This window comes from Agromyces bracchium (genome assembly GCF_009709675.1).
Lineage (GTDB): Bacteria > Actinomycetota > Actinomycetes > Actinomycetales > Microbacteriaceae > Agromyces > Agromyces bracchium.
This window is the reverse complement of record NZ_WMLB01000019.1, coordinates 56,867-172,209: the sequence shown is the minus strand read 5'-3', so window position 1 is coordinate 172,209 and position 115,343 is coordinate 56,867. Positions and strand designations below refer to the sequence as shown.

Here is a 115,343-nt window from a genome sequence, read left to right as displayed (position 1 = left end):
GCGGGGCATCCGTTTCGAGGTCGGGTCAGCTGATGATCGAGTGGCCCTCGGTCGCCGGCGCCCCCGAGTAGAGCCCGTCGATCTCGGCGGAGAAGTCCTCGAGGATGACGTTGCGCTTGATGCTCATCTTCGGCGTGAGGTGACCGCTCTCCTCGGTGAACTCGGTCGGCAGGATCACGAACTTGCGGATCGATTCGGCACGGGAGACGTTCTCGTTCGCGGCGTCGATCGCCCGCTGCACCTCGGCGAGGACCATCGGGCTCTTCGCGGCCTCGTGGACGCTCATCCCGGCGTCCTCGCCGTGGTTGTTCAGCCAGACCGGGAGCATCTCGGGGTCGAGCGTGACCAGTGCCGAGATGAACGGTTTCTGGTCGCCGACCACGACGACCTGTCCGACGAGCGGGTTCGCCCGGATCGGGTCCTCGAGGGCGGCCGGCGCGACGTTCTTGCCGCCGGCGGTGACGATGATCTCCTTCTTCCGGCCGGTGATCGTGAGGAAGCCGTCGGCATCGAAGGCGCCGACGTCGCCCGTCTTGAACCACTCGCCGTCGAAGGTCTCGGCCGTGGCCGCCGGGTTCTTCCAGTACTCCTTGAAGACGTTGATGCCCTTGACCTGGATCTCGCCGTCGTCGGCGAGCCGAACCGACACGCCCGGCAGCGCCGGTCCGACGGTGCCGATCTTGGACCGGTGGGCGAGGTTGACGGTCGCCGGTGCAGTGGTCTCGGTGAGGCCGTAGCCCTCGAGGATGGTGATGCCGAGCGCGTGGTAGAAGTGGCCGAGTCGGGGGCCGAGCGGCGCCGAGCCGGAGACGGCGTACTTGACGTTGCCGCCCATGGCAGTACGCAGCTTCGAGAAGACCAGTCGGTCGAAGAGCGCGAACTTCAGCTTCAGCCCGAGCGGGATCTTCGCGCCCGACTCCTGAGCGGTGGAGTAGGCGACGGCGGTCTCGGCTGCGGCGTGGAAGATCTTGCCCTTGCCGCCGGCCTCGGCCTTCTGCTCCGACACGTTGTAGACCTTCTCGAAGACGCGGGGGACCGCGAGGAGGAAGGTCGGCTTGAAGCTGCCGAGCGAGGGGAGCAGCTGCTTGGTGTCGGGCTGGTGGCCGACGCGGACGCCCGCGTGCACGCAGAGCACCGAGATGAAACGGGCGAAGATGTGCGCCGTGGTGATGAACAGCAGGGTCGAGGCGCCGTTCGGGTCGAGCACGACCTCCTCGAGCGCGACCGCCGAGTTGCGGCAGAGCTCGACGAAGTTCGCGTGGGTGAGCACGCAGCCCTTGGGCTTGCCCGTGGAGCCCGAGGTGTAGATCAGCGTGGCGATGTCGGAGCCCACGGCGAGGTTGCGGCGTCGCTCGATCTCCTCGTCGGGAACGTCGGTGCCCGACGCGGCGAGCTTGTCGAGGTCGCCGAGGTCGATCTGCCAGACGTTGCGGATCGCCGGGAGATCGGGGTGCACCTCGTCGAACCGTGCGAAGTGGTCGGCCGTCTCGAGGATGACCGCGATCGCCCCGGAGTCGCCGAGGTTCCAGCGCACCTGGGCGGGCGAGCTCGTCTCGTACACGGGCACGAGGATCGCGCCGGCGAACCACGCCGCGAAGTCGATCAGCGTCCACTCGTACCGGGTCTTGCTCATCAGCCCGATCTTGTCGCCAGGCTGGATGCCCGCGGCGACGAGGCCCTTCGCCAGGCGGACGACCTGCTCGTGGAATTCGCGCGTCGTGACCGGGCTCCACCCGCCACCGGCGGTCGGCAGGGAGAAGAGCACCGAGTCGGGCGTCGCCTTGACCCGGTCGACCAGCAGGTCTGTGGTGTTCGCGTCGGGGTCGGCGGGGACCAGGGGCGCGGTGGTGAACTCGATCACGGTAGCTCCTTCGGCACCGGGAGGGCCGGGCGGGTTCGGGGCCGCACGACCACTGCTGTGGGGTTGACTACACTCTAGTCGGTGCAGCGGGGACCTCACCGGCTGTTCAGACCCACTCACCCCAGGCGAAAGGCGTTCGACGTGCACGCGATCGGCATCGACATCGGCGGCACCAAGATCGCGGGCGCCGTGGTCGACGAGCTCGGAGTCATCGTCCGCTCGGCCAGGGTGCCGACGCCCGTCGACACGACTGCCCTCGAGGACTCGGTCGTGGCCATGATCGGCGAACTCGCGGGCGGCGATCGCATCGATGCGGTGGGGGTCGCAGCGGCCGGGTTCATCGACGCCGCGCAGTCGACCGTGTACTACGCGCCGAACATCGATTGGCGCAACGAGCCGTTCCGGGAGAAGCTCGAGGCGCGCGTGGGCGGCAACGTCGTGGTCGAGAACGACGCGAACGCGGCCGGCTGGGCGGAGTTCCGCTTCGGTGCGGGGCGCATGGTCTCAGACATGGTCATGCTGACGATCGGCACGGGCGTCGGCGGCGCCATCGTCGCCGGCGACCGGCTCTTCCGCGGCGGATTCGGCGCGGGCGCCGAGCTCGGCCACATCCGGCTGGTGCCGAACGGCGTGGCCTGCGGCTGCGGCCAGCACGGATGCCTCGAGCAGTACGGGTCCGGGCGCGCCCTGCTGCGCATGGCGAACGAGATCGCGGACGCCGGGGGCATCGGGCAGAACCTCGCTCGAGCACGGGAGGAGCACGGCGCGCTCGACGGCGCGATCGTGGGCGGACTGATCGCCGCGGAGGACCCGGGTGCGGTCGCCGCGCTGCGGCAGCTCGGGCGATGGCTCGGCGAAGCGTCGGCGAGCCTGTCGGCGGTGCTCGACCCGCAGCGGTTCGTGTTCGGCGGCGGGGTCGCGGTCGCGGGGGAGTTGCTGCTGGCGCCGATCCGCGAGGCGTACCTGGAGCACCTCCCCGCACGTGGCTACCATCCCGAGCCCGACTTCGTGATCGCCGAACTCGTCAACGACGCCGGCGTCGTCGGCGCGGCCGACCTCGCGCGCGTCTGGGTGGAGGAGCACGCCTGACGCCGACGGCGCTAGGCTTGCCGGGCAGCGGGACGAGACGGAGGACCGGGGTGTTCTACTGGATCATGAAGCACATCGTGGTGGGGCCGCTGCTCCTCTCGATCTTCCGCCCGTGGGTCGTCGGGCTCGAAAAGGTCCCCAAGGAGGGTCCCGTGATCCTCGCCTCCAACCACCTCTCGTTCATCGACTCGATCTTCCTGCCGCTCATCGTCGACCGCCCGGTCGTCTTCCTCGCCAAGAGCGAGTACTTCACCGGCAAGGGCCTCAAGGGCTGGGCGACGCGGATGTTCTTCCAGGCCGCGGGTCAGCTCCCCATCGACCGATCGGGCGGCAAGGCGTCCGAGGCGTCCCTGAACACGGGCCTGCGCGTGCTCGGCGAGGGCCGCATCCTCGGCATCTACCCGGAGGGCACCCGCAGCCCGGACGGCAAGCTCTACCGCGGGCGCACGGGCGTCGCCCGCATGGTGCTCGAGGCCGGGGTCCCGGTCGTCCCCGTCGCGATGATCGGGACGGCCGAGATCATGCCCATCGGCACGCGGCTGCCCAAGGTGCGGCGCGTCGGCATCGTCTTCGGCGAGCCGCTCGACTTCTCGCGCTTCCACGGCATGGAGGGCGACCGCTTCGTGCTCCGCTCCGTGACCGACGAGCTCGTGTACGACCTGCGGGCGCTCAGCTCGCAGGAGTACGTCGACGTGTACGCGAGCACCCTCAGGGAGCAGCGCGCCGCCCAGACGACGTCGGGGTAACGCACCGTCGCCCCACGGTAGGCTGGACCCACGGCGTCGCGACGTGCGGCGCCGGTTTCCGTTTCAGCGCCGCGTGCGCCCGAACCCTCAGGACAGTCCAGTGGTACAGCTCGTCGAGCCGGTCGTGAATGCAGATCCCTCCGTGATTGCCGGCCTCGACTATTGGCGCACGCTCCCCATCAAGCAGCAGCCGAGCTGGCCCGACGCCGAGGCGGCGCACGCGGCATCCGCTGAACTGGCGACGCTACCGCCGCTCGTGTTCGCGGGCGAAGTCGACATGCTGCGCGACCGTCTCGCGGCCGCGTCGCGCGGCGAGGCGTTCCTCCTCCAGGGCGGCGACTGCGCCGAGACCTTCGCGGGAGCGACCGCCGACCAGATCCGGAACCGGGTGAAGACGGTCCTGCAGATGGCGGTCGTGCTCACGTACGGCGCCTCGATGCCGGTCGTGAAGATGGGGCGGATGGCGGGCCAGTTCGCCAAGCCCCGCTCGAGCGATTCCGAGACCCGGGGCGGCGTGACGCTGCCCGCGTACCGCGGTGACATCGTCAACGGCTACGACTTCACGCCCGAGTCGCGCGCGGCCGACCCGTCGCGTCTGCTGCAGGGCTACCACATGGCGGCGTCGACGTTGAACCTCATCCGTGCGTTCACGCAGGGCGGCTTCGCCGACCTGCGCCAGGTGCACGCGTGGAACCAGGGCTTCGCGGCGAACCCGGCGAACGCCAGGTACGAGAAGCTCGCTCGCGAGATCGACCGTGCGGTGAAGTTCATGGATGCCTGCGGCGCCGACTTCGACGAGCTCCGTCGCACCGAGTTCTACACGGGCCACGAGGGCCTGCTCATGGACTACGAGCGGCCCATGACCCGCATCGACTCGCGGACGGGCACGCCGTACAACACGTCGGCGCACTTCATCTGGATCGGCGAACGCACGCGCGAGCTCGACGGCGCGCACGTCGACTTCCTGTCGCGCGTGCGGAACCCGATCGGCGTGAAGCTCGGGCCGACCACGACCCCCGAGGTCATGATCGAGCTCGTCGAGAAGCTCGACCCGAACCGCGAGCCGGGCCGCCTCACCTTCATCACGCGCATGGGGGCCGGCAAGATCCGCGACGCCCTGCCGCCCCTGCTCGAGGCGATCAAGCGGAGCGACGCGAATCCGCTGTGGGTGACCGACCCGATGCACGGCAACGGGATCACGACGCCGACCGGCTACAAGACGCGACGGTTCGACGACGTCATGGACGAGGTCGCCGGCTTCTTCCAGGCGCACCGCGCTGCGGGCACGCACCCGGGCGGCATCCACGTCGAGCTCACCGGCGACGACGTCACCGAGTGCCTCGGCGGTTCCGAGCACATCGACGAGGACACGCTGGCCACGCGCTACGAGTCGCTCTGCGACCCGCGGCTCAACCACATGCAGTCGCTCGAGCTCGCGTTCCTCGTCGCCGAGGAGCTCGCCGCGCGCTGACGGCGAGCGACGACCGACGGGCGGTCGCGGCAGACGGCTGCCGCGGTCGCCCGTCGACGTCTGCCCGGATGCCGGCTACGGCTGGAAGTTGACCGTCACCTCGGACCCGCGGGCGACCGTGTCGCCGGCCGCCGGCTCCTGCACGGATGCCACGACCGCGCCTTCGAGGAATCCGGGCACGTTCGAGGCGACCGTGAAGCCGGCCTCCTCGAGCTGCGCCCGGGCCTCGGCGATGGTCTGGCCGGTCACGACGTTCGGGACCTCCACGAGGTCGGGGCCCTTCGAGAGGGTGAGTCGGACGACGTCGCCGGGGTTCATCGGGTCGTCGAGCCACTCTGCCGTGATGACCACGTCGACGGCGACCTCGTTCGAGAACTTCGGGTCGGCGAACTCGACGGTGAGGCCCGCGGTCTCCAGGCGCGACTGCGCATCACCGACGGCGAGGCCTTCCACCGGGGGCACGGGACCGACGGAGACGAGGAGGGTCACTGCGCCGAGCTCCGGGTACTCTGCGCCGACGGCGGCGCCCTCGGCGTCGAGCACCGCGAGGACGAGACCCGCCTCGACGTCGGCCGAGAACTGCTTCGCGCTCTCCTCCGCCACGGTGAAGTCGGCCAGCTGCCCGCGAGCGTCGGCCTCGGGCCGGCCGATGACGTCGGGGACCGCGAGGATCTGCGGGCCGGTCGACACGAACATCGTCACGGTCGAACCCCGGCGCGCGAAGTCTCCGGCGGGCGGGTCGGTGCCGATGACCTGGCCGGCGGGCACGACCGGGTCGTTGCGCTCGGCGGGGTCGACGGTGAAGCCCGCCTCCTCCAGCGTCTGCGTGGCGTTCTGGGGAAGCATCTCGGCCGTGTCGGGGATGCTCGCCAGGGCACCGGGGCCGGCGCCGAAGTACCATCCGGTTCCCACGGAGAGCCCGGTCAGCAGCAGGACGAGCGCGAGCAGCCAGTACCCGCGGTTCCGGCGGCGCGTCGCGGACCGCTCGAGCTCGGCCGCGTCGTCGTCCTCGTCGCTCGCCGTCGGGATCGGTGCGCCGAGCGGTGCGATCACGCGGGTCTCGGCCGTGGGCGCGTCCGTGCCGCCGCCGATGACGAGCGTGTCGTGCATCGCCGTGTGCTGGCGTGCCGGACGCAGGGCCGGCTCGACCTCGCGCAGGCGGTCGAGCATGATCCGGGCATCGGCCGGCCGCTGGTCGGGATCGCGCGAGGTCGCCCACAGCACCAGCGCGTCGAGCTCGGGCGGCACCGACGGCGTCTTCGTGCTCGGCGCCGGGACCGACTCGTTGGCGTGCTGGTACGCGATCTGCATCGGCGCCTCGCCGACGTAGGGCTGCTCGCCGGTCAGCATCTCGTACGCCATGATGCCGAGCGCGTAGATGTCGCTGCGGGCGTCGGCGACGCCGCGCGTCACGAGCTCGGGGGAGAGGTAGGCGATGGTCCCGAGCAGCGCCTGCCCGGTCGCCGTGTTCGCGCTCGCGGCGCGGGCCAGGCCGAAGTCGCCGAGCTTGATGCGCCCGTCATCGGCGAGCAGCACGTTCTCGGGCTTGAGGTCGCGGTGCACGATGCCGGCCTTGTGCGCGGCGGCGAGTCCGGAGAGCACCGCGTCGAGGATGTCGACGGTCTGCTCGGGCGTGAGCCGCTTGTAGTCCTTCAGCAGGTCGCGCAACGTGATGCCGGGCAGGTACTCCATGACGAGATACGCCATGTCGGCGTCCTGTCCCTGGTCGAACACGTTGACCACGTTCGGGTGCGCGAGGCGGGCGGCAGAGCGCGCCTCCTGGACGAAACGCGTCTTGAACGTGTTGTCGTCGGCCAGGTGGCCGTGCATGATCTTGATCGCCACCCGGCGCTCGAGGCGGAGGTCGGTCGCGAGGTAGACCGTCGCCATGCCGCCTCTCGCGATGCGCGAGCGCACCTGATACCGGCCGTCGACGAGACGGCCGATCATCGGGTCGGCGGGTGGCGCGGTGGTCACCGTACGAGTGTACGAAGTGGCATATGCCGTTCGGTGAACAAACGCCGGGACCGTGGGGAAACGAAACGGCATCGTGACGAACGGACGCCGTCCTCCGTTCAGCCGAGCTCGTCGAGCCAGCGGCGGGCGGAGGACTCCCACTTCGCGTAGTGATTCGGGTGGGCGCTGTGCTGCACGGCCTGCGCGGCATCCGTCACCGTCATCCCGGCCCAGTCGGGCACGTCGAGCAGGCCGGGGGTGCGTCCCTCGTTCGGGGTGGTCGGCCCCCCGTAGAACGCCGTCGCGGCGCGCACGGGGTCGAGGACCTGCTCGGGGGTGCCCCAGCCCTGGCTGGGACGCTGCTGGAAGAGTCCGAGCGAGTCGCGGTCACCGTGCCGGACGTTTCGCAGGCCCGATTCCTGGGCCGCCGCCGCGAGCGCGACCACGATGCCCCGGTCGGGCACGCCGAGCGATCGGCCGACCTCGACGATGATCCGCGCGTTCGCCCGCATCTCGTCGTCGAGGCGGACGTCGAGCGCCGCGACGCTCGAGGCCTCGACCGCGGCGACCGGTGCGGTCGATTCCGAGACGGATGCCGCAGCGCCCGCGCCGGCGGGGATCGTGATCGCCTGCCCGGGGAAGATCAGGCTGGCGCGTCCGAGGCCGTTCGCGCTGAGCACCACGTCGACGTCGAGTCCGTACTCGGCCGCGATGGCGATCATCGTGTCGCCCGGGGCGACGATGTGCCGCGCGATGCCGGCATCCGACTCGACGGTGAAGTTCGGGGCGCCGCCGGGCAGTGCCAGGCGCTGGCCGGGGAAGATCAGGCTCGACCAGCTGAGGCCGTTCTCGGCGAGCACCTCCGCGGTGGACAGGCCGTACCGCTCGGCGATCGCGCTCACCGTGTCGCCCTGGGCGACCACCACCTCGCTCGGGACCGTCGAGGCCGGCATCGCGGGACGGGGCGCCGGCGCCCCGCGCGTCTCCTTCGCCTTCGGCTGGCGCTTCACGGACTGCGGTGCCGCGTCGGCGGGCTGGGCGATCCCGAGGGTGACCGCCACGGCGCCGACGACCGCGACGGGGACGGTGAGCAGGCGGCGGACGCCGACTCGCCGGAACGTCGGAGCCCGATCCCCGGGCTCCGGTGCACCGCCCGTCGGCCTGTCGTCCCCGTACTTCCTCATGTTCCCCCTCCGCCTGAGAGCGGATGCCGTCACGGTCTCATGACGGACATGGCGAGTCAAACTCATCGACGCGAGTCGCGCCGCGCGGGGCCGAACCGGGTTCCGAGCGGCGCCCTGTCGTGGCAGGCTGGTGCTGTGACCGACGTCGAGCAGACCGAGTGGCTGACCATACCCGAGCTGGTCGAACTGATGGGGCAGAGTCCGGGCCGGATCCGGCGCCTCATCGACGACCGGCACCTGCTCGGTGCACGAATCGACGGCGTGCTCAAGGTGCCGGCCGCCTTCCTCCGCGACGACGCCCCGCTCCCCGAACTGCACGGGACGGCGATCGTGCTCTCCGACGCCGGGTTCTCGGACGACGAGGCGCTCGAGTGGTTCCTCGCCGAGGAGGACAGCCTCGGCACCACGCCGATCGCGGCGCTGCGGGCGGGCCGCAAGGCCGAAGTGCGCCGGATCGCGCAGGCGCTCGCCTGACCGGCCCGCGTCAGCTCTCGCGTCGCGTGACGGCGCGTGCGAGGTCGGCGAGGTCGCGCGCGGCACCGGGGTCGAGGTCGCTCGATGCGAGCGCAGCGAGCGCGCGATCGGTGTTCGCCGCGATCTCGGCCTCGACCACGTCGACGGCACCGCAGTCGCGGATCGTGCCCTGCAGCATCCGGATCTGATCGGCGTCGAGGGCGGGATCGCCGAGCAGCTCGTCGAGGAGCCTGCGCTGCCCGGGGGACAGCCGCTCGCGGGCGACCGCGACGAGCACGGTGCGCTTGCCCTCTCGGAGGTCGTCGCCCGCGGGCTTCCCGGTGACGGCCGGGTCGCCGTAGACCCCGAGCAGGTCGTCCCGGAGCTGGAAGGCGATGCCGAGTGGGAGCCCGAAGGCTCGCAGCGCCTCGAGCTGCGGCGTCGAGCCGCCCGCGATCGCGCCGCCGATCGCGAGTGGCGCCTCGATGCTGTACCGCGCCGACTTGTGGACGACGACCCGCTCGGCGCGTGCGCGCTGCTCCTCCTCGGGGCGGGTGAGCCACGCCCGCTCCTCGAGGATGTCGAGGTACTGGCCGACCGTGACCTCGGTCCGCATGCGATTGAACTCGAGGCGGGTCTCCCGCGAGGCGGACGGGTCTCGGAGCGCGGCGAGGCCCTCGTCGAGCAGTTCATCGCTCCAACCGAGCAGCAGGTCGCCGAGCAGGATCGCCGTCGCTCGACCGTACTCGCCGGCGTCACCGGCCCAGCCTCCGTCGCGGTGCTGCGCCTCGTAGACGCGGTGGGCCGCCGGGGCGCCCCGCCGGGTGTCGGAATTGTCGATCAGGTCGTCGTGGACGAGTGCAGCCGCGTGGAAGACCTCGAGCGCCGCCGCCGCCGAGACGACGGCGTATCGCTCCGCCGACGGCGCACGGTCGCCGTTGCCGCGATCAGGGCCGCGGACGGCATCGAATCCGAGGCTGCAGAACCTGGCCCGGAAGCGCTTGCCTCCGCTGAGAAACCGCTTCGAGAATGCCGCTAGCGGGTCGAGGTCGTCGGTGATCGAGCGGAGAATGGTTGCACGGTCGGCGAGGAACTCCTCGAGGCGTTCGTTCACCGCATCGACGAGTCGGGGAGCAAGGGCCACCTGCCTAGCCTAGCGAGGCCGCAGAGGACTAGAATGGCGTCACGAAGCGTCGGTCCCGAGAACTGAGGGGAATGAGATGCCGCTTTCGGAGCAGGAGCAACGCCTTCTCGAGGAGATGGAGCGGAACCTCTACAAGAACGACGCCGACTTCGTCGCGACCGTCGGCGGAGGAGGCAGAGGCCGTCCCAACTACCGGGCGATCGTGCTCGGCGTTCTTCTGGCCGTCGCCGGAGCCGGTGCACTGATCGGTGGTGTCGCCTCCCAGCTCACGATCGTCGGGGTGCTCGGCTTCGCGCTGATGTTCGTCGGCGTCCTGGTCGCGATCACGCCGTCGAAGCGCCGCGGCGCGACGGCACCCATGCCCAGCAGCGGCGCGTCGCCGAAGACCGCGAAGCCCCAGGCCGGCTTCATGGACCGATTGAACGAGCGATGGGATCGCCGCCAGGAGGGCCGCGACTGACCGTCGTGATCCCCTGACGGAACCGATCGACGGGCTGATCTCGGATCAGCCCGTCTTTTCGTGCGCGCGCGGAGTGCGCGCGTTCACGGAGCCGCTCCGCTGACCTCGCTCCACCCCGGCCCGCCAGAGCCCTCCACTTCCCCCCACATGGTCTCGGGGCGTCGACACTCGAGGGTCGGCGTGGGCGGATCGCGCCGGTCGGCAGGCGTCGATCGCGGCCGATCGCGGCCGATTCGCGGCCCTGCGGGATGAGGAACATCCATTTCCCTCCACCTGCGAGAAGCCTGAGAATCCGGGCCTGCACTGAGCCGAAGACGGCGAAAACGGAGGAATGTCGTTGTTCAGTGGAGGGTAGTGGAGTAAAGTGGGGACCGCACCTGGTTCCTGGCCGGAGGATGGGGGTGACGTGATGTTCCTCGGAAGCTACGAACCGAAGCTCGATGAGAAGGGTCGCGTCATTCTTCCGGCGAAGTTCCGGGATGAGTTGTCGAACGGCCTCGTGCTCACGCGAGGTCAGGAGCGCTGCATCTACGTGTTCAGCGCGCGGGAGTTCGAGGACATGAGCGAGAAGATCCGCCAAGCCCCCGTGACGAGCAAGCAGGCGCGCGACTACATGCGCGTCTTCCTCTCAGGGGCCTCTGCGGAGACCCCCGACAAGCAGCATCGGGTCACCATCCCAGCGAACCTCCGCGCGTACGCGGGGCTCGACCGAGACCTGACGGTCATCGGAGCGGGGAGCCGGGTGGAGATCTGGGATGCGACGGCGTGGCAGACGTACCTCGCCGAGCAGGAGGCGGCCTTCGCAGAGACGGCGGAGGAGGTGATCCCCGGACTCTTCTGAGTCCCCGGGCCCCGACTCCCAGCCGTGCGAGCCTGCTGCACTTCCCCGCAGCAGGACGAACGGATGGGGATCGGGACCCGGAGGCCCGGAAGGAGGGAGCTTCATGGACATCGAACGGATCCACACCCCGGTGATGCTCGAGCGGACGCTCGAGCTCCTGGCACCGGCGCTCGAACGCGAGGGCGCCGTGTACGTCGATGCGACGCTCGGCATGGGCGGGCACTCGCGCGCGGTGCTCGAGCGCTTTCCGAAGGCGATCGCCATCGGCCTCGATCGCGACACCGACGCGATCGCGATCGCGAAGGAGCGCCTCGCCGCATTCGGCGACCGGGCCCGGTTCGTGCACACCGTCTACGACGGGATCGCCGATGCCGTGCGCGGCGAGGGATTCGCCGAAGTCGACGCGATCCTCTTCGACCTCGGCGTGTCCTCCCTCCAACTCGATCGCGCGGAGCGCGGATTCGCGTACGCGAAGGACGCGCCGCTCGACATGCGCATGGACTCCACGCGCGGGAGGACCGCTGCGGACGTCATCGCGGAGTACTCGGAGGACGACCTTCGCCGGATCTTCCGCGACTACGGCGAGGAGAAGCTCGCCGCTCGGTACGCCCGAGCGATCGTGCGTGCGCGGGCCGAGTCGCCGATCACCCGCTCGGGCCGGCTCGTCGAGGTGCTGCACGACGCGACCCCGGCCGCCGTGCAGCGGGCGGGGCATCCCGCCAAGCGCGTCTTCCAGGCACTGCGCATCGAAGTCAACGAGGAGCTCTCGGTGCTCGAGCGCGCCATGCCCGCGGCGCTCGATCTCGTCGCCGTGGGCGGCCGGATCGTCGTGCTGTCCTACCAGTCGCTCGAGGATCGCCTGGTCAAGCGCGTCCTCGCCGCGGCATCCACCTCCACCGCTCCCGCAGGGCTGCCGATGGAGCTTCCGGAGCACCGCCCGCAGTTCCGGCTCCTCGTCCGAGGCGCCGAGCTCGCGAGCGAGTCCGAGCAGGCGGAGAACCCGCGTGCGAAGCCGGTGCGACTGCGCGCCGCAGAACGAGTGAGGAGGCCGTCATGAGCGCACTGCCGGCCCAGACGCGTCCCGCCAGGCGGTGGGCGCCGGCCGCCGCGCCGCGGCTCCGCCCGGCCCCGGAGCCGGGCGCGAGGCGTGCGCGACCGCGGCTCGCCTACGCCGTCGTCGCACTCGCCTCCATCGGAGCGATCGCGATCGTCCAGCTGCTCCTGTCCATCGCCATGACGCAGGGCGCCTACGAGATGGACGAGCAGCTCCTCCGCCAGGCGGAGCTGCAGCGCGAGCAGCAGAAGCTGTCCGACGACCTCGATCGGCTGGAGTCGCCGCAGTTCCTCGCGGCGAACGCGGAGGCGCTCGGCATGGTCCCCAACGCCGCCCCGGTCTACCTCCGCCTCTCGGACGGCGCGGTCCTCGGCGACCCGACCGCGGCCGCCGGAACCGCGTCGTCATCGGCCGCACTCGTGCCCAATGCCCTGATCGACGGCGTGCCGCTCGTGACGGAGCAGGAGGAGGGGGAGACTGCGAAGGGCGGGGACGGGAAGCCCGCGACGTCCGCGGACGGCGCACCGGCCGCGCCGCCGGCGCTCTCGGGCGGCCTGCCCACCCCGGCGACGCACTGACGTCGGCGACCCGCACGACCACGACCGGAAGCCGGACGGAGCGAACCAGCCGATGAACCGAGTGAGCCGCCATCCGATGCGCCGCATCGTCGCCGCGGGGTTGGCCCTCGTGCTGGTGGTCGGCTGGTTCGTGGTCCGGCTCGTCGACATCCAGGTCGTGCGCGCGGCGGAGCTGAACGAGGCCTCGCAGGACGTGCGGTCCGAAACACGCGTGATCTACGGGGAGCGTGGCGCGATCGTCGATGCGGACGGCACCGTGCTCGCGGAGAGCGTGATGCGGTACAACATCACGCTCTCGCCGAAGCAGGCGCTGGCCACCCGGTCCTTCGAGCGCGGCACCGGCGATGACGCGGTCGACGTGACCCTCGACGAGGCGCTCGGCGAACTCGGCGACGTGCTCGGACGATCCGCCGGAGAACTGCGAACGCAGATCGAGGGCGAGCTCGCGAAGGACCCGGGTGCCGACTTCTCCTACGTCGCCAAGCGCGTCGACACGGATGTCTACGAACGGGTCAAGGCGCTGCGCATCCCGTTCGTCTACTCGGAGGAGGCGCCCGGCCGCCGGTACCCGAACGGCGCGGTCGCGGGCAACCTCCTCGGGTTCGTCACCGACGAGGGCGAGGCGGGCGCGGGCCTGGAGTACTCGGAGGATGCGTGCCTCGCGAGCGAGGACGGCGAGATGACCTGGCTGCACAGCCTGAAGGACTGGGTCGCGATCCCCGGCTCCGAGGTCGTGAACACGAGCGCGCACGACGGCGGCGACCTCCAGCTCACGATCGACGCCGACCTGCAGTACTTCGTGCAGCGCATCGCCGCGGCGCGGGTCGCGGAGACCGGCGCCGACTGGGCCACCGTCACGGTGATGGAGGCCAAGACGGGCAAGCTGCTCGCGGTCGCCGACGTGCCCACCGTCGACCCGAACTCGCCCAGCTCGGTCGACGCCACCGACCGCGGCTCGCGGGCGTTCTCGGCGCCGTTCGAGCCCGGCTCGACCTTCAAGGCACTGACCTCGGCGTCGGTGATCGACGCGGGCAAGGGATCGCCCACGAGCGGGGTGACCGCCGACTACCGCTACCTGCCGCCGAACGGCGCGAACATCAACGACAGCCATTACCACGGTCCGACGAACTACACCATGACGGGGATGCTCATCGACTCCTCGAACACGGCCATGTCGATGTTCGGCGAGCAGGTCGGCGACGAGCAGCGCTACCAGGACATGCTCGACTTCGGCCTCGGAGCGGAGTCGGAGGTCGGCTTCGCGGGCGAGGAGCCGGGCGATCTGCACGGCGGGCCGGAGAACTGGGACAACCAGACCAAGTACGCGACGATGTTCGGCCAGGGCCTGACGACGACGGCGATCCAGATCACGAGCGCGTACCAGGCGCTCGCCAACGGCGGCGTCCGGATGCCGGTGTCGCTCGTCGAGGGATGCCGGCAGTCCGACGGCACCGTGACGGAGGTGCCCTCCGACGAGGGTCGACGCGTGGTGTCCGAGAAGGCCGCCGACCAGACGAGCCAGATGCTCGAGCAGGTGTACCTGCACGGCTGGCTCGCCGACCAGTGGGAGATCCCCGGCTACCGCGTGGCCGCGAAGACCGGAACGGCGCAGGTCCCCGACGGAAACGGCGGGTACCAGTCCGGTTACCTCGTCTCCGTCTCCGGGTTCGCGCCGGCGGATGACCCGGAGTTCGTCGTTTCGGTCAGCATCATGAACCCCGTTAAGATGAACTCGTCCGCCGCATCGGCTCCCGTCTTCCAACAGGTGATGAGCCAGGTGCTGAAGAAGTATCGGACCGTTCCGTCCGGCGCCCAGGCGCCCGAGTTGCCAGCCACCTGGTGAGAAAGTTGGGTTCGTGACCGGATCGCCTCCCACGGCACTCCGGCCGCAGCACCCGAGTCCTCGATCGCTCCGCGGCCTCGCGGACGCGTTCGGATTCGAGGTGCGCGGCGGGATCGACGACCTCGACGTGACGGGTGTCGCGATCGCCTCCGGGTCCGTGCACGGCGGTGACCTGTACGTCGGCGTGCCCGGCCGGCACGCCCACGGCGCCGACTACGCCGCCCAGGCCGCGGCGAACGGCGCGGTCGCGCTGCTGACGGATGCCGCGGGCGCCGAGCGTGCGGCCGAGTCGGGTCTTCCGGTCCTCGTCACGCCCGACGCGCGAGCGGCGCTCGGCGAGGTGGCGGCGTGGATCCACCGCACCGCGGAGAACCCGGCGACCCTGTTCGGCGTCACCGGCACGAACGGCAAGACGAGCGTCGTGTACCTGCTCGACGCCGTCCTGCGTCGGCTCGGCGTGGTCGCCGGTCTCACCTCCACGGCCGAGCGTCGGATCGGCGACGAGGTCGTGACGAGCTCGCTCACGACGCCGGAGGCGAGCGAGCTGCACGCGCTGCTGGCCCGGATGCGCGAGGTCGACGTCCGCGCCGTCGGCATCGAGGTGTCGGCGCAGGCGCTCAGCCGGCACCGCGTCGACGGCATCGTGTTCGACGTCGTCGGCTTCACCAACCTCTCGCACGACCACCTCGACGACTACGCGTCGATGCTCGAGTACTTCGATGCGAAGCGGGAGCTGTTCACCCCCGAGCGCGCGCGCCGCGGCGTCGTGACGGTCGATTCCGAGTGGGGCGAGCGACTCGTCGCGGAGTCGCGCATCCCGGTCGCCACGCTCGCGATCGAGCCGGGCGTCGACGCGGACTGGCACCTCACGGTCCTCGACGAGACGCCGGTGCAAACGAGGTTCCGGCTCGAGGCGCCCGACGGACGTGCACTCGAGACGAGCATCCCGCTCATCGGCCGATACAACGCGGCGAACGCCGCGCTCGCGATCGTGATGCTCGTCGAGGCGGGGAACGACCTCGACCTGATCGCCGGCGCCGTCGCGGAGCACGGCATCGACGCCTACATCCCCGGGCGGACCGAGCGGGTCTCCGGCGATCGCGGCCCGGTCGTCTACATCGACTACGGGCACACGCCCGACGCCTTCACGCAGGCGCTCGAGGCGATCCGCCGCACGACCGAGGGCCGGGTGGTGATGGTCTTCGGCGCCGACGGCGACCGCGATACCACCAAGCGCGCCGAGATGGGCGCCATCGCCGCGCGCGGCGCCGACGCGCTCGTCGTCACCGACTTCCACCCGCGGTGGGAGGACCCGGCGGCCATCCGGGCAGCGCTGATCGCCGGCGCGAAGGCCGCGGTCCCCGACCGCGAGATCCACGAGATCGCCGACCAGCGCGCCGCCTTCCGGCACGCGCTCTCGCTCGTCGGCGAGGGCGACGCGATCCTCTACGCGGGCCCCGGGCACGAGGACTACCAGGAGGTCGCCGGAGTGAAGCACCCGTACTCGGCCAGGGACGACGCCCGGCTCGCACTGCAGGAAGCGGGGTGGCTCGGATGATCGCGCTGACCATGGCCGAGATCGTCGAGGCGACCTCGGGCCGATTCGAGCCGGCAGGCACCCATGCGACGCCTGAGACGGTCGTCGACGGCGCCGTGACGACCGACTCGCGCGAGGTCGAGCCGGGCGGCGTCTTCGTCGCCAAGCGCGGCGAGTTCGACGACGGGCACCGCTTCGCACCGGCCGCCGTCGAGCGGGGTGCGGCACTCCTGATCGTGGAGCACGTGCTCGACCTGCCCGTCGCGCAGGTCGTCGTCGCCGATTCCGTCGACGCGCTCGGCGCGCTCGCGACCGAGGTCGTCCGGCGCGTGCGCGCGCTCGGCCGCCTGAAGATCGTCGGCGTGACCGGGTCGAACGGCAAGACCACGACGAAGAACCTGCTGCGGACGGTGCTCGAGCAGGTCGGTCCGACCGTCGCCGCCCGCAAGAGCTACAACAACGAGGTCGGTGCGCCGACGACCATGCTCGAACTGACCGAGGAGACCGAGTTCCTGGTCGCCGAGATGGGCGCCTCGGGCGTGGGCGAGATCGCCCGGCTGATCCGCATGGCCCGCCCCGACGTCGGCATCGTCCTGAAGGTCGGCCTCGCGCACGCCGGCGAGTTCGGCGGCATCGAGAAGACCGTGCAGGCCAAGTCCGAGATGGTCACCGACCTCCTGCCGACGGATGTCGCGGTGCTGAACGTCGACGACCCCCGCGTGGCGCCCATGGCGGAACGGACGACCGCGCGCGTCGTGTGGTTCGGCCTCGGCGACCGCGCCGCGGTCCGCGCCACGGACCTCGTGGTGCACCCGCGGGGCACCGAGTTCACGATCACCGTCCCCGGGGGCGAGTCCGCTCGCGTGCGCTTCTCGGTGCTCGGTGAGCACCACGTCATGAACGCGCTGGCCGCGACATCCGCCGCCCTCGAGCTCGGCGTGCCGCTCGCCACGATCGTCGCCGGCCTCGAGCAGGTCACGCTCGCCGAGCAGTGGCGCATGCAGGTCATGGGCGGCCGCGACGACATCACGATCATCAACGACGCGTACAACGCCAGCCCCGACTCGATGGCGGCCGCGCTGAAGACGCTCGCGCAGGTGAAGCGGCCGGGAGCCCGCACGATCGCCGTGCTCGGCGAGATGAGCGAGCTCGGCGAGTTCTCGGGGGAGGAGCACGACCGGATCGGCCTGCTCGCCGTCCGGCTCGGTATCTCCCAGCTCGTCGTCGTCGGCGAGGGCGCGCGGCGCCTGCACATCACGGCGATCAACGAGGGCTCGTGGGACGGCGAGTCGGCGTACGTGGAGTCGGCGGAGGAGGCGTTCGACCTCGTGACCGCGTCGGCTCGTCCGGGGGACACCGTGCTCGTGAAATCGTCGAACTCGGCGGGCCTCCGCCACCTCGGCGACCGACTGGGAGAATGGTTCGCGTGAGAGCACTTCTGACCGCCGGAGCCCTGTCGCTCTCGTTCACCCTGTTCCTGACGCCGCTGTTCATCCGGCTGTTCACGCGTCTCGGGTGGGGTCAGTTCATCCGCGACGACGGCCCGAAGACGCACCACGTCAAGCGCGGCACGCCCACGATGGGCGGCATCATCTTCATCCTCGGCACCCTGTTCGGCTACTTCATCGCCACGAGCCTGGTGGGGGACGGCCCGACGGCGTCCGGCTTGCTCGTGCTGTTCATGATGGTCGGCCTCGGCCTCGTCGGATTCGTCGACGACTTCCTGAAGACGCGCAAGAAGCAGAGCCTCGGCCTCGGCGGGTGGGCGAAGATCGCCGGCCAGACGCTCGTCGCCGCCGTGTTCGCGCTGCTCGCGCTGCAGTTCCCGAACGCCGAGGGCGCGACGCCCGCGTCGACGAAGATCTCCTTCATCCGCGACCTGCCGCTCGACTTCATGGTGCTCGGCACGGTGGTCGGCATCATCGCCTACGTCGTCTGGATCGTGCTCATCACCGCGGCCGCCTCGAACGGCGTGAACGTCACCGACGGGCTCGACGGACTCGCCTCGGGCGCGTCGATCCTCGCGATCGGCTCGTTCATCATCATCGGCTTCTGGCAGTTCAACCAGTCGCGGTTCAGCGAGAACCTGAACCCGAGCGACCTGTACCGCAGCTACGACGTGCGCGACCCGCTCGACCTCGCGATCGTGGCCACCGCGATCGTCGGCGCGGTCGTCGGCTTCCTCTGGTGGAACACGAACCCGGCGCACATCTACATGGGCGACACGGGCTCGCTCGCCCTCGGCGGCGCCCTGGCGGCGCTCGCGGTGACGAGCCAGACCGAACTGCTGCTCCTCGTCATCGGCGGCCTCTTCGTGATCGAGGCCGGCTCGGTGATCGTGCAGCGCGCGTACTTCAAGGTCACGGGCGGCAAGCGGATCTTCCTGATGAGCCCGATCCACCATCACTTCGAGCTCAAGGGCTGGGCCGAGGTCACCATCGTGGTCCGGTTCTGGATCATCGCCGGGCTCTTCGTCGCCGCGGGCGTCGGCGCCTTCTACTTCGAATGGCTGCAGAGTTGACGGATGCCGCGACCGGGGCCGCACGCCTCGAGGGCCTGACCAGCTGGCACTCCGAGGGGTGGCGCGACCTCCGCGTCGCCGTGCTCGGGCTCGGGGTCACGGGGTTCGCCGTGGCCGACACGCTCGCCGAGCTCGGCTCGCGGGTCACGGTGTACGCGGCCTCGCCCGACGACGAGCGCGCGCGCATCCTCGACGTGATCGGGGTCGGTTTCGTCGTGCACCCGCTCGACGCCGTGCCCGACGAGCTCGCGGCATCCGCCCCCGATCTCGTCGTCGTCTCGCCCGGCTTCCGTCCCGATCACCCGATGCTGCGCTGGGCCGATGAGGGCGGCGTACCGGTCTGGGGCGACATCGAGCTCGCGTGGCGCGTGCGCGACAAGGTGAAGGCGTCCGAGTGGATGCTCGTCACGGGCACCAACGGCAAGACGACGACCGTGCAGCTGGCGGCCACGCTGATCGCGGCGGGCGGCGCCCGCGTCGCGCCGTGCGGCAACATCGGCGTGCCCGTGCTCGACGCGGTCCGCGATCCGCTCGGGTACGACGTGCTGGTGGTCGAGCTCTCGAGCTTCCAGCTGCACCACCTGCCGACCATCGGACCGGGTGCCGTGCACCCGGTCGCGAGCGTGTGCCTCAACCTGGCCGACGACCACTACGACTGGCACGGTTCGCCCGAGGCCTACCGCGACGCCAAGGCGAAGGTGTACGCGAACACGAAGGTCGCCTGCGTCTACAACCGCGCCGACGAGGCGACCCGGTCGATGGTCGAAGACGCCGAGGTCGAGGAGGGCGCCCGCGCGATCGGCTTCGGCCTCGACACCCCCGGCCCGAGCGACTTCGGCGTGGTCGACGGCATCCTCTGCGACCGGGCCTTCCTCGAGGATCGACGCACCGCGGCGCTCGAGCTCACGACGCTCGAGGAGCTCGAGCCGCTGGGCCTCGCGGTCCCGCACGTCGTCGCCAACATCCTCGCGGCGGCCGCGCTCGCGCGCTCCATCGATGTGCCGGTCGCGGCGATCCACGACGCGCTCGCGGGCTTCCACCTCGACGCGCACCGCATCCAGACGGTCGCGACGGCCGGCGGCATCCGCTGGATCGACGACTCGAAGGCGACGAACCCGCACGCGGCCGAGGCGTCGCTCCAGGCGTTCAGCCCGGTCGTCTGGATCGTCGGCGGGCTGTTGAAGGGGGTCGACGCAGATGCGCTCGTGGCGCGGCACGTGCCTCGGCTGCGCGCCGCCGTGGTCATCGGCGCCGACCGCACGGCGCTCGTCGAGGCGTTCCGCCGACACGCGCCCGGCGTGCCGGTCTTCGAGGTCGTGGCGGATGACACTGGGAGCGTGATGCCCGACGCGGTCGCGCTCGCGGCCTCGGTCGCCGAGGAGGGAGACACCGTGCTCCTCGCGCCCGCGGCGGCATCGATGGACCAGTTCGCGGACTATGCCGACCGCGGCCGGCGCTTCCACGAGGCCGTCCGCGACCGGCTCGGAGAGGAGGGGCATGACCAGCCCACCTCGGACGACCCGGCCGGCCAGGCGGACTGAGTCGACCGGGCTCGCCGCCCGGATCCGCCTCGGGGTGTTCCGACCCGAGTCGAAGGACTACTTCCTGCTCCTCGGCACGGTGCTCTTCCTCGTCGTGCTCGGCCTCGTCATGGTGCTCTCGTCGTCGCAGGTCGAGTCGGCCCTGGCGAACGACGGCGACTTCACCTCGCGAGCGGCGCAGCAGGCGACCTACGCCCTGATCGGCGTCCCGGTGATGCTGCTCGCGGGCCGCATGCCGGAGCGGTTCTGGATGCGCATCGCCTGGCTCGTGCTCGGCGTCTCGTGCGTGCTGCAGCTGCTCGTCGTCGCGACCCCGCTCGGCGTCGAGGTCGGCGGGAACACGAACTGGCTGAACCTCGGGCCCGTGCAGTTCCAGCCCTCCGAACTCATCAAGGTCGCGCTCGTGCTCTGGCTCGGCCTCATCGTGACCAAGAAGCAGGACCACCTCGGCGACTTCGGCACGGGCATCATGCCGATCCTGCTCGTCGGCGGCGGGGCGATCGGGCTGGTGCTGCTCGGCGGCGACCTCGGAACCGTCATGGTCATGGCGGCGATGCTCCTCGGCACGCTCTTCCTCATCGGGGTCCCCCTGCGGCTGCTCGCCGTTCCCGTGCTCTTCGGCGCGGCGGCCTTCACGCTCGTCGCGGTCTCGAGCGAGAGCCGGATGCGACGGATCACCGCGTTCCTCGAGGAGGACTGCGCGAAGTACAACCTCGGCGACTGCTGGCAGATCCAGCACGGCACCTTCGCGATGGCGAACGGCGGCATCTTCGGGGTCGGACTCGGCAACTCGGCGGCCAAGTGGTCGTGGCTGCCCGCGGCCGACAACGATTTCATCTTCGCGATCATCGGCGAGGAGCTCGGCCTCATCGGCGCGGTCGTCGTCATCGGGCTCTTCGTCGTGCTCGCGATCGCGCTCGCACGGGTGATGCGCGCGGCCGCGACGCCGTTCGGGCGCACGGTCTCGGCGGCCGTCCTCGTGTGGGTCGTCGGGCAGGCGTGTGTCAATATCGGTGTCGTGCTCGGCGTCTTCCCCGTCCTCGGTGTCCCGCTCCCGCTCGTGTCGGCGGGTGGCACCGCGCTCCTCACGACCCTCTTCGCGATCGGCGTGGTGCTCTCCGTCGCGCGCGACCCGGGCGTGCCGGCGCGAGGGAGCGCCGGGGCGACGTCGCGTCGTCCGTCGAAGGCGGCCCGCACGCGATGACGACGTACCTCCTCGCCGGCGGCGGCACCGCCGGCCACGTGAACCCGCTGCTCGCCGTCGCCGATCGCCTGCGGGAGCGCGACCCCGAGGCGGTCGTGCTCGTGCTCGGCACCGCCGAGGGCCTCGAGGCGCGGCTGGTGCCCGCCCGGGGGTACGAGCTGCTCACGATCGAGAAGGTCCCGTTCCCGCGCCGGCCGAACGGCGCGGCGTTGCGGTTCCCGTCGCGCTTCCGGCGATCGATCGCCGACGTGCGCGAGATGATCGCCGCTCGCGGTGTCGACGTGGTCGTCGGGTTCGGCGGCTACGTGTCGACGCCCGCCTACCTCGCTGCCCGGGGCGCGGGGATCCCCGTGGTGATCCACGAGGCCAACGCGCGGCCGGGGCTGGCGAACCGGCTCGGTGCGCGCTTCGCGGCCCGCGTCGGCGTCGCATTCGAGGGCACGCCGCTTCCGCACGCCGAGTTCGTCGGGATGCCGCTCCGACGCGAGATCGAGGTCCTCGACCGTGCCGGGCGGCGCGCCGAGGCAGCTGCGCTCTTCGGGCTCGATCCGGCGCTGCCGGTGCTGCTCGTCACGGGCGGCTCGCTCGGCGCCCGTCGCATCAACCGCACGACGGTCGACAGCGCCGCGACGCTCACGGGCACGGGCTGGCAGGTGCTCCACGTGACCGGTGCGAAGTCCGAGGTCGACGACCCCGGCATCGCCGGCTACCGGATGGTCGAGTACGCCGACCGCATGGACCTCGCGCTCGCGATCGCCGATGCCGCGATCTCCCGGGCCGGCGCCGCGACCGTGAGCGAGCTCTCCGCGCTCGGCATCCCGGCCGTCTACGTGCCCTACCCGGTCGGCAACGGTGAGCAGCGCTTCAACGCGGCGGGCGTCGTCGAAGCCGGCGGCGGCATCCTCGTCGACGACGCCGACTTCCTGCCCGAGTGGGTCTCCCGCGAGGTGGTCCCGCTGCTCGCCGATCGCGACCGCCTCGAGCGGATGGCGCGGGCCGCGGCATCCGTCGGCGCCCTGGACGGAACCGACCGGATGATCGGGCTCGTCGACGGCGCGCTGCGCCGCGACGGCGGCACCGGCGCCGCGGGCGCGTAACGTTGAACCGACCGAACCCCTCTCCAGGAAGCACCGCGACACCGTGACGATCAAGCCCGACCCCTCCATCGCGATCCCCGCCGACCTCGGCGCCGTGCACTTCGTCGGCATCGGCGGTTCGGGCATGAGCGGCATCGCGCGGCTCGCGCTCGGCGCCGGCCACCGCGTGACCGGCTCCGACGTCCGGGACTCGGCGAACGTCGCGGCCCTCCGCGACCTCGGCGCGACGATCGCGATCGGCCACGCCGCCGAGAACCTGCCCGACGACGTCGACACGGTCGTCGTGACGGGGGCGCTCTGGCAGGACAACCCGGAGTACCAGCTCGCGCTGTCACGGGGCCTGCCGGTGCTGCATCGCTCGCAGGCGCTGGCCTCCGTGATCTCCGGGCAGCGGCTCGTCTCGGTGGCGGGCGCGCACGGCAAGACCACGTCGACGGGCATGATCATCACCGGGCTGCTCGCGCTCGGCGAGGACCCGAGCTTCGTCAACGGCGGCGTCATCGAGGAGCTCGGCGTGAGCGCGGCATCCGGCTCGGGGGAGCTGTTCGTCGTCGAGGCCGACGAGTCGGACGGTTCCTTCCTCCTCTACGACACGTCGGTGGCGCTCATCACCAACGTCGACCCCGACCACCTCGACCACTACGGCTCGCTCGACGCGTTCGAGCAGGCGTTCGTCGACTTCGCCGACCGCGCGAACGAGTTCGTCGTCATCTCCTCCGACGACGCGGGAGCGACGCGCGTTCGGGAGCGGCTCTCGCACGAGCGCGTGCTCACGTTCGGCGAGGCGGCGGATGCCACGGTCCGAGTGCGCTCGATCGAGACCGACGGGCCCGTGTCGTTCGCCGTCGACCACGAGGGTGTCACGTACCGGGCGCGGCTTCGGATCCCGGGCCGGCACAACGCGATCAACGCGGCGGGCGCGTTCGCCGTGCTCGTCGGCCTGGGCTTCGACCCGGCCGCGTCGCTCGAGGGGATCTCCCGCTTCGCCGGCACCGGTCGGCGGTTCGAGCTGCACGGCGTGGTCGACGGGGTCAGCGTGTACGACGACTACGCCCACCACCCGACCGAGGTCGCCGCGGCGCTCTCCGCCGCGCGCACGGTGGTCGGCGACGGTCGCATCATCGCCGTCCACCAACCGCACCTGTACAGCCGCACGCGGCTGTTCGCGAAGGAGTTCGCCGAGGTCCTCGAGCAGTACGCGGACGAGACCGTCGTGCTCGACGTGTACGGTGCGCGCGAGGATCCCGAACCCGGCGTCACGGGCGCGCTGGTGAGCGAGCGCTTCGAGCATCCCGATCGCGTCGCGTTCATCGCCGACTGGCAGCAGGCCGCCGACCACACCGCGCGCATCGCGCGTCCCGGCGACTTCGTGATCACGCTCGGCTGCGGTGACGTGTACCGGATCGTGCCCCAGCTCCTCGGTTCGCTCGAACGCGAGCGGGACGCCTGATCGGGGTCCGGTGAAGCGGCCGCAGGGATTCGACGGAGCACGACCCGCTCGAAGCGGGTCCGCGCCGTCCGGTCCGACGGCGACCCGCGGTTCCGGCTCCACGGCCGTGGCGACGGGAACCCCGCAGGGCGGGCCGGAGCCGGACCCGGTGCCGAAGCGGAGCTCGGCCGACCCGGACCCGAACGCGACGGAGCCCATCGCGCTCCCCGTCGGCGGTCCGGTCGGGACGGCGACGAAGCGCGCCGCCCGGGGGCGACCCTCAGGGCGCGGTGCGGATGCCGCCGGAGCCTCCCGCCGCGACGATCACGCCGCGCGTCGCGAGCTCGCCGCCGCCGAGCGGGCCCGACGCAGGTACGAGCGGCAGGAGGTCCGGCGATTCACCAGGCGGAGCCGACTCCGTCGCGCGACCTGGATCACCGTCGTCTCCGCGGTCGTCGCCATCGGGATCGCGGCGGTCGCGGTCGCGTACTCGCCGCTCATGGCCCTGCGGGAGGTGCGGGTCGAAGGGACGAGCCGGATCGCGGCGGCGGAGGTCAGGGCCGCGTTCGACGATCGCGTCGGCACGCCACTGCCGCTCATCGCGCCGGACGAGGTCCAGCGCGCGCTCTCGGAGTTCCCGCTCATCGAGACGTACACGACCGAGACGGTGCCGCCGGGCACGCTCGTCGTGCGGATCGTCGAGCGCACACCGGTCGGGGTGCTCGACACGTCGTCCGGCCTGATGGCGGTGGATGCCGCGGGCGTGGTGGTGGAGCGGGTGGACGAGGTTCCGGAGGCGCTTCCGCTGATCGAGGTCGAGGGCGGCATCGACGACGCGGCGTTCCGAGCGGCCGGCCGAGTGCTCCGGAGCCTTCCGGCGGAGCTGCGCGCGGAGGTCGCGTCGGTGACGGCGGAGTCCGCGGACGACGTCCGGTTCGTGCTGGACGCGGGGTCGAGCGTCGTCTGGGGGAGTGCGGAGGATGCCGCGCTGAAGACGACCGTCCTCCGCGACCTCATGGCGGCGGTGCCGCCCGACCAGGTCTCCCGCTACGACGTCTCCGCGCCGCTCAGCCCGGTCACCGGCTGAGACGCGGCGGTCGGGATCGCGACACGCCGCGCGTGCCGAGCGAGCGGCCGCGTGCGGCCCCCTACCTTCGATTCAGGAATTGCATACTCGGCAAAACTTTAACCTTCGAGTAGAGGTTCAGGGTTCAGAGTTCGCAGAGAGGGCCGGACATGTCGACAAACCAGAACTACCTCGCCGTCATCAAGGTCGTCGGCATCGGCGGTGGCGGCGTCAACGCTGTCAACCGCATGATCGAGCTCGGCCTGCGCGGCGTCGAGTTCATCGCGATCAACACCGACGCCCAGGCACTGCTCATGTCCGACGCCGACGTCAAGCTCGACGTCGGCCGGGACCTGACGCGAGGGCTCGGCGCGGGCGCCGATCCCGAGGTCGGACGCCGCGCCGCGGAAGACCACGCGGAGGAGATCGAGGAGGCGCTCGCCGGCGCCGACATGGTCTTCGTGACCGCCGGCGAGGGAGGCGGCACCGGCACGGGCGGCGCTCCGGTCGTGGCGCGCATCGCCAAGTCGATCGGTGCGCTGACCATCGGCGTGGTGACCAAGCCGTTCAGCTTCGAGGGCAAGCGCCGGCAGACCCAGGCCGAGCAGGGCGTCGCTCGACTGAAGGAGGAGGTCGACACCCTCATCGTCGTGCCGAACGACCGCCTGCTCGAGATCAGCGATCGCGGGATCTCGATGCTCGAGGCGTTCGCCACCGCCGACCAGGTGCTCCTCGCCGGTGTGCAGGGCATCACCGACCTCATCACGACGCCCGGCCTCATCAACCTCGACTTCGCCGACGTGAAGTCCGTCATGCAGGGGGCCGGCTCGGCGCTCATGGGGATCGGATCGTCGCGGGGCGCCGACCGGGCGATCAAGGCCGCCGAACTCGCGGTCGCGAGTCCGCTGCTCGAAGCCTCGATCGACGGCGCGCACGGCGTGCTGCTCTCGATCCAGGGCGGGTCGAACCTCGGCATCTTCGAGATCAACGACGCGGCGAGGCTCGTCCAGGAGGCCGTGCACCCCGAGGCGAACATCATCTTCGGTGCGGTCATCGACGACACCCTCGGCGACGAGGTCCGCGTGACGGTCATCGCCGCCGGCTTCGACGGCGGCGACCCGACCCCGAGGCCCGCGGAGGTCCGCCAGCCGAGCGCGGTTCCCGCGGCGGTCGGCGCGGCAGCGGGCGGCGGCGCCGGTGCTGGCCTGCTCGGCGGGGACGCGGTCGAGGGCATCACCGAGATAGACATCGAGGAGCTCGTCGAGACCGCCAACTGGGGCGAGGCGAGCGCCACGGCCGACCAGATCGTCTCCGATCCGGCGTTCGGCGACGATTCCGACGACCTCGACATCCCCGACTTCCTGAAGTGATCGCTCGCGCGCCGAGGCGCCGCCCGGAGGTCCCGGGCGGCGCCTCGTGAGCGGGCTCGCCGAACGACTCGAGGCCGTCCGGTCCGGCGTCGCCGACGCGGCGCGCGAGGCCGGTCGCGATCCGGGCGAGGTCACCACGATCGTCGTGACGAAGTTCCACCCGGAATCGCTCATCCGCGAACTCGCGCGCCTCGGGGTGCGCGACATCGGCGAGAACCGCCACCAGGAGGCACAGGCCAAGGCTCGTGCGCTCGCCGACCTCGACCTGCGCTGGCACTTCGTCGGGCAGCTGCAGAGCAAGAAGGCGCGACAGGTGCGCGCCTACGCCTCGGTGATCCACTCCGTCGACCGCGATTCGCTCGTGGACGCACTGCGATCGGACGAGTCGACGGTGGACGGCTTCATCCAGGTCAACCTGACCGAGAATCCCGAGCGCGGAGGTGTCGCGCCCGAGGCGCTCGAGCCGATGGTCGAGCGCGTCCTCGCGACGCCCGGGATCCGGCTGCTCGGCCTGATGGCGGTCGCGCCGCTCGACGAGCCGGCGCGGGCCGCCTTCGCCCGCGTGCGGGCCCTGTCCGAACGGGTGGGAGCGATCGCTCCCGCGGCGACCGCGTTGTCCATGGGCATGTCCCATGACTATCGCGACGCGATCCTGGAGGGTGCGACACACCTTCGGATCGGCACGGCAATCACGGGGAACCGGCCGACCGGAGGCTAGCCTCGGAATCACGGAACCACCCTGACGGAGGCAGCGATGTCGAACCCGCTCAAGAAGACCATGGTCTACCTGGGACTCGCCGACGAAGAGCTCGAGCCGGAGTCACCCACGGCCGCCGCGTCGCCGGCGCCGGTCGTGCACGCCGCGCCCGCGCCGGCACCCAAGGGGGGCGCCGCCGTCACCCCCCTCCGAAAGCACCACGTGCAACCGACACCACCGCAGGCGGAGATGAACGAGATCCTCACGGTGCACCCGCGCCAGTACCGAGACGCCCAGGTGATCGCCGAGTCCTTCCGCGAGGGCGTGCCGGTCATCATCAACCTGTCCCAGATGTCCGACGCCGACGCGCGTCGCCTCATCGACTTCGCGAGCGGGCTCTCGCAGGGGCTCCACGGCAAGATCGAGCGCGTGACGAGCAAGGTGTTCCTGCTCTCGCCGGCGCACGTCGTCGTGTCGGGCGAGGCGGGCGAGGGGGAGGCCGACGTGGATTCCTCCTTCTTCTCGCACGCGTAGACTCCCGGACGTGAGCGCACTCGCTGTCGTCTGGAACCTCGTCTACACGCTCCTCCTCATCTACTTCTTCGTGATGTGGGCGCGGTTCGTCCTCGACCTCGTGCGGACGTTCAATCGTTCATGGCGCCCGCGCGGGTTCGTGCTGGTGCTCGTCGAGGCCGTCTACACCGTGACCGATCCGCTGGTGCGGTTCTTCCGACGGCTCATCCCGCCGATCCGCCTCGGACAGGTCGCGCTCGACCTCGGCTGGAGCGTCGCCATGCTCGTGGTCATCATCGCGATGACCGTCGTGTCGTGGCTCGCTGCGGGCGCCGCGGCGGCCGCCTGAGCCGATCGCGATCGGGGCGCGCCGTCCAGCCGACGCTCTGCATCAGCGAGGCGGTCTTTGCTACCGTTAGCAGAACGTGATCGAACAGTTCGACAGATTTGAGGGTGGGAAGCCATGGCGCTAACTCCGGAAGATGTGGTCAACAAGCGCTTCCAGGCGACGAAGTTCCGGGAGGGCTACGACCAGGACGAAGTCGACGACTTCCTCGACGAGGTGGTCGTCGAACTGCGCCGCCTGAACCAGGAGAACGAGGAGCTCCGTCAGCGCCTCGCCGCCGCCGAGTCGCGGTCCGCCGAGGGTGCCGGAGCCCCCGCTGCCGCGCCCGCTCCGGCCCAGACGTACGCCGAGCCGGCGGCTGCCGCCCCGACCGTCGCGGTGCCGACCCAGACCGCGGTCCCGCAGTCCGAGATCGACGAGCAGACGAGCACCACGAACCTCCTGCAGCTGGCGCGTCGCCTCCACGAGGAGCACGTGCGCGAGGGCGTCGAGAAGCGCGACGCGCTGATCGCCGAGGGCCACGCCACCGCCGCCCGCATCGTCGCCGAGGCCGAGGCCAAGCAGCGCGCCCAGATGGGCATCCTCGACCAGGAACGCGTCGCGCTCGAGAAGCGCGTCGACGAGCTCCGCGTCTTCGAGCGCGACTACCGCGCCAAGCTGAAGAGCTACATCGAGGGCCAGCTGCGCGATCTCGACACGGCGCAGCCGGTGCAGGTCGGCAGCGGCTACGCCCCGACGACGTCGGGCGAGCAGCCCGCGCCGACCTTCCAGGGCTTTGGAGGCTGAGCGCAGGGCCAGGCTCGGCGTCACCGCACTGCTGGTCCTGGTCGGCGTCGCGATCACGGTCTACGCCGTCGACCAGGTCAGCAAGTACTTCGTCGTCACGACCCTCGCCGAGGGCGAGACCGTCCAGGTGCTCGGCGACCTGCTGCACTGGCAGTTCGTCCGGAACCCGGGTGCGGCGTTCTCGTTCGCGAGCGGCATGACGTGGGTGTTCACGATCCTCGCGGCGGGCGTGATCACGTTCATCATCTGGTTCGCCCGCCGCATCCGCTCGATCGCGTGGGCACTCGTGTTCGGGCTCCTGCTCGGCGGCGTGCTCGGCAACCTGACCGACCGCCTCTTCCGCGAGCCGGGCTTCGGCATCGGGCACGTGATCGACTTCATCTCGACCCCGTGGATGCTGCCGGCGATCTACAACGTCGCCGACATCGCCATCGTCTCGAGCATGATCCTGTTCATGATCCTCACGATCCGGGGCATCGGACTGGACGGCTCGCGCCCGGTCCGCGACGGCGACGGGGCGGATGCCGCGGCACCCGAGTCCGGCCGCGAGGCGCGCGGCGGCGGCGCGCCGGCCGAGCTCGCCCGCGAGTCCTGAGGTGGAGCACCGCGCACTGCCCGTCCCGGACGGGCTCGACGGCGTCCGCGTGGACGCGGGGATCGCGAAGCTCCTCGGCTTCTCCCGCACCCAGGCCGCCGAGTTCGCCGAAGCGGGCGGGGTGAGCCTCGACGGCCGAACGGTCGACAAGTCCGACCGGCTCCGCGCCGGCGCCTGGCTCGAGGTGAGCTGGGCTCCGCCTCGCACGCTCGAGGTCGAACCCATCCCGGTGCCCGACCTCGGGATCGTGCACGACGACGAGCACATCGTCGTCGTCGACAAGCCCGCCGGCGTGGCCGCGCACCCGTCGCTGGGCTGGGAGGGCCCGACCGTGGTCGGAGCGCTCGCGGCATCCGGCTACCGCATCTCGACGTCCGGAGCGCCGGAGCGACAGGGCGTCGTGCACCGGCTGGACGCAGGCACGAGCGGGCTCATGGTCGTGGCCAAGTCCGAGACGGCGTACACGGCGCTGAAGCGCGCGTTCCACGACCGCGAGGTCGAGAAGGTCTACCACGCGGTCGTGCAGGGGCTGCCCGATCCGCTCGCGGGCACGATCGACGCGCCCGTCGGCCGCCACCCGCGTTCGGAGTGGAAGTTCGCCGTCACCGCCGACGGCAAGCACGCCGTGACCCACTACGAGACGATCGAGGCGTTCCCGTACGCCTCGCTCCTCGAGATCCACCTCGAGACCGGCCGGACGCACCAGATCCGCGTGCACATGTCCGCCCAGCGGCATCCGTGCGCGGGCGATGCGATGTACGGCGCCGACCCGACGCTGAGCGCCCGCCTCGGGCTGACGAGGCAGTGGCTGCACGCGCGCCAGCTGTCGTTCGTCCACCCGGGCACGGGGGAGTGGTCGACCTACGAGTCGGCCTACCCGGCCGACCTCCAGCACGCGCTCGACGTGCTCTCCGGCGACTGAAACGCCCGCCGCCACCTCCTCCCACGGCGGTGGTCGCCAATAGACTGCAAGCACCCCAGCCCCGCTCGCTGCACCACCGATGAGGAGCCCTGTGGCCGCCGATTCCTTCGTCCACCTGCACGTCCACTCCGAGTACTCGATGCTCGACGGGGCGGCCCGGGTCGGCGAACTGATGAAGGCCGCCGCGGCCGAGGGCATGCCGGCGGTCGCGATGACCGACCACGGCAACGTGTTCGGCGCGTACGACTTCTGGAAGCAGGCGACGGATGCGGGCGTGAAGCCCATCATCGGCACCGAGGCCTACCTCACGCCGGGCACCCACCGGAGCGACAAGACCCGCGTGCGCTGGGGCAACGGCGGCGGTGACGACGTGTCCGGCTCGGGCGCGTACACGCACATGACGCTGCTCTCCGAGACAACGGAGGGCATGCACAACCTCTTCCGTCTGTCGAGCCGCGCCTCGATCGAGGGCTACTACTTCAAGCCCCGCATGGACCGCGAGCTGCTCCAGACGTACTCGAATGGCCTCATCGCCACCACCGGGTGCCCGTCGGGCGAGGTGCAGACGCGCCTGCGGCTCGGGCAGTACGACGAGGCGGTGCAGGCCGCCGCCGAGTTCCGCGACATCTTCGGCAGGGAGAACTTCTTCGCCGAGATCATGGACCACGGACTCGGCATCGAGAAGCGGATCATGGACGACCTGCTCCGGCTCGCCAAGGAGCTCGACCTGCCGCTCGTCGCCACGAACGACCTCCACTACACGCACGCGCACGACGCCAAGAGCCACGCGGCGCTGCTCTGCGTGCAGTCGGGCTCGACGCTCGACGACCCGAACCGGTTCAAGTTCGACGCCGACGAGTTCTACCTGAAGTCCGCGGCCGAGATGCGGCACCTGTTCCGCGACCACCCCGAGGCGTGCGACAACACGCTGCTCATCGCCGAGCGCTGCGACGTGCAGTTCAACACGAGCGCGAACTACATGCCGCGCTACCCAGTGCCCGCCGGCGAGGACGAGCAGAGCTGGTTCGTCAAGGAGGTCGAGAAGGGCCTGCACGACCGCTACCCGGGCGGCATCCCCGACGAGGTGCGGAAGCAGGCCGACTACGAGGTCGGCGTCATCTCCCAGATGGGCTTCCCGGGCTACTTCCTCGTGGTCGCCGACTTCATCAACTGGTCGAAGGACAACGGCATCCGCGTGGGCCCGGGCCGTGGCTCGGGCGCGGGTTCGATGGCGGCGTACGCGATGAAGATCACCGACCTCGATCCGCTCCAGCACGGGCTCATCTTCGAGCGGTTCCTGAACCCCGACCGCGTCTCGATGCCCGACTTCGACGTCGACTTCGACGAGCGTCGCCGCGGCGAGGTCATCAAGTACGTCACCGAGAAGTACGGCGACGAGCGCGTCGCCCAGATCGTCACGTACGGCACGATCAAGGCCAAGCAGGCGCTGAAGGACTCCTCGCGCGTGCTCGGCTTCCCGTTCGGCATGGGCGAGAAGCTCACCAAGGCGATGCCGCCCGCGGTCATGGGCAAGGACATCCCGCTCTCGGGCATCCTCGACAGGGACCACCCGCGCTACAAGGAGGCCGGAGACATCCGTGCCCTCATCGAGACGGACGCCGAGGCGAAGACCGTCTTCGAGACGGCCCTCGGGCTCGAGAACCTCAAGCGCCAGTGGGGCGTGCACGCCGCAGGCGTCATCATGTCGAGCGAGCCGCTCATCGACATCATCCCGATCATGAAGCGGGAACAGGACGGCCAGATCGTCACGCAGTTCGACTACCCCGCGTGCGAGTCGCTCGGCCTCATCAAGATGGACTTCCTGGGCCTCAGGAACCTCACGATCATCGACGACGCGCTCGACAACATCGAGGCGAACCGGGGCTTCCGTCCGGTGCTCGAAGACCTGGCGCTCGACGACCCCGAGGCGTATGCGCTCCTCTCCCGGGGCGACACGCTCGGCGTCTTCCAGCTCGACGGCGGCCCGATGCGCTCGCTGCTGCGGCAGATGAAGCCCGACAACTTCGAGGACATCTCGGCCGTCATCGCGCTCTACCGCCCGGGCCCGATGGGTGCGAACTCGCACACGAACTACGCGCTCCGCAAGAACGGGCTGCAGGAGATCACGCCGATCCACCCCGAGTTCGAGGAGTCGCTGAAGGACATCCTCGACACCAGCTACGGCCTCATCATCTACCAGGAGCAGGTCATGGCGATCGCGCAGCGCGTCGCGGGCTTCTCACTGGGCCAGGCCGACATCCTGCGTCGCGCGATGGGCAAGAAGAAGAAGTCGGAGCTCGACAAGCAGTACGAGGGCTTCTCGGGTGGAATGAAGGCCAACGGCTACTCGGATGCCGCGATCCAGAAGCTCTGGGAGATCCTGCTCCCGTTCTCCGACTACGCGTTCAACAAGGCGCACTCGGCGGCCTACGGCGTGCTCAGCTACTGGACGGCCTACCTCAAGGCGCACTATCCGGCCGAGTACATGGCGGCCCTCCTCACGAGCGTCGGCGACGCGCGCGACAAGCTCGCGCTCTACCTCAACGAGTGCCGGCGCATGGGCATCAAGGTCCTCCCGCCCGATGTGAACGAGTCGATCGGGTTCTTCGCCGCCGTCGGCGACGACATCCGCTTCGGACTCGGCGCGGTCCGCAACGTCGGCTTCAACGTGGTCGATGCGATCCGCGCGGCCCGCGACGCGAAGGGCGCCTTCGAGAGCTTCCACGACTTCCTGAAGAAGGTGCCGACGCAGGTCGCGAACAAGCGCACGGTCGAGTCCCTCGTGAAGGCCGGTGCCTTCGACTCGCTCGGGCACACGCGTCGCGCGCTCGTCGAGATCCACGAGGGCGCGGTCGAGGCCGCGGTCAAGGAGAAGCGCGCCGAGGAGAACGGCGACGTCGGGTTCGACTTCGACAGCCTGTTCGAGGACCACGAGAAGGAGGCCGCGCCCTCGCCCGTGCCCGATCGGCCGGAGTGGGCCAAGCGCGACAAGCTCGCGTTCGAGCGGGAGATGCTCGGGCTGTACGTGTCCGATCACCCGCTCGCCGGCCTCGAGGCGACGCTCGCGAAGCACGCCTCGACGACGATCACCGACCTGATGAGCTCGGATGCCACGCAGGACGGCGACGTCGCCACGATCGCCGGTCTCGTCACGAGCGTCCAGCACCGGGTGGCCCGCCAATCCGGCAACCAGTACGGCATGATCCAGGTCGAGGACTTCTCGGGCGAGATCACCGTCATGTTCATGGGCAAGGCGTACCAGGAGTTCGCACCGGCGCTGAAGGGCGACTCGATCGTCGTCGTCCGCGGTCGGGTCAGCATGCGCGACGACGGCATGAACCTGCACGCCTACAGCGTGTTCGAGCCCGAGGTCGGCACCGACGACGGCTCCGGGCCGGTCGTGATCTCGCTGCCCGACGTGCGGGCGACCACCGACACGATCACGGCGCTCGGCGATGTGCTCATCCGCCACCGCGGCGACACCGAGGTGCGGTTGAAGCTCACGAAGGGCCGGACCGCGCGCGTGTTCGAACTGCCGTACCCGGTCGCGGTGAGCGCCGACTTCTACGGCGAGCTGAAGAGCCTGCTCGGGCCGAACTGCCTCACGTGACGTCGCTCCCAGCGACCCCGCCGCCCGGCTCGCTAGGCTGAGCGGGCCATGCTACGCACGATCGACCTCCGCGGCACCCGTCCGACCCCGTCCGAACTGCTCGCGCTCGTCCCGCGCGCGGCGACCGATGTCGCCGCCGCGCTCGAGCCCGCCCGGGCACTCATCGACGACGTGCGCGCACGGGGGCAGGCGGCGCTGCTCGACCAGGCCGAGCGGTTCGACCACGTGCGGCCGCCGGCCGTGCGCGTCGCGCACGGCGAACTCGCGGCCGCGCGCGATGCGCTGCGGCCCGACGTGCGTCGCGCCGTCGAGTCCACCATCGAGCGCGTGCGCGCCGCGAGCGCCGCGCAGGTTCCCGCCCCCGAGCGCACGGTGCTCGCATCGGGCGCCGTGGTCGAGCAGCGGTGGCAGCCGGTCGGCCGCGTGGGGCTCTACGTCCCCGGCGGCAAGGCCGTCTACCCGTCGAGCGTCGTGATGAACGTCGTGCCCGCCCAGGTCGCGGGCGTGCGCTCGATCGCCCTCGCCTCGCCCGCCCAGGCGGCCCACGGCGGGCGGATCCACCCGACGATCGCGGGGGTCGCCGGTCTCCTCGGCATCGACGAGGTGTACGCGATGGGCGGCGCGGGCGCCATCGGCGCGTTCGCCCACGGCGTGCCCGACCTCGGCCTCGAGCCCGTGCAGCGGGTCACCGGACCGGGCAACGTCTTCGTCGCGGCCGCGAAGCGCGTCGTGCAGGGCGTCACGGGCATCGACGCCGAGGCCGGACCGACCGACATCCTCGTGATCGCCGACGAGGCGGCCGACGCCGACTTCGTGGCATCCGACCTCGTCAGCCAGGCCGAGCACGACGAACTCGCCGCCGCCGTGCTCGTGACGGACTCGGTCGAGTTCGCCGAGCGCGTCGCCGAACGACTCGTCGTCCGCGCGACCGAGACCCGTCACTCCGCGCGGATCCGCGCCGCGCTCGAGGGCGTGCAGTCGGCGGTCGTGCTCGTCGACGACCTCGTGCAGGCGGCCGACTTCGCGAACGCGTTCGGCGCCGAGCACCTCGAGATCCAGGTTCGCGACGCCGACGCCGTGCTCGCCCGCATCGAGAACGCGGGGGCGATCTTCATCGGCCCGTACTCGCCGGTCAGCCTCGGCGACTACGCGGCGGGTTCGAACCACGTCCTGCCGACGGGCGGTCAGTCGCGGTACGCCGCAGGGCTCTCGGCGGCGACGTTCCTGCGCCCGCAGCAGGTGGTCCGGTACGACGAGGCCGCGTTGCGCGCGGTCGCACCCGTCATCGCGACGCTGTCCGAGGAGGAGGACCTCCCGGCGCACGGCGAGGCGGTCACCGCCCGCTTCGGCGAGCGCCGCTGATCCCGACGCTACGCTGGGAGCACCATGTACTGCCCGTTCTGCCGCCACCCGGATTCGCGCGTCATCGACTCCCGCACGAGCGACGACGGACTCTCCATCCGCCGCCGTCGCCAGTGCCCCGAGTGCGGTCGTCGTTTCTCGACGACCGAGACCGCGAGCCTCGCGGTCATCAAGCGATCGGGCGTGATCGAGCCGTTCAGCCGCGAGAAGGTCGTGCTGGGCGTCAAGAAGGCCTGCCAGGGGCGGCCCGTGACCGATTCCGACCTCGCGGTGCTCGCGCAGAAGGTCGAGGAGACCATCCGGTCGACGGGCGCCTCGCAGATCGAGGCGAACGACATCGGCCTGGCCATCCTGCCGCCGCTCCGCGAACTCGACGAGGTCGCCTACCTGCGCTTCGCGAGCGTGTACCAGGCGTTCGAGTCGCTCGACGACTTCGAGACGGCGATCGAGGCGCTCCGCGAGGAGCACGGCCGGCTCCCGGCCAGGCCGGCCGAGTGACGGGCGTCGGGCGGCCCGAGACCGCTCCGGTAGCCTGAACCAGGCATGTATCGACTCCTCTTCTCCCTCGGCTTCTCGCGCATGGACCCCGAGCGCGCCCACCACCTCGCGTTCCGCGTCATCCGTGCGCTCCCGACCTTCGGGGTCGGCCGGCTCGTGGAGCGCGCGACCGGCCCTGCACCTGCGCTCGCGGTCGAGGCGCTCGGCCTGCGCTTCCCGTCACCGTTCGGCGTCGCCGCGGGCTTCGACAAGGACGCACTCGCAGTGGTCGGCCTCGGCAACCTCGGCTTCGGCCACGTCGAGGTCGGCACGATCACCGCACTCGCGCAGCCGGGCAACGAGCGCCCGCGGCTGTTCCGCCTGGTGGTTGACCGTGCGTTGGTCAACCGCATGGGCTTCAACAACGGCGGTGCGGATGCCGCGGCCGGCCGGGTCTCGCGTCTGTCGCGCCGTCGGCACCGTCCCGTGCTCGGCGTCAACATCGGCAAGAGCCGGGTGACGCCGGTCGAGAACGCGACCGAGGACTATGTGCGAAGCACGAAGGTGCTCGCGCCGCACGCCGACTACCTCGTCGTGAACGTCAGCTCGCCGAACACGCCGGGCCTGCGCGGCCTGCAGGAACTCGACGCGCTCGCGCCCCTGCTCGAGGCCGTCCGCGCGGCGGCGGGCCGGACGCCGCTCCTCGTGAAGATCGCGCCCGACCTCGAGGACGCGGAGGTCGTGCGCATTTGCGAACTCGTCGTCCGGCTCGGCCTCGACGGCATCATCGCCACGAACACCACGATCTCGCGTGCCGGGCTCGTCACGCCGGCCGCCGAGGTCGAGGCGATCGGAGCCGGCGGGCTGTCCGGTGCGCCGCTGGCCGCGCGCTCGCTCGTGGTGCTGAAGCTCATCCGCGAGCAGGTGCCGGCCGATCTCTGCGTCGTCTCGGTGGGCGGCATCGAGACCGCGGAGGACGTGCAGGAGCGGCTCGACGCGGGTGCGACGCTCGTCCAGGGGTACACCGGGTTCATCTACCGCGGACCGCTGTGGGCGCGCGAGGTCAACCGTGGGCTCGAGCGGATCCGTCGCGAGCGTCGCGCCGCGGCATCCGTCGCCTGAACCGCGCCGGACCGGGCGCGGACCCGATCGCGGGGGCGAACGGGTCGGCCGGGCCGACCGCGGAGTGATTCGCGCGTCGGCGCGTCCTCAGAGCATCCCGACGTCGGAGAGCCGGTCGGCGAGGGTCGCGCCGTCGCTCGCGGAGACCCACGGCACCTCGGCGCCGTGCTGCTCCGACTTCGTGCGACCGCCCGCGAGGACGGCCTCGCCGGGGGAGAGCTCGCGGATCGCGATCGCCGCGACGTTGTCCGGGTGATTCCGTGCGAAGGCCGCGTAGAGCTCCTCGTCGTGCTGGCCGTCGTCGCCGATCATCAGCCAGCGGACGTTCGGGAACTCCTCGGCGAGGCGATCGAGGTTGTCGCTCTTGTGCTCGCGCCCGCTGCGGAACCACCGATCGTGGGTCGGCCCCCAGTCGGTGAGCAGCAGCGGTCCGGCGGGGTAGAGATTGCGCGAGAGGAACCGGGTGAGCGTGGGCGCGACGTTCCATGCGCCGGTCGAGAGGTAGATCACCGGGGAGCCCGGATGACGGCGTGCCAGGCGCTCGTAGAGCACCGCCATGCCAGGCGTCGGGCTGCGCGCGTGCTCGTCGAGGACGAACGTGTTCCACGCCGCCACGAACGGGCGGGGGAGCGCGGTGACCATCACGGTGTCGTCGACATCGGAGATGATGCCGAAGTCGACGTCGGGACCGACGACCCGGATGGGCGCATCGACCGGCTCGGCGCCGTGCGTGTGGAGCACCACGTGGTTCCATCCCGGCTCGAGACGAACCGGGATCTTGGTGTCGACGACGCCGCCGCGATCGGCGAGGACTTCGATCCGCTCGCCGCCGACCTCGATGGTCACCGGCACGTCGCCGACCGGCACGCTGGTGAAGCTCCGCCAGCCGCGGATCCCCTGCTCGCGCCGCTGCCGACGGCGCTTGGACGTGTCGTCGGGCCGGATCGGCTTCGACAGCAGCACGCGGCAGAACACGCGCACCCATTCCGTCGAGCCGTAGCCGGTGTACGGCACCACCGTGGGGACGTGGCCCCGGCTCCGTGCCCACCGCTCGCGGACGTCGTGGATCCAGTCCTCGGCGCGCGCGGCACCGTGCCGGGCCGGCCGACGCCGGGGACCGGCCGGGTCGGGGGAACTCACCGGCATCACGCCAGTCTTTCATGGACCCGCGCACCGAAGCCAAACCCGCCGCCCCCCGAAGGCGGGACTTCCGCCCGGACACGGGTAGAGTGGTCCGGCGAACAAGGAGGACCCGTGCCGAACATCGACCTGATCCTGGGGGCCGATCACGGGCGGAGGCGCTCAGTGCGAACCGAGCCCACGCAGCGACGCAGCTCCCAGCGACTCGACGCGCTGCTGGACGCCGCCGCCGAGATCGTCGACGAACTCGGATTCGAGCGACTGACCACGCAGATGGTCGCCGAGCGCGCCGGTGCCTCGATCGGCACCGTGTACCGGTACTTCCCCGACCGTGTCGCCGTCCTCCACGCCCTCCGCGAGCGGAGCGTCCGACGCTTCCGCGAGCGGCTGGCCGAGGCGGTCGACGGAGCCGAGCTCGCCGCCTGGTGGGACGTGATCGACCTGGCGCTCGACGTGTGCGCCGATCTCTATCGCGACGAGCCGGGTTTCGCCGTGGTCTACGCCGCCCCCCGCGAGGCGTCGGAACTCGACGGCGAGCCCGAGATCGCGCACCGCGTCGCACGGCTCCTCGAGCACGACTTCGGGGTGATCGACGACGCCGAGGTGCGCCTGCGGCTCGGCATCGCGCTCGAGATCGGCGCGACGCTCATCCACCGGGCCTTCGTCCGCGACGCCGCCGGTGACGCACGGTACCTCGACGAGGCGCACCGCGTCGTGCGCGACTACCTCGGACGGCACCTCGCCGACCAGCTCGCCGCCGCGCCCGCCGCCTGAGCATCCGCGGCGAACCGGCGCGCCCCCCGTTGCTCCGCCGCGGCCGAGGTGTTTGGCTGGGAGCTGCGGCGCCGGTCGGCGCATGGACCGACGGAGAGGCAGCATGATCGAGTTCCGCGGCGTCACGAAGCAGTTCCCCGACGGCACGGTCGCCGTGCACGATGTGGACATCGTCATCCCGCCCCGGAAGACGACGGTCCTCGTCGGGTCGTCGGGGTCGGGCAAGACCACGCTCCTCCGGATGATCAACCGGATGGTCGACCCGACCTCCGGGCAGGTGCTCATCGACGGCACGGATGTCGCGACCGTCGATCCGGTGAAGCTCCGTCGCGGCATCGGCTACGTCATGCAGAACTCCGGGCTGCTGCCGCACCGGAAGGTGATCGACAATGTCGCGACGGTGCCCCTGCTCCGCGGCGAGTCGCGCCGCGCGGCGCACGCGCACGCGCTGGAACTGCTCGACACCGTCGGACTCGACCGATCGCTCGCCGACAAGTACCCCGCCCAGCTCTCGGGGGGCCAGCAGCAGCGCGTGGGCGTCGCCCGGGGCCTCGCGGTCGACCCGAACATCCTGCTGATGGACGAGCCCTTCGGCGCCGTGGACCCCATCGTGCGGGCCGAGCTGCAGCAGGAGCTCCTCCGGCTCCAGGAGGAGCTCGGCAAGACGGTCGTCTTCGTCACGCACGACATCGACGAGGCGTTCCTGCTCGGCGATCAGGTGGTGATCATGCAGCAGGGCGGCCTGATCTCGCAGGCCGCGTCGCCTGCGGAGATCCTCGCGCACCCCGCCGACGCGTTCGTCGCCGACTTCGTGGGCGCCGACCGCGGCAAGCGGGCGCTGCACGTGACCGAGGTCGACGGGCGTCGGGTCGTCGTCGACGCGGACGGCCGCGCGGCGGGAGTCCTGGCCTCGTGAACTGGCTGTGGTCGAACCTCGACCTCGTCGGCGAGCTCATGCTCGTCCACCTCGCGTTGTCGGTGCCGGCGATCATACTGAGCTTCGTGATCTCGGTGCCGATCGGCTGGCTCGCCCACCGCTACCGGTGGTCGAGGGGAGTGCTGCTGTCCATCTGCGGGCTCCTCTACGCGATCCCGTCGCTCGCGCTGTTCATCGCCCTGCCGGCCTTCACGGGCCTCAGCCTCCGTTCGCCGGTGAACCTCGTCATCGCGCTCACGCTGTACGGCATCGCGGTGATCGTCCGCACGTCGGCCGACGCGTTCGATTCCGTCGAGCGCGACATCCGGCAGTCGGCGACCGCCGTCGGCTACTCGGCGACCGGCAGGTTCTGGGGCGTCGAGCTGCCGCTCGCCGGACCGGTGCTGCTGTCGGGGCTCCGCGTCGTGATCGTGAGCACCGTGAGCCTCGCCACCGTCGGCGCGGTCATCGGGGTCCAGAGCCTCGGGAGCCTCTTCACCGACGGCTTCCAGCGCGGCATCCAGGTCGAGATCATCACCGGCATCGTCGCCACGATCGTGCTCGCCCTCGGGCTCGACGCGCTCAGCGTGATGCTCGGTCGCCTCCTGATGCCATGGACCCGTCGCGGGGCGTCGAACGGCCGGGCGGCTGCGGCGCGACGCGTCCGGGAGGAGACCGCGTGAACCTCTTCCTCGACGCCTTCGCCTGGCTGGCCGACCCCGCGAACTGGACCGGGCCCGGCAGCATCCCGCAGCGGATCGCCGAGCACCTCTGGGTCTCGGGCGTGGTGCTCGTCATCGCCTCCGCCATCGCGCTGCCGATCGGCGCGCTCGTCGGCCACTCCGGGCGCGGTCGCGAGCCCGCGGTGATGATCTCCGGGGGACTCCGAGCCCTGCCGACGCTCGGCGTGCTGACCCTGTTCGGCATCTGGATCGGGATCGGCCTCGCGGCACCCGTCATCTCGCTCGTGATCCTCGCGATCCCGCCGCTGCTGGCCGGCGCCTACGCCGGATTCGAGTCCGTCGACCGGCGCACGATCGACGCCGCGCGGGCGATGGGCATGCGCGAGCTGCAGGTCGTCGGCAAGGTCGAGCTCCCACTCGGCATGCCGATCGTCGTCGGCGGCATCCGCTCGGCGACGCTCCAGATCATCGCCACGGCGACCCTCGCGGCCTACATCGCCGACGAAGGGCTCGGCCGCTTCATCTTCACCGGGCTCAAGACCCGTGACTACGGCGAGATGCTGGGCGGGTCGATCCTCGTGATCCTCCTCGCCCTGGTCATCGACGGATGCTTCGCGCTCACGCAGCGCGTCGTCGTCCCCGCCGGCGTCCGTGCGACGCGGACCGCAGAGCTCCGTTCCCGGCCGACCCGGCCGCGAACGGTCGTGGGGCGACCCAACACCGAAGGGAATCAGGAATGATCACAGCAGGAAAAGGCCGGCTCGTTGCGCTCGCAGCGGTCGCGGTCGGGGCGACAGTGGCCCTGGCAGGGTGTGCATCGGGCGATCCGCTCGACAGCGGATCGGGTGACGGCGAGGCCACGGGCGAGACCATCGTCGTGGGTTCGCAGGACTACTACTCGAACGAGATCATCGCCGAGCTCTACGCCCAGGCGCTCGAGGAGAACGGCTACACGGTCGACCGGCAGTTCCGGATCGGCCAGCGCGAGGTGTACATCCCCGAGATCGAGTCGGGCGCGATCGACGTGTTCCCCGAGTACACCGGCAACCTCCTCCAGTACTACGTGCCCGACACGACGGCCACGACGAGCGACGACGTGTACGAGGAGCTCTCGACCTCGCTGCCCGACGGGCTGCGCGTGCTCGAGCAGTCCCCGGCGACCGACCAGGACTCGTACAACGTCACGCAGGCGTTCTCCGACGAGTACGGCGTCACGAGCCTCGCCGACCTGGCCGGCGTCGACGCGTCGATCACGCTCGGCGGCAACTCCGAGCTCGAGACGCGTCCGTACGGCCCCGAGGGGCTGCAGTCGGTGTACGGCGTCGACGTCGCGTTCACGCCGATCGAGGACAGCGGCGGGCCGCTCACGCTGAAGGCGCTCGTCGACGACCAGGTGCAGATGGTGAACATCTACAGCGCCGACCCGAACATCGCCGCGAACGACCTGGTCACGCTCGAGGACCCGGAGGGGCTCTTCCTCGCGTCGAACGTGGTGCCGGTCGTCAGCGAGAAGGTGACGGACGAGATCGCCGAGATCATCGACACCGTCAGCGCCGCGCTCACCGCCGAGGACCTCGTGGCCCTCAACGCGCTGAGCGTCAACGAGCAGCAGTCCGCGGAGCAGATCGCGAGCGACTGGCTCGCGGAGCAGTCGCTGTTCTAGGGGACCGTGTCCTCGCGTGAGGGGTCGGCCGCTCCGGCGGCCGGCCCCTTCGTGGTGTCGGCGGGCGAGATGTGCGGCGGGACCGCGGGGTGCGCGGCCGGCGCGGCGGCATCCGTCATGTGGCGTGCCTCGAGGCGGAGGAGGAGCTTCTTGCCGAGCCACGCGAGGACGAGGAACAGGATGATGATGCCGACGAAGAGGTACCCGGCCCAGTGCAGGTTGTCGCTGAGCTCCCGATAGCCGCCCGCGGCCGCCGACCCGACGCCGACGTACGCGAACGACCAGATGATGCACGCGGGCGTGGTCCAGGCCATGAACCGCCGGTAGGTCATGTCGCTCATGCCCACAGTGAGCGGCACGAGCGAGTGCAGGACCGGGAGGAACCGCGAGATGAAGACCGCGGGTCCGCCGCGCCGCGCGAGGTAGCGCTGCGCTCGGTGCCAGTTGTGCTCGCCGATGCGGCGGCCGAGTCGCGAGTGCTGGATGTGCGGACCGAACCAACGGCCGAGGGCGAAGCCGATGCTCTCGCCGATGAGCGCGCCGACGATGACGGCGACGGCGAGCGCGACGAACTCGACCGGGCCCTCGACGCCCGTCGCGGCGACGATGACGATCGTGTCGCCCGGGACGATGAGGCCGATCAGCACCGACGTCTCGAGCATGATGCCGAGGCCGGCGAGCAGTGTCCGGACGACCGGGTCGACGCCCTGCACCGTCGCGAGGATGCCGTCGAGCAGCTCGTTCACGTCTCAGAGCCTATGGGCTGCGGCAGTGAAGTCGATCAGAATGCGATCGCCGCGAGCACGCACACCGGGACGGCGACGATCCCCGTCGCGAGCAGCCAGTTCGCGTTGCGCGCGGAGGCGTCGAGCGGGCGCAGGTCGGCCTCGAGGCGCGCCAGCCGGCGTTCGAGCACCCGCTCGTCGGGGTCGACCGCGTCGACGGGCGCATCGGCGTAGGCCGCCGTCGCTCCCGAGCTCCCGACCCTCAGCAGGGCCGTGCGCAGCGGCTCGACGCCGACTCGGCGTCGGGGCGCGTCGTCGGCGAGCATCTCCGTGAGGGTCGCGACGGATCGTTCGGCACGGTTCGCGATCGGGAACCAGGGCAGCGCCGCGTGCCAGGCCCGGAACGCGAGCAGCACGAGGTGGTGGAGCTGGTCGAGGTGCGCGCGCTCGTGGCCGACGACCGCCCGGAGCTCGTCGTCGTCGAGGAGGTCGACGAGGCCCTCCGTGACGACGGTCGCCGTTCGGAGGCCGGGGACGCAGTAGGCGACGGGCATGGGGTGCGAGAGCACGCGCGCTCCGGTCGGTTCGCTCGCGGGACTCGCGAGCAGGTCGATCAGGCGGTGCTGGCGGCGGCGTGCGCGCTCAGCGCGCACCGCGGTCGTCCCGAGGTTCAGGGCGAGGTGGACGGCGAGCCCGACGGCGAGGGTGAGGGCGGCCAAGTGTGCGACGCCGAAGCCGTCGGGGATCGGGCCCGCGACGAGGACGGGCAGGAGGGCGGTCGCCGCCCCCGTGAGCGAACCCGCCGGCGATGCGCCGAACGCCAGGAGGGCGCCGATCATCGAGAGGCCGCCGCCGAGCGCGATGCCCTGCCAGAGCGCCAGCGCGGTGGCGGGGGAACGGGCGGGCCACTCGGCTCGCGACAGCGCGACCGGCACGGGCCACGCGAGCGCGAGGGCGAGGGCGCCGAGCGCCACGGAGGCGGCGATCACGTCAGTGGCGCACCAGGTCGTCGAGCAGGCGGCGCAGCGTGTTCGCCTCGCCCGCGGTCACGGTGCCGACGAATCGCGCGAGCGCGGCATCGCGGTCGGAGGACGACGAGAGCACCTCGTGCATGAGCTCGGCCGTGTGCTCCGCGCGGGAGAGGAGGGCGCTGTAGCGATGCGGCCGCGTGTCGCGGCTGCGCCCGACGAAGCCCTTCCGCTCGAGGCGGGAGAGCACGGTGAGGACCGTGGTCGTCGCCGGCGCGCGGCCGGGCTCGGACGCGAGCGCGAGGCGGTCGCGGACCTCGTTCGCCGTGAGTGCGGAATCGGTCACCCAGAGCTGCTCCATCACGGAGCGCTCCAACTCGCCGAGGCCTGCCATACGTCGAGGATACCGCGCAAGGGCCCAATGGTTCTACGTCGTGTAGAAAACATGCTCTACGCTCTGTAGAAGAATCGCGTCGACGATCGTTCCCATGAAAGGGGCCCCCGCGTGAACGAGTTGCTCGATCCGCTCCTGCTCGCCAGGTGGCAGTTCGGTCTCACCACGGTCTACCACTTCCTCTTCGTCCCGATCACGATCGGGCTCGCGACCTCCGCGGCGATCTTCCAGACCGCCTGGGTGCGCACCGGAAAGGTCGAGTACCTGCGGATCACGCGGTTCTTCGGCACGATCTTCCTCATCAACTTCGCGATGGGCGTCGTGACCGGCATCGTGCAGGAGTTCCAGTTCGGCATGAACTGGTCGGAGTACTCGCGCTTCGTCGGCGACGTGTTCGGGGCTCCGCTGGCGCTCGAGGGCCTGCTCGCGTTCTTCCTCGAGGCCACGTTCATCGGCCTTTGGATCTTCGGCTGGAACCGGCTGCCGCAGAAGCTGCACCTCGCCACGATCTGGGCGACGGCGATCGGCACCATCCTCTCGGCGTACTTCATCATCGCCGCGAACGCGTTCATGCAGAACCCGGTCGGCTACGAGATGAACGCCGAGCGCGGGCGGGCGGAACTCGTCGACATCTGGGCGCTCCTGACCAACCCGGTCGCCCTGGCCGCGTTCCCGCACACGATCGCCGCCTGCTTCATGGTGAGCTCGGGCCTCATCATCAGCGCCGCCGCGTGGCACCTCGCACGCAACCAGCACCTCGACACCATGCGGCCCGCGCTGAAGTTCGGCCTGTGGGGCCTGCTCATCTCGGGTGCGCTCACGACCTTCTTCGGCGACCAGCTGAGCCTCGCGATGGTCGCGACGCAGCCCATGAAGATGGCCGCGGCCGAAGCGACGTACGACACGGTCTGCGGGGCGGATGCCTCGTTCTCGCTGTTCACGCTCGGAACGCCGGACGGCACCACCGAGCTGTTCTCCATCCGCGTCCCGTACCTGCTCTCGCTGCTCTCGACGCACTCGCTCGACGGGTGCGTCGAGGGCATCAACGACCTGCAGGCGCAGTACGCCGAGCTCTACGGCCCCGGCGACTACGCGCCCATCATCTGGGTCACCTACTGGGCGTTCCGCTGGATGATCGGCCTCGGAATGCTGCACGTGCTGGTCGCGCTCGTCGGGCTGTGGCTCACCCGCAAGGGCCGGATGCCCAAGCAGCGCTGGGTCTGGACCGTCGCCGTCTGGAGCTTCCCGCTCTCGCTCGCCGCGATGATCGTCGGATGGGTGTTCACCGAGATGGGGCGGCAGCCGTGGATCGTCTTCAGCCTCCTGCCCACGGAATCCGCGGTCTCGCCGAACGTCACGGGCCTCGACGTGCTCATCTCGCTCGTCGCGTTCACGCTCATCTACGGCATCCTCGCCGTGGTCGAGGTGAAGCTCATCGCCCAGGCCGTTCGGAAGGGCCCGCCCGAGATCGCCCCGCCCGACCCGGAGACGGGCAAGGTCGAACACACCGCAACGGTCTACTAGGAGGACACGGACATGGATCTCGCAGTGCTCTGGTTCTGGATCGTCGCCTTCCTCTTCGTCGGCTACTTCGTGCTCGACGGCTTCGACTTCGGCGTCGGGATGTCGCTGCCCTTCCTCGGGAAGGACGACACCGATCGCCGGGTCCTCATCAACACCATCGGCCCCGTGTGGGACCTCAACGAGACCTGGGTCATCGTCGCCGGCGCGGCGCTGTTCGCCGCGTTCCCCGAGTGGTACGCGACCCTCTTCTCCGGGTTCTACCTCGCGCTGCTGCTCATCCTGCTGGCGCTCATCGCGCGCGGCGTCTCGTTCGAGTACCGCCACCAGCGCCCGGAGGACGCGTGGAAGCGGCGCTTCGACTGGATGATCATCGTCGGCTCGGCCGTGCCTGCACTGCTTTGGGGCGTCGCGTTCGCGAACATCGTGCAGGGGGTGCCGCTCGACGCCGACCACAACTACACGGGCACGCTGTTCGACCTGCTGAACCCGTACGCCCTGCTCGGCGGGCTCACGACGCTGCTGCTGTTCTTCACGCACGGCGTGGTGTTCGTCGCGCTCAAGACCGACGGCGACATCCGGCAGCGCGCACGGCGCCTCGCGACGCGGGCCGGGGCCATCACGATCGTGGTCGCGGCGTCCTTCCTGGTGTGGACCGGATTCGCGCACGGCACGGCCTGGTTCTGGGGCCTGGCGGCGGTCGCGGCGCTGGCGCTGGTCGGCTCGTGGCTCGCGAACGGCCGCGGAGCCGAGCGGGTCGCGTTCACGCTCATGGCCGTGACGATCGGCGCCGCCGTGTTCGCGCTGTTCGCGGCGCTGTTCCCCGACGTCATGCCCGCGTCGAACGACCCCGCGAACAGCCTCACGATCGAGAACGCGTCGAGCACGCCGTACACGCTGACGGTCATGAGCTGGACCGCGCTGATCTTCCTGCCGCTGATCCTCGCCTACCAGGGCTGGACCTACTGGGTGTTCCGCAAGCGCGTGACGCGGCAGACGATCGACGCCGCAGCGCACTGACGTGCGACCACTCGATCCGAGGCTGCTCGGGCGCTCGCGCGCCGCACGCGGATTCATGGCCGCGGGCGGCGCGCTCGCGCTGCTCCAGGCGGGGGCGACGGTCGCGTTCGCGTGGGCGCTGTCGACCCTCGTCGTCGGCCTCATCGAGGGCGGGCTGCCGGGCGATGCGAGCACGATCGCGCTCGTGCTGCTGGTCGCGGCATCCGTTCGCGCGCTCTCGGGATGGCTCTGGGAGTGGCTCGGCTCGGCCGGGGCGATGCGCGTCAAGGCCGAGCTGCGCGACGCGCTGCTGACGCGACTCGAGGACCGGACCGGGCGGCGGGGCGTCACGACCGCTCGGGCCGCGACGCTGCTGGGCCCGGGGCTCGACGCGCTCGACGAGTACTTCGGGCGCTACCTCCCGCAGCTCGTGCTGACGGCGATCGCGACGCCGGTGCTCGTCGTGGCCGTCTGGACCGCGGACTGGGTCTCCGGCCTGATCCTCGTCATCGTGCTGCCGCTCATCCCGGTCTTCATGGCGCTCATCGGCATGGCGACCGAGGTCGTGCAGCGCCGCCAGTGGGATCGGCTGCAGGCGCTCTCGCGCGGGTTCCTCGAAGTGCTCGGGGGGCTCTCGACGCTCATGGTGTTCGGCCGCGCCGAGCGGCAGGCGCGTCGCATCCGAGCGGTCACCGACGAGTACCGGTCGAGCACCATGAAGGTGCTGCGGGTGACCTTCCTCTCGGGGTTCACGCTCGAACTCGCCGGGAGCCTCTCGGTCGCGCTCGTCGCGGTCTCGATCGGGCTGCGGCTGGTCGCCGGCGACATGGCGTTCGCACCCGGCCTGTTCGCGCTGATCCTCGCGCCCGACGTCTTCCTGCCCGTGCGGAACGTCGGCGCGGCGTTCCACTCCGCGACGGCGGGGCTCGAGGCCTCGAGGGATGCGCTCGACCTGCTCGACGACGCGCCTGCGGGCGCCGCGGCCAGCGCGTCGGGGCGACGGGCGGATGCCGCGGCATCCGTCGACGCCGACCGGAGCGCAGCGGACGCGGGGCAGGGCCTGCGGGTGCGCGACCTCGTCGTCCTCCGGGACGGGGCGCCCGTCTGCGCACCGCTCGCCCTCGATGCCGCGCGCGGCGAGCTCGTCGCGCTGACCGGCGCGAGCGGCTCGGGGAAGTCCTCGGTGCTCGCCGCGATGCTCGGGTTCGCCGACCGCACCGGCGAGCTCGCGCTCGACGGCGTCGCGCTCGGCGCCGGGACGCGCCGGCTGGTCGCCTGGGCGGGACAGTCGCCGCAGCTCGTGGAGGGCACGGTCGCGGAGAACATCCGCCTGGGCTCGGAGAACGCCGATCCGGACCTGCTCGTGCGGGCGCTCGACGCCGGCGGCGTCGACGTCCATGCGTCGATGCGCCTCGGGCCGTCCGGTGCGGGACTCTCGGGCGGTCAGGCGCAACGCGTCGCCGTCGCGCGGGCCGTCCATCGTGCGCTCGCGACCGATGCCCCGCTCATCCTCCTCGACGAGCCCACGTCGGCGCTCGATCCCGAGCGGGAACGGGCGATGGCCGTGGCGCTCCGGTCACTCGCGCGGTCGGGCCGGATCGTGCTCGTCACGACCCACCGCGGCGGGCTGGGCGACGCGGCCGATCGCGTCGTGCGGCTGAGGGAGGTCGTCCGTGCCTGATCGTGCTCGTTCCGTCCTCCGGCAGGCCTTGCCGCCGGTGCGCCGCCTCCTGCCGTTGGTGCTGCTCGGGGTGCTCGCCGGGCTCTCGAGCGTCGCGCTGCTCGCCTCCAGCGCGTGGCTCATCGCGCGCGCCGCCGAGCAGCCGCCCATCCTGTTCCTCTCGCTCGGCGTCGTCGGGGTCCGCGCGTTCGCGATCGGGCGTGCGGTGTTCCGCTACCTGGAGCGGCTCGCCGGCCACGACGCGGCGTTCCGGCAGCTCGCCGAGATCCGGGTCGGGGTGTTCGAGCGGATGCTCCCGCTCGCGCCCGACGGTCTCGCGTCCTCGCGGCGCGGCGACCTCCTCTCGCGCTTCGTGGGCGACGTGGACGAACTGCAGAACGTGTCGCTCCGGATCGTGCAGCCCGTCGCGAGCGCGACCGTCGTGCTCGCCGCCGCGCTCGTGGGGCTCGCGTGGCTCGCGCCCGGCGCGGCCGTGGCGGTCGGCGCGGTCCTCGTGCTCGGTGTCGGGGGCGCCGTGATCGCGCAGGCGGTGCTCGCCGCGCGCGCGGACGAGCGACTCGCGCCGCTCCGCGGCGAGCTGCAGGCGGCGATCGTCGAGCACGTGCAGGCCCTCGACGTGCTCGTCGCGTTCGACGCGGCCGACGCCGGTCGCGAGCGGATCCGGTCGCTCGGCCGTCGACTCGAACGCGCGACCCGGGCCCGTGCGTCGGCGGTCGGGCTCGCGGCCGCCGCGATGAGCGCCGTCGGGGCCTTCGCGGCGGCGGCGAGTCTCGGCGCCGCGCAGCCGCTCCTCGAGGGCGGGCGCATCGACGGACCGACGTTCGCGGTGCTCTGCCTCGTTCCGCTCGCGATCGCCGAGGTGGCCGCGGCGGTCCCGGTGGCCGTCGGTTCGCTCCGGGTGGTGCGCGCGAGTGCGCGCCGGGTGGCCGATGCCGTCCCGGAGGCGGTTCCGGCGGAGATCCCGGCGCGGTCGACCGTCGCCGGCGGCGAGGCATCGGACGACCGCACGCCCGCCGCGCGAGCGGTTCCCGTGATCCGCCTCCGCGGTGCGAGTGCGCGGTGGCCGGCCATCGCGGGCGACGACGTGACGGATGGCGCCGTGGCATCCGCCCGGCCCTCGCTCGCGCCGCTCGACCTCGATCTCGAGCCGGGGGAGCGACTGCTCGTCACCGGTCCGTCGGGTGCGGGCAAGACGACGCTCGCGCACGTGCTCGTCCGCTTCCTCGAGTACGGCGGCTCGTACCGACTCGACGGCGTCGAGGCGCGCGACCTCGATCCGCGTGCCGTGCGGCGCACGGTCGGGCTCGTCGAGCAGCGGCCATGGCTCTTCGACGAGGACCTGCGACAGAACCTGGTCTTCGCGCGCGACACCGCGACCGACGCGGAGCTGCTCGACGTGCTCGATCGGGTCGGCCTCGGGGAGTGGGCCGCGGAACGCGGCGGGCTCGATGCCCGCGTCGGCGAGCGCGGCGCCCTCGTCTCCGGGGGCCAGGCCCAGCGCATCGCGCTCGCGAGGGCCATGCTCGCCGACTTCCCGGTGCTCGTGCTCGACGAGCCGACGGCGAGCGTCGACCCGGCGCAGGCCGACGCGCTGCTCCGCGACCTCCTCGGGGCGGCCGGACGCAATCGGAGCGTTGTCCTGATCTCGCACACCGGTGCGCCGGCCGGGGCCGTCGACCGCGCCGTCCGAGTCTCCGAAGTACCGGACGACGACGTCCGGTAATGACGATTCCTCGCGTCGTGCGCACGTATCTTGCGTCGTCGGCCGACCCCCCTAGTTTCGGGGACACCCGTTCTGGTTGACTCCGGCACATCGCCTGCCCGGGCGAACTGCATTCCCAGCAGAGGAGAAGCCTTCAACATGAAACGAAGCGCCACACTCGCGGGCACGGCCATCGTCGCTGCAGGAGCACTCCTGCTCGGCGCCGGACCGGTGCTCGCACACGATGAGCCGGTGTTCGACGACGGCGTCCTGGACTCCGGCAAGGAGACCCACGGTCACCACTCGAACGACCAGCAGCACGGCGAGGAGGAAGGCCACCTGCCGGCCTCCGAGGACAACGTGCTCAAGATCAGCAATCTCGATCTCTTCGCGGACGAGGAGGAGCCGGGTCGCATCGCCGACGTGTCGGCGTTCGGGAACTACGCCTACCTCACCGCGTTCTGGGAGCCGGACTGCGACCGCGGCGGCGTCTACATCGTCGACATCTCGGACCCGACCGCACCCGAACTCGTCAACCGGATCCCGAGCCACCGGGGCACGTTCAGCGGCGAGGGCTCGCAGGTCATGCACATCGACACCCCGCAGTTCACGGGTGACGTCCTCGCCTTCCAGAACGAGGTCTGCCCGGGCGAGACGAAGGGCATCGGCGGCATGTCGCTCTTCGACGTCACGAACCCGCTCGAGCCGGTGAAGCTCGTCGAGGGCTGGGGCGACTTCTCGAACAAGGGCAACGCGCAGACGAAGTCCAACGAGGTGCACTCGGTGCGAATGTGGGCCGACGGCGACAAGGCGTACGCGGTGCAGGTCGACAACGAGGAGACGACCGACGTCGACATCTTCGACATCTCGAACCCCGCGCGGCCCAAGCTGATCTCCGAAACCGACCTGACCGACGAATCGGCGCAGCCGCTGGGTCAGGTGCACGGCGACGCGACCTTCCTCCACGACATGGTCGTCGAGCAGGTCGGCGACGACATGGTGATGTTGCTCTCGTACTGGGACGGCGGCTACATCAAGCTCAACGTGAACAATCCGGCCAACCCCGTCTTCATGGATGACACGGACTTCGCCGAGTTCGACCCCGTGCGTGTCGAGGTGACCGAGGCGGACCCTGCGCAGGAGACGCAATACATCACGCCCGAGGGCAACGCCCACCAGGCCGAGTTCACCAACGACCGCGAGTTCGTCATCGCGACCGACGAGGACTTCGATCCGTACCGAGTGGTGGCCGAGATCGAGGGCGGCGGCGAGTTCACCGCGATCCAGGGTTCCGACGTGCCGCAGATCTCGCCCGAGCAGAGTCTCGCCGGCGACACCCGCTTCGTCGGGCTCGCCTGCACGGGCATGACGATGCCGAAGCCCGACGGGGCCACGGTCGCCGTCATCGAGCGCGGCACCTGCTCGTTCACCGAGAAGGTGACGAACGTCGAGGCCGCCGGCTACGCCGGCGCGATCGTCTTCAACTCGGATCTCGCGGGCAACTGCGACGCCCTCGTGTCGATGCTCGTCGACGCCGGGATCCCGGCCGTGTTCGCCTCGCGGACCGACGGGTTCCGGATCCTGACGGGCGGCGTTCCCGGTGACTACACCTGTGGCACCGGCACGCCCTACGCCGTGCCCCTCGCAGTGGGCGACCCCGGCAAGGCGGTCGACGTGAGCGCGGTGTTCGACGGCTGGGGCTACGTGCACCTGTACGACGCCGAGACCATGGAGGACCTCGACCAGTACTACGTCCCCGAGAGCCAGGACGCCACGTACGCGTCGGGCTACGGAGACCTGTCGGTGCACGAGGTCGCGACCGACCCCGACACCAACCTCGCCTACATCTCGTACTACGCCGCAGGCTTCCGCGTGGTGGAGTACGACCGCGACGACGGCCTGACCGAGGTCGGCCACTACATCGAGGAGGGCGGCAACAACTTCTGGGGCGTCGAGGTGCACGAGATCGACGGCGAGAAGTACATCCTCGCGTCCGACCGCGACAGCGGGTTGTACATCTTCCAGTACACGCCGTGATCCGCTGATCGCACGACACGACGGGCGGGTGCGTGAGCACCCGCCCGTCGCTGCGTGCCGCGCGGGCCAGGCGCGGCCCTAGGCTGAGGGGATGCCGCGACGAATCCGCAGCACGGTGCTGCCCGAGTGGCGCGATCCGCGGTCGGTGTTCCTCGCCCTCGCGGCGGACGCGTCCCGCGTGGCGTGGCTCGACGGCGGCGACGACGCGACGACCGGTCGCAGCGTCATCGCGGTCGCACGGGGCGACGCGCCGGTCGTGCGGGCGGGCGGCGATGCCGACCCGGAGTCCGTGTACGCGGCGCTGGCCCGGGAGGTCGGCGGTCTCGAGCCCGATCCCGACCGGGCGGGCAGTCGCGCGGCCGTCGGGTGGCACGGCTGGTTCGGGTACGAGTTCGGCGCCCGCACGCTCGGCGTGCCCGCCGCGGACGCGGGAACCCCCGAGGCGGCGTTCTTCCTCGCCGATCGCGTCATCGTCTTCGAGCACGCCGCACGGACTGTACGCCTCGAGTGGATCGAGGACGGCGCCCGCGATGCGGCGGACGCCGACGAGTGGGTTCGGCGGACGACGCGGCGGATCGACGCGATCGGGTCCGCGGATGCATCCGTCGACGACCGCGTCTCGGCCGCGGTACCGACGGTCACCGCCGCGCCGACGCGCTGGCGCCACTCGCCCGACGAGTACCGGCAGATGATCGCCGAGTGCCAGGCGGCGATCACGCGCGGCGACGCCTACCAGCTGTGCCTCACGAACCGCGTCGAGGTCGACGTGCGACCCGACCCCGTCGCCGCCTACCTCGCACTCCGCGCCTCGAGCCCGAGCCACCACGGCGGGTTCGTCCGCATCGACGACGTGGCCCTCCTCAGCGCATCGCCCGAGCAGTTCCTCCTCGTCGAGCCCGACGGCACGGTCGCGACGAAGCCCATGAAGGGCACGCGCCCGCGGTCGGCCGATCCGGCGACGGATGCCGCGCTCCGCGCCGAGCTCCACGCGAGCGAGAAGGAGCGCGCGGAGAACCTCATGATCGTCGACCTCATGCGAAACGACCTCGGGCGCATCGCCGAGCTCGGCACGGTCCGCGTGCCGCACCTGCTCGAGGTCGAGGAGTACCCGCACGTGCACCAGCTCGTCTCGACCGTGACCGCGCGGCTGCGGCATCCGCTCACCGCCCTCGACGCCGTGCGATCGGCCTTCCCCGCCGGGTCGATGACGGGGGCGCCGAAGCTGTCGGCCATGACGATCCTGCACGGTCTCGAGCGGGGTCCGCGCGGGGTGTACTCCGGGGCGTTCGGATGCCTCGGGGTGGACGGCACCGCCGACCTGGCGATGGTGATCCGCTCGATCGTGCTGACGCCCGACGGGGCGTCGATCGGCACGGGCGGCGGGATCACGGCGCTCTCCGACCCCGACGAGGAGGTCGAGGAGACCCGCATCAAGGCGCGGGCGCTCATCGCGGCGCTCGGCGGCGAGTCGCCGGGTGCCTGGACAGGGCCCGCCGACGGCGAGCACCCGGCCGCTGCGCCCGACGCGAACGCCCGACGCACCCCTCCGGCCATTGAGTAGGCTTGATCCTCGGGCGCCCGTCGCGCGCGCCCGCATCCGGGCGACTCGCCCGACCCCCGCGCATCACGATTGAGAGTCACGTGGCACACGAGCAGGACACCACCCAGGCCGAGGCAGGCACCTACGACTTCGCCGCGATCCAGGCGAAGTGGGGTCCGGTGTGGGAGGAGCTCGAGCCGTTCCGCGCGGCGCAGCCGGGGAACACGCGCCCCCGCAAGTACATCCTCGACATGTTCCCGTACCCGTCGGGCGACCTGCACATGGGCCACGCCGAGGCGTTCGGCTTCGGCGACGCCGCCGCACGGTACTGGCGCCACCAGGGCTTCGACGTGCTGCACCCGATCGGGTGGGACTCGTTCGGCCTGCCCGCCGAGAACGCGGCGATCAAGCGCGGCGCCGACCCGAAGGCGTGGACCTACGCGAACATCGAGCAGCAGAAGCGCTCGTTCAAGCAGTACGCGCCGTCGTTCGACTGGACGCGCGAGCTCCACACGAGCGACCCCGAGTACTACAAGTGGAACCAGTGGCTGTTCCTGAAGCTGTACGAGAAGGGCATCGCCTACCGCAAGGACGGCCAGGTCAACTGGTGCCCGGTCGACCAGACCGTGCTCGCGAACGAGCAGGTCGTCGACGGCCACTGCGAGCGCTGCGGCGCCGTCGTGACGAAGAAGGCGCTGACGCAGTGGTACTTCCGCGTCACCGACTACGCCGACCGCCTGCTCGACGACCTGAACCAGCTCGAGGGCAAGTGGCCGAACAAGGTCCTGACCATGCAGCGCAACTGGATCGGCCGCTCGTCGGGCGCGGACGTCGACTTCGCGATCGAGGGCCGCGACGAGCCGGTCACGGTCTTCACGACGCGCCCCGACACGCTCTACGGTGCGACCTTCATGGTCGTCGCCCCTGACTCGGCGCTGGCCGAGGAACTCGCGGCCGGCGCATCCGAGGAGGTGCGCACGCGCTTCGCGGAGTACCTGGAGTCGGTGCGCGCCGAGAGCGACATCGACCGCCTCTCGACGGACCGGCCGAAGACCGGCGTGTTCCTCGAGCGCTACGCGACGAACCCGCTGAACGGCGAGCGCCTGCCGATCTGGGCCGCCGACTACGTGCTGGCCGACTACGGCCACGGCGCGATCATGGCGGTTCCCGCGCACGACCAGCGCGACCTCGACTTCGCTCGCGCGTTCGAACTGCCGGTCCGCGTGGTCGTCGACACGAATGCGGCCGTCACCGGCGTCATCCCCGTGATCCCGGTCGACGAGCACGGCGTGCCGCTGCCGCTCGACGACCTGCCCACGCTCGACCCGGCGGGCACCGGCATCGCCCTCGCGGGCGAGGGCCGGCTGACGAACTCGGGCCCGCTGAACGGCCTGAGCAAGACCAACGCGATCCGTCGCGCGATCGAGATCCTCGAGGAGCGCGGCGTCGGCCGCGCCGCGAAGAACTTCCGCCTGCGCGACTGGCTCATCTCGCGCCAGCGCTATTGGGGTACCCCGATCCCGATCATCCACTGCGAGCACTGCGGCGAGGTGCCGGTCCCCGAGGCCGACCTGCCGGTGCGGCTGCCGGATGCCGCGGGGCTCGACCTCAGCCCCAAGGGTGCGAGTCCGCTCGGCGCCGCCGAGGAGTGGTCGCGCGTGACGTGCCCGAACTGCGGTCGCGATGCACGACGCGACTCCGACACGATGGACACGTTCGTCGACAGCTCGTGGTACTACCTGCGCTACCTGAACCCGAACGACGACGCGAAGGCGTTCGACCCGGCGGAGGCCGAGAAGTGGATGCCGGTCGACCAGTACGTCGGCGGCGTCGAGCACGCCATCCTGCACCTGCTCTACTCGCGCTTCGTCACGAAGGTGCTCTTCGACCTCGGCTACCTCGGGTTCACCGAGCCGTTCACGTCGCTGCTGAACCAGGGCATGGTCATCATGGACGGCACGAAGATGTCGAAGTCCAAGGGCAACCTGGTCGAGTTCGCGTCCGAGCTGTCGGCGCACGGTGCCGACGCGCTGCGCGTCACGCTGGCGTTCGCGGGCCCGCCCGAGGACGACATCGACTGGGCCGACGTGTCGCCGGTCGGCGCGGCGAAGTTCCTCGCACGCGCGTGGCGCATCTCGGGCGAGGTCACCTCGAGCCCCGACGTGGAGTGGAAGTCGGGCGACCCGGCGCTGCGCCGCGTCACGCACCGGCTGCTGGCGGATGCCCCGGGCCTGGCCGAATCGTTCAAGTTCAACGTTATCGTGGCGCGGCTCATGGAGCTCGTGAACGCCACGCGCAAGGCGATCGACTCGGGCCCCGGCGCGGGTGACGCGGCCGTGCGGGAAGCGGCTGAGGTCACGGCGATGATCCTCGACCTGTTCGCGCCGTACACAGCGGAGGACATGTGGGAGCGGCTCGGCTACGAGCCCACCGTCGCGAACGTCGTGTGGCGCAAGGCCGGCCCGGCGCTCCTCGTCGAGGAGTCGGTCACGGCCATCGTGCAGGTCGACGGCAAGGTGCGCGACCGCCTCGAGGTGTCGCCCAAGATCGGCGCGGACGAGCTCGAGTCGCTCGCGCGCGCCTCGGCCGCGGTCGTGCGTTCGGTGGGCGAGCGCGAGATCGTCAACGTGATCGTGCGCGCGCCGAAGCTCGTCAACATCGCCACGCGCGGCTAGGTTCCATCCCGGGCCGAGCCCTCCTCCACATCGGGAGGGCTCGGTGGACCGCGCTCGCATGCCCGTGCGGCGCTGAAGCTCGCCGTGCGCCGCCCGTAGCGTCGCGATGTGACCGATGGACCCCGCGCGGATGCGCTCGCCCCGCTCGCGGGCTCGCGCGCGCGACCGCGGGCTCGCGTCGCGGTTGGCGCGGCCGTGGTGCTGTTCGTCGCCGCCGTCGCCGTCTCCGCGATCCTCTCGATCGGCGCCGGCGGCGGGGGAGCGCAGGGTGAGATCGTGCGCGTCGACGACGGCAGCGGTGGGGCCGGCGAGGGTTCGACGTCGGGGCGCGAGGGCGACGGCGGTTCGCCGGCCGGCGGGGGAGCCGCCCAGGAGCCGACGATCCTGGTGCACGTCCTCGGCGCGGTCACCGAGCCCGGCATCGTCGAGCTCACGACGGGCGCGCGGGTCGTCGACGCGATCGCTGCCGCGGGCGGCCTCGGCGGTGATGCCGACCCGGCCGGCGTGAACCTGGCACGCCCGCTCGTCGACGGGGAGCAACTGGTCGTTCCGCGCGAGGGCGAGGCGGTGCCGCCGGCGGGTCCGGGGGTCGCGGCAGGCGGGGCCGGAACGGCGAGCGGCGGCCGTGTCAGCATCAATCAGGCGGATGCCGCGGCGCTCGACACGCTGCCTCGCATCGGCCCGGCGCTCGCGCAGCGCATCATCGACTGGCGCGAGGCGAACGGAGGGTTCACCGACGTCTCGCAGCTCATGGAGGTCGCGGGCATCGGCGATGCCGTCTACTCCGGACTCGTCGACCTCGTGAGCCTCTGAATGCGCGGGCACGACCTCCGCCTGCTCGGCCCCGCCGGCTCAGCCTGGGCGACCGCATGGCTCGCGACGACCGTGCCCGATCTGGAGGTGCCCACCTGGGTCGTTCCGACCGTCTCCTGGAGTCTCGCCGGGCTCGCGCTCGCGACGATGCTGCTCGTGGGCCGCGGTGCGGGCGGATGGCGGGGTGAGCGGGGCGGCTCCGACGGCGCGAACCGCGCGGCCCGGTCGTGGACATCGGCCACCGCTGCGGTGCTCCTGGCGGCGACGGCTGCGGGGCTCGTCGGCACGTCGGCGTGGAGCGCGCTCGAGCGTCGGCATCCGGAGGTCGTCGAGGCGGCGGCCTCGTCGCGCGAGATGGTCCGCGCGAGCGTTCGGCTGGACTCCGCGCCACGTTCGGGGAACGCGTCGCCGTGGTCGGGTGAACCACGGCTGCGCGCCGCGGCGACGCTGATCACGCTGTCGGGCGGCGGATCCGGCTCGGGGGCGATCGAGGTCTCGTCCGTGCGTCTCGACCTGTCGCTGCCGGGCGATGCGGATGGGTCGGGGTTCGGGTCGTCGCTCGTCGTCGAGGGGCGGTTGTCGGAGATGCCGGCAGCCTCGCGCGCGGCGTACCGCCTGAACGCCTCGAAGGTCGTCGAGGTGGGGCCGGCTCCGAAATGGCTCGCCTGGACGCACCCACTGCGGGAGGGGCTGGCGGAGGCATCCGCTGGGCTCGGCGGCGACGGGGGAGCGCTCGTGCCGGGCCTCGCGATCGGCGACACCTCGCGCGTGGCCGACGACCTGCATGCCGCGATGACGACCGCATCGCTCACGCATCTCACCGCGGTCTCAGGGGCGAACTGCGCGATCATCACGGCTGCCGCGTTCTGGATCGCGGGGCTCGCCGGACTCCCGCGCGTCGCTCGCGTCGTCGCCGCCCTCGCCGCGCTCGGTGGATTCGTCGCGCTCGTCACGCCGGAGGCGAGCGTCGTCCGCGCCTCCGCGATGGCGATCGTCGTGCTCACGGCCTGCGCGACCGCCCGCGCCGCGGGCGGCGTGCCGGCGCTCGGGCTCGCGATCATCGCACTCCTCGCGATCGACCCGTGGTACGCGACCGATGCGGGCTTCGCGCTGTCGGCCTGCGCGACGGCGGGACTGGTCCTGCTGTCGAGGCCGCTGGCGCGGGTGCTCGCGAGGTGGATGCCGCGTCGGCTCGCGGCCGTGACGGCGATCCCGTTCGCAGCGCAGCTCGCCTGCCAACCCGTGCTCGTGCTGCTCGAACCCGTGATCCCCGTGTACGGGGTGCCGGCGAACCTCCTCGCCGCACCCGCCGCCCCGATCGCCACCATGGCGGGCCTCGTCGGCTGCCTGCTGCTGCCCGTGCTGCCGTCGGTGGGACTCGCCGCGCTGCAGGTGGCGTGGGTGCCCGCATCGTGGATCGCCCTCCTCGCGCGCGGCGCCGAGCGGATGCCGCTCACCGGCGTGCCCTGGCCGCCGGACGTCGGCGGGGCGCTCCTGGCGGTGGTGGCCATCGGGGCCGGCCTGCTGCTCGTGCTGGCACCGCAGGCCGCTGCAGGCATGAGAGCGCTCCGCGCCGCGCGGCGGGCAGCCGTCGTCGCACTGTGCCTCAGCGTCGCCGTTCCCCTCGGTTCCGCCGCAGGTCCGCCGATGGTCGCGAGCGCGTCCCGCCCGACCGCGTGGGACGTCTGGCAGTGCGACGTCGGCCAGGGCGACGCGGTGCTGGTGCGCAGCGCCGAGGCGGTGATGCTCGTCGACGCCGGTCCAGACCCCGAGGCCCTCGACCGCTGCCTCGCGAACGCGGGCGTCGACCGCATCGACCTCGTCGTGCTCACGCACTGGGACGCGGACCACGTGACGGGTACGGCGGCGCTCTCGGGGAGGGTCGGCGCAGTGCTGCACGGACCGCTCGACGGCGTGCGCTCCGCTCGCGCACTCGAGCCGTTGGTCGGCGGGGGCGCGACGCACGATGAGGTGGGCGCCGGGGCGACGGGCACGCTCGGCGAGGCCCGCTGGCGGGTGGTGTGGCCGCGACCGGGTGCCGTCCCCGGCAATGACGCGAGCGTCGTGCTCGATCTCGTGACGCCCGACTACCGGGCGATCTTCCTCGGCGATCTCGGTCGCGAGGCGCAGGACGCGATGCGGCGGTCGACGGACCTGCCGCGGGTCGACCTCGTGAAGGTGGCACACCACGGGAGCGCCGACCAGAGTGCCGAGCTGTACGGCGAGCTCGCGGCATCCGTCGGGCTCATCGGCGTGGGAGCGGAGAACGGCTACGGGCACCCGACGGCGTCGCTGCTCGGACAGCTCGACGATGCGCGAACGGTGGCGGTGCGGAGCGACGTGTCGGGGGACTCGGCGCTCCGGGCCGTGCCCGGCGGGTTCGAGCTGTGGAGCGAACGGGACTCCGGCGTCGGCGGTGCTCCGTAGACTGGACCGGCACGACGAAGGGAGCGCGGTGGCGGCACGGCAGGGCAGCAGCAGGTCGTCGAAGACCGCGATTCCGCAGCTGGCGTGGAGCGAGACGCGTCCGGCGCCCGTCGTCCTGGTCTCCGGGGGCGAAGACGTGCTCGCCGAGCGCGCCCTCACGATGGTGCGCGAGACGCTCCGCGCCGAAGACCCGTCCCTCGAGGTCAGCGACCTCGAGGCCGACGGCTACACGCGCGGCACCCTGCTCACGCTCGCGAGCCCGTCGCTCTTCGGCGAGCCGCGGCTGATCCGCGTCACGGGCGTCGAGAAGTCCAGCGACGAGTTCCTGCTCGACGCGCTGGAGTACCTCGCGGCTCCCGCCGAGGGCACGACCGTCGTGCTCCGCCACCGCGGCGGCAACCGCGGCAAGAAGCTCCTCGATGCGCTCCGCGCCGGCGAGGGCGGCGGCATCGAGGTCGTGTGCGCCGAACTCAAGCGCGACGCCGACAAGCAGGACTTCGCGGCGGCCGAGTTCCGGCTCGCCGGCCGCCGCATCGCCCCAGCCGCCCTCCGCGCCCTCGTCGGCGCCTTCAGCGACGACCTCGGAGAGCTCGCGGCGGCGTGCCGACAGCTCATCGCCGACGCCTCCGGCGACATCGACGAGACGACCGTGCGCAAGTACTACGGCGGCCGCGTCGAGACCAACGCCTTCGAGGTCGCCGACGCGGCGATCGCCGGTCGTCACGGCGAGGCGCTCATCGCGCTCCGGCACGCGCTCGACTCGGGCGCCGACCCGGTGCCGATCGTCGCGGCGTTCGCCATGAAGATCCGCACGATGGCGAAGGTCGCCGGCTCGCGCGGTGCGTCGGCGTCGTCGCTCGGGCTGGCGCCGTGGCAGGTCGACCGCGCGCGCCGCGACCTCGGCGGGTGGAGCGACGAGGGCCTCGGCGTCGCCGTGCAGGCGCTGGCCGCGGCCGACGCCGCGGTGAAGGGCGCCGAACGCGACCCCGTGTTCGCGCTCGAACGACTCGTCGGCGTCATCGCCGCCCGCGGCCGCGCCCTCGCCTGAGCGACCGCCCGCGGGAACGGGAACGACGAAGGCCCCGCACCTCTCGGTGCGGGGCCTTCGAAACGAGGCTCGGATCAGAGCGCGGCGACCCGCTTCGCGATGGCCGACTTGCGGTTCGCGGCCTGGTTCTTGTGGATCACGCCCTTGCTCACGGCCTTGTCGAGCTTGCGGGTCGCGACGCGGAGGGCGGCGGTGGCCTTCTCCTTGTCACCCTCGGCGATGGCCTTGCGGGTGGCGGTGATGACGGTCTTGAGCTCGCTCTTCACGGCCTTGTTGCGCTCCTGCGCCTTCAGGTTGGTGCGGATGCGCTTGATCTGCGACTTGATGTTTGCCACGTGGTTCGTCTTTCGTGTGTTCTGCGGGTACCGGAGTTGCCGCAATCGGTAGAGGGGCCGTCGCGGCGCATCGTGCGGGGGTGGGACCCACACGCAAGCCAACAGGCAACGATACCAGCATCGCCCGTGCGGCAGCAAAGCGACGCGGATCGACGGCCGCACCGAGCGGGCCGCGTCAGCGCGGGGCGGACGCCGCCTCGCGGCGGACCTCCCGCACTTCGAGTTCGGCGACCGCACCGAGCACGGCCGCGGTGAACGCCTCAGGTCGCGCAAGGCTCACGAGGTGGGTCGCCCCCTCGATGTGCACGAGGCGGCCGTCGGCGGCGGCCCGGAGCATCCGCCGCTCCTCGAACCGGAAGTGGTCGTAGCGGCCGTTCACGAACCAGACGGGCACCTCGACCCTCGCGATCGAGGCCTCCAGGTCGAGCTCACTGACCGCGGTGATCGCCGGACGCATCACGTCGAGGGCGACGCCGCCCGCGACGATGTCGTCGACGGCCGCGGGGGAGAGGAAGAGGCGTGCCATCCGGTCGTTGAGGGCCCGGCCCTGGTCGGGGAGGCGGCCGATGGCGTCGGCGAGACGCAGGTAGCCGTGCAGCCCCGGCCCGCGCGGTCGGGTGCCGCACGAAGCGGCGACGAGACCCTCGAGGGCGTGCGGATGCCGCGCCGCGAACTCGATCGACAGGTACCCGCCGAGACTCAGGCCCACGAGCAGTCGCGGCACGCCGGGCACCGGGTCGCCGAGCGCGTCGCCGATGACGCCGAGCGCGTCCTCCAGCGTGAACGGTTCGCCGAGCCGGGCCCCGTGACCGGGGAGGTCGACGGGCACGACCTCGAGGTCGTGACGCTCGAGCCGCAGCACCTGCCCGCGCCACATCGTCGCCGACGTGCGGATGCCGTGGACGAGGACGACGCGGGCGCGCGGCATCCGTCAGCCCGCCCGGATCGCCCCGAGCTCGCGGGCCCGCGCGACCGCGGCGGTGCGCGACCCGACGCCGAGCTTGGTGAAGATGTGCACGAGGTGCGACTTCACGGTCGCCTCGCTGAGGAAGAGCGCCTGGCCGATCTCCCGGTTCGTCCGCCCGGCGGCGACGAGGGCGAGCACTTCGGCCTCCCGCACGGTGAGCCGCTGGTCGCCGGAGCGCTGGGACTCGTCGAGCCGCGAAGCGACCGTCGGGGCGAGCGCGGACTCGCCGGCCGCCGCGGCGCGGATCGCCGCGACGAGCTCGCCCGGCGGGGCGTCCTTCAGCAGGTACCCGCTCGCACCGGCCTCGATCGCGCCGAGGATGTCGGCGTCGGTGTCGTAGTTCGTGAGGACCAGCACGCGTGGCGCGGCGGGCATGGACCGGATCCGCCGGGTCGCGTCGACGCCCTGCAGGGCGCCCGGGAACTGCAGGTCCATGAGCACGAGGTCGATGCCCGGGGTCTCGGCGAGGCGCACGGCCTCCTCGGCGGTCGCGGCCTCGCCCACGACGTGCAGGTCGTCCTCGGCCTCGAGGAGCGCGCGCATGCCGGCGCGCACGACGGGGTGGTCGTCGCTGAGCAGCAGGCGGATCATGCGGGAACCACCGGGATCCGCACCGAGAGCGCGGTGCCGCCGCCGTGCGTCGACTCGACGTCGACGGTGCCGCCGAGGCTCTCGGCGCGGCGACGGATGGCGCGGAGCCCGAAGGACGGAGCGTCGTCGTCGGCGCCGGAGAGCACCGACGGGTCGAAGCCGACGCCGTCGTCCACGACGTCGAGCGCGATCTCGTCGCCGAGGTAGCTGAGCGTGAGCTCGGCACGTGCGGCGTCGGCGTGCTTGACGACGTTCGACAGCGACCCCTGCGCGATGCGCAGCAGCGTCGCCTCGATCGACATGGGCAGCGCGACCGGGTCGCCGCTCAGCGAGAACGCGATGCGAGTGCGCGTGCCGGCCTGGCGTGCCTGCTCGTTCGTGGCATCCGCCAGCCGTCGGAGCGCGCCGGGGAGGGTCTGCTCGTCGAGTGCCGGCGGCGTGAGTTCGCGGATGAAGCGCCGCGTCTCCTGGAGGTTGTCGGCCGCGGTCTCGCGCGCGAGGCGGAGCTTGTCGCGCGTGCCCTCGTCGGCGACGTCGCGCTCGGCCGCGTGCAGCAGCATCTGGATGCTCGACAGGCCCTGTGCCACCGTGTCGTGGATCTCGCGCGCGATGCGCTCGCGCTCGGCGAGGGTGCCCGCCTCGCGGCTGGCCGCCGCGAGCTCCTCGCGCGTGGCGAGCAGGTCGAGGATGAGCGACTGGCGTTCGCGCGTTTCGACCGCCATTGCGCGATAGCCGAGGCCGATGATGACGGCGACGCCCGCGGAGATGAGCGGACCGAGCACGCTGCCGACCTCGAAGCCGAGCTGCGAGGTCGAGCTCCACACGCTGATGAGGAAGGTCACGGCGACGAGCGGAACCGCCCACCGCGCGGGGAGCACGTGCAGTTCGAGGAAGAACAGCGGGAACGCGAGGAAGGCGGCATCGGGCGTCAGGGCGCTGAGCCCGAGCCAGAGCCCGAGCAGCATGATGAGCCAGGCCGCCCGCATCCACGGCGTCACGACCTGGTGCGCGGTGACCACGCCGACGAGGTACGCGCCGATGAAGGCGATCGAGAGGATCGAGATCGCGACGAGCTGCTCGCCGCCGGCGAGCACGGCCCGGGCGAGGACGAACATCGTCAGGCCGACGACGAGCACGTGGAGGCCGACCCGCAACGAGACGAAGACGGGGCGCAGGGCGGACGGCTGGACCCGTCCGACGAGTGGGGCATCGAGCACGGTCATGGTGCGATTCAGCGTAGTCCGGGGGCCCTCGGGCGGCATCCGTCGAAAGTGGGATCGCATGCATGGGAGAATCGACAGGATGTCTCCGAGAGCCGCCCATCCACCGGTGCCCGCCGCCACCGATCCCGCGCTGATCCGCAACTTCTGCATCATCGCGCACATCGACCACGGCAAGTCGACCCTCGCCGACCGCATGCTGCAGATCACGGGCGTGGTCGCCGACCGCGACATGCGCGCGCAGTACCTCGACCGCATGGACATCGAGCGCGAGCGCGGCATCACGATCAAGAGCCAGGCCGTGCGCATGCCGTGGGAGCTCGGCGGCACGGGCTACGCCCTGAACATGATCGACACCCCGGGCCACGTCGACTTCAGCTACGAGGTCTCGCGCTCGCTCGCCGCGTGCGAGGGGGCGATCCTGCTGGTGGATGCCGCGCAGGGCATCGAGGCGCAGACGCTCGCGAACCTCTACCTCGCGCTCGAGAACGACCTCGAGATCATCCCCGTGCTCAACAAGATCGACCTCCCCGCGGCCGAGCCCGAGAAGTACGCGCGCGAGCTGGCCGACCTCATCGGCGGCTCGCCCGACGACGTGCTGCGGGTCTCCGGCAAGACCGGTATGGGCGTCGAGGACCTGCTCGACCGCGTCGTCGAGCGCATCCCCGCCCCGAAGGGGAATGCGGATGCCCCGGCGCGGGCGATGATCTTCGACTCCGTCTACGACAGCTACCGCGGCGTCGTCACCTACGTCCGCATGGTCGACGGCCAGCTGAACCCGCGCGAGCGCATCCAGATGATGTCGACCAAGGCGACCCACGAGATCCTCGAGATCGGCGTGAGCTCGCCCGAGCCGACGCCGACCAAGGGGCTCGGGGTCGGCGAAGTGGGCTACCTCATCACCGGCGTGAAGGACGTGCGCCAGTCGAAGGTCGGCGACACGGTCACAACGCTGGCCAAGTCCGCCACCGAGCCGCTCGCCGGCTACACCGAGCCACTGCCCATGGTCTTCTCGGGCCTCTACCCGATCGACGGCAGCGACTACCCCGAGCTCCGCGAGGCGCTCGACAAGCTGAAGCTCTCCGATGCGGCGCTCGTGTACGAGCCCGAGACGTCGGTCGCGCTCGGTTTCGGCTTCCGCTGCGGGTTCCTCGGCCTCCTGCACCTCGAGATCGTCACCGAGCGCCTCCGCCGCGAGTTCGACCTCGACATCATCGCGACCGCGCCGTCCGTGGTCTACGAGGTGACGACGGAGGACAAGAAGTCGGTCACGGTCACCAACCCGAGCGAGTTCCCGACCGGCGGCAAGATCGCCGAGGTGCGCGAGCCCATCGTGAAGGCGGCGATCCTCGCGCCGAAGGACTACGTGGGCACCATCATGGAGCTCTGCCAGTCCCGTCGCGGGACGCTCCTCGGCATGGAGTACCTCGGCGAGGACCGCGTCGAGATCCGCTACAACATGCCGCTCGGCGAGATCGTGTTCGACTTCTTCGACAACCTCAAGTCGAAGACCGCCGGGTATGCATCGCTCGACTACGAGCCCGCCGGCGACCAGGCCGCCGACCTCGTGAAGGTCGACATCCTGCTGCAGGGCGAGCAGGTCGACGCGTTCAGCGCGATCGTGCACCGCGACAAGGCGTACGCCTACGGCGTGCTGATGACGGGGCGCCTGCGCGAACTCATCCCGAGGCAGCAGTTCGAGGTGCCCATCCAGGCGGCGATCGGCGCGCGCATCATCGCGCGCGAGTCGATCCGCGCCATCCGCAAGGACGTCCTCGCGAAGTGCTACGGCGGTGACATCACGCGCAAGCGCAAGCTCCTCGAGAAGCAGAAGGAGGGCAAGAAGCGCATGAAGATGGTGGGCCGCGTCGAGGTGCCCCAGGAGGCGTTCATCGCCGCCCTGAGCGGGGAGACCGAGAAGAAGGACGCCAAGAAGTAGGGGGCACGATGACCCGGCGAAGCACGTTCACCGACCAGTCGGTCACCTATGGGGCGATCGGCGCGACGCTCGACCCCGACCTGCTGCGGTATCCGCCGGCGGGGTTCACACCCTCCGAGGACTCGGTGCGGCTGGGTTCCGGGCGCGAGCGCTTCGACGCCTCGGCGGAGGCGCTCATGACGTGGGGCATCCAGCAGGGCGCCGGATTCAGCGTGGTCGACGCGTCGCCCGGCACGGGCGCGCAGTACACGGGCCTCGCGTACGACGAGGCCGGTGCCCCGCTCGAAGAGCAGCCCGCACCGCGCGTCGAGCAGCGGTTCGGCCCCGACGGCACGCCGTACATCAGCGCCGGAATGACCGCGACCCTGAAGCGACGCGGTCGAGTCCGCACGCGCTCGACGCCGGTCCTCGTCGTCTACGTCGTCGACGAGCCGAACCGGATCGGCTTCGCATACGGCACCACGGGCGACGCCTCGGAGAACGGCGAGGAGTCGTTCATTCTCGAGCACCGTGACGACGACTCGGTGTGGCTGACCATCCGCTCGGCGTTCGAGCCGAACGGCGGCGTGCGGCGCGTGTTCGGCCCGCTCGTCCGGCGGCGACGGCGCGAGCTGACCAGGCTCGAGCTGCGTGCGCTGCACCCCGCCTTCCCCGTCTGATGGCCGGACCCCTGCCGATCGCCGACCCGGCGCCGGCCGACGGGCTGCTGCCCGCGAGTGCGACGACGGATGCCGCGTCCCGCGCGTTCGGCGTGTACCTGCACGTGCCGTTCTGCCGCGTGCGGTGCGGCTACTGCGACTTCAACACGTACACGTCGGGGGAGCTCCGCGGCGCCCGGCAGGAGGACTTCGCCGACCAGGCGGCGGCGGAGGTGCGGTTCGCCCGGGACGTGCTCGAGGCATCCGGCGCCCCCGATCGCGCGGCGTCGACGGTCTTCTTCGGCGGCGGCACGCCGACCCTGCTGCCGGCTGCCGACCTCGTCCGGATGCTCGGCGCCGTGCGCGACGCGTTCGGCATCGCCGAGGGCGCCGAGGTGACGACCGAGGCGAACCCCGACTCGGTCGACGCCGACGACCTGCGGCGCCTCGCCGACGGCGGGTTCACGCGGGTCTCGTTCGGCATGCAGTCCGCCGTGCCGCACGTCCTCGCCGCGCTCGACCGGACCCACGACCCGGCGCGGGTCCCGCTCGTCGTCGGGTGGGCGCGCGAGGCGGGACTCGACGTGAGCCTCGACCTCATCTACGGCACGCCCGGCGAGACGCTGGCCGACTGGCGCACGAGCCTCGCGGCCGTGATCGCCGAGCGCCCCGACCACGTGAGCGCCTACGCGCTCATCGTCGAGGACGGTACGAAGCTCGCCCGGCAGATTCGCCGAGGAGAGCTCGCGACGCCCGACGAGGACCTCGAGGCGGATATGTACGAGCTCGCAGACGACTTGCTCGGCCGGGCGGGCTACGAGTGGTACGAGGTCTCGAACTGGGCGACGGACGCGGCGCACCGGTCGCGGCACAACCTCGGCTACTGGCGCGGCGACGACTGGTGGGGCGTCGGCCCCGGTGCGCACAGCCACGTCGGGGGCGTCCGATGGTGGAACGCCAAGCATCCGGCGGCGTACGCGGAGCGTCTCGCGTCCGGGATCTCGCCGGCGGTCGGGCGCGAGACGCTCGACCACGCGACGCGTGAGACCGAGCGCGTGCTCCTCGCGACGCGCATCCGGGAGGGCGTGGAGGTCTCGAGCCTGCACGCCGGCGGTCGGCACGCGGTCGCCGGTCTCATCGCCGACGGGCTCGTGGACGCACGAACCGCCCTCGCCGGGAAGCTCACGCTGACCCGACGAGGGCGGTTGCTGGCGGACGCCGTCGTGCGGCGCCTGCTCGAGACGGTGATCGAGTAGCGCGAAGCGCGTACCGAGATCAGCTGACGAACTTGATGGCGACGGGGTACACGTAGTACTCGCCGTTGTTCGCCTTGATCGCCGCGATGATGCCGAACACGATCGCCGCGATCCAGGCCGCGATCAGCAGGAAGATGCCGATGATCACGAACGTGAGGATCGACCCCACGACGTAGGCGATCAGCAGCGTGATCTGGAAGTTCAGCGCCGTCGCGGTGTGCTCGCGGATGAAGGGGCCCTTGTCCTTCAGGACCAGGTACCCGATCAGTGCGGGCAGGAAGCCGAACAGGATGCCGCCGATGTGGATCAGCGTGGCCCAGAGCTTCTCGTCGGCCGGGCTGAGCGGCTGGCTCTGCTGGTACGCGCCGCCGCCGGGCGGCGGCGGCGTGGGTCCGCCGGGCGGCGGCGGGGTCGGACCACCCGGCGGGGGCGGCGGCGGGCCGCCTGCGGGCGGCGTGGGCGGGGTGGGAGGTGGTGCGTCGGACATGATGCCTGCTCCTCTGTGGTGGCGCCCGGACAGGGGTCGTTCCCCTCATGCTGGCACACGACGACGCGCCGGTCGAGGGATGCTCGACCGGCGCGTCGGAGGCTCGTCGGCGACCTACTTGATGAGGCGCAGCGCGAAGGGGTAGCGGTAGTGGTTGCCGTCCTTCGCGGTCATGAACGCGATGATCGAGAAGATCACGCCGATGACCCACGGGAGGTACGTGAGGAAGCTGAAGACGTACCCGAAGCCGAACGTGACCACGGTGATGATCGTCGTGAGGACCCACAGCGCGACGGTGGCGAGCACCAGCGTGATCTGGAAGTTCAGCGCCTCCTTGCCCTCGGTGTTCGTGAACGATCCGCGGTCCTTGAAGACGAGCCAGATGATGAGCGACGGCAGGATCCCGAGGATGCCGCCGAGGTGCGCGAAGGAGCCCCACTGCACGTCCTGTTCGTGCGAGAGCGGCGCGGCCGGGGTCGGCTGCGGTGCGGCGTTCGGATCCTGCGGAGGAAGGTTGGAGTCGGTCATTTCGGGAGCCTTTCGATGTGGGGAAGCGCACGGTCGGTGGCCGTTCACGGCCCGTGGGGGTGCGGGATGATGCACACGCTATCGGCGCGGCGGACCGCCCGGCAACGGTGTACGCCCTGATTCTCGCGATATGATTAGCAGTCACGTGGGCGGAGTGCCAAGCACGCGTCGTCCGGGTCCGATCGGTCGAGGGAAGCGAGGGTCATGGTCTCCGAACGCAGTCTCGCGGTGCTCCGCGCGATCGTGCAGGACTACGTCGAGTCCCGCGAGCCGGTCGGCTCGAAGACGATCGTCGAGCGTCACCACTTCGGCGTCTCGGCGGCGACGATCCGCAACGACATGGCCCTCCTGGAAGAGGAGGAGCTCATCGCGGCGCCGCACACGTCGTCGGGCCGCATCCCCACCGACAAGGGCTACCGCGTGTTCGTCGACCAGCTCGCCGACATCCGCCCGCTCTCGGCCACGCAGCGGCACGCCATCGAGACCTTCCTCGGCGAGTCGAACGACCTCGACGAACTGCTCGGCCGCACGGTCCGCCTGGTCTCCCAGCTGACCCGCCAGCTCGCCGTCGTGCAGTACCCGAGCTTCGCCCGCGCGCGCGTGCGGCACGTCGAGCTCGTCTCGCTCGCGCCGACGCGCGTGCTCTGCATCCTCATCTCCGACAGCGGCCAGGTCGAGCAGCGGCTCGCCGAGCTCGACCAGCCGGCCGACGAGGCGACGCTCGCGCGACTGCGCGACCGCCTCAACGAGGTGGCGGCGGGCCTCACGATGGCGGATGCCGCGACCGCACTCTCCGCCGAGACCGAACACGCCGATCGCGCGCACGCCGAGGTGCTGCACACGCTCGCGGCGACGCTCGCCGACCAGGCGAAGATCACCCGGTCCGACCGGCTCGTCGTCGCCGGCGCCGCGAACCTCGTGCGCACCGAGCAGGACTTCGCCGGGAACATCCTCGGCGTGATGGAGGCCATCGAGGAGCAGGTCGTCATCCTCCGGCTCTTCGGCGAGATGGCCGCCGACGAGGGCATCGCCGTGCGCATCGGTCGCGAGAACGCCGCCTTCGGCCTCGGCGACACCTCCGTGGTGTCGACCGCGTTCGCCGTGCCCGGGCGCGACGTGTCGCGCCTCGGGGTCGTCGGCCCCACCCGCATGGACTACTCCCAGAGCATGGCCGCCGTCCGCGCGGTCGCCCGCTACCTCTCCCGCACGCTCGGCGAGAGCTGAACCGCACGGGGCCGCCACGCGGCATCCGTCACCGGCAATCGAAAGGAACCCGCCTCACGTGGCCGACCACTACGAGGTCCTCGGCGTCGCTCGCGACGCCTCCCCGGACGAGATCAAGAAGGCGTACCGCCGGCTCGCACGCGAGCTCCACCCCGACGTGAACCCCGGCGCCGAGGCGTCGGAGCGGTTCAAGGAGGTCACGCACGCCTACGACGTGCTCTCCGACCCGAAGCAGCGCCAGCAGTACGACCTGGGCGGCCAGGGCGGGTTCGGCGGCGGCGGCGCGGGCTTCGGCGGCTTCGGCGACATCTTCGAGACGTTCTTCGGCGCCGGGCAGGCCAGCCGCGGGCCGCGATCGCGCCGCGAGCGCGGCCAGGACGCCCTGATCCGCCTCGAGGTCGGACTCGACGACGTCATCTTCGGCACCCACCGCGACATCGAGGTCGACACCGCGGTGGTGTGCGAGACCTGCCACGGCTCGTGCTGCCGGCCGGGCACCTCGCCCGTGAGGTGCGACATCTGCGGCGGCTCGGGTCACATCCAGCGCGCGGTGCGCTCGCTCCTCGGCAACGTGATGACCTCGAGCCCGTGCGGATCCTGCCGCGGGTACGGCACGATCATCGCCACGCCGTGCGTCACCTGCCAGGGCCAGGGCCGCGTCCGGGCGCGCCGGACGGTGCCCGTCGACGTCCCGGCGGGCGTCGACACGGGCGTGCGCCTCCAGATGCCGGGCTCCGGCGAGGCCGGCCCGGCAGGCGGCCCGAACGGCGACCTCTACCTCGAGATCAAGGTGAAGAACCACGAGGTCTTCAGCCGCAACGGCGACGACCTGCTGTGCACGCTCGAGGTGCAGATGACCGATGCCGTGCTCGGCACCTCGGCGAAGGTCGCCGCGCTCGACGGCGACGTCGACCTCGAGCTGAAGCCGGGCGTGCAGTCGGGCGAGATCCTCACCGTGAAGGATCGCGGCATCACGCACCTGCGCGGCAGCGGCCGCGGCGACCTCAGGGTCGCGGTGCACGTCGTCACGCCGACCAAGCTCAACCACAAGGAGCGCGAGCTCGTCGAGCAGCTGGCCAAGCAGCGCAAGGCGCAGCCGCCGCAGCTCGGGCACTTCCAGCAGGGCCTCTTCGCGCGCCTGCGCGACCGGTTCCTGGGCTGAGCATCGAGCGGATGCCGCGATGAGCCACCTCTACCTCGACGAGACGCTCGACCTCGACTCGGTGCGCCCGGGCGACGCGGTCGAGCTCGACGGCGACGAGGCGCGGCACGCGGTCACGGTCTCGCGGCTGCGCGTCGGCGAGCGGGTCTCGATCGGCGACGGCCGCGGGCGCGTCGTGCACGGGCCGGTGACCGCGGCCGAGCCGCGGCGGCTCGAGATCGAGGTCGAGTCGGTCGGCGACGAGCCCGAGCCGTCGCCCCGGATCACGCTCGTCCAGGCGCTCGCGAAGGGCGACCGCGACGAGCTCGCCGTGCAGGCCGCGACCGAGCTCGGCGTCGACCGGATCGTGCCGTGGTCGGCGACCCGGTCGGTGTCGCGCTGGGAGGGGCCGAAGGCCGAGAAGGGCCGGGTCCGCTGGGCGAGCATCGTGCGCGAGGCCGTCAAGCAGTCCCTCCGCGCGCGGATCCCCGCGGTCGAACCGGTGGCGTCGACGCGCGAGTTGCCCGCGCGGCTCGAGGGCGAGCGGATGCTGCTGCTCGTGCCCGGCGCGGAGACGCCGCTCAGCGGCATCCGCCCCGACGGCCGTGACCTCGCCCTCGTCGTGGGCCCGGAGGGCGGCATGGACCCGGCCGAGATCGAGCGGCTCCGTGAGGCCGGCGCGGAACCGGTGCGCCTCGGCGACTCGGTGCTCCGCACGTCCACGGCCGGTCCCGCCGCGATCGCCGTGCTCTCGGTCGCGCTCGGGCGGTGGTGAGCCATCCGTCGCTACGATGGAGGGATGAGCGGAACGGCTGAGCCCACGGTCTTCGAGCGCATCGCGGCCGGCGAGATCCCGGCGAAGATGGTCGCCGAGACCGATCGCGTCATCGCGTTCCACGACATCGCGCCGCAGGCGCCCGTGCACGTGATCGTGACGCCGCGCATCGGCCGGCACCGCGACGTCGTCGAGCTCGCCGCCGACGACCCCGAGCTGCTCGCCGAGCTCGTCTCGGTGGCGAAGGGCATCGCCGACGACCTGGCCGACGGGCAGTTCCGTCTCGTCTTCAACACCGGCCCCGCTGCGGGCCAGACCGTGTTCCACGTGCACGCCCACGTCCTCGGGGGCGGCCTCAGGGAGGGATCGCTTGGCGGCTGACGACGCGGGGGACCTCCCGCTCTCCGGATCCGAGGTCCGCTCCGACGAGGAGCGACTGAAGATCGACGGCATCGCCATGGTCCGGCTCCTCGGACCCCAGGACCGGCTCCTCACGACGATCGAACGGGAGTACCCCGGCGTCGACGTGCACGTGCGCGGCAACGAGATCGCCATCCGCGGCGACGCCGAAGACCGCCTCCGCGTCCGTCGACTGGTCGAGGAGCTCCTCGAGCTCGTCCGCGGCGGCGGCGACCCGACACCCATCGAAGTGAGGAGTTCGGCCCGCATGCTCGACGCCGACCCGAATGCCCGTCCGTCCGAACAGCTCGGGCAGGTCATCGTCTCCAGCCGTGGCAAGTCCATCCGGCCGAAGACCGAGGGCCAACGCGCCTACGTCGACGCGATCGACGAGCACACCATCGTGTTCGGCATCGGCCCCGCCGGCACCGGCAAGACCTACCTCGCCATGGCGAAGGCCGTGCAGGCGCTGCAGCGCAAGGAGGTCAACCGGATCATCCTGACCCGCCCGGCCGTCGAGGCGGGGGAGCGGCTCGGGTTCCTCCCGGGCACGCTGACCGAGAAGATCGACCCGTACCTGCGCCCGCTCTACGACGCGCTGAACGAGATGATGGACCCCGAGCTCGTGCCGAAGCTGCTCGCCACGGGCACCGTCGAGGTCGCGCCGCTCGCGTACATGCGCGGTCGCACGCTGAACGACTCGTTCGTGGTGCTCGACGAGGCGCAGAACACGACGCCCGAGCAGATGAAGATGTTCCTGACGCGCCTCGGATTCGGATCGAAGATGGTCGTCACCGGCGACATCACGCAGGTCGACCTGCCGGGCGGCTCGAGCGGCCTGCGCCTCGTCACGCGCATCCTCGACGGCGTCGAGGACATCCACTTCGCCCGGCTCACCAGCGACGACGTCGTGCGGCACACGCTCGTGGGTCGCATCGTCGACGCCTACACCGAGTTCGACCAGCGCGCGCAGGCGCAGCGGTACGAGCGCGAGCAGGCGCGCGAGTTCGCGAACCGGGCCGAGCGTCGCGGCGCCGACCGGCGCGGCGCGCAGGGCCCCCGTGACCACCTCCCGAGGAAGAGGCAGCCGTGAGCATCGAGATCAACAACGAGTCGTCGATCGAGGTCGACGAGTCCGCGCTCCAGCGCCTCGCGGTCTACGCGCTCGACATGATGCACGTGCACGCCGACGCCGAGCTCGCGATCGTGCTCGTCGACGAGGGCGCCATGGAGCAGCTGCACGTGCAGTGGATGGACGAGCCCGGCCCGACCGACGTGCTGAGCTTCCCCATGGACGAACTGCGACCCGGCACGGCCGAGGAGCCCGCGCCGCCGGGCCTCCTCGGCGACGTCGTGCTCTGCCCGCAGGTCGCGGAGACGCAGGCGAAGGCGGCCGGCCACGCGCTGCTCGACGAGCTGCTGCTGCTCACCACGCACGGCATCCTCCACCTCCTGGGCTTCGACCACGCCGAGCCCGACGAGGAGAAGGAGATGTTCGGGATCCAGCGCGACATCCTCGTCGGGTTCTCGATGCAGGAGCGACGCCGCTGATCATGCTGCCCTGGCTCTTCCTCGCGGCCGCCTTCGTCCTCGTCGCGTTCGGCGGCCTGATGGCCGCGGTCGACTCGGCGGTCGGGGTCATGTCGCGCGCCGACATCGTCGACCTCGCGATCGGCGCGCGCGCCCGCCGATCGCTCCTCGCGATCGCCGAGGACACGGGCGCGCACGTGAACGCCGTGAACTTCATGCGCATCCTGGCGGAGACGACGGCGGCCGTGCTCGTCACCCTCGCATTCACGTTCTTCATCTCCGAGGTGTGGCTGGTCCTGCTCGTGTCGGCCGCGGTCATGACCGCGGTCTCGTTCGTGCTCGTCGGTGCGAGCCCTCGCAGCGTCGGACGCGCGCACCCGGGCACCGTGCTGCGACTCTCCGCCCCGCTCATCCGCTTCGTCCGCGTGCTGCTCGGGCCGTTCGCGAACGCGCTGGTCTCGCTCGGGAACCGCGTCACGCCGAGCCGCATCCGCTTCGCGGGCGTCTCGAGCGAGGAGCAGCTGCTCAGCATGGTCGACGAGGCCACCGAGCTCGAGGTGCTCGAACAGGGCGACCGCGAACTCATCCACTCGATCTTCGAGTTCAGCGACACGCTCGTGCGCGAGGTCATGGTGCCGCGCACCGACATGGTCACGATCGAGTCCTCGGCGCACCTGCCGCAGGCGATGGCGCTCTTCCTCAAGGAGGGCTACTCGCGCATCCCGGTCATCGATCGCGAGGCCGACGACATCGTGGGCGTGCTGTACTTGCGCGACCTCGCCCGGCTCGGCTTCGAGCGCCCGCTGGACGCCGCGACGCTGACGGTCGCCGACCTCGCACGTCCTGCCGCGTTCGTGCCCGAGTCGATGGGCGCCGACGCCCTGCTGCGGCAGATGCAGCTCGAGTCGAACCACCTCGCGATGGTCGTCGACGAGTACGGCGGCATCGCCGGGCTCGTGACGCTCGAGGACCTGATCGAGGAGCTCGTCGGCGACATCTCCGACGAGTACGACCGCGAGGCCGCGCAGGTCGAGGAACTCGGCGAGGGCCGCTACCGGGTGAACGCCCGCCTGCCGGTCGACGAGCTCGGCGAGCTGTTCGGCCTCGACCTGGAGGACGAGGACGTCGACTCCGTCGGGGGCCTGCTCGCCAAGGAACTCGGTCGCCTCCCGCTCCGCGGCGACCGGGTGAGCGTCAGCGGCCTCCTCCTCGAGGCCGAACGCACCGAGGGGCGCCGCAAGCGCATCGCGACGATCCTCGTCGAGGCCGACCAGGCGCTCATCGACGTCCGTGCGGCGTTCGCCGACGACGAGCCCGCCACCCACGAGGGGATCCGCCCATGACCGACTACCGCGCCGGGTTCGTCTCCTTCGTGGGGCGCCCGAACGTCGGCAAGTCCACGCTCACGAACGCGCTCGTCGGCGAGAAGGTCGCGATCACGAGCTCGAAGCCGCAGACGACGCGGCGCGCCATCCGCGGCATCGTGCACCGCTCGTACGGCCAGCTCATCGTCGTCGACACCCCGGGGCTGCACCGGCCGCGGACGCTCCTCGGCGAGCGCCTCAACTCGCTCGTGCAGTCCACCCTCGGCGACGTCGACGTCATCGGGTTCTGCGTGCCGGCGAACGAGGCCATCGGCCCTGGCGATCGGTTCATCAACGAGCAGCTCGACCAGTACCCGCGCGCGAAGAAGGTCGCGATCGTCACGAAGACGGATGCCACGGGCAAGGCGAAGGTGGCCGAGCAGCTGCTCGCGGTGTCGCAGCTGCGCGAGTGGGATGCGATCATCCCCGTCTCGGCGCCGCGGGGCGAACAGCTCGACGTGCTGGTCGACGAGCTGCTGCAGCTGATGCCCCAGTCGGAGCATCCGCTCTACCCGGCGGAGACCACGACCGACGAGGACACGGCCGAGCGGATCGCCGAGTTCGTGCGCGAGGCCGCGCTCGAGGGCGTCTCCGACGAGCTGCCGCACTCCATCGCGGTCACCGTCGACGACATGATCGAGCGCGAGGACAAGGACCTCCTCGAGGTGTACGCGAACCTGTACGTCGAGCGCGACAGCCAGAAGGGCATCATCATCGGCAAGGGCGGGGCTCGTCTGCGCGAGGTCGGCGAGCGGGCGCGCGGGCAGATCGAGGCACTGCTCGGCCGGAAGGTCTACCTCGCGCTGCACGTGAAGGTTGCGAAGGACTGGCAGCGCGACCCGAAGCAGCTGGGGCGGCTCGGGTTCTGACGCACGGCGACGTCAGCCGATCGGATGACTTCGCCGGCGACCCCGGAGCTGGGTCGCGGCGAGGGCGTAGCGTGGTGCGGTGAGCACCTCGACCCAGCGGACGACCCTGATCGTCGACGGCGTCCTGGCCGCGCTCTTCCTCGTGGCGTGCTCGCTGTTCGCGCTCGTCGGCGGCTGGCCCGACGTGATCGTCTCCGTGCTGTTCGCCGCGGCGCTCGCGATCCGGCGCGTCGCGCCCGGCGCCTCGCTCGTGGTCGCGTGGGTCGCCGCGTGTGTGCAGATGCTGCTGCTGCGCGACCTGCAGCCGGCGGATGTCGCGGTGTTCGTCGTCGTCTACTCGACCTCGGCGCACGGCTCACGCGCCGTCCGCTGGTGGGGCCTCGGGTCGGCGGGCGCGGGCGCGGTCCTCGCGGCGGTGTACCTCGCGCTCGTGAAGCCGTTCGTCGACGGGGTCGGCGTCGTCGCGACATCCGAGGCCCTCGCCACCCTGGCGTGGACCGCACTGCTGTTCGGCGCGGCACTGGCGGGGCTCGTGCTCGCATGGACGATCGGGCTGCTCGTGCGCACCGTGCGCGACGCGCGCGAGCAGCGGCGACGCGCGGAGTTCGACCGGCGCGAGCGGGAGCACGCCGAGTACCGGTACGTGGTCGAGCAGGAGCGCTCACGCATCGCCCGCGACATGCACGACGTCGTCGCGCACTCGCTCGCGGTCGTGATCGCGCAGGCCGACGGCGCCCGCTTCGCCGCGCGGACACGACCCGAGGCGGCGACCGAGGCGCTGCAGACCATCTCGGGCGTGGCGCGCGACGCGCTCGGCGACGTGCGGATGCTCCTCGGCGAGCTCCGGCATCGCGAGGGCTCGTCGCCGCAGCCGGCCCTCGACGACCTCGACGACCTGGTCGAGCAGGTCCGCGGGGCCGGACTCGACGTGCGACGGACCGAGCGCGGCGACCGGGTCGCGCTCGGCGCCGGCCACCAGATCGCCGTGTACCGCATCGTGCAGGAGGGCCTCACCAACGCGCTGCGGCACGGGGATCCCGATGCGCCCGTGCGGCTCGAGTTCGACTGGGACGCCGACGGCGTCGCGATCCGGGTCGAGAACGCGATGTACCACGCGGCCGGCCGCGACGGCGAGGGGGAGGCCGAGGGCGATCCGCCCGGCCGCTCGACGGCTCCCCGGCACGGCATCCCCGGCATGCGCGAGCGAGCCGAGCTCGCCGGCGGCTCGTTCGCCGCGGAGGCGGCCGACGGGCGTTTCGTCGTGACCGCCCGCATCCCCGCGCAGGCAGCGGCATGAGCGCCATCCGCGTCGCACTCGTCGACGACCAGGCGCTCTTCCGGGCCGGGATCCGCATGCTCGTCGAGTCGCAGGACGACCTGGTGTTCGCCGGCGATGCCGCCGACGGCCGAGCCGCGGTCGCGCTCGCGGCGCGGAGCCGTCCCGACGTCATGCTCATGGACGTGCGGATGCCGCAGCTCGACGGCATCGCCGCGACCGAGCAGATCCTGGCCGACGCCGCGCGCGAGGGCCGGGAGCCGCCGCGCGTGCTCGTGCTGACGACGTTCGATCTCGACGAGAACGCCGCGCGAGCCATCCGGGCGGGTGCGAGCGGGTTCGTGCTGAAGGACGCGGACCCCGAGTTCCTGCTCGCCGCGATCCGCACGGTGCATCGCGGCAATGCCGTGATCGCCGCGAACGCGACGCGCGACCTGATCGCGCACGCGTCGCGCGGCAACGGGCGCCGCCCGGCGCCCGCGGCCTGGGCCGAGCTCACCGCGCGCGAGCGGGAGATCTTCGCTCTGGCCGCGAAGGGGCTCTCGAACGCGGAGATCGCGGCGGCCGAGTTCCTCGGCGAGGCGACCGTGAAGACGCACCTCAGCCGCGTGCTCGGCAAGCTCGGGCTGCGCGATCGCGTGCAACTCGTCGTCTTCGCGTACGAGCACGACCTGCCCGCCGGGTGAGGCGTCGCCGGCCGGGTCATCCGAGCGGATGACCCGGCATCGACGATCGGCGGACGCGCGACGCCATACGGCGTCCGTAGCGTCGCCGACATGGAGATCCAACCCTCAGACCTCGGACTCGTCGCCCGCGTCGCCGGCCTCGGCAAGCAGTACGGAACGGGCGCCGGCGCCGTCGCCGCCCTCGAGAACGTCTCGCTCGGCCTCCGCCGCGGCGAGTTCACCGCGATCATGGGGCCGTCCGGCTCGGGCAAGTCGACGCTCATGCACATCATGGCGGGGCTCGACTCGCCCACGACGGGTCGCGTGTGGCTCGGCGACACCGACATCACCGACCTGCCGGACGGCGCGCTGACGGTGCTCCGCCGCCGCCGCGTCGGCTTCGTGTTCCAGGCGTTCAACCTCGTCCCGACGCTCGATGCCCTCGGCAACGTGCTGCTGCCGTTCGAACTCGACGGGCGGCGGCCGACGCGCGAGGAGCGCACCCTGATCGACGGCCTCGTCGAGCGGCTCGGCCTCGCCGACCGGCTGCGTCACCGCCCGCACGAGCTCTCGGGCGGCCAGCAGCAGCGCGTGGCGATCGCACGTGCGCTTGCGACCCGACCCGACCTGGTGTTCGCGGACGAGCCGACGGGCAACCTCGACTCGCGCACCGGCCGCGAGGTGCTCGAGCTCCTCGCGGACGCGAGCCGGACGCACGGCCAGTCGATCGCCATGGTCACGCACGATCCGATCGCCGCGAGCCACGCCGACCGGATCCTCTTCCTCGCCGACGGCCGCATCGTGCGCGATGCGCAGCGCACGAGCGCCGAGGAGATCGCGACGTACATGCTCTCCATGGAGCGTGCCGCGTGATCGCGAGGCTGCGCAGCGAGCACGGCCCGACGCTCGTCGTCGCGACGCTCGCGTCGTCCTTCGGCGTCGCGCTGCTTCAGGTGACGGGCTACCTCGGCTCGGCGATGCGCGCCGACGACGTCACCGGATCCAGCGGCACGGCGGCGCTGATGCTCGCCATCGTCGCCTGGGTGTTCATCGTCATCGCGGTCTACGTGAGCGGCGTCGTCACGGCCAACACGGTCGCGACGGTGGTCGCCGGCCGCACCCGGCAGATCGCGCTGCTGCGCCTGCTCGGTTCGACGGCCCGCGCGCAGCGCGGGGCGATCGCACGCGAGGGACTCGTGATCGGCGCGACCGGCGCGGCGCTCGGGCTCGTCGTCGGCACGCTCGTCGCGATCGGCCTCGCCGAGTGGGCCGCGGCCGCCGACGTGCTGCCGCGCGTCGACCACGCGTGGGTCGACCCCGTCGTGCTGCCGCCGGCCATCGTCGCCGTGCTGACGACGTGGCTGGCGGCGTGGGCGGGTTCGCGGCGCGTCCTCGCCGTCCGCCCGTCGGAGGCGCTCGGCAACGCCGCCGCGCGATCCCGCGAGGACCTCGCCGGGCGGCGCGGCCGGACCGCGACCGCCGCGACCCTCGCGATCGTCGGCACGCTGCTCCTCCTCGCCGGCGTCGCGCTCGGGCTCGTCACGCCGCTCGGGGTCCTCGTGGGGCTCGTCGGCGGCGTGCTCTCGTTCACCGGCATCGTGCTCGGCGCGCACGTCGTCATGCCGCCGATCCTGCGCCTGGTCGGACGCGCGCTCGGCACGTCGCCGTCGGCGCGCCTCGCCGCGGAGAACGCCGTCCGCCACCCGGAGCGGAGCTCCCGGATGACGATCGGGCTCGTCATCGGCGTGACGCTCGTGACGATGTTCGCCGTCGCGATGGAGTCGTACCGCGACCTGCTGCTCGCTGCGACGGAGGATCGCCCGGATCTCCGCGCGGGCATCGAGCAGATGGTCTCCGCGACGGTCGCCGTGTTCGGCATCCTCATCGGGTTCAGCGCGCTCATCGCCGCCGTCGGGCTCGTCAACACGCTCTCGCTGAGCGTGCTCCAGCGCACGCGCGAACTCGGGCTGCTCCGCGCCCTCGGCTTCGAACGCCGGCAGCTCCGCACGATGGTGCTCGCCGAGAGCGCGGCGCTGACGGCCGCCGCGACGCTCACCGGCCTCGTGCTCGGCACGTTCTACGGCTGGGCGGGTGCGCAGTCGATGCTCGGGAGCGTGCAGGGGGAGCCGCTCGTGATCCTGCCCTCGATCCCGTGGGGCGTGGTCGGGGTGCTGATCGTCGCGGCGGGCGTGCTGACCTTGGTCGCGTCGCTCGCGCCGTCGCGCCGGGCGACGGCCGTCTCGCCGGTCGCCGCCCTCGCGATCGAGTGATCGGCTGAGAGACGCGGGCGGATGCCGCGGGGCGGGTGCCGGGCCATGGGGGCGGCACCCGCCCGGTGCGTGCGACGGCCGCCCGCGGCATCCGTCGCCGTCATGGTTGCGCTCGCCCGCGCGCGCGGTGTTAGCCTAGGTCCGTGCTTCACGGCCTGCTTCTCCTTAGCTGCCGCAGCGAGTCCTAGTTCACAGGCCTCCCTCGCTGCGGAGTTCGTCGTCGGCTGAAACCCCCGAATAGCGAGAAGAGCACCCAATGCAGAACCACCAGAAGCCGTCGCCGATGCCCGTGCATCGGTACCGCCCGTTCCACGAGCAGATCCGCGTCGACCTGCCCGACCGCACGTGGCCGTCCAAGCGCATCGAGGTCGCGCCGCGCTGGTGCGCCGTCGACCTGCGCGACGGCAACCAGGCGCTCATCGACCCGATGAGCCCCGAGCGCAAGCGCATCATGTTCGACCTGCTCGTCAGGATGGGCTACAAGGAGATCGAGGTCGGCTTCCCGAGCGCCAGCCAGACCGACTTCGACTTCGTCCGCAGCCTGATCGACGAGGGCGCGATCCCCGACGACGTCACGATCCAGGTGCTGACGCAGGCGCGCGACCACCTGATCGAGCGCACGTACGAGTCGATCCGCGGGGCGAAGCAGGCGATCGTGCACCTCTACAACTCGACCAGCGTGCTGCAGCGCGAGGTCGTGTTCCGGACCGACCAGCAGGGCATCATCGACATCGCCCTGCACGGAGCCCGGAAGTGTCGCGAGATGGAGGCGAGCGTGCCCGGCACGACCGTCTACTACGAGTACTCGCCCGAGAGCTACACCGGCACCGAGCTCGAGTTCGCGGTCGACGTCTGCAACCAGGTCCTCGAGGTCCTCGAGCCGACCCCGGAGCGGAAGGTCATCATCAACCTCCCCGCGACCGTCGAGATGGCGACCCCGAACGTCTACGCCGACTCGATCGAGTGGATGAGCCGTCACCTCGCCCACCGTGAGAACGTCATCCTGTCGCTGCACCCCCACAACGACCGCGGCACGGCGATCGCGGCCGCCGAGCTCGGCTACATGGCCGGCGCCGACCGCATCGAGGGCTGCCTGTTCGGCAACGGCGAGCGCACCGGCAACGTCGACCTGGTCGCGCTCGCGATGAACCTGTTCACGCAGGGCATCGACCCTCAGGTCGACCTGTCCGACATGGACGAGGTCAAGCGCACGGCCGAGTACTGCAACCAGCTTCCCGTTCCCGAGCGCAGCCCGTGGGCGGGCGACCTGGTGTACACGGCGTTCTCGGGTTCGCACCAGGACGCGATCAAGAAGGGCTTCGAGGCCATGGAGGCCAGGGCCGCCGATCGCGGCGTCTCGGTCGACGACCTCGCCTGGGCGGTGCCCTATCTGCCGGTCGACCCGAAGGACATCGGCCGCAACTACGAGGCCGTCATCCGCGTGAACTCGCAGTCGGGTAAGGGCGGCGTCGCCTACCTGCTGAAGACCGACCACGCGCTCGACCTGCCGCGTCGCCTGCAGATCGAGTTCTCCGGCGTCGTGCAGGCGAAGACGGATGCCGAGGGCGGCGAGGTCACGAGCGAGGAGATCTGGTCGATCTTCAACGACGAGTACCTGCCCGCGCCGCAGGATCGCCCCCACGAGAAGTGGGGCCGGTTCGAACTGCTCTCCATGCGCAGCGAGAGCGACCTGACCGGCGAGGTCCGCGTGCGCGTCGGCCTTCGCGACGGCGACGAGCGCGTCGACGCCGACGGCTCCGGCAACGGCCCGGTCGCCGCGTTCCTGTCGGTGCTCGCGGCCGAGGGCGTCGACGTGCGCGTGCTCGACTACAGCGAGCACGCGATGTCGGCCGGCGGCGACGCCATCGCCGCGGCCTACGTCGAGTGCCAGGTCGAGGGGCGCACGCTCTGGGGCGTCGGCATCGACGCCGACATCTCGACGGCGTCGCTGAAGGCCGTCGTGTCCGCCGTGAACCGTGCGCTCCGCGCGGTGCGCGTGCGCGAGGAGGCCGCGGAGCCGGCGCTCGCCTGATCCGATCGTGCGCGGGCGGGCGCGGCATCCGTCGTCGCCCGCCCGCGATCACGCGGCGCGCTCACCCGCGTCGCGCGACGCGGACGTCTCCGGCCGCCGATCAGGCGCGGCGCCACACGCGCCAGCTGCCGATCGCTCGCTGCTCGGGCAGGCTCCACCCGAACCGGACCGACAGCAGCCGGATGACGGTCGTCACGAAGACGCACGCGATCGCCGCGACCAGGATGTTCGCTCCGACGAGCACCATCGTCACGAGCAGGACGGTCCCGCCGGCGGCGGCGACCGCGTAGAGCGATCCGACGTGCATGAGCGCGATGGGCAGGTTCAGCGCCACGTCGCGGAGGATCGAGCCGCCGACGGCCGCGACGACGCCGACGAAGACCGCGGGCACCTCGGGTACGCCGGAGGCGAGCGCCTTCGTGGTGCCGATCGCCGCGAACAGCCCGATCGTGACCGCGTCGAGCGCGATGATCAGCGAGTTCAGCCGGTCGAAGATCCGGATGAGGAGCATCCCGATGAGCGCCGCGGCGGTCGCGACGACGAGGTACCAGTTGCTCCGCATCGCGGCGGGCAGCTGGTTCAGCAGCAGGTCGCGCAGCAGGCCGCCGCCCAGTCCGACGATGATGCCGATGAGCGCGACGCCCAGCAGGTCGATGCGGTGCTCCTTGATGCGCGAGGCGAACATCGCGCCCTGCAGGGCGCCGATGCCGACCGCCGCGAGATCGGACCAGAGCGGGATCGTGAAGGGCGCGACGGTCATGCACCGGTTCTACCACGACGGATGCCGCGGCTCGCGTCAGCGCGCGCGGGCGAGGTACTGCTCGAACGTGACGCCTCCGTAGGGCTCGCCGGGGACGAGGTTCGCGCCCGATCGGAACGCCTCGAACCGGGTGCCGGGGAGTCGGAACGCGGCCGTCGGCCGCCGCGAGCCGCGCGCCGCCAGCCACGCCCTGGCGAGGTCACGTGCCGTGCGCACCTCCGGTCCGCCGATGTCGGGCGCGATGCCGAGCACATCCTCGTCGAGGAGCTCGATGAGCCGCTTCGCGACGTCGTCGACCGAGATCGGCTGGAACGAGAAGGCCGGCGCGAACACCACGGGGGAGAAGCGCTGCACGCGGAACAGGGTCGCGACGAAGTCGTGGAACTGCGTCGCGCGGAGGGTCGTCCAGCGCAGGCGCGATTCGGCGATGATCCGCTCGGAGGCGCGCTTTCCGCCGTAGTACGCGAGCGGGATGCGGTCGATGCCGACGATCGAGGAGTACAGGATGCGCGGGCGGCCCTCGTGCTCGGCGGCGCGGACGAGCCGCCGCGTGATCTCGGTGTCGTCGCGGCTCGTCGTGGCGAGGTGCATCACGGCGCCGACCCCCTCGAGCGCCGCCTCGACGCCCTCGCCGGTCTCGAGGTCGCCGCGAATCGTGTCGGGCGCACCGGAACGGCTGAGCACTCGGACGTCGTCGCCGCGCGCCCGGAGCTGCCGCACCACGGCGCGGCCGAGCGTGCCGGTGCCCCCGGTGACGAGGACTGGTGCGGACGGCGCGGTCACCCGACCATTCTGCATCGCCGCCGACGCTCCCGTCGCACCGTGGGCCGAGGCATCCGTCATCGCACGGGCTCGCCCGCGCGGCGCGGTCGCGGACCGGGGGAGGGCGGTCGGTGGGAGAATCGACGGGTGCCCGTGTATCGAGATGACGCCGTCGTGCTGCGCACCCACAAGCTGGGCGAGGCCGACCGGATCGTCACGCTCCTCACGCGTCGGCACGGCAAGATCCGGGCGGTCGCGCGCGGCGTCCGGCGGACGGCGTCGAAGTTCGGGTCGCGGCTCGAACCGTTCATGGTCGCCGACCTCCAGCTGTACGAGGGCCGCACGCTCGACGTGATCACGCAGGCCGAGTCGATCGGCGCGTACGGCGCCGAGATCAGCCAGGACTACGCCGCCTACACCGCCGCGAACGCGATGGTCGAGGCCGCCGACCGGCTGACCGAGGCCGAGGGCTCGCTGCAGCAGTACCTGCTGCTCGTCGGCGCCCTCCGCTCGCTGTCGCGGCGCGAGCACGGGCCCGACCTCACGCTCGACTCGTACTTGCTGCGCGCGCTGGCGATCGCCGGCTGGGCGCCGAGCTTCGAGGACTGCTCCCGGTGCGGCGCGCCAGGGCCGCACACGGCCGTCGTGGTGCAGCTCGGCGGCGTGGTCTGCGACGCGTGCGCCCCGCCCGGCACCGCGCGGATCGCGCCCAGCACCGTCGACCTGCTCGGCGCGCTGCTCGCCGGCGACTGGGAGGTCGCCGAGGCGGCCTCGCAGCGCGACCGCGGACAGGCGAGCGGTATCGTCGCGGCGTACGCCCAATGGCATCTCGAGCGCGGCCTGCGCTCCCTCTCCCACGTCTCCCGAGGAACGGCTCCAGAGTGACCCCCAAGCCCTACACCCACAAGGACGCGGTGCCCTACCGCCCGCTCGACTGGACCGGCCTCACCCCGCCCGCGTTTCCGAAGGGCGCGGTGCCCGAGCACGTCGCGATCGTCATGGACGGCAACGGCCGCTGGGCGAACCGGCAGGGCCTCACGCGCATCGAGGGGCACAAGGCCGGCGAGGAGGTGCTGCTCGACGTCGTCGCGGGCGCCATCCAGGCGGGCGTGAAGCACCTCTCCGTCTACGCGTTCTCGACCGAGAACTGGAAGCGCTCGCCCGACGAGGTGCGCTTCCTCATGGGCTACAACCGCGACGTGCTGCACCGCCGCCGCGACCAGCTCAACGAGTGGGACGTGCGCATCAGGTGGGCCGGTCGCCGGCCGCGGCTCTGGAAGTCGGTCATCGACGAGCTGCAGGTCGCCGAGCGGCTGACCGCCGGCAACACGGGCCTGCAGTTCACGATGTGCGTGAACTACGGCGGCCGCAACGAGCTCGTCGACGCGGTCCGCGCGATCGCCGACGACGTCGCCGCCGGCCGCATCCGCCCGTCGGCCGTCTCCGAGAAGCTCATCGAGCGGCACCTCTACGTGCCCGACATGCCCGACGTCGACCTGTTCGTCCGCAGCTCGGGGGAGCAGCGCACGTCGAACTTCCTCCTCTGGCAGTCGGCGTACGCCGAGATGGTGTTCCTCGACACGCTCTGGCCCGACTTCGGCCGCACCGAACTCTGGAAGGCGATCGAGCTCTACGCGTCGCGCAACCGCCGCTTCGGCGGCGCGGTCGACGCGCCGACCGCCGCGGCGCCTGAGGGCCTGTAGCCGTTCGAGCGCGATTCGTGCCGTTCGGGGAATACGCGCGCCGAAGCATCCGTTCGCATACATCGTGAGTTCCCCCATCAAGATCGACATCTGGTCCGACATCGCGTGCCCCTGGTGCTACATCGGCAAGCGCCACCTCGAGGCCGGGATCGCCGCGCTCGGCGAGGACGCCCCCGAGGTCGAGATCGAGTACCACTCGTTCGAGCTCTCGCCCGATACCCCGCTCGACTTCGAGGGCTCGACGACCGAGTACCTCTCGAAGGCGAAGGGACTGCCCCTCGACCGCGTCGAGCAGATGCTCGAGCACGTGACCGGCGTCGCCGCGCAGGCCGGGCTCGAGTACCACTTCGAGACCGTCGCGCACACGAAGACGCTGAAGGGCCACGAGCTGCTCCACCTCGCGAAGGCGCACGGCGCGCAGCTCGAGATGAAGGAGCGCCTGCTCAAGGCGTACTTCACCGAGGGCGGCCGCGTGAACCGCATCGACGAGCTCGTCGGCTGGGCCGACGAGCTCGGCATCGACGCCGACGAGGCGCGCGAGGCGCTCGAGTCGGGCCGGTACGCCGACGACGTGCAGGCCGACATCGCGCAGGCGCGGGCCTACGGCATCCAGGGCGTGCCCTTCTTCGTGTTCGAGGGCAAGTACGGCGTCTCGGGCGCCCAGCCCGCCGAGGTCTTCGCCAACGTGCTCACGCAGGTCGCGGGCGAGCAGGATGGGGCCGCGGCGTGAGCAGCGACCGGGCGACGGATGCCGCGCCCTCGCCGTTCACGATGATCTCCGGCGATCCCGGTGCCCTGGTCTGCGAGGGCGACGTGTGCGTGGTTCCCCCGGTGAACGCGCCCCGGTGAACGAGCCCCGGTGAACGAGCCCCGGTGATCGAGTTGCGAGCGAATTGAGATCACCTCACCCGACTCGTCACGTGTGTCGCGCTCCTCGACCACCCGAGCCGCAGCGGCGCAGGAGATGCTCCGGCCGGGGTGACTCCTGAATCCGAGGACGCTCGCCGCGCTCGGTGACCGCGTCCTTCGATTCAGGAGTCGACGAGCACGACGGACTCCCGCTCGGTGAGGCCGCCCACCGCGTCGTTCGATTCAGGCGCCGACGAGCACGACTGCCTCCCGCTCGGTGAGGCCGCCATGCCCAGCCGCGTACTCAGGGCGCGCTTCGCGCTCCTCGACCACCTGCCTCATTCGGGGTCGCTGATGTCGGCGACGGTAGCGTCGAGTGCGCGGATGAGCGCATCGGCGTCGACGAACAGGCTGCGGCCGTGCTCGCCCGCGCCCATCGAGACGCGGCGGCCGACGATGGTCTCGTCGGCGACGACCGGCCACTCGATGCTCGAGCCGAGCGGCGTGATCGTGCCGCGTTCGTAGCCCGTCGCGGCGAGCGCGAGCGAGGCGTCGGGCAACTGGAGCTTGTTCACCGCGAGGAGTGCGCGGAGCTTCGGCCAGCTGATCTTCCGGCCGCCGGGCACCAGCGCGAAGACGTAGGTGTCGTCGCTGCGCTTGACGACGAGTGACTTGACGATGTCGGCGGGTTCGATGCCGAGGAGCTCGGCGGCCTCTTCGAGGCTGCGCGCCGCGGGGCGCTCGATCACCTCGATGTCGAGGCCGCGCGCCGAGGCATCCGCTTGCACCCGCTCGACACCCGCCAACCCGGCGAAGCGCGTCATGCCGTCCTCCCCACTGCCGTCCTGCCCGCATCCTATGCGCCGCTGCCGCGAGCCCGGGCAGATCCGGCTCGCCGTCTGGGAGAATCGATGACGATGCCAACGACCACGACCCCCGCCCGCCCGCTCACGATCGGCGGCCTCGACCTCGAGGTGCCGGTCGTGCTCGCACCCATGGCGGGCATCACGAACACGGCGTTCCGCCGGCTCTGCCGCGAGTTCGGCGCCGGCCTGTACGTCTCCGAGATGATCACGAGCCGCGCACTCGTCGAACGCACGCCCGAGTCGATGCGGCTCATCACGCACCACGAGTCCGAGACGCCGCGATCGATCCAGCTCTACGGGGTCGACCCGAAGACCGTCTCCGAGGCGGTGACGATGCTCGTCGCGGAGGACCGCGCCGACCACATCGACCTGAACTTCGGATGCCCCGTGCCGAAGGTCACCCGCAAGGGCGGGGGAGCGGCGTTGCCGTGGAAGTCCGGCCTGTTCCGCGACATCGTCGAGGGCGCCGTCAAGGCGGCCGGCGACATCCCGCTCACGGTCAAGATGCGCAAGGGCATCGACGCCGACCACCTCACCTACCTCGAGGCGGGTCGCATCGCCGAGGGCGCGGGCGTGGCTTCGATCGCACTGCACGCGCGCACCGCGAGCGAGTTCTACTCGGGCCACGCCGACTGGCCCGCCATCGCGAAGCTGAAGGAGGCCGTCACGAGCGTGCCCGTGCTCGGCAACGGCGACATCTGGTCGGCCGACGACGCCCTGCGCATGGTCGACGAGACCGGGTGCGACGGCGTCGTGGTGGGGCGCGGATGCCTCGGGCGCCCGTGGCTCTTCGGCGACCTCGCCGCGGCCTTCCGCGGCGAAGAGGCCAAGGCCGAGCCGTCGCTCGGCGACGTCGCGCGAACCTTCCGCCGTCACGCGGAGCTGCTGACCGAGTTCTTCGACAGCGAGGAGCGCGGCTGCCGCGACATCCGCAAGCACGTCGCCTGGTACTTCAAGGGCTACCCGGTCGGCGGCGACCTGCGCGCGAAGCTCGCGACGGTCGACACGCTCGCGCACCTCGACGACCTGCTCGGCACGCTCGACTGGTCGATGCCGTACCCGGGCGAGGGCGCGGAGGGGCCGCGCGGCCGCGCCGGCACGCCGAAGAACCCGTCGCTGCCCGACGGCTGGCTCGACTCGCAAGACCTCGCGGGCCACGACCGGGCGACCCTCGTCGACGCCGAACTCGACACGAGCGGCGGCTGAGCGCGTGCGCGATCGACTCTTCGGCGGCTACGACGAGGCCGACGCCGAGCGCTTCCTGCCCGAGCAGCACGAGAACCGCCGCCGCAGCGACTTCGCACGCGACCGCGCGCGCCTGCTGCACTCGAGCGCGCTCCGACGCCTCGCGGCGAAGACGCAGGTGCTGAGCCCCACCTCCGGGCTCGACTTCGCGCGCAACCGACTCACCCACTCGCTCGAGGTCGCGCAGGTCGGCCGCGAGCTCGCCGGCAGCCTGGGCCTCGACCCCGACGTGGTCGACACGGCGTGCCTCGCGCACGACCTCGGGCATCCGCCGTTCGGCCACAACGGCGAGAGGGCAATGAATGCCTGGGCGGCCGACATCGGCGGCTTCGAAGGCAACGCGCAGACCCTGCGGATCCTCACCCGCCTCGAGCCCAAGGTCTTCTCGCCCGACGGCCGTTCTCTGGGGCTCAACCTCACACGTGCGAGCCTCGACGCGAGCTGCAAGTACCCCTGGCCGGAGCGCTCGGGCGTCGGCGACCCCAGCGGCCGCACCAAGTTCGGCTTCTACGCCGACGACGCCGACGTGTTCGAGTGGATGCGTCGCGGCGCCCCCGAGCGCCGGCTCTGCATCGAGGCGCAGGTCATGGACCTCTCCGACGACATCGCGTACTCGGTGCACGACTTCGAGGATGCGATCGTCGGCGGCTACATCGACGTCGCCGCCCTCGGCCGCCGCGTCGACCACGACGAGCTCGTCGACGCGATGGTCGAGTGGATCGGAGGCGCGTTCGGCCACGACGAGCTCATCGCCGCGTTCGATCGACTCGACTCGCTCGACGTCTGGATCTCGGAGTGGACGGGCAGCCGCCGCGAACAGGCCGCGCTGAAGAACCTCACGAGCCAGCTCATCGGCCGGTTCGCGCACGCGGCGACCGAAGCCACCCGGGCGCACCACCCGGTCGCGAGCCTCATCCGGTTCGACGCCGACGTCGTCGTGCCGCGATCGATCCAGGCCGAGATCGCCGTGCTGAAGGGCATCGTGGCGGCGTTCGTGATGTCGAGGAACACGCGCCAGCCCATCTACTCGCAGCAGCGGCAGGTGCTCGCCGCCCTCGCCGACGCGCTCTGGGAGACGGGCGACGAGCACCTCGACGCGGGCTTCGCCGAAGACTGGCGGGCGGCGACGGACGACGCGGCACGTCGCCGCGTCGTGGTCGACCAGGTCGCGAGCCTCACCGACCAGTCCGCGCTGTCGTGGTACGAACGGCTCGTGCAGCGATGACGCGCGTGCGGGGCCGCCGGGCGGCATCCGCGGAATAGGATTGACGACATGGCGGGCCGTATTCGACAGAGCGATGTCGAAGAGGTCAAGGCCCGCACGAACATCGCCGACATCGTCGGCGAGCACGTCTCCCTGAAATCGGCCGGCGTCGGCTCGATGAAGGGGCTCTGCCCGTTCCACGACGAGCGCAGCCCGAGCTTCCACGTGCGCCCCCAGCTCGGCTTCTACCACTGCTTCGGCTGCGGCGAATCGGGCGACGTCTACACGTTCCTGCAGCGCATGGACCACGTGACCTTCACCGAGGCCGTCGAGCGCCTCGCCGGCCGCATCGGCTACGAACTGCACTACGAAGACGGCGGTGGGCCGGCCGAGGGCGCGGGCAACCGCGCGCGGCTTCTCGCCGCGAACCGGGCCGCCGAGGAGTTCTTCCTCGAGCAGCTCGGCACGCCGGAGGCCGAGGTCGGGCGGAGGTTCCTCGGCGAACGGGGCTTCGACGCCGAGGCCGCCCGCCACTTCGGCGTCGGCTTCGCGCCGAAGAGCTGGGAGACGCTCACGAAGCACCTGCGGGGCAAGGGCTTCACGACGGAGGAGCTCGCCGCGTCGGGACTCGTCTCGCAGGGCGACCGCGGCGTCTACGACCGCTTCCGCGGCCGGCTCATCTGGCCGATCCGCGACGTGACCGGGCAGACCGTCGGGTTCGGCGCCCGGAAGCTCCTCGAGGACGACCCGGGCCCGAAGTACCTCAACACCCCTGAGACGGCCGTCTACCACAAGGCGCAGGTGCTCTACGGGCTCGACCTCGCCAAGCGCGAGATCTCGAAGACGCATCGCGTCGTCGTGGTCGAGGGCTACACCGACGTGATGGCGTGCCACCTCGCGGGCGTGACGACCGCGATCGCCACGTGCGGCACCGCCTTCGGCGTCGACCACATCAAGGTGCTCCGGCGCGTGCTCGGCGACGACTCGGGTGTCGGCGAGGTCGTGTTCACGTTCGACGGCGACGCCGCCGGCCAGAAGGCCGCGATGCGGGCGTTCGCCGAGGAGCGGCGGTTCGCGGCGCAGACCTTCGTCGCCGTCGCGCCCGACGGGCTCGACCCGTGCGACCTACGGCTCGCACGCGGCGACGGCGCCGTCCGGTCGCTCGTCGAGACGAAGACGCCGATGTTCGAGTTTGTGATCCGCACGACGCTCGCCCGCTTCGACCTCGAGACCGTCGAGGGGCGCGTCGCGGCGCTCCGCGCGGCGGCACCGATCGTCGCCGAGATCCGCGATCCGGCGCTGCGGCCCGGGTACACGCGGGAGCTCGCGCGCATGCTCGGCATGGAACTCGAGGAGGTCGGGCGGGCGGTCCGCGCCGCGGGGGCGCGACCGCGCGACGGCGAACGCGGGCGCGACGGCGATCGGGACCGCCGCGGCGAGCGGAGCCAGGGCGATCGACGCCCCGACGAACCGGGGCGGCAGGGGAGCACGGGCCAGGATGGGCGCCCGACGGGTCGACCCGACGACGCACGACCCGACGCGTACGTGCCGGCTGGAGCAACGGGTCCGTCCGAGGGCGGCGCGGGCGCGGCATCCGACCGGCCGTTCTCGATCACGATGCTGCCGAACGACCCGGCGACCCGCCTCGAGCGCGACGCCCTGCAGGTCATGCTGCAGTACCCCGAACTCGTCGGCGACGACCTGCTGCGCCACGGCGTCGACTGCCGGTTCGGCAACGGCACGCTCGCCGTGGTGCGCGACGGCATCGCGTCGGTGCTCGCCGCGGCATCCGTCGCCTCGACCTCGCCGGGCGAGGTCCCGGTGTCGTCGGCGGTGGCCGTCCGGCCGGTGACCGTCGACCGCGTCGTCGCCGAGGTTCCGCCGCCGTTCGGGTCGATCGTGCAGCAGCTCGCCGTGCTCCCCGTGCCGCAGCGCGGCGACGCCGAGCTCACGGCCTACGTCCGCGGCGTGGTCGGCGCACTGGTCGATCGCGAACTGCTGCGCCAGAAGCAGGAACTGCTCGGCCGACTGCAGCGCACCGACCCGGCCGACACGGCGACGTACACGATGATCCAGCGGGCGCTCGTCGACCTCGAGCGCGAGAGACGGGCGCTGCGCGGCGACTGACCACGAGTCCGAGGGCGGATCGACCGGCTGCGGATCCGAGGACTGCTCATCGTGTGCAGCTCGTCGCCCCGGCAAGGTTGCAGATCGGTCACATTCGGGCCCCGATGGCCCCCGCTCCGGGTGTCACCACCAGCCGCCTGTGCTAGCTCTGGGAGATACACGATCGCGACGCGGCGAACCCGCGCGCGCTCACCGACAGGAAGAGGTAGACGGATATGGCATCCGCATCCACGAACCGCCGGCGCGGCCTCGCGCTCGCCGCGGGCTTCTCCGCCGCCGCGCTCGCCCTCGCGGGCTGCTCCGCGGGCGGCGACGACGAGGGGTCGACCGGTGGCGGCACGCTCACCATCGGCACCACCGAGCAGATCACCGCGCTCGACCCGGCCGGCTCGTACGACAACGGCTCCTTCGCCGTCATGAACCAGGTCTACCCGTTCCTGATGAACACGCCCTACGGCAGCCCCGACGTCGAGCCCGACATCGCGGAGTCGGCGGAGTTCACCTCCGAGAACGAGTACACGGTGACCCTCAAGGAGGGCCTGACCTTCGCCAACGGCAACGAGCTCACCTCGTCCGATGTGAAGTTCACCTTCGACCGCCAGGTCGCGATCGCCGACCCGAACGGCCCGTCGTCGCTGCTCTACAACCTCGAGAGCGTCGAGGCGCCCGACGACCTCACCGTCGTCTTCACGCTGAAGTCGCCGAACGACCAGATCTTCCCGCTGATCCTCTCGAGCCCGGCCGGTCCGATCGTCGACGAAGAGGTCTTCGCCGCCGACGCGCTGACGTCGGACGACGACATCGTCGCGGGCGAGCCGTTCGCCGGCCAGTACACGATCACGAGCTACGACTTCAACAACCTCGTGGCGTACAAGGCCAACCCCGACTACGCGGGCATCCTCGGCGAGGCGAAGACCGACACGGTCAACGTCAAGTACTACACCGACGCGTCGAACCTGAAGCTCGACGTCCAGGAGGGCAACATCGACGTCGCGCACCGCACGCTCAGCGCGACCGACATCGAGGACCTCCGCGGCAACGACAACGTCAAGGTCGTCGACGGCCCCGGCGGCGAGATCCGCTACCTCGTGTTCAACTTCAACACGATGCCGTTCGGTGCGACCACGGCCGAGGCCGACCCGGCGAAGGCCCTCGCGGTGCGCCAGGCGATCGCCGACCTCATCGACCGCGACGCGATCTCGGAGGACGTGTACAAGGGCACCTTCACGCCGCTGTACTCGTACGTCCCCGAGGGGCTCACGGGCGCGAACGAGGCGCTGAAGGACCAGTACGGCGACGGCTCGGGCCAGCCCGACGCCGACATGGCCGCGCAGCGTCTGGAGGAGGCCGGCATCGAGACGCCGGTCGACATCTCGATCCAGTACGTCGCCGAGCGCTACGGCCCGTCCTCGTCCGACGAGTACGCGATCATCAAGGACAACCTCGAGGCGAGCGGCCTGTTCACCGTGAACCTGCAGTCGACCGAGTGGGTCCAGTACTCCGACGACCGTGTCGCCGACCTGTACCCGGCCTACCAGCTCGGCTGGTTCCCGGACTACTCCGACGCCGACAACTACCTGTCGCCGTTCTTCCTCACGGAGAACTTCCTCGCCAACCACTACGAGAACCCCGAGGTCAACGACCTCATCCTCGAGCAGTCGGTGACCGGCGACCCCGACGCGCGCGCCGCGCTCATCGGTGAGATCCAGGACAAGGTGGCCGCCGACCTTTCGACCATCCCGTACATGCAGGGTGCGCAGATCGCGGTCGTGGGCGCCGACGTCGAAGGTGCCGAAGACACCCTCGACGCGTCGTTCAAGTTCCGCTACGCGGCGCTCTCGAAGGGCTGAGTCCCGACTAGAGTCGTCGCAGCACGACGACGGGGGCGATCTGCTACCGCGGGTCGCCCCCGTCTCCCTGCACCCGTGAGGAACCAATGAGCACTGTTGACACTGCGCCGTCATCCGAGGCGCCGGCCGCGGCCCGACCCAGGCCCAAAGCCGCGGGAGGTGGGTTCGGGCGCTACCTGCTCATCCGCTTCCTGCTGATCTTCCCGACCATCTTCATCCTCGTCACCGTCGTCTTCTTCCTGGCGCGCACGACGGGCGACCCGATCACCGCCGCCCAGGGCGGACGACTCGGCCCCGAGGCGCTCGCAGAGCTGCGCGCGGCCGCGGGCTACGACCGGCCCCTGATCGTGCAGTACCTCGAGTACCTCGCCCAGCTCGCGACCGGCGACTTCGGCCAGACCCTGACCACGAACCGGCCCGTGATCGAGGTGCTGACCACCTACGGTCCGGCGACCTTCGAGCTGGTGTTCTACTCGCTCATCGTCGCGTTCGCCGTGGGCGTGCCCCTCGGCCTGTACGCCGCCTACCACCGCGACAAGGCCCAGGACGCGATCGCCCGCGTGCTCGCGATCATCTGGTACGCGGTGCCGATCTTCTTCGCCGGCCTCCTGCTCAAGCTCATCTTCGCGGTGTGGCTCAAGTGGCTTCCCGTCGCGGGCCGCGCCAGCGTCAGCGCGGAACTCCAGATGCAGACGCTGCCGGACCCGACCGGCTTCTACACGATCGACGCGATCCGCACCGGCAACCCGGAGGTCCTCGTCGACGTGCTCGCGCACGCGGTGCTGCCGGCCATCGCCCTCGGGCTGCTCACCGCGGGCATCTTCCTCCGACTGGTGCGGACCAACGTCATCGGCACGCTCGCCACCGACTACGTGGACGCCGCCCGCTCGCGGGGCGTCGCCGAGTCGCGGCTGCTGCGCAAGCACGCGTACCGCCCCGCGCTCATCCCGATCATCACCGTGATGGGCCTCCAGATCGCGCTCCTGCTCGCGGGCGCGGTCCTCACCGAGACGACGTTCGAATGGAAGGGACTCGGCTTCATCCTCGCCGAGTTCCTCGAGTCCCGCGACTTCGCCGCGGTGCAGGGCATCGTCGTGCTGCTCGCCGTGATCGTCGCGCTCACGAACTTCGTCGTCGACGTGATCGCGGCGTTCATCGACCCGCGAGTGAGGTACTGACATGGCCGTCGCCGTCTCTTCGCGCCCCGGACACCGCTGGCGCGACCGCATCCCCGTCGTCCACCAGGTGCGCCAGAGCGTCGGGCTCCAGCGGGGCATGCTCGTCGCGGGCCTGCTCATGCTCCTCGTCTTCGTGCTGTGCGCGATCTTCGCACCGCTGCTCGCGCCGTACGGGTTCGCGCAGCGCGCCGACGCCTCCGGCGGCTTCGGAACGCAGCAGCCGCCGTCCGCAGCACACCCGTTCGGCACGACCGTCGGGGGCTACGACGTGCTCTCGCGGGTCATCTGGGGTACGCAGACCGCCATCCTGGTGATCATCGTCGCCGTCGTCCTCGCGATCTTCATCGGCGTCGCGCTCGGGCTGTACTCCGGCTACTTCGGCGGATGGCTCGACCGGATCCTCGTCGTCGTCTTCGACGCGATCTACGCCTTCCCGTCGCTCCTGCTCGCCATCGTGCTCTCGATCGTGATCTCGGGCGGGCAGTCGAACCTCTGGGGCGGCGTACTCGCCGCGGCCGGCTCGATCACGGTCGTCTTCATCCCGCAGTACTTCCGCGTGATCCGCGCGGAGACCGTGCGGATCAAGGCGGAGGCGTACGTCGAGTCGGCGAAGGTCCTGGGCGCACCGAACCGCCGCATCGTGTTCCGGCACGTGTTCCGGAACGCCACGCGCACCCTGCCGCTCATCATCACGCTGAACTCCTCCGAGGCGATCCTCACGCTTGCGGCGCTCGGCTTCCTCGGCTTCGGCATCGAGCCGACCGCGGCGGCGGAGTGGGGCTACGACCTGAACAAGGCGCAGTCGGATGTCACGAGCGGCATCTGGTGGACCGCGCTCTTCCCCGGCCTCGCGATCGTGTTCACGGTCCTCGCGATCACGCTCGTGGGCGAGAGCCTCAACGACCTCGCCGACCCGCGCCTGCGCGGGCGGCGGCGGGTCGCGCAGGCGGCGGGCGAGGTCGCCGAGACCTCGGTCGTGCCGGGCGGCACCCTCGACGCGGGTCCGGGAGGGCTCGCGGGCCTCGAAGACGGGGAGACGTTCGACGAGCACGGGATCGAGGTCAAGCGATGAGCACGGTGGTCGACATCAGGAACCTCGGCGTGTCCTTCTCGACGGACGCCGGCGCGGTCAAGGCCGTCGACGACGTGAGCCTGTCGGTCGAGCGCGGCGAGGTGCTCGCCATCGTCGGCGAGTCCGGCTCCGGCAAGACGGTGACCGCGAAGACGATCCTCGGGCTGCTGCCCGAGACCGCGACGACGAGCGGCGCCGTGGTCCTCTCGAACCGTGCGGGCACGGGCGAGCACGACGTGATCTCGCTGACCGGCGCCCAGCTCCGAGGCATCCGGGGCACCGACGTCGCCATGGTGTTCCAGGAGCCCTCGACCGCGCTGAACCCGGTCTACACGGTCGGCTGGCAGATCATGGAGGGCCTGCGCGCGCACGGCCAGGTCTCGAAGGCGGATGCCCGGAAGCGCGCGATCGAGATCCTCGGCCGGGTCGGCATCCCCGACCCGGAGCATCGCGTCGATCACTACCCGCACCAGTTCTCGGGCGGGCAGAAGCAGCGCATCGTCATCGCCATGGCGCTCGTACTCGAGCCGGGCCTCATCGTGGCCGACGAGCCGACGACCGCGCTCGACGTGACCGTGCAGGCCGAGATCCTCGACCTGCTGCGACGCGTGCGCGACGAGTTCGGCACGGCGATCGTGCTCATCACGCACAACATGGGCGTCGTCGCCGACCTCGCCGACCGCGTCGCGGTGATGTACCAGGGCAAGGTCGTCGAGGAGGCGCCGGCGCGCGAGCTCTTCGCCGACCCGAAGGCCGACTACACGAAGGCGCTGCTCGCGGCCGTGCCGTACGTCGGCCACGGCGTCGCCCGCGCGGCGGAGCGGGCCGCGGCCCGCCCGGCCGACTGGGCGGAGCAGACCCCGGTCGTCGAGGCGCGAGGGCTCGAGATCGAGTACCCGGGCCGGTTCGGCCGTGCGGGCTTCCGCGCCGTCGACGGCGTCGACCTCGTGATCCGGCCCGGCGAGGTGCTCGGCCTCGTCGGCGAGTCCGGATCCGGCAAGACCACGATCGGCCGCGCGATCGCGGGGCTCACGAGGGTCACGGGCGGTTCGCTGAAGGTGCTCGGCCACGAGATGCTCGGCATCCGCGAACGGCGGTTCCGGCCGACCCGCAGCCGCATCGGCTTCGTGTTCCAGGACCCGGCGTCGAGCTTCAACCCGCTGCTCACGATCGCGGAGTGCGTCGCAGAACCCCTCGTGATCCACGACCGCGCGGTCGACGCGCGCGATGCGCGGCCCCGCGTGAACGAGCTGCTCGAGGCGGTGCAGCTGCCGGCCTCCTACGGCGACCGGTACCCGCACGAGCTCTCGGGCGGCCAGCGGCAGCGCGCGAGCCTCGCCCGGGCGATCGCGCTCGAGCCCGAGCTGCTCATCGCCGACGAACCGACGTCGGCGCTCGACGTGTCGGTGCAAGCGCGCGTCCTCGAGCTCTTCGCCGAGCTGCAGCGCGAGTTCGGGTTCGCGTCGCTGTTCATCAGCCACGACCTCGCGGTCGTCGACCTGCTCGCCGACCGCATCGCGGTGCTCTACCACGGTCGCCTCGTCGAGGAGGGGACCGGTGCGGAGGTGCTCGGCGCGCCCGCGGACCCGTACACGCAGCGACTGCTCGCGTCCCTGCCCGTTCCCGACCCGGTCGCACAGGCGGAGCGACGCGAGGAGCTCCGCCGACTCCGCGAGGAGGCCGCGCGATGAGCCGCGACGCGGCGCACGGCTACCCGGTGGTGGTCAGCGACCTGTCGGTCGAGTATCCCGGGCGGGGGCCGAGCGCCGCGCACGTCGCGCTGCACGGGGTGAACCTTCGGGTCGCGCCCGGCGAGGTCGTCGGCGTGATCGGCTCGGCGGGCAGCGGCGCCTCGACGCTCGCTCGGGTGCTCTCAGGTGCCGCGTTCGAGCCGACCCTCGCGAGCGGCGAGGTCCGCCCCGTCATCACGGGCGGCGGGGCGATGGTGCTCGGCACGCCGCTGCGCGGCGTCTCGAAGCGAAAGCTCAACGCGCTGCGGTTCCACGTCGGGTACCTCGCGCAGGACGCCGCCGCGCGCCTGCCCGCCGACCGGACCGTCGCCGAGATCATCGGCGAACCGATCCTGGAACGCGACCACCGGTACAACCGGGCGGCGCTCGCCACGCGCGTCGCGACGATGCTCGACTCGGTGCGACTGCCGCTCGGCATGCTGGAGAAGTTCCCGTACGAGCTGAGCGGTGGGCAGCGCCAGCGCGTGGCACTGGCACGTGCGCTCGTCCTCGGCCCGAAGCTCCTCATCGCCGACCAGCCGACGGCGGGCATCGACCTCACGGTGCGCGATGCCGTCGCGGGGCTCTTCACCGAGCTCCGCGCCGGCCACACGTTCTCGGCGATCGTGATCTCGCACGACCTCCCGGTGCTGCGCCGGGTGGCCGACCGGATCGCCGTGCTCGACCGGGGCGAGCTCGTCGCCGACGGCACGATGGAGGCGGTGCTCGACGACCCGCTGCACCCGTACGTCAAGGCGCTCGCGGGCGCGATCGACGACGGGCACGCCGTGACCGACGACGTGTCCTCCGACGGGCAGCAGTGACCACGGCGGGCGACCCCAGAGCCCGCCACGAGCCGGTCGCCGGTGCACCGGGCAGCAGACTCCCGGGCGCAGCACCCACGCACGGCATGCCTCCGGAGGTCGGCCCGATCGCGATCGTCCCCGACGCCGACCGGGCGTTCGTCGACGCCGCCACCGCCTCCGGCGGGCGCGTCGAGCCCCTGTCGGCCGCGACGCGCGGGCTGGTCTGGACGAGCTCGGCCGAGGCGGAGCGCCTCGAGCGGATCCTCGCCGAGCATCCCGCGATCTCGTGGGTGCAGCTGCCGTGGGCCGGGGTCGACGCGTTCGCCGACCTCCTCGCGCGTCACCGCGACGACGGCCGCACGTGGACGAGCGCGAAGGGCGCCTACGCGCAGCCCGTCGCCGAGCACGCGCTCGGCCTCGCGCTCGGAGTGCTCCGGGAGTTCCCGCGGCGCGTGCGAGCGACCGGGTGGGAGGTCGACGAGCGCGGACGCAGCCTCTACGGCGCCGAGGTCGTGATCGTCGGTGCCGGCGGCATCGCCGTCGAACTGCTGCACCTCCTGGCGCCCTTCCGCGTGCGCACGACCGTCGTGCGACGAGCGGATGCCGCGGTGCCCGGCGCGACCCGGACCGTCACGACCGACCGCCTCGCCGACGTGCTCGGCACCGCCGAGGTCGTGTTCGTCGTCGCCGCCCTCACCGAGGAGACCCGCGGCATCGTCGGCGCGGCCGAGCTGTCGGCGCTCCCCGCCCACGCGGTCCTCGTGAACGTCGCCCGCGGGGGACTGGTGGACACCGACGCGCTCGTCACGGCGCTCGAGTCGGGACGGCTCGGCGGTGCCGGGCTCGACGTCACCGACCCCGAACCGCTGCCCGCGGGGCATCCGCTCTGGAACGCGCCGAACTGCCTCATCACGCCGCACGTCGCCGACACCGAAGCCATGACGGTGCCGCTGTTCGCACGGCGGATCGCGGTCAACGTCGCCGCGTTCGTCGGCGGCACGGCGTTCGACGGGCGCATCGACCTCGACGCCGGATACTGACGGCAGCTGAGCCCGGCTCGGATTGGGAGTCCGGCGCTCGCTTTGCTACAGTATCTCTGCGCCCAGCGTGATCCTCCATAGCTCAATTGGCAGAGCAATCGGCTGTTAACCGATAGGTTCTTGGTTCGAGTCCAAGTGGGGGAGCTTCCCCGGCCCGGACCATCAGGTTCGGGCCGTTCTCGTTCCCGGGTGCCCTCCGATTTGCGCGCAGGCGCCGACTGCGGGTCAACTGGGAGTCGTGCCCGAATCCGACGTCGACGCCTCGATCCGCGGTGCGCGACGCGACGGCATCGCCGTGGGGCTCGCGACCGCCGCGTACGGCATCTCGTTCGGCGCGCTCTCGGTCGCGTCGGGCCTCGACGTCTGGCAGACCTGCTTCCTCAGCCTGCTGATGTTCACGGGCGGCTCGCAGTTCGCGCTCGTCGGCGTGCTCGGCGCGGGCGGGGTGGCCGCAGGCGGCTCGGCGATCGCAGCGGCCGCGCTGCTCGGCGTGCGGAACGTCGTCTACGGCATGCGCATGCGCCCGGTCGTGGGCGACCACGGGCTCGCCCACCGGATCGCGGCCGCCTGGCTCACGATCGACGAGTCGACGGCCGTCGCGCTCGCGCAGACGAACGAGCGCGCGGCGCGCGTCGGCTTCTGGGTGACCGGCCTCGCGATCTTCGTCGGGTGGAACCTCACCACGCTCCTCGGCGCGCTCATCGGCGATGCGCTCGGCGACACCCGCGCGTACGGGCTCGACGCCGCGGCCGCCGCCGCCTTCCTCGGGCTGCTCTGGCCGCGCCTCAAGCGCGTGCAGGCAGGGGCGACGGCGGTGCTCGCGGCAGTCGTGGCGACGGTCGCGACGCCCGTCCTCACCCCGGGCCTCCCGGTGCTCGTCGCGGCCGTCGTCGCGCTCGTCGTCGGCTGGTTCGACCTCTTCCGAAGGCGGGAGGCCGTGCGATGACCGTCTGGCACGTCATCCTGCTCGCGACCGCGGCGACGCTCGCGCTGAAGCTCGCCGGGCACCTCGTGCCCGCGTCGTTCCTCGAGCGCGAGCGACCCGCGCGCATCGCCGACCTGCTCACGGTCGCCCTCCTGGCGGCGCTCATCGCCGTGCAGACGCTCGCGGTCGGCCAGACGCTCGTCGTCGACGCACGCGTGCCGGCGCTCGTCGTCGCCGCGGCCCTCTACGCCGTGCGCACGCCCTTCATCGTCGTGGTCGCGGTGGCCGCCCTCGTGGCGGCCGGCATCCGCCTCTTCGTCTGAACGGCTGCGAGTCGGCGCCGCGTCGATCGAGGCGAGCGGATGCCGCGGCTCACGCCTCGAGGTCGTCGACGCCCGGCATCCAGCTCGAACCCGGCCGGCCCCAGCCGCGCTTGCGCGTGATCTTCTGGACGATGCGCTGGTCGTGGTCGTCGAGCCGGTCCATGTAGAGCACGCCGTCGAGGTGGTCGTACTCGTGCTGGAAGATGCGGGCGAGCCATCCGTCGGCGACGATCTCGAACGGTTCGCCCTCGAGGTCGGTCGCGCGCAGGATGGCGCGTTCCGCGCGTCGGAGCGCGAAGCGCTCGCCCGGGAACGACAGGCACCCCTCCGACTCGTCGTCCTCGTCGGGCATGCCCGGCACGGGCGGCGAGATCCACAACTCCGGGTTGATCGCCACGCCCCGCCACTCGCGGTCGTCCTCGTCCGTCCACCCGAAGGTGAACAGGCGGAGCGGGACGCCGACCTGCGGGCCGGCGAGACCCACGCCGGGCGCGGCATCCATCGTCTCGAACATGTCGCGCACCAGGGTGCGGATCTCGTCGTCGATGGTCTCGACCGGCGAGGCCGGCGCATGGAGCACGGGGTCGCCCGTGATTCGGATCGGGAGCACGGCCATTCGCCAAGGATATCGGCGGGGCAGCCGGTAGGGTCGAGGGGTGGATCCGGACCTCAGCGAACTCACCGAGCTGATCCCGCTCGATCCGACGCAGTTCATCGGCATCCCGCTCGCGCTCGTCGGGGCGGTCTTCCTGTCGCTCGGGGCCCAGTTCCAGCATCGCGGCGTGGTCAAGGTCGAGGCGAACACGGCCGACACCCTCGGCAAGGGGCTGAACGGCAAGCAGCTCGCGCTGCTGCTCGCGCGCCCCTCGTGGGTGCTCGGCACCCTCATGCTCGGGCTCGCGATCGTCTTCCAGCTCTCGAGCCTCTACTTCGCGCCGCTCATCGTGGTGCAGCCGCTCGGCGCGCTGGCGCTCGTGATCACCTCGATCCTGAACTCCCGCATCAACAAGGTGAAGCTGAACCGCAAGTCGATCATCGCGATCGTGATGTGCGTCGGCGGCGTATTCGTCTTCGTCGGCGTGGCGGCCTTCACGGCCGTCGACAAGCCGGTGCAGGCGCGCCAGCTCGTCACCATCCTGATCATCCTGCTCGTGGTGCTCGCCGCAGCGGCGATCACGTTCGCGCTGTTCCGCCGTCGCATCCGCGCGATCTTCTACGTCCTCATGGCGGGCGTGCTCTACGGGTTCGTGGCCACGCTGGCGAAGGTCGTGCTCTCGCGGGTCGACCAGGGCGAGTTCGACTGGCTGACGTTCCTCTGCGTGATCGCGCTGCTCGCGGCGACCGGACTCGGCGCGTACTTCGTGCAGAACGCGTACGCGAGTGGTCCGCCCGACCTCGTGATCGCCGGGCTCACCGTCGTCGACCCGATGGTCGCGGTGCTCATCGGCATCGCGGTGCTCGGCGAGGCGTCGCAGGCGCCGCCGTGGGCGATCGCGGTGTTCGTCGTGACCGGCGCCGTGGCGATCTGGGGCGTGTTCCTCCTGGCGAAGAACCATCCGCAGACCAGGCTCTGACGGCGCACCGCCGCCGAGCCGCGGATGCGCCCACGCCTGCTCATCCGAGCAGCGCTCGGCGCGTGAGATCGGCGCTGCGCCGCAGCCTCTCGTACACTAGGGTCGGATGAACCCCGCCCACGCGGCCAGTCTTCACCCCCCGACGGGCCAGGTATTCGGCCCCGACCCCGTTCCACGAACAGCGAGGTACAGCACCACGTGTCCGACTCATCGAGCGTGTCCGCCGATCCCGGCGCGGAGCGCCCGCTCCGGATCCTGATCGGCGCCGACACCTTCGCGCCCGACGTCAACGGAGCCGCGCGCTTCGCCGAGCGGCTCGCCGCCGGACTCGTCGAGCGCGGTCACGACGTGCACATCGTTGCCCCCGCCGCGAGCCGCAAGCACGGCACGTGGAAGGAGGTCCACGAGGGGCAGGAACTCACGGCGCACCGCCTGCTGAGCTGGCGCTGGTACCCGCACGACTGGCTGCGCTTCGCGCTGCCGTGGCGGATCAAGCAGAACAGTGCACGCATCCTCGACGAGGTGAAGCCCGACGTCGTGCACTTCCAGTCGCACATCGTGGTCGGTCGCGGCCTCTCGATCGAGGCCGCGAAGCGCGGCATCCGCATCGTCGGCACCAACCACTTCATGCCCGAGAACATGCTCGAGTTCACGCTGATCCCGAAGGCGTGGCAGGACTGGGCCGTCGGTCTCGCCTGGAAGGCCGCTCGGCGCACGTTCGGGCGGGCCGAGTCCGTCACGACGCCCACGCGTCGCGCCGCCGACTTCCTCGAGAAGTACACCGGCCTCCGCGGCGTGCACGCCATCTCGTGCGGCATCGACGCGCACAAGTACTCGCCGAACTGGGAGCCGCGCACCGAGAACCGCATCGTCTTCGTCGGCCGAGTCACCGGCGAGAAGCAGATCGACGTGCTCCTGCGGGCCGTGACGCTGCTGCCGGCCGAACTCGACGTGAAGGTCGACGTCGTCGGCGGCGGCGACCAGAAGCGCAACCTCGAGCACCTCGCCGTCGAGCTCGGCATCGCCGACCGCGTCACCTTCACCGGCTACGTCACCGACGAAGAGCTCCGCGAGGCGTACCACCGGGCCTCGGTGCTCGCGATGCCCTCGATCGCCGAGCTGCAGAGCATCGTCACCATGGAGGCCATGGCCTCGGCGCTGCCCGTCGTCGCCGCCAACGCGATGGCCCTGCCGCACCTCGTGCACCACGGCGAGAACGGCTACCTGTTCGAGCCGGGCGACCCGAAGGACCTCGCCGACAAGCTCCGCACCGTGCTCGAGGCCACGCCCGACGACTACAACGCCCTCAAGGCGCAATCGCTCAAGCTCATCAAGGCCCACGACATCACCCGCACGCTCGACACGTTCGAGAGTCTGTATCGTGGTCAGCGCGTGACCGATCCGGTCACCGAGTCGATCCCGGTCATCGTTCCCGACTGAGATCGCTCACGGGGCGGTAGCTCAGCCGGTTAGAGCAGTGGACTCATAATCCATCGGTCACGGGTTCAAGTCCCGTCCGCCCTACCTCGAGATGTGCCGCCGTTGATCGGGGACCCTAGATTCGAACCTGTGACATTCCTACGCCCTAACTTGGGTTCAAGTCCCTCGTTAGGCGCGGAAGTCTCCCTTGATCTGGGAGTGTCATTGGACTCGGGCTAGCCGGAGAGCGCACGCCGCGCACGTTTATTCACCCCTGATCGCATCGCGATCCATGCCCGGGCACATGTCGACGTCGCCTGACGTCGAGACGGCGTCCGAGGCGTAGCCGTCGCGTTCCTCGGCTTGCTTGTGGAAGCCGAGAAACCCGAGATCGGCTCATTTCGGTGGGACAAGAGTTCGACGCGATGCGTGACATCCGATGAAGACAGGAACGGGCAACGGCAGCCCAACGAGGCAGCCCTGACTAGTCCGGGCGGATCGCTGTAACGGAGCTCGGAGCTCGCGGAAGGGGAGCGCCTGCTCGAGCGAGGCGTCGCGTCGCCTTAGAACGGTATGGCTATCGCTGGGCCGATCGGATGTCGAGCATCGCGGCGTAAAGGTCCGACCTTGAGGCTGGAAACTCGACCCGGCGACCGCGACCGCGCATGCCATGTCTGAGACTGGGCTTGGGCTGACACCGACGAATCGGCCTAGACGCGCGGATAGTCGTCCCCGTCGAGCCTCGGGTAATCGGCGTTCTCGTCGCCAATGGCAGTGTCCCCGCCCGGGTAGCCGTCGTCACCGATGGCGGTCTCACCGCCTGCGTCCTCGTCATCGCCGATCGAGGTCTTGTTACCGCCGTAGCCGTCGTCACCGATTGCGGTCTCGCCGGGCGGGTATTCAGGCGGGCGGTTAGGAGTTGCGTTCAGCTTGTCCATGCTGTCGCCTATGCCGTCCCACATTTTGTCTGGGTCGAACTTCATCTCTGCCACTGCGACCACCTCATTCCGAGCGCACCTTGGCGTCGCCCCAATGCCGATTATCGTCGCGCGGGCGCCAATTGCCTACGATCGACCGTCAGGACCGCTTGTCAGAGTGGGTAGTGAATCGGGACCATGGCCACCGGTGTCGACGACGGTTGAATTTCGGGCCGATGCGACGGCATGTATTCCAGCAGTCATCGCAGGGGGCGATTCTCGGAGGCTAGCAAAGCCTGGAAGAGGTCGTGCGGTGCGCGATCGTCGCCCGGTAGTCGCACCTCGTGGTCCGCATCGATGCGCCGCGACTCAGGTCGCGAGAGATCGTGCACGGGTCGCGCCCGAGGAACTCGGCTCATGCCGAGGCGGCGGCTCATCGCCGAGCAGATCCATCGGTCACGGGTTCAAGTCCGGTCCGCCCTGCCGAAGCGCGGCTGATCAGATATTTCGGACCGATCCTGGGCTCGAGTTTGGGTCGGAGTTGGCCCCGCTTCCCCACAGAATCTGGAGCTGCTCGCCCTGCCAATCAGAGGATAGGGGCGTTTCCGATCTTGGCTTGGGGCCCCTGGGCCGCCGGGATGTCCATAGCCATGGCCCTGAACACCATTCAACGACCGTCGGCTGCGACTGGCACGGCGGAATCCAACTCCGAGGTGCCAATTTACTTGAGGGTTTGATCGCCCCTCGCTCGTCGGGTACGACCCCGGCGCGCCAACATCTCGATGGGGGCCCCTTCGGGTCCCCTCTAGTCGAGATGCTTCACCCACTCGGAGAAGTTCCTCGTGGGGATCGTGCCGTAGCGCCAATGTCTGAGCACGACGGTGAGGTCGCGGTGAGCCGACTTCAGGATGTCTCCCCGCTTGGTCAGATCGGGCTCATCAATGAGAGCTCTGGACAGGCGTTGCACGCGTTCGACGATCCAGTCGGCTACATATTCGTCGCTGGTATCGATGTACCAGATCGCCTCACTCACACGCATCACGAACACGTTTACGACCGCGGTAAGTTTGGGGACATCACCCGAGCTTGCCGCCTCGGCTGCCCGCGCGAAGATGGCGGAGAGCCGTTCGAAAGCCTCGTCCTGGGCCCTTTGCCGCTCGCCTTTCCGTACGGCGTTCCGTTGAAGCCAGAACAGCACGATCACACCGGCGAGAGCGAGTAGCGACGCAAAGATCGTGCCCGCCAGTGCAATCCATGGAGTCAGATCGGTAGCGCCGACTTGGAGAGGAGAAGGGCTTGGTGTCGGCGGCATGCGCCAACTCTAGGGCCCACCCGCGGGATCTGCTTCCAGATCAGCAGCGACTAGGTCTGCCAACGCGTTCAGGTCTTCTACGAGACCGACGGCGTCATGTTCTTCGACGACGGAGGCGACCCCATCGCCGGGCTAGAAGCGCTTGTATCGCCGCGACAAGCGAAGGCGGCTCAGGCCGAGCTAGTTGTAGTTCGCCGTGAGGTTGTGAACGCGGCCTGCTGGGGTTGATCCACCGATTCCGGTGTGGGGTCGGTGGTGATTGTAGTGATGGAGCCAGGCGTCGTAGGTTGCGGCCCTGGCTTCGTCGCTGCGGTAGGTCGCTGCGTAGGCCCACTCGGCGGCCAGGGTGCGGTTGAAGCGCTCCACCGTCCCGTTGGTCTGCGGTCGGTACGGGCGGGTCCGGTAATGGTCGAGGTTCCCGAGCGCGGTCTTGAAGAGCTTGGATCGGTAGCAGGAGCCGTTGTCGGTCATGACCGCAGTGACGGTAATGCCGGCGTCGGCGAAGAATGCGTTCGCGCGGTTCCAGAACGCGGCAGCCGTTTCCTTGCGCTCGTCGGCGAGGATCTCGGAGTACGCCAGTCGCGAATAGTCGTCGACGGCGTGGTGCAGGTAGGAGTAGCCGAGTCCCTGCTTCTTGTTGTTGCGGTTGCCCACGGTGCGGCCGAGCATGCGGTGCCCGCCGCCGTTGGGAATGCGGCCGAGCTTCTTGATATCCACGTGCACCAGCTCGCCCGGGACTTGCTTCTCGTACCGAACGGCGCGGACCCGTCGCGCCGGCAGCCCTGTGGTCTGATCCAGGTGCGCCAGTAGCGGCATCCGGTACCGGTGCAGCACGCGCCATACCTGGGACGGGTGCAGGCCGAGTCGGTACGCGATCCGATGCGGGCCCCACCGTCGGGTGAACCGCAGCGCGATGATCCGTCGTTCGGTGCGCCGCTCGAGCCGGGTCGGGGTGTGCTTGGGTCGCGAGGGCCGGTCCGTCATCGGTAGGCCGGCCCGGCAGCGGTCGGCCCACTTCTTCGCCGTGGCCCGAGAGACCTGGTGCCGTTCAGCCGCGCGGGCGAGCGGCCAGCCGTCGTCGACGACGGTCTTGGCAAGCCGAAGCCGCCCCTTCGGTGTCAAATGAGCGTTAGCGTGAGTCACGAAGACCTCCGGTGGCCGATGCGAGTGTGGTAACCCACATCGTCCCGGAGGTCTTCGCTACATCACGCCACGTTCACAACGTCCGGGGGAACTACAGCTAGGCAGGATCATTATTGGTGGGCTGATGATGCGGGACCCCCGAGCGGTATTTCACCCCTTCGTAGCCCTCTTCGTCAAAGCGCCTTCGCCACTTGTTGTGGACCTGCCGGCTGATGCCGTAGGAGCGGTAGGTCGCGCGGCGAAAATTCCGCTGACTTCGTCGACGTGACGCAGCACCGCGAGCTTGTGCTTCGCTCGTTGCTCGAGCTCTCGTTGTGACATGGATCCTTCCTCCGAATGGGAAGACCGAACTGTCAGCAACCTCCATCAATTTTCGATCTAGCGCACGGGGCATGGAGCGGGTGTGCACTGCTACTCCTGCTCATAGCGGCAGTGCACAAGAGCGTTCGGCGTGCACATGGGGAGGGTGATCGCGATCTGAGATGAGTGGATGAGGACTTGATCCGCGCGCGTTTATCCAGCACCCCTTGATCCAAGGCGTTTCGAAAGCGGCCGCGATCAACGGGTAGCATCGGAGCTCGACAGCGACGGTCGCGGCGAAAGGAATTCCTGATTGGGCTGAGATTATTCGAGGTGTCGCGGCTTGCGCCGAGACAGCAGAGTCGCGCCGGGCTGATCCATCGGTCACGGGTTCAAGTCCCGTCCGCCCTACCTCGACATGGCGTGCTCTGCGCGTGGGATCGGCTGCGGACGCCCGTCGTCGTCACTCGTGTTCGGGCAGCAGCGGCGCCGACCACCCCGGATCGCGGCCGAGTTGCGCCGCACGTGCGACGGATGCCGCGCCGAAGCGATCGCGTACGGCGTCGAGCACCGTGTCGAGGCGCGCTCCGTCTTCCCAGTCGATCGGCAATTCCGGCTGGAGGCGGTCGCCGCGGGCCAGGTGCGAGAACGAGACGCCGATCAGGGTGATGCCGCGCTCGGCGATCTCGGGCATGGCGGCGGCGAGCAGTTCACGCGCGATGGCGAGCAGGACCGCGGTGCGGTCGGTCGCGGAGCGGAGGGTGCGGGATCGAGTGGCCTTCGCGAAGTCGCCGTAGCGGAGCCGCAGTACGACCGTTCGGCACCCGCGATCGCCGTCGCGGAGACGACGGGCGAGTCGGTCGACGACCTGGGTGAGGATGAGGTCGAGCTCGTCGGCCGTGCGGGGGCGGTTGCCGAGCGCGCGTTGCGAGCCGATGGAACCGCGGCGGTGCGTGGTGTCGACCGGGCGAGGGTCGCGGAGCCGTGCCAGCGCATGCAGGTGCGCGCCCGTCGCCCTGCCCAGCAGTCGCTCGGCGGTCGCGGATTCGAGTTCCGCCAGTTGTCCGACGGTGCGGATGCCGAGGCGGTGCAGCTTCTCCGCGGTGACCGCGCCGACGCCCCACAACCGTTCCACGGGCAGGGGGAGCAGGAACGCCGACTCCCGCTCGGGTTCGACCATCAGGAGCCCATCGGGCTTGCTGACCGCGCTGGCGACCTTGGCGAGGAACTTCGTCCGTGCGATGCCGACCGAGATGGCCAACCCGACCTCCGCGCGGACCCGCCCACGCAAACGCACCGCGATCTGCTCGGGCGTGCCGGCGATGCGTCGGAGGCCTCCGACCTCGAGGAACGCCTCGTCGATCGAGAGCCCCTCGACGAACGGCGTCGTGTCGCGGAAGATCGCGAACACGGCTCGACTGGCCTCCGAGTACGCGTCCATCCGCGGCGGGACGACGACCGCATCCGGGCAGAGGTCCCGTGCCTGCCGGCCGCCCATCGCGGTGCGAACCCCGCGGGCCTTCGCCTCGTAGCTCGCCGCGAGCACGACGCCACCGCCGACGATGACCGGCCGGCCGCGCAACTCGGGCGCGTCTCGCTGCTCGACCGAGGCGTAGAACGCGTCGAGATCGGCGTGCAGCACCGTCGCCTCGCCCCGCATCCCGCCCTCCCGCACTCCCGCCGAACGTCCGTCACGCGGATCGTCGCACGCACCGACGACACGGGATGCGTCGTCGCAACGACGAGGAACGACGAATCAGCTGCGAAATCACACCAGAACTGGGGGAGGCTCATGGTTGACGAGGAACCAAAGGCCTGAGTACATCTGGTACGTAAAGCCTCATGGCCACGGGAGGATCACCTCATGCCGAAGATGCGCCGGACGACCCAGCACCCCTCGCTGCTGCCCGGATGGACGATCGAGTTCGGCGACGACGGGCGCACGATGACGGTGATCGCGCCGGAGGGCGTGCGCCTGACCGGCGACATCCTCCGCGGCATCGGATGGGCCGACGCGGTCGACGCCGCAGGCATGAACGCGCCCGAGATCGACGCGCACTGGCTGGCCGAGTTCACGTCCGAGCGGCCGCTGCGGCGTCCTCGTGGTGGGTCCGCGGAGTTCGACGCCGAGGTGGCGCGCCTCTATCGCAAGGCGGTACTGGCGGGCCTGACGCCGCGCGAGGCCATCGCGGCGTTGCACGGGGTGGATGCGCAGACGGCGGGCAAGTGGATCACCGAGGCCAAGCGCAACGGCGTCATCGGTTCGCTCACCGAGGAGCGTTCACTCGCGCTGCGCGAGCTCGGAGAGGGCTGAGCCGAACTGAGCGCCCGACGACGTCGATCACTTCGCCGAGCCGGGGCATCGGCGAAGGACCGTCCTGCCCTCAGGATGGGCGAGCCGCGGCATCCGCCCCTCGGATGAGTGCGCGCACGAACGCGACGACCGCCGCGATGATGCCGACCGCGGAACCGACGATCGCGAGGATGAGGAGCGTCCGCACGGCGATCTCCCACGGGAAGGTCGAGGCGCCGAAGTCGAAGGGGAAGACCGCCCACAGCTGGATCGTGGCGACGAGGCCGACGCTGGTCGTCGCCAGGTCGCCGAGCGCCTTCAGCCACGCCCGGTCGAAGACGAGGTTGATGAGGTTGACGACAACGCCGGTCGCGAGGGAGGCGTTGATCCAGGGAAGCACGTCGACGGTCTCCTCGGTGAGGAAGGGGAGGACCTGCCACCCCGGCCAGACGTTGCCCAGGTAGAGCAGGAGCAGGTTGACGAACGCCGCGACCGCGAAGCCGAATCGTCGCGCCGCGGGGCTGAGCGGCTCGCGCCGTCGTGGCGCACGCCGCTGGATCTCGGGCGGGTCCGAAGTCATGTGTCCCAGCATCCCCGTCGTCGGCATCGCGCACAGGGGCGAACGACCTTCGTGCCGGTTCAGCGGACCGCGGCCGCCTCCACCTCCGGAGCGTCCGAGAACGCCAGCTTCGGCACGAAGGCGAGCACGACCGCCGCGACGGCAGCGGTCAGTCCGCAGACGAGCCAGACGGTCACGTACCCGGCGAAACTGCCGGCGGTGCCTGTCGCGGCCTCGCCCGCCGCACCGAGCAGCGCGATGCCGAACACGCACGACGCGATCGCCCCGCCGACGGTCTTCACCGAGTTCGTGAGGCCGGTCGCGACGCCGGTCTGCTGGGACGGCGCTGCGGCAGCGGCTGCCGCCGGGAGCGCCGCTACCAGCGCCCCCGAGCCGATGCCCGCGATGATCATGTTCGTGAGCGCCTGCCAGTACGCGTCATGGAACGGCAGGAAGAGCAGGTAGCCGACCGAGACCAGCGCGCTCGCCCCGATGAGCGCGACGCGGGGCGACAGCCAGCGCGTGACGAACGGGAACAGCATCGCGCCGATCACGAGCGAGAGCACGTACGAGCCGATCAGCAGGGAGGTCTGGAAGCTCGTCGCGCCGAGGCCGTAGCCGTAGGTCGCGGCATCCGTCCTGGCGAACGTCGAGAGCGGCGCCTGCGCGCCGAGCACGCTGACGCCGAAGAGGCCGGCGGTGAGGAAGACGGGCCACAGCGTCGGCGACCGGAACATGCGCACGTCGATGAGGGGGTCGGGATGCCGCAGCTCATAGCGCACGAACGGCACGACGAGCAGCACGCCGAGCGCCACGAGCGCCCACGACAGGACGTCGGCGGGGCCGTTCAGGCGCATGAAGCTCAGGCCGCCGGTGAGCGCGATGAGCGCGAGGGAGATGAGGACGAGGCCGCCGGTGTCGAGTGTGCCGCCCGTGAGGTCGGGCGACTCCTTCACGCCGAACAGGATCACGAAGAAGCACGCGATCACGGCGACCGCGGGCACCAGGAGCAGCACGTGCATCGGCAGCGCCTCGGCGAGGGCGCCCGCCGAGAGCGCGCCGGCGATCGCGCCGAGCTCGAGCGCCGCGACGAGGAGCCCCGCCGCCCGTCGCGTCATCGCCGCGGGCCGGTCGGCCGAACGGCTCCGCGACCAGACGAGCGCGATCTCGAGGGGGAGCCAGACCACGTAGAACCCCTGCAGCGCCCACGCGACGAGGAACACCCAGAAGACGTCGGTGAACGCGAGCGCCGTCGACGCGACGGCCGTGATCGCGGTCGACCAGACCAGCATCCGCTTGTGCCCGACCATGTCGCCGAGCTTCGCGAACGCCGGCACCACGAGCGCGGAGAGCATGAGCTGCGAGCCCTCGAGCCAGTTCACGTCGGCGTCGTGCACGCCGAGGTGGCGCGCGATGTCGGTCAGCAGGGGCGTGTAGTAGCCCTGGATGATGCCGCTCGTGAACTCCACGAAGGCGAGGAAGCCGACGATCGCGGCGACGGGTCCGAGTTTCGCAGCGCGCTTCATCGCAGGTCCTTCGGGTGGGTGGAGCGGGGGAGGGTGGTGCCGGCGGAGTCCGTGGTCCGGATCCGAGGGTGGATTCACCCTAATGGGTCGGATGTCTCATTCCGGCAACGAACGGATCAGCGCGCGGTGGAACCGCTCGCCCCGTTCGAGGCTGTCGATGCTCACGCGCTCATCGACCCCGTGGATCGAGGCGCGCTGGCTCGCTGTCATCGCGAGCGGTGCGAACCGGTAGACCGCGGGCGCGAACCGGTGGAAGTGGCGCGAGTCGGTCGCCGCCATCATCAGGTACGGCGCCGTGATCGCCTCGGGGTACGAGACCCCGACCGCGTCGGCGATCGCGCGGAACTGCGGGGCATCGACCGGCGACTCGGGCGAGGGGTCGTCGCCCTCGAGCACGTCGACGGCGACATGGCGGTCGCGGATGACGCGGCGCAGGCGCCGGACGACGGAGGCCACGTCCTCGCCGATCGCCACGCGGAGGTTGATCGTCGCCGACGCCTCGGCAGGCAGCACGTTCGCCGCCGAACCACCGTCGAGCATCGTCGGCGCGACCGTGGTCTGCACGAGCGCGGCGGGCTCGCCGCCGAGCCGCGCGAACACGCGCGCGGTGAGCCAGGGGAACGCGGTCAGCACGCGGAGGAGCAGCCGAGCACCGCCGCGCGTGTGCGGCGCGAAGGTCTGGAGCATCGAGCGCATCGACCGCGGGATCCGCTTCGGGAACGGGTTGGGCGACAGTCGCGCGACGGCTCGGGCGACCCGGCCGGCCGCGGTCAGGCGCGGCGGCGCCGACGCGTGGCCGCCCTCGCCGCGGGCGCTGAGCCGCACGGTCATGACGCCTTTCTCGCCGACGCCGACCATCGCCGCGGGCACCTTCAGGAACGGCAGCGGGGCGTCGACGACCGCGCCGCCCTCGTCGAGCACGAGCCACGGGATGACGCCTCGCTCGCGCAGCAGGTCGGCGGCGGCGATCGCGGCGCCGCCGTACGACTCCTCGTTGCCGCCGAACGAGAGGTAGACGTCGCGGGCCGGGACGAATCCCTCGGCGAGCAGGTTCTCGACGGCCTCGAGCAGCACCAGCAGCGGTCCCTTGTCGTCGAGCGTGCCGCGGCCCCACACCGATCCGTCGTGGATCCGGCCCTCGAACGGCGGGAACGTCCACCCGTGCGACGCGTCGGCGGGCACCACGTCGAAGTGGGCCATGAGCACGACCGGGTCGCCGTCGCCGCGGCCGCGCCAGTGGTAGATGAGGCCGAGGTCGGTGACGCGCTCGAGCGCGAGGTGCTCGTGCACGAGCGGATAGAGCTCGGTGAGCAGCTCGCGGAACCGGTCGAAGTCCTCGAGTCCGCGCTCGTCGAGCTCGGCGGAGACCGTCTCGAGCCGGATCATGCGCGCGAGCCGCTCGGGGGCGCCGGCGCGCACGACGGGGGAGTGGGACATGCGTCCCACTCTAGGGTGCCGTGCGCGCCGGGCCCGGCTCAGCTCGCGTTCTGCTTCGCGCCGTCGTGACCGGCCACGATGGCCCCGCCGGCGAGTCCGGCGAGGATCGAGCCGACATCCAGGCCCGTGAGCGACTTGACGACCTCGGTGCCCTCGCCGAGCACCTGGCCGACGGTCTTCGTCATGGCCGACGCGCCGTCGGTCGAAACGACGGTGAGCGTGTCGATGTTGGCGATCGGCTCGGCGGCGGCACGGACGATCTCGGGCAGCCGCGAGATGATCTCCTGAGCGAGGGCGGCCTCGCCGTACTTCTTGAGGGCCTCGGCCTTGGCGTCGGTGGCCGCCGCCTCGGCGACGCCCTCGGCCTGGATGGCGTCGGCGCGCGCCTCGCCCTCGGCGCGGATACCGGCAGCGAGTGCCACCTGGCGGTCGCGCTCGGCCTCACCGGCGAAGCGGACGGCGGTCGCTGCCGCTTCGGCGTCCTGTACGGCGGCGACCTTGTTCGCCTCGGCGATCTTCGTGCGCTTGAACGCCTCGGCTTCGGTGCTCGCGTTCGCGGCGTCGCGCTTCGCGGTCGCGCGCTGCACCTCGGCGTAGGCCTCGGCCTCCGCGGGCTTGCGGATCTCGATGTCGAGTCGCTCCTGCGTGACGAGCGCCTGCTCGGAGAGCGCGTCGCGCTCCTCGACGGCGACGAGCTTGTCCTGCTCGGCCTTCGCGAGCTGGCCGGCTGCTTCGGCCTCGGCGTTCGCGCGGTCGGTCTCGGCCTTGATCGTGGCCTGCTTGAGGCTCAGGGCCTTCTGCCGCTCGGCGATCTGCTCGGCCGCCTCGATGCGCGCGAACTCGCTCGCACGCGCGGCCTCGGCCTCGCTGACCTCGGCGACCTGTCGGGCGCGAGCGGCCTCGGCGCGCCCGAGGTTGGCGAGGTAGTCGCTGCCCGGCGTCGAGATGTCGCTGATGTTCAGCAGGTCGACCTGGAGGCCCTGCTCGGCGAGATCGGCCTTGGTCTCGGCGACGACGCGGTCGGAAAGCGACTTGCGGTCGGAGATGATCTGCTCGATCGTCATGTCGCCCACGATCGACCGCAGCGAGCCCTCGAGCGATTCCGAGATGATCTCGGTCAGCAGGTCCTGCTGCGACAGGAAGCGCTGGGCCGCGCGACGCACGCCCTCCTCGGTGCCACTGACCTTGAAGTTGATCGACGCCTTGATCGCGATCTTGATGCGGTTGCGGTCGACGCCCTCGACCGTGATGCCGATCTGGCGGTGCTCGAGCGAGATCGGGAAGCCCTGCTGCAGGATCGGCCACACGAAGGTGCGCCCGCCGATCACGACGCGCTGGCCGGTGGACTCCGCCGAGGCGCGACCGCCGGCACGGCCGACGATGACGAGCGCCTCGTTCGGCGGCACGCGACGGATGCGCCCGGCGATGAAGCCGAGCAGTCCGAGGAACGCGACGACGATCGCGAGGATCGCGCCGATCTGGATGATCTCAGGGGTCATGGTTCTTCCGATTCGGGTCGATGGTGCGGGGTGCGGCGGTGCGGGGGTGATGGTGCGGGGTGACGGATGTCGCGGCGCGGCGCCCGAGGGTCAGGACTGGTCGGCGACGACCTTCACGCGGCTTCCCGCGTGGGCGATCACGCGGATGCGGGCGCCTTCGTCGATCGCCGCGTCGGCGTACGCCAGACGTCGTTCCATCTCGCCGGGGCCGTCGAGGCTCACCTCGCCGCCGGCGGGCGAGATCGATGCCGTCGCGACGCCCGTGAGGCCGACTGCGGACGCGGGCTCGCCGTCCGAGCTCCGCGCGAGCGAACGCACGGTGAGCACCGCGACGACGTACGCGGCGATCGCGAGCGCTCCGGCGACGACGTACGCCCACACCAGCTCGAGCCCGCTGCTCGCCGTGAGCGCGCCGGCGGCGCCGAACACGGTCATGCCGATGGCGAGTGCCGTGCCCGAGATCGCGCCGTCGCCGATCTCGAAGTGGTCGAGCACGTCGCCGATGACGAGCGAGATCAGCAGCAGGGCGAGGCCGAGGCCTCCGACGATGAGGAAGGGGAGCAGCACCAGGGGCCTCTCTGCACGACGATGTCTCCGCCCGGGTCAAGCGGAGACGGCTCTCACCCTATCGGCGGGGCGGCGCGGCGCGCCAGACTCACGACGCGGTCGCAGACCGCACGAGCAGCGCGTCGACGGCGGCGTCGCCCCGGATGTCGCGGAGGAGGCGCACCACCTCGTCGGCGACCGCCGGCGTGATGCCACGGCAGGGGATGCTGTACGGGCCGAGCGGCGCCAGCCCGCCACCGCGGATGCGGATGACCTCCCAGCCGACCTCGC

General features: G+C 71.2%; 105 protein-coding genes and 2 tRNA genes (1 of these 107 cut by a window edge). 79 read left to right on the top strand and 28 right to left on the bottom strand.

What is annotated here, in order from left to right; all coding sequences use genetic code 11:
• Nucleotides 1-25: 25 nt before the first annotated feature.
• Nucleotides 26-1,861, bottom strand: coding sequence for an AMP-dependent synthetase/ligase (locus GJ743_RS08070; RefSeq protein WP_328288947.1), 1,836 nt, complete (start codon nt 1,859-1,861; stop codon nt 26-28).
• Nucleotides 1,862-2,002: 141 nt separating this feature from the next.
• On the opposite strand from GJ743_RS08070, the gene GJ743_RS08065 reads away from it, so the two are divergent.
• The 3 genes from GJ743_RS08065 (at nt 2,003) to GJ743_RS08055 (ending at nt 5,167) form a co-directional block, all read left to right on the top strand.
• Nucleotides 2,003-2,950, top strand: a complete 948-nt coding sequence (locus GJ743_RS08065) for an ROK family glucokinase (protein WP_328288946.1) — start codon at nt 2,003-2,005, stop codon at nt 2,948-2,950.
• Between the two features lie 50 nt (nt 2,951-3,000).
• Nucleotides 3,001-3,696, top strand: coding sequence for a lysophospholipid acyltransferase family protein (locus GJ743_RS08060; protein WP_328288945.1), 696 nt, complete (start codon nt 3,001-3,003; stop codon nt 3,694-3,696).
• A gap of 100 nt (nt 3,697-3,796) precedes the next feature.
• Nucleotides 3,797-5,167: a class II 3-deoxy-7-phosphoheptulonate synthase gene (locus GJ743_RS08055; RefSeq protein WP_376862049.1), complete on the top strand. Its 1,371-nt coding sequence runs from the start codon at nt 3,797-3,799 to the stop codon at nt 5,165-5,167.
• Nucleotides 5,168-5,242: 75 nt separating this feature from the next.
• On the opposite strand, the gene pknB is transcribed toward GJ743_RS08055, so the two are convergent.
• Both pknB and GJ743_RS08045 read right to left on the bottom strand, forming a co-directional pair.
• A complete protein-coding gene (pknB, locus tag GJ743_RS08050) occupies nt 5,243-7,144 on the bottom strand; it encodes a Stk1 family PASTA domain-containing Ser/Thr kinase (RefSeq protein WP_425545777.1) in 1,902 nt (633 codons plus the stop codon).
• Nucleotides 7,145-7,242: 98 nt separating this feature from the next.
• The gene (locus GJ743_RS08045) at nt 7,243-8,307 is read right to left on the bottom strand and encodes a LysM peptidoglycan-binding domain-containing protein (protein ID WP_155051359.1); all 1,065 of its coding nucleotides are present in this window, start codon (nt 8,305-8,307) and stop codon (nt 7,243-7,245) included.
• Nucleotides 8,308-8,442: 135 nt separating this feature from the next.
• On the opposite strand from GJ743_RS08045, the gene GJ743_RS08040 reads away from it, so the two are divergent.
• Nucleotides 8,443-8,781 carry an Rv2175c family DNA-binding protein gene (locus tag GJ743_RS08040; protein WP_328288944.1) on the top strand — a complete coding sequence of 113 codons (339 nt, stop codon included), beginning with the start codon at nt 8,443-8,445 and terminating at the stop codon, nt 8,779-8,781.
• Nucleotides 8,782-8,791: 10 nt separating this feature from the next.
• Here the strand turns inward: GJ743_RS08040 and GJ743_RS08035 are convergent, their stop codons facing one another.
• Nucleotides 8,792-9,904, bottom strand: a complete 1,113-nt coding sequence (locus GJ743_RS08035; RefSeq protein ID WP_328288943.1) for a polyprenyl synthetase family protein — start codon at nt 9,902-9,904, stop codon at nt 8,792-8,794.
• A gap of 76 nt (nt 9,905-9,980) precedes the next feature.
• Here GJ743_RS08035 and GJ743_RS08030 point away from each other — a divergent pair, with 76 nt between their 5' ends.
• The 24 genes from GJ743_RS08030 (at nt 9,981) to GJ743_RS07915 (ending at nt 36,875) form a co-directional block, all read left to right on the top strand.
• Nucleotides 9,981-10,364, top strand: a complete 384-nt coding sequence (locus tag GJ743_RS08030) for a DUF3040 domain-containing protein (protein ID WP_155051358.1) — start codon at nt 9,981-9,983, stop codon at nt 10,362-10,364.
• A gap of 409 nt (nt 10,365-10,773) precedes the next feature.
• Nucleotides 10,774-11,205, top strand: a complete 432-nt coding sequence (mraZ, locus tag GJ743_RS08025; protein WP_154344783.1) for a division/cell wall cluster transcriptional repressor MraZ — start codon at nt 10,774-10,776, stop codon at nt 11,203-11,205.
• Between the two features lie 103 nt (nt 11,206-11,308).
• The gene (rsmH, locus tag GJ743_RS08020; protein WP_155051357.1) at nt 11,309-12,262 is read left to right on the top strand and encodes a 16S rRNA (cytosine(1402)-N(4))-methyltransferase RsmH; all 954 of its coding nucleotides are present in this window, start codon (nt 11,309-11,311) and stop codon (nt 12,260-12,262) included.
• Nucleotides 12,259-12,837, top strand: a complete 579-nt coding sequence (locus GJ743_RS08015; protein ID WP_155051356.1) for a hypothetical protein — start codon at nt 12,259-12,261, stop codon at nt 12,835-12,837. Before rsmH ends, GJ743_RS08015 begins: the two co-directional genes overlap by 4 nt.
• 52 nt (nt 12,838-12,889) lie before the next feature.
• Nucleotides 12,890-14,680, top strand: coding sequence for a peptidoglycan D,D-transpeptidase FtsI family protein (locus GJ743_RS08010; protein ID WP_155051355.1), 1,791 nt, complete (start codon nt 12,890-12,892; stop codon nt 14,678-14,680).
• A 13-nt stretch (nt 14,681-14,693) separates the two neighbouring features.
• Nucleotides 14,694-16,238 (top strand): Mur ligase family protein, encoded by a 1,545-nt coding sequence (locus tag GJ743_RS08005; protein ID WP_328288942.1) that lies wholly within the window; start codon nt 14,694-14,696, stop codon nt 16,236-16,238.
• On the top strand, nt 16,235-17,647 hold the full coding sequence (locus tag GJ743_RS08000; RefSeq protein ID WP_155051416.1) for a UDP-N-acetylmuramoyl-tripeptide--D-alanyl-D-alanine ligase: 1,413 nt from the start codon (nt 16,235-16,237) through the stop codon (nt 17,645-17,647). Before GJ743_RS08005 ends, GJ743_RS08000 begins: the two co-directional genes overlap by 4 nt.
• A complete protein-coding gene (mraY, locus tag GJ743_RS07995; protein WP_328288941.1) occupies nt 17,644-18,738 on the top strand; it encodes a phospho-N-acetylmuramoyl-pentapeptide-transferase in 1,095 nt (364 codons plus the stop codon). Before GJ743_RS08000 ends, mraY begins: the two co-directional genes overlap by 4 nt.
• Nucleotides 18,723-20,279, top strand: coding sequence for a UDP-N-acetylmuramoyl-L-alanine--D-glutamate ligase (murD, locus tag GJ743_RS07990; RefSeq protein WP_155051353.1), 1,557 nt, complete (start codon nt 18,723-18,725; stop codon nt 20,277-20,279). Before mraY ends, murD begins: the two co-directional genes overlap by 16 nt.
• The gene (gene ftsW, locus GJ743_RS07985) at nt 20,236-21,483 is read left to right on the top strand and encodes a putative lipid II flippase FtsW (RefSeq protein WP_155051352.1); all 1,248 of its coding nucleotides are present in this window, start codon (nt 20,236-20,238) and stop codon (nt 21,481-21,483) included. The genes murD and ftsW overlap by 44 nt, the downstream gene beginning before the upstream one ends.
• Entirely contained in the window at nt 21,480-22,580 is a 1,101-nt protein-coding gene (gene murG, locus GJ743_RS07980) for an undecaprenyldiphospho-muramoylpentapeptide beta-N-acetylglucosaminyltransferase (protein WP_155051351.1), read from the top strand. The genes ftsW and murG overlap by 4 nt, the downstream gene beginning before the upstream one ends.
• Nucleotides 22,581-22,623: 43 nt before the next feature.
• On the top strand, nt 22,624-24,030 hold the full coding sequence (murC, locus tag GJ743_RS07975; protein ID WP_328288940.1) for a UDP-N-acetylmuramate--L-alanine ligase: 1,407 nt from the start codon (nt 22,624-22,626) through the stop codon (nt 24,028-24,030).
• A 148-nt stretch (nt 24,031-24,178) separates the two neighbouring features.
• Complete coding sequence (locus GJ743_RS20160) at nt 24,179-25,096, top strand: FtsQ-type POTRA domain-containing protein (protein ID WP_155051350.1); 918 nt, start codon at nt 24,179-24,181, stop codon at nt 25,094-25,096.
• 149 nt (nt 25,097-25,245) lie between these two features.
• On the top strand, nt 25,246-26,445 hold the full coding sequence (ftsZ, locus tag GJ743_RS07965; protein ID WP_155051349.1) for a cell division protein FtsZ: 1,200 nt from the start codon (nt 25,246-25,248) through the stop codon (nt 26,443-26,445).
• 46 nt (nt 26,446-26,491) lie between these two features.
• Nucleotides 26,492-27,163 (top strand): YggS family pyridoxal phosphate-dependent enzyme, encoded by a 672-nt coding sequence (locus GJ743_RS07960; protein ID WP_328288939.1) that lies wholly within the window; start codon nt 26,492-26,494, stop codon nt 27,161-27,163.
• A gap of 36 nt (nt 27,164-27,199) precedes the next feature.
• The gene (locus tag GJ743_RS07955; protein WP_155051348.1) at nt 27,200-27,676 is read left to right on the top strand and encodes a cell division protein SepF; all 477 of its coding nucleotides are present in this window, start codon (nt 27,200-27,202) and stop codon (nt 27,674-27,676) included.
• 10 nt (nt 27,677-27,686) lie between these two features.
• On the top strand, nt 27,687-28,004 hold the full coding sequence (locus GJ743_RS07950; protein WP_328288938.1) for a YggT family protein: 318 nt from the start codon (nt 27,687-27,689) through the stop codon (nt 28,002-28,004).
• 114 nt (nt 28,005-28,118) lie between these two features.
• Complete coding sequence (locus tag GJ743_RS07945; protein ID WP_155051347.1) at nt 28,119-28,787, top strand: DivIVA domain-containing protein; 669 nt, start codon at nt 28,119-28,121, stop codon at nt 28,785-28,787.
• Nucleotides 28,777-29,382 (top strand): signal peptidase II, encoded by a 606-nt coding sequence (lspA, locus tag GJ743_RS07940; RefSeq protein ID WP_230386637.1) that lies wholly within the window; start codon nt 28,777-28,779, stop codon nt 29,380-29,382. Before GJ743_RS07945 ends, lspA begins: the two co-directional genes overlap by 11 nt.
• A 1-nt stretch (nt 29,383) precedes the next feature.
• Nucleotides 29,384-30,304 (top strand): RluA family pseudouridine synthase, encoded by a 921-nt coding sequence (locus GJ743_RS07935; protein WP_328288937.1) that lies wholly within the window; start codon nt 29,384-29,386, stop codon nt 30,302-30,304.
• A gap of 79 nt (nt 30,305-30,383) precedes the next feature.
• On the top strand, nt 30,384-33,914 hold the full coding sequence (gene dnaE, locus GJ743_RS07930) for a DNA polymerase III subunit alpha (protein WP_155051345.1): 3,531 nt from the start codon (nt 30,384-30,386) through the stop codon (nt 33,912-33,914).
• Between the two features lie 48 nt (nt 33,915-33,962).
• The gene (hisD, locus tag GJ743_RS07925) at nt 33,963-35,276 is read left to right on the top strand and encodes a histidinol dehydrogenase (RefSeq protein ID WP_155051344.1); all 1,314 of its coding nucleotides are present in this window, start codon (nt 33,963-33,965) and stop codon (nt 35,274-35,276) included.
• 24 nt (nt 35,277-35,300) lie between these two features.
• On the top strand, nt 35,301-35,774 hold the full coding sequence (gene nrdR / locus GJ743_RS07920) for a transcriptional regulator NrdR (protein ID WP_155051343.1): 474 nt from the start codon (nt 35,301-35,303) through the stop codon (nt 35,772-35,774).
• Nucleotides 35,775-35,819: 45 nt separating this feature from the next.
• Complete coding sequence (locus GJ743_RS07915) at nt 35,820-36,875, top strand: quinone-dependent dihydroorotate dehydrogenase (protein WP_155051342.1); 1,056 nt, start codon at nt 35,820-35,822, stop codon at nt 36,873-36,875.
• A gap of 87 nt (nt 36,876-36,962) precedes the next feature.
• Here the strand turns inward: GJ743_RS07915 and GJ743_RS07910 are convergent, their stop codons facing one another.
• Nucleotides 36,963-38,021, bottom strand: coding sequence for an App1 family protein (locus GJ743_RS07910; RefSeq protein WP_155051341.1), 1,059 nt, complete (start codon nt 38,019-38,021; stop codon nt 36,963-36,965).
• 159 nt (nt 38,022-38,180) lie between these two features.
• Here GJ743_RS07910 and GJ743_RS07905 point away from each other — a divergent pair, with 159 nt between their 5' ends.
• The 5 genes from GJ743_RS07905 (at nt 38,181) to GJ743_RS07885 (ending at nt 42,051) form a co-directional block, all read left to right on the top strand.
• Nucleotides 38,181-38,789, top strand: a complete 609-nt coding sequence (locus tag GJ743_RS07905) for a TetR/AcrR family transcriptional regulator (protein ID WP_328288935.1) — start codon at nt 38,181-38,183, stop codon at nt 38,787-38,789.
• A gap of 103 nt (nt 38,790-38,892) precedes the next feature.
• Nucleotides 38,893-39,705, top strand: a complete 813-nt coding sequence (locus GJ743_RS07900) for an ABC transporter ATP-binding protein (protein ID WP_155051340.1) — start codon at nt 38,893-38,895, stop codon at nt 39,703-39,705.
• Entirely contained in the window at nt 39,702-40,388 is a 687-nt protein-coding gene (locus GJ743_RS07895) for an ABC transporter permease (protein ID WP_328288934.1), read from the top strand. The genes GJ743_RS07900 and GJ743_RS07895 overlap by 4 nt, the downstream gene beginning before the upstream one ends.
• Nucleotides 40,385-41,128, top strand: coding sequence for an ABC transporter permease (locus tag GJ743_RS07890; RefSeq protein ID WP_328288933.1), 744 nt, complete (start codon nt 40,385-40,387; stop codon nt 41,126-41,128). The genes GJ743_RS07895 and GJ743_RS07890 overlap by 4 nt, the downstream gene beginning before the upstream one ends.
• Nucleotides 41,125-42,051, top strand: a complete 927-nt coding sequence (locus GJ743_RS07885) for an ABC transporter substrate-binding protein (protein ID WP_155051338.1) — start codon at nt 41,125-41,127, stop codon at nt 42,049-42,051. Before GJ743_RS07890 ends, GJ743_RS07885 begins: the two co-directional genes overlap by 4 nt.
• Here the strand turns inward: GJ743_RS07885 and GJ743_RS07880 are convergent.
• Genes GJ743_RS07880 through GJ743_RS07870 form a run of 3 tightly spaced genes read right to left on the bottom strand, consistent with a single transcriptional unit; the run spans nt 42,048 to nt 44,138 of the window.
• Nucleotides 42,048-42,797 (bottom strand): DedA family protein, encoded by a 750-nt coding sequence (locus GJ743_RS07880; RefSeq protein ID WP_328288932.1) that lies wholly within the window; start codon nt 42,795-42,797, stop codon nt 42,048-42,050. The two genes, GJ743_RS07885 and GJ743_RS07880, sit on opposite strands and share 4 nt — an antisense overlap.
• 35 nt (nt 42,798-42,832) lie before the next feature.
• Complete coding sequence (locus GJ743_RS07875; RefSeq protein WP_155051337.1) at nt 42,833-43,765, bottom strand: M56 family metallopeptidase; 933 nt, start codon at nt 43,763-43,765, stop codon at nt 42,833-42,835.
• Between the two features lies 1 nt (nt 43,766).
• Nucleotides 43,767-44,138, bottom strand: a complete 372-nt coding sequence (locus tag GJ743_RS07870; RefSeq protein ID WP_155051336.1) for a BlaI/MecI/CopY family transcriptional regulator — start codon at nt 44,136-44,138, stop codon at nt 43,767-43,769.
• Nucleotides 44,139-44,249: 111 nt separating this feature from the next.
• On the opposite strand from GJ743_RS07870, the gene GJ743_RS07865 reads away from it, so the two are divergent.
• The 10 genes from GJ743_RS07865 to holA all read left to right on the top strand — a co-directional run bounded on the left by GJ743_RS07865 (nt 44,250) and on the right by holA (nt 60,581).
• Entirely contained in the window at nt 44,250-45,662 is a 1,413-nt protein-coding gene (locus tag GJ743_RS07865) for a cytochrome ubiquinol oxidase subunit I (RefSeq protein WP_328288931.1), read from the top strand.
• Nucleotides 45,663-45,674: 12 nt separating this feature from the next.
• On the top strand, nt 45,675-46,679 hold the full coding sequence (cydB, locus tag GJ743_RS07860; protein ID WP_155051335.1) for a cytochrome d ubiquinol oxidase subunit II: 1,005 nt from the start codon (nt 45,675-45,677) through the stop codon (nt 46,677-46,679).
• Between the two features lies 1 nt (nt 46,680).
• The gene (cydD, locus tag GJ743_RS07855; protein WP_328288930.1) at nt 46,681-48,339 is read left to right on the top strand and encodes a thiol reductant ABC exporter subunit CydD; all 1,659 of its coding nucleotides are present in this window, start codon (nt 46,681-46,683) and stop codon (nt 48,337-48,339) included.
• Complete coding sequence (gene cydC / locus GJ743_RS07850; protein WP_328288929.1) at nt 48,332-50,062, top strand: thiol reductant ABC exporter subunit CydC; 1,731 nt, start codon at nt 48,332-48,334, stop codon at nt 50,060-50,062. Before cydD ends, cydC begins: the two co-directional genes overlap by 8 nt.
• 138 nt (nt 50,063-50,200) lie before the next feature.
• A complete protein-coding gene (locus GJ743_RS07845) occupies nt 50,201-52,078 on the top strand; it encodes a PA domain-containing protein (protein WP_155051334.1) in 1,878 nt (625 codons plus the stop codon).
• Between the two features lie 91 nt (nt 52,079-52,169).
• Nucleotides 52,170-53,639 (top strand): aminodeoxychorismate synthase component I, encoded by a 1,470-nt coding sequence (gene pabB, locus GJ743_RS07840; protein WP_155051333.1) that lies wholly within the window; start codon nt 52,170-52,172, stop codon nt 53,637-53,639.
• An 80-nt stretch (nt 53,640-53,719) separates the two neighbouring features.
• Nucleotides 53,720-56,293: a leucine--tRNA ligase gene (leuS, locus tag GJ743_RS07835; RefSeq protein ID WP_328288928.1), complete on the top strand. Its 2,574-nt coding sequence runs from the start codon at nt 53,720-53,722 to the stop codon at nt 56,291-56,293.
• Nucleotides 56,294-56,401: 108 nt separating this feature from the next.
• Nucleotides 56,402-57,106 (top strand): ComEA family DNA-binding protein, encoded by a 705-nt coding sequence (locus GJ743_RS07830; RefSeq protein ID WP_328288927.1) that lies wholly within the window; start codon nt 56,402-56,404, stop codon nt 57,104-57,106.
• Entirely contained in the window at nt 57,107-59,533 is a 2,427-nt protein-coding gene (locus GJ743_RS07825; RefSeq protein WP_155051331.1) for a ComEC/Rec2 family competence protein, read from the top strand.
• 28 nt (nt 59,534-59,561) lie between these two features.
• A complete protein-coding gene (gene holA, locus GJ743_RS07820; RefSeq protein ID WP_328288926.1) occupies nt 59,562-60,581 on the top strand; it encodes a DNA polymerase III subunit delta in 1,020 nt (339 codons plus the stop codon).
• A 74-nt stretch (nt 60,582-60,655) separates the two neighbouring features.
• Here holA and rpsT read toward each other — a convergent pair whose 3' ends face one another.
• The 4 genes from rpsT to GJ743_RS07800 form a co-directional block, all read right to left on the bottom strand.
• Nucleotides 60,656-60,916, bottom strand: a complete 261-nt coding sequence (gene rpsT / locus GJ743_RS07815) for a 30S ribosomal protein S20 (protein WP_328288925.1) — start codon at nt 60,914-60,916, stop codon at nt 60,656-60,658.
• A 175-nt stretch (nt 60,917-61,091) separates the two neighbouring features.
• Complete coding sequence (locus GJ743_RS07810) at nt 61,092-61,844, bottom strand: alpha/beta fold hydrolase (protein ID WP_155051329.1); 753 nt, start codon at nt 61,842-61,844, stop codon at nt 61,092-61,094.
• A 3-nt stretch (nt 61,845-61,847) separates the two neighbouring features.
• On the bottom strand, nt 61,848-62,474 hold the full coding sequence (locus GJ743_RS07805; protein WP_155051328.1) for a response regulator: 627 nt from the start codon (nt 62,472-62,474) through the stop codon (nt 61,848-61,850).
• Nucleotides 62,471-63,697 carry a sensor histidine kinase gene (locus GJ743_RS07800; RefSeq protein WP_155051327.1) on the bottom strand — a complete coding sequence of 409 codons (1,227 nt, stop codon included), beginning with the start codon at nt 63,695-63,697 and terminating at the stop codon, nt 62,471-62,473. The genes GJ743_RS07805 and GJ743_RS07800 overlap by 4 nt, the downstream gene beginning before the upstream one ends.
• Nucleotides 63,698-63,776: 79 nt before the next feature.
• On the opposite strand from GJ743_RS07800, the gene lepA reads away from it, so the two are divergent.
• Genes lepA through hemW form a run of 3 tightly spaced genes read left to right on the top strand, consistent with a single transcriptional unit; the run spans nt 63,777 to nt 67,527 of the window.
• Nucleotides 63,777-65,633, top strand: coding sequence for a translation elongation factor 4 (gene lepA / locus GJ743_RS07795; protein WP_155051326.1), 1,857 nt, complete (start codon nt 63,777-63,779; stop codon nt 65,631-65,633).
• 8 nt (nt 65,634-65,641) lie between these two features.
• A complete protein-coding gene (locus tag GJ743_RS07790; RefSeq protein WP_155051325.1) occupies nt 65,642-66,292 on the top strand; it encodes a DUF1990 family protein in 651 nt (216 codons plus the stop codon).
• A complete protein-coding gene (hemW, locus tag GJ743_RS07785; protein ID WP_155051324.1) occupies nt 66,292-67,527 on the top strand; it encodes a radical SAM family heme chaperone HemW in 1,236 nt (411 codons plus the stop codon). The genes GJ743_RS07790 and hemW overlap by 1 nt, the downstream gene beginning before the upstream one ends.
• 19 nt (nt 67,528-67,546) lie before the next feature.
• On the opposite strand, the gene GJ743_RS20155 is transcribed toward hemW, so the two are convergent.
• Together GJ743_RS20155 and GJ743_RS07775 are read right to left on the bottom strand one after the other, a co-directional pair.
• Complete coding sequence (locus tag GJ743_RS20155; RefSeq protein ID WP_155051323.1) at nt 67,547-68,014, bottom strand: DUF4870 domain-containing protein; 468 nt, start codon at nt 68,012-68,014, stop codon at nt 67,547-67,549.
• 114 nt (nt 68,015-68,128) lie between these two features.
• Nucleotides 68,129-68,542 carry a DUF4870 domain-containing protein gene (locus GJ743_RS07775; RefSeq protein WP_155051322.1) on the bottom strand — a complete coding sequence of 138 codons (414 nt, stop codon included), beginning with the start codon at nt 68,540-68,542 and terminating at the stop codon, nt 68,129-68,131.
• A gap of 204 nt (nt 68,543-68,746) precedes the next feature.
• Between GJ743_RS07775 and hrcA the strand changes: the two genes are divergently transcribed.
• From hrcA to leuA, 13 genes are all read left to right on the top strand, one after another.
• Nucleotides 68,747-69,766, top strand: a complete 1,020-nt coding sequence (gene hrcA, locus GJ743_RS07770; RefSeq protein WP_155051321.1) for a heat-inducible transcriptional repressor HrcA — start codon at nt 68,747-68,749, stop codon at nt 69,764-69,766.
• A 58-nt stretch (nt 69,767-69,824) separates the two neighbouring features.
• On the top strand, nt 69,825-70,928 hold the full coding sequence (dnaJ, locus tag GJ743_RS07765; protein ID WP_328288924.1) for a molecular chaperone DnaJ: 1,104 nt from the start codon (nt 69,825-69,827) through the stop codon (nt 70,926-70,928).
• Between the two features lie 19 nt (nt 70,929-70,947).
• Complete coding sequence (locus GJ743_RS07760) at nt 70,948-71,682, top strand: 16S rRNA (uracil(1498)-N(3))-methyltransferase (RefSeq protein WP_155051320.1); 735 nt, start codon at nt 70,948-70,950, stop codon at nt 71,680-71,682.
• A gap of 24 nt (nt 71,683-71,706) precedes the next feature.
• Complete coding sequence (locus GJ743_RS07755; protein WP_155051319.1) at nt 71,707-72,063, top strand: histidine triad nucleotide-binding protein; 357 nt, start codon at nt 71,707-71,709, stop codon at nt 72,061-72,063.
• A gap of 76 nt (nt 72,064-72,139) precedes the next feature.
• Nucleotides 72,140-73,174, top strand: coding sequence for a PhoH family protein (locus tag GJ743_RS07750; RefSeq protein WP_155051398.1), 1,035 nt, complete (start codon nt 72,140-72,142; stop codon nt 73,172-73,174).
• Nucleotides 73,171-73,632 carry an rRNA maturation RNase YbeY gene (ybeY, locus tag GJ743_RS07745; protein WP_328288923.1) on the top strand — a complete coding sequence of 154 codons (462 nt, stop codon included), beginning with the start codon at nt 73,171-73,173 and terminating at the stop codon, nt 73,630-73,632. Before GJ743_RS07750 ends, ybeY begins: the two co-directional genes overlap by 4 nt.
• A 2-nt stretch (nt 73,633-73,634) precedes the next feature.
• Entirely contained in the window at nt 73,635-74,954 is a 1,320-nt protein-coding gene (locus GJ743_RS07740; protein ID WP_155051318.1) for a hemolysin family protein, read from the top strand.
• Nucleotides 74,951-75,844 (top strand): GTPase Era, encoded by an 894-nt coding sequence (era, locus tag GJ743_RS07735; RefSeq protein WP_155051317.1) that lies wholly within the window; start codon nt 74,951-74,953, stop codon nt 75,842-75,844. Before GJ743_RS07740 ends, era begins: the two co-directional genes overlap by 4 nt.
• A gap of 79 nt (nt 75,845-75,923) precedes the next feature.
• A complete protein-coding gene (locus tag GJ743_RS07730; protein WP_155051316.1) occupies nt 75,924-77,141 on the top strand; it encodes a sensor histidine kinase in 1,218 nt (405 codons plus the stop codon).
• A complete protein-coding gene (locus GJ743_RS07725; RefSeq protein WP_155051315.1) occupies nt 77,138-77,806 on the top strand; it encodes a response regulator in 669 nt (222 codons plus the stop codon). The genes GJ743_RS07730 and GJ743_RS07725 overlap by 4 nt, the downstream gene beginning before the upstream one ends.
• Before the next feature lie 90 nt (nt 77,807-77,896).
• The gene (locus tag GJ743_RS07720; RefSeq protein ID WP_155051314.1) at nt 77,897-78,658 is read left to right on the top strand and encodes an ABC transporter ATP-binding protein; all 762 of its coding nucleotides are present in this window, start codon (nt 77,897-77,899) and stop codon (nt 78,656-78,658) included.
• Complete coding sequence (locus GJ743_RS07715) at nt 78,655-80,055, top strand: ABC transporter permease (protein ID WP_328288922.1); 1,401 nt, start codon at nt 78,655-78,657, stop codon at nt 80,053-80,055. Before GJ743_RS07720 ends, GJ743_RS07715 begins: the two co-directional genes overlap by 4 nt.
• Before the next feature lie 256 nt (nt 80,056-80,311).
• Nucleotides 80,312-82,087 (top strand): 2-isopropylmalate synthase, encoded by a 1,776-nt coding sequence (gene leuA, locus GJ743_RS07710; protein ID WP_155051313.1) that lies wholly within the window; start codon nt 80,312-80,314, stop codon nt 82,085-82,087.
• 100 nt (nt 82,088-82,187) lie between these two features.
• Here leuA and GJ743_RS07705 read toward each other — a convergent pair whose 3' ends face one another.
• Entirely contained in the window at nt 82,188-82,847 is a 660-nt protein-coding gene (locus tag GJ743_RS07705; RefSeq protein WP_155051312.1) for a trimeric intracellular cation channel family protein, read from the bottom strand.
• 36 nt (nt 82,848-82,883) lie between these two features.
• A complete protein-coding gene (locus tag GJ743_RS07700; RefSeq protein ID WP_328288921.1) occupies nt 82,884-83,630 on the bottom strand; it encodes an SDR family oxidoreductase in 747 nt (248 codons plus the stop codon).
• 126 nt (nt 83,631-83,756) lie between these two features.
• Here GJ743_RS07700 and recO point away from each other — a divergent pair, with 126 nt between their 5' ends.
• From recO to GJ743_RS19965, 4 genes are all read left to right on the top strand, one after another.
• A complete protein-coding gene (recO, locus tag GJ743_RS07695) occupies nt 83,757-84,494 on the top strand; it encodes a DNA repair protein RecO (RefSeq protein WP_328288920.1) in 738 nt (245 codons plus the stop codon).
• Nucleotides 84,491-85,312: an isoprenyl transferase gene (locus GJ743_RS07690; RefSeq protein WP_328288919.1), complete on the top strand. Its 822-nt coding sequence runs from the start codon at nt 84,491-84,493 to the stop codon at nt 85,310-85,312. Before recO ends, GJ743_RS07690 begins: the two co-directional genes overlap by 4 nt.
• Before the next feature lie 64 nt (nt 85,313-85,376).
• Entirely contained in the window at nt 85,377-86,042 is a 666-nt protein-coding gene (locus GJ743_RS07685; RefSeq protein WP_328288918.1) for a DsbA family oxidoreductase, read from the top strand.
• Nucleotides 86,039-86,161, top strand: coding sequence for a hypothetical protein (locus GJ743_RS19965; RefSeq protein WP_268865789.1), 123 nt, complete (start codon nt 86,039-86,041; stop codon nt 86,159-86,161). Before GJ743_RS07685 ends, GJ743_RS19965 begins: the two co-directional genes overlap by 4 nt.
• A gap of 338 nt (nt 86,162-86,499) precedes the next feature.
• Here GJ743_RS19965 and GJ743_RS07680 read toward each other — a convergent pair whose 3' ends face one another.
• Nucleotides 86,500-86,985: an aminoacyl-tRNA deacylase gene (locus tag GJ743_RS07680; protein WP_155051308.1), complete on the bottom strand. Its 486-nt coding sequence runs from the start codon at nt 86,983-86,985 to the stop codon at nt 86,500-86,502.
• Between the two features lie 93 nt (nt 86,986-87,078).
• On the opposite strand from GJ743_RS07680, the gene dusB reads away from it, so the two are divergent.
• From dusB to GJ743_RS07620, 12 genes are all read left to right on the top strand, one after another.
• Entirely contained in the window at nt 87,079-88,233 is a 1,155-nt protein-coding gene (gene dusB / locus GJ743_RS07675) for a tRNA dihydrouridine synthase DusB (RefSeq protein WP_155051307.1), read from the top strand.
• Between the two features lie 4 nt (nt 88,234-88,237).
• Nucleotides 88,238-89,497: a deoxyguanosinetriphosphate triphosphohydrolase gene (locus tag GJ743_RS07670; RefSeq protein ID WP_328288917.1), complete on the top strand. Its 1,260-nt coding sequence runs from the start codon at nt 88,238-88,240 to the stop codon at nt 89,495-89,497.
• A 48-nt stretch (nt 89,498-89,545) separates the two neighbouring features.
• Nucleotides 89,546-91,603, top strand: coding sequence for a DNA primase (gene dnaG / locus GJ743_RS07665; RefSeq protein ID WP_155051306.1), 2,058 nt, complete (start codon nt 89,546-89,548; stop codon nt 91,601-91,603).
• Between the two features lie 215 nt (nt 91,604-91,818).
• On the top strand, nt 91,819-93,453 hold the full coding sequence (locus GJ743_RS07660) for an ABC transporter substrate-binding protein (RefSeq protein ID WP_155051305.1): 1,635 nt from the start codon (nt 91,819-91,821) through the stop codon (nt 93,451-93,453).
• An 86-nt stretch (nt 93,454-93,539) separates the two neighbouring features.
• A complete protein-coding gene (locus GJ743_RS07655; RefSeq protein ID WP_155051304.1) occupies nt 93,540-94,631 on the top strand; it encodes an ABC transporter permease in 1,092 nt (363 codons plus the stop codon).
• Between the two features lies 1 nt (nt 94,632).
• A complete protein-coding gene (locus GJ743_RS07650) occupies nt 94,633-95,703 on the top strand; it encodes an ABC transporter permease (RefSeq protein ID WP_155051303.1) in 1,071 nt (356 codons plus the stop codon).
• On the top strand, nt 95,700-97,394 hold the full coding sequence (locus tag GJ743_RS07645; protein WP_155051302.1) for an ABC transporter ATP-binding protein: 1,695 nt from the start codon (nt 95,700-95,702) through the stop codon (nt 97,392-97,394). The genes GJ743_RS07650 and GJ743_RS07645 overlap by 4 nt, the downstream gene beginning before the upstream one ends.
• Nucleotides 97,391-98,257 (top strand): ATP-binding cassette domain-containing protein, encoded by an 867-nt coding sequence (locus GJ743_RS07640; RefSeq protein ID WP_155051301.1) that lies wholly within the window; start codon nt 97,391-97,393, stop codon nt 98,255-98,257. The genes GJ743_RS07645 and GJ743_RS07640 overlap by 4 nt, the downstream gene beginning before the upstream one ends.
• An 86-nt stretch (nt 98,258-98,343) precedes the next feature.
• Complete coding sequence (locus GJ743_RS07635) at nt 98,344-99,279, top strand: D-isomer specific 2-hydroxyacid dehydrogenase family protein (RefSeq protein ID WP_155051300.1); 936 nt, start codon at nt 98,344-98,346, stop codon at nt 99,277-99,279.
• Between the two features lie 71 nt (nt 99,280-99,350).
• Nucleotides 99,351-99,423 (top strand) — tRNA-Asn (locus tag GJ743_RS07630).
• Between the two features lie 94 nt (nt 99,424-99,517).
• The gene (locus GJ743_RS07625; RefSeq protein ID WP_328288916.1) at nt 99,518-100,225 is read left to right on the top strand and encodes an AzlC family ABC transporter permease; all 708 of its coding nucleotides are present in this window, start codon (nt 99,518-99,520) and stop codon (nt 100,223-100,225) included.
• Nucleotides 100,222-100,527, top strand: a complete 306-nt coding sequence (locus tag GJ743_RS07620; RefSeq protein WP_155051298.1) for an AzlD domain-containing protein — start codon at nt 100,222-100,224, stop codon at nt 100,525-100,527. The genes GJ743_RS07625 and GJ743_RS07620 overlap by 4 nt, the downstream gene beginning before the upstream one ends.
• A gap of 49 nt (nt 100,528-100,576) precedes the next feature.
• Here GJ743_RS07620 and def read toward each other — a convergent pair whose 3' ends face one another.
• A complete protein-coding gene (def, locus tag GJ743_RS07615) occupies nt 100,577-101,143 on the bottom strand; it encodes a peptide deformylase (RefSeq protein WP_155051297.1) in 567 nt (188 codons plus the stop codon).
• A gap of 40 nt (nt 101,144-101,183) precedes the next feature.
• Between def and GJ743_RS07610 the strand changes: the two genes are divergently transcribed.
• The 3 genes from GJ743_RS07610 to GJ743_RS07600 all read left to right on the top strand — a co-directional run bounded on the left by GJ743_RS07610 (nt 101,184) and on the right by GJ743_RS07600 (nt 103,625).
• Entirely contained in the window at nt 101,184-102,101 is a 918-nt protein-coding gene (locus tag GJ743_RS07610; RefSeq protein WP_328288915.1) for a DMT family transporter, read from the top strand.
• A 198-nt stretch (nt 102,102-102,299) separates the two neighbouring features.
• Nucleotides 102,300-103,541 carry a glycosyltransferase gene (locus GJ743_RS07605; RefSeq protein ID WP_328288914.1) on the top strand — a complete coding sequence of 414 codons (1,242 nt, stop codon included), beginning with the start codon at nt 102,300-102,302 and terminating at the stop codon, nt 103,539-103,541.
• A gap of 10 nt (nt 103,542-103,551) precedes the next feature.
• Nucleotides 103,552-103,625: transfer RNA gene (locus GJ743_RS07600), tRNA-Ile, on the top strand.
• A gap of 605 nt (nt 103,626-104,230) precedes the next feature.
• Here GJ743_RS07600 and GJ743_RS07595 read toward each other — a convergent pair.
• The 4 genes from GJ743_RS07595 to dinB all read right to left on the bottom strand — a co-directional run bounded on the left by GJ743_RS07595 (nt 104,231) and on the right by dinB (nt 108,852).
• Complete coding sequence (locus GJ743_RS07595) at nt 104,231-104,512, bottom strand: hypothetical protein (RefSeq protein WP_155051296.1); 282 nt, start codon at nt 104,510-104,512, stop codon at nt 104,231-104,233.
• A 730-nt stretch (nt 104,513-105,242) separates the two neighbouring features.
• Nucleotides 105,243-105,749, bottom strand: coding sequence for a hypothetical protein (locus GJ743_RS07590; protein ID WP_155051295.1), 507 nt, complete (start codon nt 105,747-105,749; stop codon nt 105,243-105,245).
• 180 nt (nt 105,750-105,929) lie between these two features.
• On the bottom strand, nt 105,930-106,892 hold the full coding sequence (locus GJ743_RS07585) for an IS481 family transposase (RefSeq protein WP_328288913.1): 963 nt from the start codon (nt 106,890-106,892) through the stop codon (nt 105,930-105,932).
• A 763-nt stretch (nt 106,893-107,655) separates the two neighbouring features.
• On the bottom strand, nt 107,656-108,852 hold the full coding sequence (gene dinB / locus GJ743_RS07575; RefSeq protein WP_155051293.1) for a DNA polymerase IV: 1,197 nt from the start codon (nt 108,850-108,852) through the stop codon (nt 107,656-107,658).
• Nucleotides 108,853-109,056: 204 nt separating this feature from the next.
• Between dinB and GJ743_RS07570 the strand changes: the two genes are divergently transcribed.
• Nucleotides 109,057-109,506 carry a hypothetical protein gene (locus tag GJ743_RS07570; RefSeq protein WP_155051292.1) on the top strand — a complete coding sequence of 150 codons (450 nt, stop codon included), beginning with the start codon at nt 109,057-109,059 and terminating at the stop codon, nt 109,504-109,506.
• Between the two features lie 70 nt (nt 109,507-109,576).
• On the opposite strand, the gene GJ743_RS07565 is transcribed toward GJ743_RS07570, so the two are convergent.
• The 6 genes from GJ743_RS07565 to GJ743_RS07540 all read right to left on the bottom strand — a co-directional run.
• The gene (locus GJ743_RS07565) at nt 109,577-110,065 is read right to left on the bottom strand and encodes a hypothetical protein (RefSeq protein ID WP_155051291.1); all 489 of its coding nucleotides are present in this window, start codon (nt 110,063-110,065) and stop codon (nt 109,577-109,579) included.
• Nucleotides 110,066-110,124: 59 nt separating this feature from the next.
• Nucleotides 110,125-111,570 (bottom strand): MFS transporter, encoded by a 1,446-nt coding sequence (locus GJ743_RS07560; protein WP_155051290.1) that lies wholly within the window; start codon nt 111,568-111,570, stop codon nt 110,125-110,127.
• Nucleotides 111,571-111,666: 96 nt separating this feature from the next.
• Entirely contained in the window at nt 111,667-113,007 is a 1,341-nt protein-coding gene (locus GJ743_RS07555; protein ID WP_155051289.1) for a M20/M25/M40 family metallo-hydrolase, read from the bottom strand.
• Nucleotides 113,008-113,045: 38 nt separating this feature from the next.
• Complete coding sequence (locus GJ743_RS07550) at nt 113,046-114,506, bottom strand: flotillin family protein (RefSeq protein ID WP_155051288.1); 1,461 nt, start codon at nt 114,504-114,506, stop codon at nt 113,046-113,048.
• Between the two features lie 90 nt (nt 114,507-114,596).
• Nucleotides 114,597-115,073: an NfeD family protein gene (locus tag GJ743_RS07545; RefSeq protein ID WP_328288912.1), complete on the bottom strand. Its 477-nt coding sequence runs from the start codon at nt 115,071-115,073 to the stop codon at nt 114,597-114,599.
• A gap of 88 nt (nt 115,074-115,161) precedes the next feature.
• Nucleotides 115,162-115,343, bottom strand: partial view of a hypothetical protein gene (locus tag GJ743_RS07540; RefSeq protein ID WP_155051287.1) — the final stretch only. 571 nt of this gene lie beyond the right edge of the window; the window shows 182 of its 753 coding nt (coding positions 572-753); its start codon lies off the right edge, out of view; it ends in the stop codon at nt 115,162-115,164.

Excerpts from the sequence above, each read along its gene's own strand:
- GJ743_RS08045 (WP_155051359.1), bottom strand. The coding sequence starts at position 8,307 with ATGAGGAAGTACGGGGACGACAGGCCGACGGGCGGTGCACCGGAGCCC.
- GJ743_RS08030 (WP_155051358.1), top strand. The coding sequence starts at position 9,981 with ATGCCGCTTTCGGAGCAGGAGCAACGCCTTCTCGAGGAGATGGAGCGG.
- mraZ (WP_154344783.1), top strand. The coding sequence starts at position 10,774 with ATGTTCCTCGGAAGCTACGAACCGAAGCTCGATGAGAAGGGTCGCGTC.
- rsmH (WP_155051357.1), top strand. The coding sequence starts at position 11,309 with ATGGACATCGAACGGATCCACACCCCGGTGATGCTCGAGCGGACGCTC.
- GJ743_RS08015 (WP_155051356.1), top strand. The coding sequence starts at position 12,259 with ATGAGCGCACTGCCGGCCCAGACGCGTCCCGCCAGGCGGTGGGCGCCG.
- GJ743_RS08010 (WP_155051355.1), top strand. The coding sequence starts at position 12,890 with ATGAACCGAGTGAGCCGCCATCCGATGCGCCGCATCGTCGCCGCGGGG.
- GJ743_RS08000 (WP_155051416.1), top strand. The coding sequence starts at position 16,235 with ATGATCGCGCTGACCATGGCCGAGATCGTCGAGGCGACCTCGGGCCGA.
- murD (WP_155051353.1), top strand. The coding sequence starts at position 18,723 with ATGGCTGCAGAGTTGACGGATGCCGCGACCGGGGCCGCACGCCTCGAG.
- ftsW (WP_155051352.1), top strand. The coding sequence starts at position 20,236 with ATGACCAGCCCACCTCGGACGACCCGGCCGGCCAGGCGGACTGAGTCG.
- murG (WP_155051351.1), top strand. The coding sequence starts at position 21,480 with ATGACGACGTACCTCCTCGCCGGCGGCGGCACCGCCGGCCACGTGAAC.
- ftsZ (WP_155051349.1), top strand. The coding sequence starts at position 25,246 with ATGTCGACAAACCAGAACTACCTCGCCGTCATCAAGGTCGTCGGCATC.
- GJ743_RS07955 (WP_155051348.1), top strand. The coding sequence starts at position 27,200 with ATGTCGAACCCGCTCAAGAAGACCATGGTCTACCTGGGACTCGCCGAC.
- GJ743_RS07945 (WP_155051347.1), top strand. The coding sequence starts at position 28,119 with ATGGCGCTAACTCCGGAAGATGTGGTCAACAAGCGCTTCCAGGCGACG.
- dnaE (WP_155051345.1), top strand. The coding sequence starts at position 30,384 with ATGAGGAGCCCTGTGGCCGCCGATTCCTTCGTCCACCTGCACGTCCAC.
- hisD (WP_155051344.1), top strand. The coding sequence starts at position 33,963 with ATGCTACGCACGATCGACCTCCGCGGCACCCGTCCGACCCCGTCCGAA.
- nrdR (WP_155051343.1), top strand. The coding sequence starts at position 35,301 with ATGTACTGCCCGTTCTGCCGCCACCCGGATTCGCGCGTCATCGACTCC.
- GJ743_RS07915 (WP_155051342.1), top strand. The coding sequence starts at position 35,820 with ATGTATCGACTCCTCTTCTCCCTCGGCTTCTCGCGCATGGACCCCGAG.
- GJ743_RS07910 (WP_155051341.1), bottom strand. The coding sequence starts at position 38,021 with ATGCCGGTGAGTTCCCCCGACCCGGCCGGTCCCCGGCGTCGGCCGGCC.
- GJ743_RS07900 (WP_155051340.1), top strand. The coding sequence starts at position 38,893 with ATGATCGAGTTCCGCGGCGTCACGAAGCAGTTCCCCGACGGCACGGTC.
- GJ743_RS07885 (WP_155051338.1), top strand. The coding sequence starts at position 41,125 with ATGATCACAGCAGGAAAAGGCCGGCTCGTTGCGCTCGCAGCGGTCGCG.
- GJ743_RS07870 (WP_155051336.1), bottom strand. The coding sequence starts at position 44,138 with ATGGCAGGCCTCGGCGAGTTGGAGCGCTCCGTGATGGAGCAGCTCTGG.
- cydB (WP_155051335.1), top strand. The coding sequence starts at position 45,675 with ATGGATCTCGCAGTGCTCTGGTTCTGGATCGTCGCCTTCCTCTTCGTC.
- GJ743_RS07845 (WP_155051334.1), top strand. The coding sequence starts at position 50,201 with ATGAAACGAAGCGCCACACTCGCGGGCACGGCCATCGTCGCTGCAGGA.
- pabB (WP_155051333.1), top strand. The coding sequence starts at position 52,170 with ATGCCGCGACGAATCCGCAGCACGGTGCTGCCCGAGTGGCGCGATCCG.
- GJ743_RS07825 (WP_155051331.1), top strand. The coding sequence starts at position 57,107 with ATGCGCGGGCACGACCTCCGCCTGCTCGGCCCCGCCGGCTCAGCCTGG.
- GJ743_RS07810 (WP_155051329.1), bottom strand. The coding sequence starts at position 61,844 with ATGCCGCGCGCCCGCGTCGTCCTCGTCCACGGCATCCGCACGTCGGCG.
- GJ743_RS07805 (WP_155051328.1), bottom strand. The coding sequence starts at position 62,474 with ATGATCCGCCTGCTGCTCAGCGACGACCACCCCGTCGTGCGCGCCGGC.
- GJ743_RS07800 (WP_155051327.1), bottom strand. The coding sequence starts at position 63,697 with ATGACCGTGCTCGATGCCCCACTCGTCGGACGGGTCCAGCCGTCCGCC.
- lepA (WP_155051326.1), top strand. The coding sequence starts at position 63,777 with ATGTCTCCGAGAGCCGCCCATCCACCGGTGCCCGCCGCCACCGATCCC.
- GJ743_RS07790 (WP_155051325.1), top strand. The coding sequence starts at position 65,642 with ATGACCCGGCGAAGCACGTTCACCGACCAGTCGGTCACCTATGGGGCG.
- hemW (WP_155051324.1), top strand. The coding sequence starts at position 66,292 with ATGGCCGGACCCCTGCCGATCGCCGACCCGGCGCCGGCCGACGGGCTG.
- GJ743_RS20155 (WP_155051323.1), bottom strand. The coding sequence starts at position 68,014 with ATGTCCGACGCACCACCTCCCACCCCGCCCACGCCGCCCGCAGGCGGC.
- GJ743_RS07775 (WP_155051322.1), bottom strand. The coding sequence starts at position 68,542 with ATGACCGACTCCAACCTTCCTCCGCAGGATCCGAACGCCGCACCGCAG.
- hrcA (WP_155051321.1), top strand. The coding sequence starts at position 68,747 with ATGGTCTCCGAACGCAGTCTCGCGGTGCTCCGCGCGATCGTGCAGGAC.
- GJ743_RS07760 (WP_155051320.1), top strand. The coding sequence starts at position 70,948 with ATGAGCCACCTCTACCTCGACGAGACGCTCGACCTCGACTCGGTGCGC.
- GJ743_RS07755 (WP_155051319.1), top strand. The coding sequence starts at position 71,707 with ATGAGCGGAACGGCTGAGCCCACGGTCTTCGAGCGCATCGCGGCCGGC.
- GJ743_RS07750 (WP_155051398.1), top strand. The coding sequence starts at position 72,140 with ATGGTCCGGCTCCTCGGACCCCAGGACCGGCTCCTCACGACGATCGAA.
- GJ743_RS07740 (WP_155051318.1), top strand. The coding sequence starts at position 73,635 with ATGCTGCCCTGGCTCTTCCTCGCGGCCGCCTTCGTCCTCGTCGCGTTC.
- era (WP_155051317.1), top strand. The coding sequence starts at position 74,951 with ATGACCGACTACCGCGCCGGGTTCGTCTCCTTCGTGGGGCGCCCGAAC.
- GJ743_RS07725 (WP_155051315.1), top strand. The coding sequence starts at position 77,138 with ATGAGCGCCATCCGCGTCGCACTCGTCGACGACCAGGCGCTCTTCCGG.
- GJ743_RS07720 (WP_155051314.1), top strand. The coding sequence starts at position 77,897 with ATGGAGATCCAACCCTCAGACCTCGGACTCGTCGCCCGCGTCGCCGGC.
- leuA (WP_155051313.1), top strand. The coding sequence starts at position 80,312 with ATGCAGAACCACCAGAAGCCGTCGCCGATGCCCGTGCATCGGTACCGC.
- GJ743_RS07705 (WP_155051312.1), bottom strand. The coding sequence starts at position 82,847 with ATGACCGTCGCGCCCTTCACGATCCCGCTCTGGTCCGATCTCGCGGCG.
- GJ743_RS07680 (WP_155051308.1), bottom strand. The coding sequence starts at position 86,985 with ATGACGCGCTTCGCCGGGTTGGCGGGTGTCGAGCGGGTGCAAGCGGAT.
- dusB (WP_155051307.1), top strand. The coding sequence starts at position 87,079 with ATGCCAACGACCACGACCCCCGCCCGCCCGCTCACGATCGGCGGCCTC.
- dnaG (WP_155051306.1), top strand. The coding sequence starts at position 89,546 with ATGGCGGGCCGTATTCGACAGAGCGATGTCGAAGAGGTCAAGGCCCGC.
- GJ743_RS07660 (WP_155051305.1), top strand. The coding sequence starts at position 91,819 with ATGGCATCCGCATCCACGAACCGCCGGCGCGGCCTCGCGCTCGCCGCG.
- GJ743_RS07655 (WP_155051304.1), top strand. The coding sequence starts at position 93,540 with ATGAGCACTGTTGACACTGCGCCGTCATCCGAGGCGCCGGCCGCGGCC.
- GJ743_RS07650 (WP_155051303.1), top strand. The coding sequence starts at position 94,633 with ATGGCCGTCGCCGTCTCTTCGCGCCCCGGACACCGCTGGCGCGACCGC.
- GJ743_RS07645 (WP_155051302.1), top strand. The coding sequence starts at position 95,700 with ATGAGCACGGTGGTCGACATCAGGAACCTCGGCGTGTCCTTCTCGACG.
- GJ743_RS07640 (WP_155051301.1), top strand. The coding sequence starts at position 97,391 with ATGAGCCGCGACGCGGCGCACGGCTACCCGGTGGTGGTCAGCGACCTG.
- GJ743_RS07635 (WP_155051300.1), top strand. The coding sequence starts at position 98,344 with ATGCCTCCGGAGGTCGGCCCGATCGCGATCGTCCCCGACGCCGACCGG.
- GJ743_RS07620 (WP_155051298.1), top strand. The coding sequence starts at position 100,222 with ATGACCGTCTGGCACGTCATCCTGCTCGCGACCGCGGCGACGCTCGCG.
- def (WP_155051297.1), bottom strand. The coding sequence starts at position 101,143 with ATGGCCGTGCTCCCGATCCGAATCACGGGCGACCCCGTGCTCCATGCG.
- GJ743_RS07590 (WP_155051295.1), bottom strand. The coding sequence starts at position 105,749 with ATGCCGCCGACACCAAGCCCTTCTCCTCTCCAAGTCGGCGCTACCGAT.
- dinB (WP_155051293.1), bottom strand. The coding sequence starts at position 108,852 with ATGCGGGGCGAGGCGACGGTGCTGCACGCCGATCTCGACGCGTTCTAC.
- GJ743_RS07570 (WP_155051292.1), top strand. The coding sequence starts at position 109,057 with ATGCCGAAGATGCGCCGGACGACCCAGCACCCCTCGCTGCTGCCCGGA.
- GJ743_RS07565 (WP_155051291.1), bottom strand. The coding sequence starts at position 110,065 with ATGACTTCGGACCCGCCCGAGATCCAGCGGCGTGCGCCACGACGGCGC.
- GJ743_RS07560 (WP_155051290.1), bottom strand. The coding sequence starts at position 111,570 with ATGAAGCGCGCTGCGAAACTCGGACCCGTCGCCGCGATCGTCGGCTTC.
- GJ743_RS07555 (WP_155051289.1), bottom strand. The coding sequence starts at position 113,007 with ATGTCCCACTCCCCCGTCGTGCGCGCCGGCGCCCCCGAGCGGCTCGCG.
- GJ743_RS07550 (WP_155051288.1), bottom strand. The coding sequence starts at position 114,506 with ATGACCCCTGAGATCATCCAGATCGGCGCGATCCTCGCGATCGTCGTC.